General features: G+C 43.0%; 62 protein-coding genes and 3 tRNA genes (1 of these 65 running past the window's edge). 46 read left to right on the top strand and 19 right to left on the bottom strand.

Annotation, left to right across the window (positions count from 1 at the left end; translation table 11 throughout):
* Positions 1–298: 298 nt before the first annotated feature.
* From HUU49_03065 to HUU49_03040, 6 genes are all read left to right on the top strand, one after another.
* Positions 299–574 carry a hypothetical protein gene (locus tag HUU49_03065; protein ID NUM25584.1) on the top strand — a complete coding sequence of 92 codons (276 nt, stop codon included), beginning with the start codon at positions 299–301 and terminating at the stop codon, positions 572–574.
* Between the two features lie 123 nt (positions 575–697).
* Complete coding sequence (locus HUU49_03060; GenBank protein ID NUM25583.1) at positions 698–1867, top strand: polymer-forming cytoskeletal protein; 1170 nt, start codon at positions 698–700, stop codon at positions 1865–1867.
* A 7-nt stretch (positions 1868–1874) separates the two neighbouring features.
* Positions 1875–3224, top strand: coding sequence for a phosphomannomutase/phosphoglucomutase (locus HUU49_03055; protein ID NUM25582.1), 1350 nt, complete (start codon positions 1875–1877; stop codon positions 3222–3224).
* Positions 3225–3238: 14 nt separating this feature from the next.
* Positions 3239–3982 carry a slipin family protein gene (locus tag HUU49_03050; GenBank protein NUM25581.1) on the top strand — a complete coding sequence of 248 codons (744 nt, stop codon included), beginning with the start codon at positions 3239–3241 and terminating at the stop codon, positions 3980–3982.
* A gap of 3 nt (positions 3983–3985) precedes the next feature.
* On the top strand, positions 3986–4789 hold the full coding sequence (locus tag HUU49_03045; GenBank protein NUM25580.1) for a glutamate racemase: 804 nt from the start codon (positions 3986–3988) through the stop codon (positions 4787–4789).
* 41 nt (positions 4790–4830) lie between these two features.
* The gene (locus tag HUU49_03040; protein ID NUM25579.1) at positions 4831–6369 is read left to right on the top strand and encodes a hypothetical protein; all 1539 of its coding nucleotides are present in this window, start codon (positions 4831–4833) and stop codon (positions 6367–6369) included.
* Between the two features lie 34 nt (positions 6370–6403).
* Here the strand turns inward: HUU49_03040 and HUU49_03035 are convergent, their stop codons facing one another.
* The 12 genes from HUU49_03035 to HUU49_02980 form a co-directional block, all read right to left on the bottom strand.
* Complete coding sequence (locus HUU49_03035) at positions 6404–7492, bottom strand: phosphate--acyl-ACP acyltransferase (protein ID NUM25578.1); 1089 nt, start codon at positions 7490–7492, stop codon at positions 6404–6406.
* A gap of 99 nt (positions 7493–7591) precedes the next feature.
* Positions 7592–8848, bottom strand: a complete 1257-nt coding sequence (locus HUU49_03030; protein NUM25577.1) for a Glu/Leu/Phe/Val dehydrogenase — start codon at positions 8846–8848, stop codon at positions 7592–7594.
* A gap of 1 nt (position 8849) precedes the next feature.
* Positions 8850–9404, bottom strand: a complete 555-nt coding sequence (locus tag HUU49_03025) for a class I SAM-dependent methyltransferase (GenBank protein ID NUM25576.1) — start codon at positions 9402–9404, stop codon at positions 8850–8852.
* Positions 9405–10373 carry a tryptophan--tRNA ligase gene (gene trpS, locus HUU49_03020; protein NUM25575.1) on the bottom strand — a complete coding sequence of 323 codons (969 nt, stop codon included), beginning with the start codon at positions 10371–10373 and terminating at the stop codon, positions 9405–9407.
* A 173-nt stretch (positions 10374–10546) separates the two neighbouring features.
* A complete protein-coding gene (locus tag HUU49_03015) occupies positions 10547–10735 on the bottom strand; it encodes a hypothetical protein (protein NUM25574.1) in 189 nt (62 codons plus the stop codon).
* Positions 10736–11119: 384 nt separating this feature from the next.
* Positions 11120–11512 carry a hypothetical protein gene (locus HUU49_03010; GenBank protein ID NUM25573.1) on the bottom strand — a complete coding sequence of 131 codons (393 nt, stop codon included), beginning with the start codon at positions 11510–11512 and terminating at the stop codon, positions 11120–11122.
* 27 nt (positions 11513–11539) lie between these two features.
* Entirely contained in the window at positions 11540–12115 is a 576-nt protein-coding gene (locus HUU49_03005; protein ID NUM25572.1) for an MFS transporter, read from the bottom strand.
* A gap of 4 nt (positions 12116–12119) precedes the next feature.
* The gene (locus HUU49_03000) at positions 12120–13946 is read right to left on the bottom strand and encodes a ribonuclease J (GenBank protein NUM25571.1); all 1827 of its coding nucleotides are present in this window, start codon (positions 13944–13946) and stop codon (positions 12120–12122) included.
* A gap of 18 nt (positions 13947–13964) precedes the next feature.
* A tRNA-Leu gene (locus tag HUU49_02995) sits at positions 13965–14051 on the bottom strand.
* A gap of 59 nt (positions 14052–14110) precedes the next feature.
* Complete coding sequence (locus HUU49_02990; GenBank protein NUM25570.1) at positions 14111–15985, bottom strand: hypothetical protein; 1875 nt, start codon at positions 15983–15985, stop codon at positions 14111–14113.
* A gap of 145 nt (positions 15986–16130) precedes the next feature.
* A complete protein-coding gene (gene secG / locus HUU49_02985) occupies positions 16131–16346 on the bottom strand; it encodes a preprotein translocase subunit SecG (GenBank protein NUM25569.1) in 216 nt (71 codons plus the stop codon).
* A gap of 32 nt (positions 16347–16378) precedes the next feature.
* Positions 16379–16531 carry a hypothetical protein gene (locus HUU49_02980; protein NUM25568.1) on the bottom strand — a complete coding sequence of 51 codons (153 nt, stop codon included), beginning with the start codon at positions 16529–16531 and terminating at the stop codon, positions 16379–16381.
* Positions 16532–16578: 47 nt separating this feature from the next.
* On the opposite strand from HUU49_02980, the gene HUU49_02975 reads away from it, so the two are divergent.
* From HUU49_02975 to HUU49_02945, 7 genes are all read left to right on the top strand, one after another.
* Positions 16579–17340 carry a DsbA family protein gene (locus tag HUU49_02975; protein NUM25567.1) on the top strand — a complete coding sequence of 254 codons (762 nt, stop codon included), beginning with the start codon at positions 16579–16581 and terminating at the stop codon, positions 17338–17340.
* Positions 17341–17347: 7 nt separating this feature from the next.
* Positions 17348–18346: a hypothetical protein gene (locus HUU49_02970; protein ID NUM25566.1), complete on the top strand. Its 999-nt coding sequence runs from the start codon at positions 17348–17350 to the stop codon at positions 18344–18346.
* A 90-nt stretch (positions 18347–18436) separates the two neighbouring features.
* On the top strand, positions 18437–19300 hold the full coding sequence (locus HUU49_02965; protein ID NUM25565.1) for a hypothetical protein: 864 nt from the start codon (positions 18437–18439) through the stop codon (positions 19298–19300).
* Between the two features lie 128 nt (positions 19301–19428).
* Positions 19429–22248 carry an excinuclease ABC subunit UvrA gene (uvrA, locus tag HUU49_02960; GenBank protein ID NUM25564.1) on the top strand — a complete coding sequence of 940 codons (2820 nt, stop codon included), beginning with the start codon at positions 19429–19431 and terminating at the stop codon, positions 22246–22248.
* 96 nt (positions 22249–22344) lie between these two features.
* Entirely contained in the window at positions 22345–24789 is a 2445-nt protein-coding gene (locus tag HUU49_02955; protein NUM25563.1) for a leucine--tRNA ligase, read from the top strand.
* A 4-nt stretch (positions 24790–24793) separates the two neighbouring features.
* Positions 24794–25810, top strand: coding sequence for a peptidoglycan bridge formation glycyltransferase FemA/FemB family protein (locus HUU49_02950; GenBank protein ID NUM25562.1), 1017 nt, complete (start codon positions 24794–24796; stop codon positions 25808–25810).
* A gap of 83 nt (positions 25811–25893) precedes the next feature.
* The gene (locus tag HUU49_02945; GenBank protein NUM25561.1) at positions 25894–26454 is read left to right on the top strand and encodes an L-threonylcarbamoyladenylate synthase; all 561 of its coding nucleotides are present in this window, start codon (positions 25894–25896) and stop codon (positions 26452–26454) included.
* Here the strand turns inward: HUU49_02945 and HUU49_02940 are convergent.
* Positions 26451–26855, bottom strand: coding sequence for a hypothetical protein (locus HUU49_02940; protein ID NUM25560.1), 405 nt, complete (start codon positions 26853–26855; stop codon positions 26451–26453). The genes HUU49_02945 and HUU49_02940 overlap by 4 nt on opposite strands.
* Positions 26856–26915: 60 nt before the next feature.
* Here HUU49_02940 and rsmA point away from each other — a divergent pair, with 60 nt between their 5' ends.
* The 16 genes from rsmA to recG all read left to right on the top strand — a co-directional run bounded on the left by rsmA (position 26916) and on the right by recG (position 54342).
* Complete coding sequence (gene rsmA / locus HUU49_02935) at positions 26916–27779, top strand: ribosomal RNA small subunit methyltransferase A (protein NUM25559.1); 864 nt, start codon at positions 26916–26918, stop codon at positions 27777–27779.
* A gap of 117 nt (positions 27780–27896) precedes the next feature.
* Positions 27897–28748, top strand: a complete 852-nt coding sequence (locus HUU49_02930) for a hypothetical protein (GenBank protein NUM25558.1) — start codon at positions 27897–27899, stop codon at positions 28746–28748.
* Entirely contained in the window at positions 28748–38968 is a 10221-nt protein-coding gene (locus tag HUU49_02925; GenBank protein NUM25557.1) for a hypothetical protein, read from the top strand. Before HUU49_02930 ends, HUU49_02925 begins: the two co-directional genes overlap by 1 nt.
* Before the next feature lie 15 nt (positions 38969–38983).
* Entirely contained in the window at positions 38984–43327 is a 4344-nt protein-coding gene (locus HUU49_02920; GenBank protein NUM25556.1) for a hypothetical protein, read from the top strand.
* Positions 43328–43349: 22 nt separating this feature from the next.
* Positions 43350–44726 carry a hypothetical protein gene (locus tag HUU49_02915; GenBank protein NUM25555.1) on the top strand — a complete coding sequence of 459 codons (1377 nt, stop codon included), beginning with the start codon at positions 43350–43352 and terminating at the stop codon, positions 44724–44726.
* Between the two features lie 37 nt (positions 44727–44763).
* On the top strand, positions 44764–45942 hold the full coding sequence (locus HUU49_02910) for a methionine adenosyltransferase (GenBank protein NUM25554.1): 1179 nt from the start codon (positions 44764–44766) through the stop codon (positions 45940–45942).
* A gap of 30 nt (positions 45943–45972) precedes the next feature.
* Positions 45973–47085, top strand: a complete 1113-nt coding sequence (locus HUU49_02905) for a hypothetical protein (protein NUM25553.1) — start codon at positions 45973–45975, stop codon at positions 47083–47085.
* On the top strand, positions 47086–47544 hold the full coding sequence (locus HUU49_02900) for a PrgI family protein (protein ID NUM25552.1): 459 nt from the start codon (positions 47086–47088) through the stop codon (positions 47542–47544). It begins immediately after the preceding gene.
* An 11-nt stretch (positions 47545–47555) separates the two neighbouring features.
* Positions 47556–48233: a hypothetical protein gene (locus HUU49_02895; protein ID NUM25551.1), complete on the top strand. Its 678-nt coding sequence runs from the start codon at positions 47556–47558 to the stop codon at positions 48231–48233.
* Positions 48234–48236: 3 nt separating this feature from the next.
* Positions 48237–50129: an ATP-binding protein gene (locus HUU49_02890; protein NUM25550.1), complete on the top strand. Its 1893-nt coding sequence runs from the start codon at positions 48237–48239 to the stop codon at positions 50127–50129.
* A gap of 34 nt (positions 50130–50163) precedes the next feature.
* Positions 50164–50757 carry a hypothetical protein gene (locus HUU49_02885; protein NUM25549.1) on the top strand — a complete coding sequence of 198 codons (594 nt, stop codon included), beginning with the start codon at positions 50164–50166 and terminating at the stop codon, positions 50755–50757.
* 36 nt (positions 50758–50793) lie between these two features.
* Positions 50794–51447 carry a ComF family protein gene (locus HUU49_02880; protein ID NUM25548.1) on the top strand — a complete coding sequence of 218 codons (654 nt, stop codon included), beginning with the start codon at positions 50794–50796 and terminating at the stop codon, positions 51445–51447.
* Between the two features lie 101 nt (positions 51448–51548).
* Positions 51549–51636: transfer RNA gene (locus HUU49_02875), tRNA-Ser, on the top strand.
* Between the two features lie 33 nt (positions 51637–51669).
* On the top strand, positions 51670–52173 hold the full coding sequence (locus HUU49_02870) for a hypothetical protein (GenBank protein ID NUM25547.1): 504 nt from the start codon (positions 51670–51672) through the stop codon (positions 52171–52173).
* 5 nt (positions 52174–52178) lie between these two features.
* Positions 52179–52255: transfer RNA gene (locus tag HUU49_02865), tRNA-Arg, on the top strand.
* A 14-nt stretch (positions 52256–52269) separates the two neighbouring features.
* Positions 52270–54342: an ATP-dependent DNA helicase RecG gene (gene recG, locus HUU49_02860; GenBank protein NUM25546.1), complete on the top strand. Its 2073-nt coding sequence runs from the start codon at positions 52270–52272 to the stop codon at positions 54340–54342.
* 2 nt (positions 54343–54344) lie between these two features.
* Here the strand turns inward: recG and radA are convergent, their stop codons facing one another.
* The 6 genes from radA to HUU49_02830 all read right to left on the bottom strand — a co-directional run bounded on the left by radA (position 54345) and on the right by HUU49_02830 (position 62016).
* Positions 54345–55685: a DNA repair protein RadA gene (radA, locus tag HUU49_02855; protein ID NUM25545.1), complete on the bottom strand. Its 1341-nt coding sequence runs from the start codon at positions 55683–55685 to the stop codon at positions 54345–54347.
* A 5-nt stretch (positions 55686–55690) separates the two neighbouring features.
* Entirely contained in the window at positions 55691–56965 is a 1275-nt protein-coding gene (locus tag HUU49_02850) for a hypothetical protein (protein NUM25544.1), read from the bottom strand.
* An 83-nt stretch (positions 56966–57048) separates the two neighbouring features.
* Positions 57049–57999, bottom strand: coding sequence for a hypothetical protein (locus HUU49_02845; GenBank protein NUM25543.1), 951 nt, complete (start codon positions 57997–57999; stop codon positions 57049–57051).
* Positions 58000–58003: 4 nt separating this feature from the next.
* On the bottom strand, positions 58004–60490 hold the full coding sequence (locus tag HUU49_02840; protein NUM25542.1) for an ATP-dependent Clp protease ATP-binding subunit: 2487 nt from the start codon (positions 60488–60490) through the stop codon (positions 58004–58006).
* A 3-nt stretch (positions 60491–60493) separates the two neighbouring features.
* Positions 60494–61390 carry a M48 family metalloprotease gene (locus HUU49_02835; protein ID NUM25541.1) on the bottom strand — a complete coding sequence of 299 codons (897 nt, stop codon included), beginning with the start codon at positions 61388–61390 and terminating at the stop codon, positions 60494–60496.
* A 71-nt stretch (positions 61391–61461) separates the two neighbouring features.
* On the bottom strand, positions 61462–62016 hold the full coding sequence (locus tag HUU49_02830; GenBank protein NUM25540.1) for a LemA family protein: 555 nt from the start codon (positions 62014–62016) through the stop codon (positions 61462–61464).
* Between the two features lie 217 nt (positions 62017–62233).
* Between HUU49_02830 and HUU49_02825 the strand changes: the two genes are divergently transcribed.
* The 17 genes from HUU49_02825 to HUU49_02745 form a co-directional block, all read left to right on the top strand.
* Positions 62234–65908: a tail fiber domain-containing protein gene (locus tag HUU49_02825; protein NUM25539.1), complete on the top strand. Its 3675-nt coding sequence runs from the start codon at positions 62234–62236 to the stop codon at positions 65906–65908.
* Positions 65909–65964: 56 nt separating this feature from the next.
* Complete coding sequence (locus tag HUU49_02820) at positions 65965–66900, top strand: hypothetical protein (GenBank protein NUM25538.1); 936 nt, start codon at positions 65965–65967, stop codon at positions 66898–66900.
* A gap of 18 nt (positions 66901–66918) precedes the next feature.
* Positions 66919–69375 carry a hypothetical protein gene (locus HUU49_02815; GenBank protein ID NUM25537.1) on the top strand — a complete coding sequence of 819 codons (2457 nt, stop codon included), beginning with the start codon at positions 66919–66921 and terminating at the stop codon, positions 69373–69375.
* An 8-nt stretch (positions 69376–69383) separates the two neighbouring features.
* The gene (pilM, locus tag HUU49_02810) at positions 69384–70532 is read left to right on the top strand and encodes a pilus assembly protein PilM (protein NUM25536.1); all 1149 of its coding nucleotides are present in this window, start codon (positions 69384–69386) and stop codon (positions 70530–70532) included.
* 3 nt (positions 70533–70535) lie between these two features.
* Positions 70536–71786, top strand: coding sequence for a hypothetical protein (locus tag HUU49_02805; protein NUM25535.1), 1251 nt, complete (start codon positions 70536–70538; stop codon positions 71784–71786).
* 3 nt (positions 71787–71789) lie between these two features.
* Positions 71790–72407 (top strand): hypothetical protein, encoded by a 618-nt coding sequence (locus HUU49_02800; GenBank protein ID NUM25534.1) that lies wholly within the window; start codon positions 71790–71792, stop codon positions 72405–72407.
* Between the two features lie 6 nt (positions 72408–72413).
* Complete coding sequence (locus HUU49_02795; GenBank protein NUM25533.1) at positions 72414–72725, top strand: hypothetical protein; 312 nt, start codon at positions 72414–72416, stop codon at positions 72723–72725.
* Positions 72726–72733: 8 nt separating this feature from the next.
* A complete protein-coding gene (locus tag HUU49_02790) occupies positions 72734–74479 on the top strand; it encodes a type II/IV secretion system protein (GenBank protein ID NUM25532.1) in 1746 nt (581 codons plus the stop codon).
* A 40-nt stretch (positions 74480–74519) separates the two neighbouring features.
* On the top strand, positions 74520–74897 hold the full coding sequence (locus HUU49_02785; protein ID NUM25531.1) for a response regulator: 378 nt from the start codon (positions 74520–74522) through the stop codon (positions 74895–74897).
* A gap of 5 nt (positions 74898–74902) precedes the next feature.
* Complete coding sequence (gene tadA / locus HUU49_02780) at positions 74903–75976, top strand: Flp pilus assembly complex ATPase component TadA (GenBank protein ID NUM25530.1); 1074 nt, start codon at positions 74903–74905, stop codon at positions 75974–75976.
* Between the two features lie 9 nt (positions 75977–75985).
* Entirely contained in the window at positions 75986–77191 is a 1206-nt protein-coding gene (locus HUU49_02775; protein NUM25529.1) for a type II secretion system F family protein, read from the top strand.
* An 18-nt stretch (positions 77192–77209) separates the two neighbouring features.
* Positions 77210–77632, top strand: coding sequence for a prepilin-type N-terminal cleavage/methylation domain-containing protein (locus HUU49_02770; GenBank protein ID NUM25528.1), 423 nt, complete (start codon positions 77210–77212; stop codon positions 77630–77632).
* Positions 77633–77744: 112 nt separating this feature from the next.
* Positions 77745–78224: a prepilin-type N-terminal cleavage/methylation domain-containing protein gene (locus HUU49_02765; protein ID NUM25527.1), complete on the top strand. Its 480-nt coding sequence runs from the start codon at positions 77745–77747 to the stop codon at positions 78222–78224.
* 89 nt (positions 78225–78313) lie between these two features.
* A complete protein-coding gene (locus HUU49_02760; GenBank protein ID NUM25526.1) occupies positions 78314–80578 on the top strand; it encodes a YfhO family protein in 2265 nt (754 codons plus the stop codon).
* Positions 80557–81198, top strand: a complete 642-nt coding sequence (locus HUU49_02755) for a methyltransferase domain-containing protein (protein NUM25525.1) — start codon at positions 80557–80559, stop codon at positions 81196–81198. Before HUU49_02760 ends, HUU49_02755 begins: the two co-directional genes overlap by 22 nt.
* Complete coding sequence (locus tag HUU49_02750) at positions 81198–83009, top strand: DUF2723 domain-containing protein (GenBank protein NUM25524.1); 1812 nt, start codon at positions 81198–81200, stop codon at positions 83007–83009. The genes HUU49_02755 and HUU49_02750 overlap by 1 nt, the downstream gene beginning before the upstream one ends.
* Before the next feature lie 63 nt (positions 83010–83072).
* Positions 83073–83528 carry the 5' portion of a type II secretion system protein gene (locus HUU49_02745; GenBank protein ID NUM25523.1) on the top strand. The gene runs 30 nt beyond the window's last position, so 456 of the gene's 486 nt are visible here — the first part of the coding sequence; it begins with the start codon at positions 83073–83075; the stop codon falls past the right edge of the window.

Below are 83528 nucleotides of genomic sequence, written 5' to 3'. Positions count from 1 at the left end.
TATATTGATATCAATATATTGATAGTTTACCATTCTAAAAATAGCCTGTCAAAGCGGGGTGGTGGATAACTTGGGTAATTGATAAAAACTCATTATTAAAATAAAAAATCTGTTTTAGCGCAAGTTTTTGGAGTTTTTGAGGGTTGACAGATTGGCTAAATAATGGTAGTTTGTCACCATCACAATTTTGTTCTAAACCTGTAGGCTTTTCGACCTTTCGTCTGCGAAAGGAGGGAGAAGAAGTGACGTAAGGTGTTTGCACCAACCCTAGTTTACTCTGGAAAGGAAGGACAAAACCATGGCAGGAATGTCCAAAAACAACGGTCACAGCAATGGTGCGTGTGACCAGCCAATCGCAGTGAAGGTCTACGACCTTCAAACCAAACAGGTTACCGGTCAGTCGGCAGCAGTCGTTGTGGCCGGCAAAAGCTGCACTCATTGTTTCGTGGCTTTCGCCAGTCACCCCGCTGACGTTGTCCAACTTGGACCAAACGGCGACTTAGCTCATCTGAGCTGTCAGAAGAGCAAAGAACGCCGGGACGAAATGAAGTCCAAGCAGACAGCTACTGCCTGATCTTCGCTTCTTAAGTGGCCAACTGCAACCCTTGCAGCTTGGCCCTTTTTATTTTCAAAACAAGGTTGTCATTTGCGCCTAAGAATGATAAAATTGAGGTGCAATAATTATTAAAAAATGACTATGCAAACCCTAAAAAAATTTGCACTTATCAGCCTGATTGGGCTTTTTTTGATAGTAACTCCGGTTGTTGTTTTTGCCGCTTCAAATACAACTGGGGAATCGGTGTATGTCGCCGAAAATGAAATTATCCAGGGCAATTTGATTCGTTTTGGCAACGTCGTTGAAATCAACGGTCCGGTTGCTGGTGACGTGATTGTCGCTGGTAACAGTGTAAAAATTTCTGGCGCCGTTGCTGGTGACGTGATTGTCGCTGGTAACAGTGTAAAAATTTCTGGGCCGGTTGCCGGCAGCGTCCGGGTTATTGGCGAGGTGATTGAAATCAGTAGTGTTGTTGACCGAAACATTTGGGCGATCGGACGAACTATTGCAATAACCAAAGAAGCGCGCGCTGAGTGGGATCTATTTAGCGCCGGTGAAACAGTTGAAGCTCGTGGCGCGGTCAAAGGTAATGTCTGGCTGACTGGCGCTACCGTACTGCTTGGTGGTGAAATTGGTAAAGATGTTACGGCTTCGGTTGATAGGTCTGGCCGCGTCGTTTTATTGCCAGAAGCAAAAATTAGCGGAAACCTTACCTATAAAGCAGCAACGGAAAATCAGCTTGAACTGCAGGCTGGTGCGACTGTCGCCGGCCAGACGGTCAGGCAAGATTTAACCGGCCCTCATACTGCCAATTGGCGCCAGGCGTTTTGGCCGTTACAAATGTTTTTCAAAATCGTCGGTTTTTTCAGTTTAGTGGTTTTGGGAATTATTTTAGTCAGTTTAGTCCCTAAGATTGTCTTGGATGTTTATGATGAAATGACGAAAAATATTTGGCCGTCTATTGGCTGGGGTGCCCTGTACTTTTTTGCTATTCCGGTTGGTATTATCATCTTATTTTTGACTATCATCGGCATCCCTCTGGCATTGCTGGCATTGCCGCTATATTTGATCTTAATTTATGCCACCAAAGTGTTCGCTGCTTTGGCATTAGGCTTATGGATTATTACGAACTTTAGCAAGGAGAAAAAACACAAGGGTTCGTTGATTTTGCCGTTAGTGCTTGGTTTGATTGTTTTTACTGCGCTTGGCAATATTCCGTTGTTGGGGTGGCTGGCAAGTATAGTATTAATCTGGTGGGCACTGGGAGCACTGATACAGGTGAAGAAAAATATTTGGCGAGAATTCCGTTAACAACCCTATGGCAGAAATGATTAACGAAAAGATTTTTAAAGCCTACGACATTCGAGGGATCTATCCGGCCGAACTTAATGAAGCGGCTGCTTATGCGATAGGCCGGGCGTTTGTTAAAAAGTCTGGCGCCAGTGAGGTGGTGGTCGGTTCGGACATGCGGGTGTCCGGCCCGGCGTTAAAGCGTGAGCTGATTCGCGGCATTACCGACGAGGGTGCCAATGTTCTTGATATTGGTTTGGTATCAATCGATGTAGTCTATTTTGCAGTTGGGATTTTAAAGTATCAAGCCGGTATTATGATTACTGCTTCTCATAATCCTAAGGAATATAATGGTTTTAAGATGGTGTTGCAGAATATGAGCTGGGTTCGTGGACAAGATCTGCGAGATGAGGTTTTGCATCTGTCAGAAGAATTGGCTGATACAAAGGGTCGTGTGACGACAATTGATATATTGCCTAAATACACCGATCATGTTTTGTCATTTGTGGATCGGAAAAAAATTAAACCATTTCGAGTGGTGATTGATGCGGGTAACGGTATGGCTACAAATATTATTCCGTTGCTTGAGCCGCATTTACCAATTGAAGTGATAAAGTTAAATTTTGTCTTGGATGGAAATTTTCCAGCTCATCCGTCAAACCCATTATTACCCGAAAGTCAGGTTCAGATTATTCAGGCGGTTAAGGAACACCAGGCTGATTTCGGAGTAATTTTTGACGGCGACACTGATCGGTTATTTTTTGTTGATGAACAAGGCACGTTTATCAGGGCTGATTACACATTATTGATTTTAGCTAAAGAATTTTTGAGCCGTCAGCCGGGCATGGGAATAGTTTATAACATTATTTGTTCAAAGATTGTGCCGGAAAAAATTACGGAGTGGGGCGGTGTGCCAATATTATCTGAAGTCGGTTTTGTTAATATTAGCAAAGCCATGCGTGAACAAAATGGCATCATGGGGGGTGAGTTGTCTGCTCACTATTCATTTCGCGATAACGCTTATGCTGATTCGGGGTTTATTGCGTTTTTGATTTTGTTGCAGCTATTGTCCGAAGACGGCCGGGCACTTTCAGAAATTGTTAAACCGTTTTATACATATCAAAAATCGCCGGAAGTAAATATTGAATTTTCTGATCGTTCTCAGATTGAACAGATTATTGGTGAGCTCAAAAAGAAATATCAGACGGGTAAGCAAAATACGCTTGATGGGCTGACGGTGTATTATCAGGATTGGTGGTTTAATGTTCGGGCATCAAATACCGAACCGCTGTTACGTGTGACCGTAGAGGCAGATACGCAAGAAATTTTGGACAGCAATCTGGCCGACCTCTTAGCATTCATTAATAAAGCTAAATAATTAATCTAAAACATATGCCATACTTTCCGCTTATTGTTATCATCGTTTTTCTGCTTTTAATTTCAATTCGTCAGATTAATCAGTACGAACGGGGAGTCAAGTTTATGCTCGGCAAGTATGTCGGTACCAAAGAACCTGGCTGGCGCTTGATTATTCCGGTTATTCAATCATTGAAAAAGGTTGATATTAGAGTTAAGGCTGTTGACGTGCCGGATCAGGAAGCAATAACTAAAGACAATATTTCCGTTAAGATTAACGCCGTTATTTACTATAAGGTTTCAGATGCCGCCAAGGCGATTATTGAAGTTGAAGATTTTAGATACGCTATTTCACAGTTGGCGCAAACAACAATGCGCAATGCCAGCGGTGAAGTCAGTCTTGATGAATTGTTGGCCAACCGCGATCAAATTTCCAGCCGAATTCAAAGAATTGTTGACGAGGCGTCTGACCCATGGGGTATTAAAGTGGTGAATGTTGAACTTAAAGATATTGCATTGCCTGAAGAAATGAAACGTACCATTGCTAAGCAGGCCGAAGCCGAGCGTGAACGCCGCGCTGTTATCATCAAAGCTGAAGGTGAAGTAATTGCGGCTGAAAACATGGCCAAGGCGGCAAAAACTCTTTCGGCAGCTGATGGCGCGCTGCATCTGCGAACCCTGCAGTCCATTAATGATATTTCTTCAGACCAGTCTAATACGGTGGTGTTTGCCGTCCCGCTTGAAATTTTGCGGGCAATTGAGGGATTGGTAAAAAAATAATCTATGATTGGGATTTTTGACTCGGGAATCGGAGGGTTAACAGTTGTTAAAGCCATTCGTCGTGTTTTGCCAGCATATCAATTGATGTATCTGGGGGACACGGCACGCACACCATATGGCAACCGATCGCAGGAAAAAATTTACGAGTTTACCGTTCAAGCCGTTGATTATTTGTTTAAACAGGGTTGTGGGCTGGTAATTGTCGCCTGCAATACGGCGTCAGCTGAAGCGTTGCGAAAATTACAACAAGAGTGGTTGCCAATCCATTATCCCGACCGTCGGGTGTTGGGAGTCATTAGGCCAGTGGTTGAAGTGGCGGTTAGCCAAAGTCGGTATGGCCGTCTTGGAGTGTTGGGAACGCGGGCCACGGTTAATTCCGGCGCTTACGAACGGGAACTGCGGGCGCTTGATCCGAAATTAAAGATTTGGCAAGCGGCGGCACCACTGTTGGTGCCACTGATTGAAGAAGGTTGGTTGAAGCGGCCTGAAACAATAAAAATCGCCCGGCTTTATTTACGAGAATTAAAGACTAAAAAAATCGATACTTTGATTTTGGGCTGCACTCATTATCCGATGCTTCATAAAAAATTTCAAAGCATTTGCGGTAAGAATATTAAAGTTTTAGATGTCGCAACGATCGTTGCGGAAAAATTGAAAGATTATCTGAATCGTCACCCGGAAACCGAGCAGCGGCTCGTTAAAGGAACTGATCACCGATTTTTAGTTACCGACATAACTGATATTTTTGCTAAAACCGCCAGTGTCTGGTTGGGTGAAGATATCCGTCTGGAAAAAGTTAATTTATAATAGTATACTAAAACTTAAGGAGATCAAGTTTTGTTATACGTATGAAGAAATTTTTTATCTCATTTTGTATTATTGTTATCGCTGGCGTGATAGCATTTTTTATTTACCAAACCCATCATTATTCTTCGCCGGCTCTGGCAGCCAGCCAACCCTGCACCGACTACGAAACCACTCGAAATTACTACACGAAAGGTAGTGTTGTTACGTGTAATGCCTCGGGTGAATGTAGCGGATTTATTGTTGATGAATGTAGTGACAATATGCTAACGGATTACTACTGTGAAAATGGAGAAATAAAAAGTGAACAATATATTTGTCCAAATAATTGTCAGGATGGCCGTTGTATCAGAGGCCGAAATTGCAAATCAAATTCTGACTGTCTGACGGCGGAATTTTGTGAATTTCAGGGGTGCTCTGGTGAAATCGGCAGTTGTGTGGCGGTTACCTCCAGCTGCTCAAAAATTTATGACCCGGTCTGCGGCTGCGATCAAAAGACATACGGCAATAATTGTGAGCGCCAAAAGGTAAAAGTATCGCCGGACCATACCGGGCGGTGCGGTGTGGCATGTACTGAAACAGACAGTAAAAAAGATTATCGGACTAGAGGCTCAATTACTGGGTATGATATTAATGGTAACGCCGTTAATCGGTCTGATGAATGTGTCAATTCATTGTTGCGGGAATATTATTGTGATAGCGATCAACTAGCCGCGTACGTTGATTATGATTGTCCGAATGGTTGTAGCAACGGTACCTGTATCGTCGTTGTGGCGCCTGAACCAATCTTGGGCTGTATGGACACTAAAGCAAAAAATTATAATGCCAAAGCCACCAAGGATGACGGTTCGTGTCAGTATGAAATCCTGGGATGTATGGACAGGCAGGCCGTTAATTATAATCAAGTAGCTACAAAAAATGACGGTTCCTGCCGCTATGCGGCCGCCAATCCTCAGCCGCAAGCATCAAGCACTCTTGATTTTGTTGAACAGGAGCGGCGACTAGTTGGTGCTATTGATACCAATTTAGCTGCCGATTTAGCGGGACGAATTTTATTGCAAGTTGAATCTCGTGGTGAGGCGTGGTACGTGGCGCCTGGTGAAAAGAAAAAATTTTATTTGAAAAACGGCAACGATGCATATGCCGCTTTACGTTCGTTTGGCCTTGGAATCACTACTGCCGATCTAGCAAAAATCCCGCTTGGCCTTGAATCTCGCGCGATTATCAGCGATCAAGATGCGGATGGGCTTGATGACACTCTGGAAGAGGTTTTAGGCACCAGTCGTACGGATGCTGATTCGGATGACGATGGATTTACCGATGCGGTTGAAATAAAAAATAATTTTAATCCCTTAAGCAAATCAACGGAGAAAAACCAAGCGGATATTAGTTTAGTTAACCGATTACGAGGACGAATTTTATTGCAAGTTGAATCTCGTGGTGAGGCGTGGTACGTCAATCCGGCTGACGGGAAGCGATATTATATGAAAGATGGTGTTCAGGCCTATCAGATGATGAAATTTTTAAGCCTGGGTGTCACAAATGAAAATTTGCGCCGCATTGAGGTTGGAATTTTGGAATAAATTTTTTAATAAAAAGTCCCCTTGATTGTTGATCTCAGGGGGATTTTTCGATTTGCCGAAGCTGATCGAAGATGATTTGATGAACGTTGTGGCCAATTTCCGCCTTGGCGACTCGTAGGGCGTTAGCTATCGCCCGGGCGTTTGAACGTCCGTGGCAGATAATCATGCCGGGTACGCCCAGTAAGATTGCCCCGCCAATTTCGTCATGGCTGATCTTCTTTTTAGCGTCCTGAAAGATGATCAGCGACAATGGTGTCGCCAAAATGACAAGCAGCCAGATGAACGGCCAGGCAAAACACCAGGCTAATTGTCGGCTGGTTTGAGGAAATTCCGGCCGGCTGAGTAGTCGTTTAAATTCCCGTTTGGCGATAGCCTTGAGCATTTCAACAACCCCTTCGCCGCTTTTCAAAATCAGGTTGCCGACTTTGCCGTCGCAGACCGCAACGTCGACTTTACCCAGGAAGAGTTCGCGCGGCTCGACATTGCCGACAAAGTTAAGGTTGCTTCGTCCCAAAATGGCGTGTGCGTCTCTGAGTGTTTGATCACCCTTGCTTTCTTCTTCGCCGATGTTGACTAAGCCGACTCGTGGATTAGCAATGCCCATAACTTCGCGGGCATAAATCGCTCCCATGTGGGCATTGTGCCAAAGCGTGATGATGCTTTTGGCTTCAATGTTTGCACCGGCGTCAACCAGTAGCCACAACCCATCGGGGTGAGGCATTTTGACACCGATTGCCGGACGCAAATCAAAGTCGTTGATGCGCGGCGCCAGCAGCATCTTGCCCCAGGCGACCATTGCTTTTGTTTCGCCGGCAGACACCAAGGCCTGGAATTTGTCGGTTTTTACTCCGTATACTCCTTGAGCAATGGAGCTGCGGCGTTTTTTCCTGATTGTTTTGATGTCTTCGCCCATCTTAATCGCTTCACCACACTCTTGAAGGCTGATGCCGTCAGGCATGTGGTTTTTGAACCAGTTAATTGAGGCGCTTGACCCCAAAACGACAAGCTCTTGCTGGCTTACGAAACCTTCTTTGATTGCCAGCGTGATGCCTTTGGCAATAACTTTTGGACCGTGGTCGCCACCGTCCAAATCAATCGCAATTTTGGCACTTATATCGTTCACGACAAAGATCCTTTCGTGTTGTACTGTTGAAAGAACGTTACTGTAGAGCTTAACAAAAAAGAGCCTGGTAAGCAAACGTGGCTCTTTTTTGTACTTATGTTACTCTTTAGGAACAAGACAGACTTGTTGGAGTGCTGAAATAAACGCGGCTGTTCGTAGTGGGATGTTGTACTGTTTTGCAGTTTGAGTGACTCGGTTGAACGCGTCAATCATAATTGGTTTGAGTTTTTCTCGAACCTGTGCGGCTGACCACTTCTCATTTTTAGTATTTTGGAGCCATTCAAAATAAGAAACTGTCACGCCGCCGGCGTTGGCTAAGACGTCGGGAATAACAACAATGCCGCGGTCTGCAAGTTCACGATCAGCTTCCGGCGTAATCGGACCGTTGGCGAGTTCTAAAATAATTTTTGCCTTAATATTTTTAACATTGTCTTTGGTAATTTGGTTTTCCAGAGCTGCTAGGATTAAGATATCGCATGGTTGTTCTAGGATCATATGTGGCTCAAGATGATGGTGGTTGATATCGCACTGTCCCGCCTCGTCATTGACACAAACATCAAGCCGGCCATGGTCTTTTTTGATTTTTTGAATAACCACGGCGTCAAAACCCTGATGGTCTGGATCAATAATTGCTGTTTTAGAATCAGCGACGCCGATAATTTTAAAGCCGGCTTGGTGGAGTAAAACAGCCATGTTGGCACCGGCATTGCCAAAGCCTTGAATGATGACGGTGGTTTCTTTCGGACTGATGTTTTTGGTTTTGATAAAATCTTCAAGGATAAAAAATCCACCATCGGCTGTGGCGGTGTCGCGACCAAGGGAACCACCCTTGGCAATTGATTTACCGGTAATCATTCCTGGATCGGCATGGCCAATTAATTTTTCATATTCATCAAGCATCCAGTCCATAATTTGGGAATTGGTGTTTACATCCGGTGCCGGGACATCAAGCTGTGAACCAAGGTGCTGATAAAATGCCTGGATGTAGGCGCGCGACAGCTTTTCTAATTCAGCTTGGCTTACTGTTTTGGGATCCACGACAACTCCGCCCTTGCCGCCGCCCATGGGAATGCCGACTGTGGAGGTTTTAATAGTCATCCAAAAAGCGAGGGCTTTAACTTCATCAAGCGTGACATTTTGGTGAAAGCGAATGCCACCCTTAAATGGTCCACAGGAATTATTATGTTGCACCCGGTACGCTTTAAATGTTTTCGTTGATCCGTCGTCCATGGTAACCGTTAAATCTGCTTCCAGGATGTTTTTGGGAGTTCGTAGGTTTTTAAGCTTTTCGTTGTTATTCATGATATTGGATGCAAGATCCAATTGCTTCATCGCATTTTCGAAGGGGTTAGACATATTATTTTTTGACATATAAATAAATACTACTTGAATTACGATTATTTGGTTGTAGATTAATAATGGTATTAGGGGTTAGTGTTGGAAGCTTAAAACCGTAACAAACGATGCGACCACCTGGCTTTAGTTCAGCTAATAATTTTTTTTCAACTTTTGGCATGACTGCATCCATTAAAAAACAAAAAACGCCGTCGGCATCTTTCAGGTTAGCGTGGTAAAAATTTTTGTATAGTACTTTGGCCTGACTGTGATGTAGAAAAATATTGATTTGGGCTCGCAGGTATGCCCAAGGAGAAATTTCAAACCCCAAAGCTTTAGCGCCGCGTTTTTCCGCCTCAATTAAAAATCGGCCATCGCCGCAACCAAGATCATAGAATACTTCGCCGGGTTTCAGGTTAAGCTGATTAATAATTAGTGTAACATTTTTTTTAGGTGTTGGCACAAACGGCACCCCAACCAGAAAAATAACAATAGCGCTGGCGCCGATCAGAAGTATTGCGACTGTGCCGGCGGTCAAGACGACAAAAGAAATTAAAAATAGCGTGACCTCAAACATTTAGCCAATTCCAATCTTTTGGCGAACTTCCTCCATGGTTTTGGCCGCTACTTTTTTAGCTCGTTTGGACCCCAGGGTTAAGACTTTTGCAGCCTGAGCATCAGTAATTTTTTTCTTTTTTTCACGAAAGTCATAAAAGTAATCAGCAATATCTTGTGCTAGTTGTTCTTTGAGTTCGGAGTATTTAAGATTGCCAGCATTTTTATCGGCTGTTAGGCGCTCAAATATTTTTTTGTTACTAAATATTTTTACCAAACCAAGCAGATTTTGCGCGCCAAGGCCTTTGCCGTCGCCGGTGTCAGTTACTGCCTTGCTAATTTTCTTTTTAATAATTTCTGGTTCATCTTCAAGATAGATACAGTGGTTGTCGCCCAAACTCTTGGCCATTTTTTTGTCGGGCTCAAGTAGGCTCATGATTTTTGGCACCTCAGTATAAAGCGGTTGAGGTTCCGGAAATGTCTGGCCAAATTTGGCATTAAAAAATTTAGCAGCATCGCGCGCCAGTTCAACGTGCTGAGTTTGATCTGCGCCAACCGGAATTTTTGTCGGTTTGTACATCAGGATGTCAGCTGCCATTAAGATAGGATAAAACAGTAGCCCGGCGTTGACATTTTCTTGTGCTCGGTCGGTTGATTTGTCTTTGTACTGGGTCATGCGAAATAAAAACGAAACCGGAATAACGTTGGAAAGGATTACGGCTAATTCACTATGCTCGGACATGTGTGATTGGGTGAATATAGTGCATTTTTTTGGATCAAGTCCGGCCGCCAAAAAATCTTTTGCTAGATCAACAGTTTGACGATGTTTGATTTGTGGATCAAACTGCTCATTGAGCGAGTGCAAGTCAGCAATAAAAAAATAACATTCGTATTTATTTTGCAGCTCAACGAAGTTTTTTAAGGCCCCAAAGTAGTTGCCGATATGTAGTTTTCCGGTCGGTCTGATACCCGACAAAATGATTTCTTTCATACTAGTCATTTTAATATGGATAGGTGGTTATGTAAAGAAAAATGGGGGGGCAAAAACCGCAGTTTGCAGTATTTACCCCCTTTGACAGCGGCCTCACCTGTCGCTCGTGAGCGACGGGTGTCTCACCTGTGTCAGTCACGACTGACTGGTGCCTCCAAAACCCTTGGATTCATCTAGCGACTTTCCGCCAGATTTTTTTTCCCTTGGTTACAGCCAGGGTTGATACAGATTGGCAGCAATTGGTTGCCGCTAGTGCTGCCAAATCCATGGCCGTTTACGAACTGTTCTTTTGTTCCCTGCATGGGAGTTTTGCATTCAAAACAAAGTTGTGGACGTTTGTCTTCGCTATGTCCCCAAGGCATGGTTGAAAGCTCCTTTGCCATTTTGGCGTTTAAAGAACGTTAAACAAAAAAACCCTCTCGTCGCTTGGTTATAGTAAACACTATAACTAAGGGACGAAAAGGTTTTCGCGGTGCCACCCTTATTATCAAAAAAATCCGTGTCAGTACGGATTATTTGATCGCTTTACTGACTCTGTCGTCGCCTGAGGCGACCGACATCAGTTAGTTTTTGGTTACGGGTAACTACTCCCGGGCCGCCACTAGCGCAGCGGCCACCTCAGTATGCCCAACCCCCACGAACGTGGGGACATACTTCAATGGTTTTAATAACTTTGTTAAGGATGTGTCTATCTTAACACGGTTAAAATATTTGTCAAGTTTTATGTAAATAAAAAACCGTATCAATTACTTCATTAGATACGGCTCACCTTCCAGCTCTTGCGCGGCTTGCACCGCTTGAAGGGTGCGCGATTCGGCAAAGAGTTTGCCAAAATAATCGTCAATTTCAGTCGGCGAAACGCTCATCTTCGCGATTTTGGCCAGCTCTTTTAGTCTGAATAGTTCGCCGGCTTCGTGATCAGGACAGTGAATTGCCAGTCCGAGCTTTGATTTGATCGGACAAAGTTCAATGATTGCCCGTTTTCTGGTGTCTAGGATTTGATCCATAATGATCTGCGTGCGGCCGCAAAACGATTGCTCCTTCATCAAATCCAGGCAGCAAAGCAACAAGGTGTTTAGTCGGCTGGTGACCCGGCGAAGCCGAATCAAATTCTGTTTGAGCTCTTGATGCTCCTCCATGGTACCTTCCTTATTGGTTGTGGTGATCTAAAGAACTTTGCGTGGTAGTAAATAGATATAGATGCCGCTCGCAAACGACATCATTGCCATAAGAATAAACAAAACGTTGAAGTTAGTCAATGTGACGATAACGCCGCCGACAACGGCACCGACTGCAAGTGAAAAGTAGTTGATTGATTCCCAGGCGCCCCACTGTTTGCCAGCGTGATTTTTATCAAGATGTTTTGAATAGACAGCGTCAAATGCCGGTGAATAAACGGCTTCACCAAGACCAATTAGTATTTGAATAAGAAGAAGAAACCAGACTGAGGTACAGATTGACAGCAGTAAAAACCCCAGTCCCATAATCATGTAACCGGCAACAACGATTAGTTCGTTTTCTTTAACCCGATCACTGTATTTGCCGGAGACAAGCGTGGTAATGCCGGCAGCCAAAGCAAAAATACCGCCGGCGAAACTGGCATCCATCAAATCGCCACCAATGTCTTCGACAAACAAAGCGTAGATCGGGCCAAACATAGCGCCGGCCAGCAAGATGATGGAGTTAGTAACCAAAAGAATTTTTAGCGGCAGGTTGAATAAGGGTTTTTTTTGAAACCACATAGAGTTAAATTTGAATTATTACCGGCAATACCATTGGTCGCCGTTGAGTTTTTTGGTACAAAAAATTGCTGACTTCAGTTCGGATTTTATCTTTATAGTAACCCTCATCAACGCCGCCTTTAAGCGTACCCTTAAAAATTTTTCTTGCCAGCATTCGAGTATCTTCAATCAGTTTTTTATTTTCTTTCATATAGATAAATCCCCGTGAAATAAGGTCGGGATTTTGTACCAGCACGCCGCGTTTTTTATCAATAGTGACAATGACGACGATCATACCGTCGGAAGCCATCACCTGGCGGTCTTTTAAAACAACGCTTGAAACATCGCCGACACCCAGACCGTCGACAAAAACATAATCAGTCACCACTCGCTGGTTGGTGAGGCGGCCACCCTTTTTGTCAAACTCAATAATTTGGCCATTGTCAGCCACAAAGATTTTTTCTTTTGGAAAACCAACACTTTGTGCCACCTTTGACGCTTCTTGAAGCAGGTAGTGATTAGCATAAACCGGGATTAAATAATCTGGCTGAACTTCTTTGAGCAGTAGCTTGATATCTTCAATTTTGCCATGACCGCCGGCGTGGACATCCATAATTTCTTTATGAATAACATTTGCGCCAAGCCGGTATAGCCGGTCTTTTAAAGTTTGGATTGTTCGTTCGTTGCCGGGGATTACCGAAGACGAAAAAACAATGGTGTCGTTTGGTTCAATTTTAATAAACCGGTGGTCGCCATTGGCAATCCGGCGCAGCACAGCCCGGTCTTCACCCTGAGAACCGGTACAGATAACCACCACTTTATTTTTTGGGTAGTCGTCAATGTTGGCAATGTCAATAAGCGTTTCTTTGTTGGTTTTAATGAAGCCAAATTTACGGCCGATTTCTACGTTTGATTTCATGCTGTAGCCGTCAACCGCGACTTTTTTGCCATACTTTTCAGAAATTTGAATGATCTGACCGATACGTTCAATCATTGAAGAGAATGTTCCAAAAATAACACGGCTGGGAGCAGTACTAATGATTTGCTCCATATTTTTATATACTTCCATTTCCGAACCCTGAAAACCCTGTTGGGTTGAACCCAGACTTTCCATCATTAAGGCAACCGGTCTAGTCTTAGTCTTCCATTTAGCAAGATGAGTCATGTCGGTTTTTGGGCCTTCAACCGGATCAAGATCATAGCGCCAATCGCCGGGGTGAATGACAGTGACAACGGGCGTTTGAAGGATGATTCCTAGCGCATCTTTAATACTGTGAGTGACCTGGAAAAAATTAATGGTGATTTTTCCTAATTTGATCGGTGACTTGAGGTCACGTAATTCCATGATTTTGGGAGTGAATTTGTTGCTGTGGTCTTCAATCTGTTTGCGCAAGATGGCGGCAGTCATTGGTGCGGCAATAACCAGCGGATTACCTAGCTCGGGCAGCAGGTGTGGCGCGGCGCCGACATGGTCAAGATGACCGTGCGTAATTAGTACAGCGCGGATATTTTTTTCTTTACCTTTAAGTGAACTAATATTCGGCAGGATATAATCAATGCCGTGCATTTCTTCTTCGGGGAATTGGTGTCCCATGTCGACAATGACGATATCGTTTTCATATTCAAAAACCGTCATGTTGCGTCCGACCTCTTCAAGGCCGCCTAAAGCGTAGATTTTTAGTTTGTCCGGTGAAAAGACTTCTTTTCTTTTAGGACTTGGTTGAGTAACACCGCTGTGATGCTTGGTCTTAGCAATCTTTTTGCGGTGTTGATTTCTATTGTTGTCTCTCCGGCCAACCGACGGCTTGCCGGTGCGAGATCTAACAGGATGCTGTTTTTTTCGTTCTTTCATAATGTAATATAGTTGTTATGGTGCCGATGGAGAGATTTGAACTCTCACGAGCTTGCGCTCACACGGCTCTGAACCGTGCGTGTCTACCAATTTCACCACATCGGCTTAATGGTGTGTGTCTAGAGATATGACGCACACAGAATGGTGAATAATAAAATGGATAATTAATGAATGTCTCCCTGATAGCGGCGTTCAGTTTTGATGTACCAGTCTTGGATATTGTTAAACCGATCGGCAGGGATGATGACTCGGCCAATATTAATACCTTTAATTTTTTTGTCAACGACGTAGCTATATGTCGGAGTGTGCAAGAAAATTGCCGGCAATTCAGTAGCTAGAATTTCTTGAAAGCGTTGATATTTTTGAACCTGTTCCTCAGCGTTTTCAGTTATTTTGGCTTCCTCAAGCAGTTTATCAACTTCGCGGTTGGCAAATAGTGCCAAATTCAGCCCCGGATCCTGAATTTGAGAAGAGTGCCAAAACGGATAGGGATCGGGATTTGAACCGACGATAATGCCAAACAGCAATGCTTCATAATTTCTGGTTTTAATAACCTCGCGTCTGATTTTTGAACCCTCAACAATGACTAGGTTTACCTTTACGCCGATTGCTTCCCAAAATTCTTTGATTAATTCAGCCGCCTTTGAATTCTCTGGCTGGTTAACGGTGGTTAGGGTAATTGTTAGTATGTTTTCTCCTTTTTGTCGGTAAAATCCCTGTTCTTCGGTTTCGGTCTCAGTTTTAGCTTGTGCATCTTCAGTCGTGGTGGTTGGCGTTAAAATTTCCGGAGCAGTGGTTGTTGCCGTGTCTTGGTTTGTGGCGGCAGTTTTCTTTGCAAGATATTCCTGATACTGCTGCGGTGTGATTTGTTTCCAGCCAGCATCTTCTAATAATTGGTTTGCCTTAGCAACATCAAAATTAATTTTTTTGTCACTATTTTGTTCAATTGGTATCGGTAAAATCGGCCCGTCAATAATTTCGCCCTCTAGTCCAAGAGCTTCGCTTAAGATTTTTGATTTATCAATGCCGTAGGCAAGGGCCTGCCGGACGCTTTTTTCTTTTAACGCTTCATTTTCTTTTTGGTTAAAGAAGACAGCAGTATACTGAGGGAGATAAAAAGAATTAAAGTTAAGGCTTTTTTCTCCCGCTAATTGGGATTTAAATTCTTTTGGCAGAAAACTGATTCCTTCAGCAGAATTATTTTTTAGTGCTACTACGGCAGTTTGAAAATCAGGATAAAAATTAAAAGTCAATTTTTCGATATACGGTTGTGGTCCGTAATAATCGGGATTTGGTACTAAGACATACGACTTAATATTGCCCAAACGATCTTTGGCTAATGATTTAAATTTCCAGGGTCCGCTGCCGACCGGCTTAAGATTGTATTCCGTCAAGTTGGCATTGATGGCAGGGATTGTCCCCCAGATGTGTTCCGGTAAGATTCCGAATGTTAACACTTCAAGAAAGGCGGGAAACACTTCCGGCAGGGTAAATTTAACTGTCAGGTCGTCAATTTTTTGAATCGTGACGCCGCGAAAACTGATTAATAACGGGCTTTTAAAATCGGGGTCCTGGATGCTTTGGAAAGTAAAGATGACATCGTCAGCATCAAGCGTCTGACCATCGTGCCATTTTATTCCTTGTTTTAAGGTGAAAGTGTATGTTTTTTGATCTTCACTTGCTTCCCAGCTTGCGGCAAGATCGGGGACCAACTGTAATTCGGAATCATATTTGAGCAGTCCGGAAAAAATTAACCGAGCGATGTCGGAATCAACATCGTTTGTCTGTGATAAGATTGGGTTGATATACTGAGGCGCGCCGATTAAGCCTTCTACATATTCGCCTCCGACTGTTGGCGTCGGCAAGAAATTTCTGAGATAAAATGTGGTAACAATAAAAATAACAGAAACAATAACCAAAGCGACCAGACCGGTAAAAGTGGCTCGCTCTTTTGGTTTCAGTATTTTTGGCAGGTGTTTAAGCTGGCGGAAGTTGGGAATTCTTTTGTTACCAAGAGAATAAATTAACTTTTTGTCCAAGCTTTTGCGGTCAGATTTCTTAAGGTCGGTATTCGGCGAGTCCTCCGATATTTCACCTGTACTTTGAGCGTTTTTGTTTTTGTTTAGCGAGAAAATGCTTTTAAACACAAAAAATGATTTAGTCTGTTATGTAGTTGTGTGGGTTTTAAAAAAGAGTGTTGGCAAGAGCAGTTGCCAAGAAAACAATTGCGAGGATGATAGTTGAAGTAAATAGCCATTTTTCAGCACCGCGCTTAGATCGATGAACCGTGCCTTCGCCACCAAAAGCAGCACCCAGACCGGTGCCTTTATTTTGAATCAGGACAACAGCAATCAAGAGGACTGCTGAAATAATTTGAATAATGTCGATAAGCATAATCAATGTCTATAATCTATCAGAAAAACCAAATATTGTCAATTCGCCCGGGATGACGTTGATTTTTGGCTGATGATCCGTTTGAGTTGTAGTACTCTTTTGCCGCTTACTTTCATCTGTTTTCGGCGCTTAAGGTCTTTTTTTAGATATTTTTTTTCGGCAGCATCGGTGATTTTTTCATATTGAGTCATAGCGGTTTATATCATTTCTATTTTTATGGTATAATATTATTGAATTTATGTATACTGAAGAGCCAATTTTTAATGTTCCAAATTCCCAGAAAGGCGATCACCAACCGGACAAAAAATGGTATAAGCATTGGTGGGGTCAATTGCTGATTGGATTTTTAGTTTTGTTTTCGGTTTTTTCGGTTGCTTTTGGGATTTATGTTGCTAAAGTCATCTACCTGTTGCGGTCTGGGGAAATAACTGCCAGTGAACTTTTTGGCGGTTCGGCGGCTGAGCCCGATGATCAGATTGTTTTAACCAACTTGGCAACTGATGATGATCCAAGCGTCGGACCAAAAGACGCGAAGGTAGTTGTTGTGGAGTTTTCTGATTTTCAGTGTCCGTACTGCGCCCAGGTTTATCCGGTAGTTAAAGAGCTAATTAAGGATTACAGCGACAGAGTGCTGTTTGTTTTTCGTGATTTTCCTCTGACCGACATCCATCCGCAGGCAGTGTTAGCTTCGTTAGCCGGTGAGTGTGCGAATGAACAGGGAAAATTTTGGGAAATGCACGATAAGATTTTTGAAAATCAAGATAAAATCAACGAGGATAATTTAGCCGCTTGGTCGGTTCAAATCGGTCTTAATAGTTTGCAGTTTAGCAGTTGCATGGGCGCCGGAAAATATCTGCCGGAAATTGAAGCTGATCTGCAGGAAGGTTTAGCATTTGGCGTTGAGGCAACTCCAACATTTTTTATCAACGGTAAGCCCTTGCGAGGTGCGGTCTCATTAGCGACATTTGAGAGCATTATTTTAGCAGAGTTAAGTAGATAAGAGCGGTATGAAAAATATTTTGTTTATTTTTTTCTTCTTTTTAGCAGGATCTTTTTTATTAGCGCCGGCAGTTTTGGCAACGGGTATTCCCGAGCCGCAGATCAGTGTTGAGATTGGCAGCTTTAAAGGTTTTAATGAGGGTGAGGGCTGGACAGAATCGGGAGGGAATTTAGAAGTGGATTGGATCGGCCAGTATATTGGCGCGATTTACAACTACGGCGTCGCGGTTGCCGGAGTGTTAGCAGTCATTATGATCATGGTTGGCGGTTTTTTATGGTTAGTGTCGGCCGGTAACCCAAACCAGATCAGTACAGCGAAAGATTTTATTACTTCTGCATTAACTGGATTATTGCTTGCGCTTTTTTCTTTTATCATTCTGCAAACCGTTAACCCTCGTCTGGTCAAATTAGAAGGTATAACGGTGTCACAGATTCAACCAATTAACACGGTTGGTGGGACTGACAGCTCCAGCGGCATTGCTATTACACCAGAACGCGATGGCACCGGGTCTGATGGAGATTATTGGACCGGTGGTAATCCGGTTGAGTATACACAGCGAAATGAGGGCTATAATCCGTGTGCTTATCGCGATAGTCTTGGTAATTTGACAATTGGGTATGGCCACTTAGTGACCGGAGCGGACAATATTAATGAAGGTGATTGCATATCTAGTGAACGAGCAAACGAACTTTTTGAGGACGATTATCAGGACGCAATTGATGATGCAGTTGGTTTTGTCGGCGGCGAGGCAAACTGGAATCAGCTTGATGCCGATCGGCGAACAGTTCTGGTTGATATGGCCTTTAATTTGGGCGGCGGCGGGCTGGATAGTTTTGTTAATTTGCAGGCTGCCGTTGTTAATGGCATTGAAACTGGCGACGCAACATACTGGGTGACGGCCGGCGCGGAAATTGTTGACAGTATTTATGCCGGTCAGGTGCCAAACCGAGCGCGGCGAAATTCTGAAATTATGATCAGTGGCGCTATGGATGCTTTATTACATTAGGACACGTCGGACATGAAACATTTTCAAAAAAGTAGCATTATATTTCTAGCGGCTTTATTTGTTATTCTGTTTATAAATGCTTCTGTAGCCATGGCGCAGGACGGGGGGATTAAACCGACGCTGTCGGTTAAGATTGGCAATACGACATTAGAGTTTGATCCGGTTAGTTGTGAGGGTGGAACACAATGTGCGATTCCTTGGATTGGCAAATATATTACCGCGATTTACAACTACGGCGTCGCGGTTGCCGGAGTGTTAGCAGTCATTATGATTATGGTTGGCGGTTTTTTATGGTTAGTGTCGGCCGGTAATCCAAACCAGATCAGTACAGCGAAAGATTTTATTACTTCTGCATTAACTGGATTATTGCTTGCGCTTTTTTCTTTCATCATTCTGCAAACCGTTAACCCGAAATTAGTTGAGTTAGATGATTTGTCTGTGTCGGTTGGCGATGAATTTGACCCCGCCTTGGTCCGTGATTATGGCGGCGGCGCAGTCGATACTGGCGGCGAATATACGGGGGCTTTGCCCACGGGGACTTCTCAGGGGGAGACTACTACTCGAGCGAGCTTGGATGAACATGATATTGGCATTAATAAAGCGCCGTGCCAGTACGCCGGGCAAACTAATTGTACTAACGTGGGCGGCCTAGAAGGCACTACGGTTGACAGTTTAAATTCATTAGCTGATGAATACGGCGGATTTACTATTACCGGGGCAACTGAGGCGGGTCATCATACATCCCGGCCCGGGTATCAGGCGGATATTCGAATCGGAGAAAACGCCGAGCTTGATGGATATATTCAGAGCCATGAGTCAATAACGGTTCAGTGGGGTAAGGATCCGAGCGCAACAATGTATCGCAATGTCACTTTGCCCAACGGCCGGACGGCAACTTTTGTCGATGAAAGCCCGGTTGGCGGCACCAGACATTGGCACGTCGAATTCTACTAATCGGTTTGACACAAATCAAAAACAGGTGTAAACTGTATCCTTAGTTTAAAGTTTATCCCTGTTTTTTTGTGTCCCGCAGTTTTTGGCAACGATGGGTTTTGATGGAGACATAAAAGAAAGACAAAACTATGTTAAAAAAAATTATCGTCAAAGGAGCGAGGGTTCATAATTTAAAAAATATTAATATTGAAATCCCGCGGGAGAAACTGGTTGTGTTTACTGGTATTTCTGGTTCGGGAAAATCTTCTTTAGCTTTTGATACTATCTACGCTGAAGGTCAGCGCCGCTATGTGGAATCACTTTCCACCTACGCCCGACAATTTTTAGGTTTAATGGATAAGCCGGAAGTCGACTCGATTGAGGGTCTGTCTCCGGCTATTTCAATAGACCAGCGCTCAGCTTCAACTAATCCTCGTTCAACGGTGGGAACCGTCACAGAAATTTATGATTATTTGCGATTGATTTATTCACGCATCGGCCATGTCCACTGTCCGGTGTGCGGCAAAGAGCTGGAGAAACAAACTTCAAGCCAGATTATCAGCCGCGTTTTTGGCTTGATAAAAGAAAACAGTAAGGTAAAGATTTTTGCGCCGGTTAATATTGATAAAAAAAGTAAGACTATTGATGAAATCAAAAAATCAGGATTCAAATCAATTCGGGTAGCAAATGAAATCAAAAATCTTGACGCCACCTCGCTGAATTTTGCAGACGGTCAAACGGTAGAAATTATTGTTGGTGACCTGACATATACCAAGAAAGAAGAAGAAATTTTTAGAGAAGAATTGAGCCGGATGGTTGAATTGGCGCTTGATTTAAGCAATGGTCAAATCTCAATTATTGTTGATAGTACAGAATATTTTTTCTCTCAGCATTATATTTGTTCCAAGTGTAACATCAATATTACTACTCTTGAACCGCGTAATTTTTCGTTTAATTCGCCGGCCGGCGCCTGTGCTAAATGTCTGGGTATCGGCACTCGGCTAGAGGTGGATCCGGAACTGGTTATTCCAAATAAGCGTCTGACACTGGCCGAAGGTGCGATTAAACCGTGGGCTAGAAATTTTTCAAACCAAAATAATTATTGGCAATTATTGCAAACGGTTGCCAAAGAACATAAGTTTAAGCTGGATGTGCCGGTTTCGGAGTTATCTGAGAAATCTCTGGATATTATTTTCAACGGTACCGGCGGCAAAGAGTACGAAATCGGAAACGAGAAGCTGACATTTGCCGGCGTGCTTGAAATTTTACAAGAAAAATATCAGCAAACAACTTCCGACTATTTGCGCCAGGAAATTGAACAATACATGAGAGTGTTTACCTGTCCGTACTGCCAGGGTCGAAGATTAAAGCCGGTTTATCTGGCGGTGACGATTGGTGAAAAGAATATTTCAGAAATAACTTCATTAACGATTGAGAAAGGTTTGGAATTTTTTAAACAACTACAAAAAAACAAGACCGGTGAACTGAGCCTAACGGCTAAGGAGCATAAAATCGCCGATCAAGCGATAAAAGAAATCGTCAATCATTTGCAGTATCTTAATGATGTCGGGCTGGGGTATATCACGCTTGATCGGCCATCGGCAACGCTGTCGGGCGGCGAAGCTCAACGGATTCGTTTAGCTACTCAGCTTGGGCTTTCGTTGACTGGTGTGGTGTATATTTTAGATGAACCGTCAATTGGTTTGCACCAAAAAGACAATCAGCGTTTGATTGACACCTTAAAACATTTGCGTGATCTGGGTAATACGGTGATTGTTGTTGAGCACGATGAGATGACCATGGAGGCGGCTGACGAAATTATTGACATCGGTCCGGGTGCCGGTGAGGCTGGTGGCAAGGTGGTTGCTCAGGGAACACCGGCAGAAATTAAAAAGAATAAAAATTCTTTGACCGGACGATATTTGTCGGGGACTGATAAAATTGATGAACCAAAAACGTACCGTAAAGGCAATGGCAAATTTATTGAAATTATCGGCGCCAGTGAATTTAATTTGAAAAATATTGATGCTAAGATTCCACTTGGCAAATTTATTTGCTTAACGGGGGTTTCCGGCTCAGGCAAATCAACCTTGATGCTTGATATTTTAGTTAAGGCTTTGGCGAAGAAATTTTATCGGGCTAAAGATTTGCCGGGCCGCCATAAAGACATTAAGGGTATTGAACATATTGATAAAATTATTGCGATTGATCAGTCACCGATCGGCCGCACGCCCCGCAGTAATCCGGCAACCTATACGGGAGTATTTACCTATATCAGAGACTTGTTCACTGAAACCCAAGAAGCTAAAATCCGCGGTTACAAAGCGGGCAAATTCAGCTTTAATGCCAAAGCCGGACGCTGTGAGACGTGCGCTGGAGAAGGTTTGGTAAAAATTGAGATGCAGTTTTTGCCCGACGTTTACGTTCAGTGCGAAGAGTGCCATGGCTCGCGCTATAAGGCGGAAGTTTTGGAGATTCACTATCAAGGGAAAAATATTGCCGACATTTTGGACATGTCAGTTGAAGAAGCGATGAAATTTTTCCGCAATCAGCCGATTATTTCAAATAAATTAAAAACATTGCACGATGTCGGGCTTGGTTATGTCCGGCTTGGCCAGCCAGCGACTACGCTGTCTGGTGGTGAAGCCCAACGCGTCAAACTGGCAACGGAATTGTCCAGGCGGTCAACTGGTAAAACACTTTACATTTTAGATGAACCAACGACCGGACTGCATTTTGAGGATATTAAACAGCTACTGGGGGTTTTGAATAAATTAGTGGATAAAGGAAATACTGTTTTAATTATTGAACATAACCTGGACGTGATTAAGTGTGCCGACTGGGTGATTGATTTGGGGCCGGAAGGCGGGGATGCTGGCGGTGAGATTGTCGCTTTTGGCACGCCGCGCGATATCGTTAAAGTAACACGGTCATATACCGGAAAATACCTCAAGGATGTTTTGAAGTAAGGCTGTTATCGTTGGTAAAAATTTTAAAGGCGCACGCCGGTAGTGGCGTGCGCCTTTGTTGATATTGTGCCCTTTTTATGGTAATTTATATTTGGTATGAAAAAGTACGATCACTCAAAGATTGAGAAGAAATGGCAAAAATTCTGGGAGGATAAAAAACAGTTTGCCGCTGATGATGAAAGCTCAAAACCAAAGTATTACTGTTTGATTGAGTTTCCTTATCCGTCGGGTGAGGGTTTACATGTGGGGCATCCTCGCAGTTATACCGCACTCGACATTTTAGCGCGGAAGCGCCGAATGCAAGGGTATAATGTGTTGTACCCGATCGGCTTTGACGCCTTTGGCTTACCGTCAGAAAATTACGCCATTAAAACCGGGACCAGTCCGGAAATTATTACTAAAAAGAATATTGAAAATTTTACGCGACAGCTTAAGTCGTTTGGTTTTAGTTTTGATTGGGATCGGACAGTAACAACCACCGATCCGTCATATTATAAATGGACGCAGTGGATTTTTTTGAAGATGTATGAACACGACTTGGCGTATAAAGCCAAAATGCCTATTAACTGGTGTGTGTCCTGCAAGATTGGTTTAGCAAACGAAGAAGTGGTGAACGGTAAATGCGAACGGTGCGGCGGTGAAGTGATCAAAAAAGAACTAGAACAGTGGATGTTTAGAATTACTCGGTATGCGGACCGGCTAATTGACGATTTGGAAACAGTTGATTATTTAGATCGAATTAAACAGCAGCAAATTAACTGGATTGGTCGCAGCGAAGGAGCAGAAATTGATTTTAAAATCACCGGCCAGGATCACGCGCTAACTGTCTATACAACTAGGCCCGATACGCTGTTTGGCGCTACATTTATAGTTATTGCTCCGGAGCACAATTTAATTACAGATTGCCAGTCACAGATTACCAATTTAAAAGAGGTTGAGGCGTACATCGAACAAGCGAAGAAGAAATCAGACCTGGAACGAACTGAATTACAGAAAGAAAAGACCGGAGTGGTGTTGCAGGGTGTCATGGCTATTAATCCGGTGACGGGAAAGCAAATTCCTATCTGGGTTGCCGATTATGTGCTGTCAAGCTATGGTACCGGCGCGATTATGGCTGTTCCGGCGCACGATCAGCGGGATTGGGAGTTTGCTCAGAAATACCATCTGCCCATTATTGAAGTTATCGCGGGGGGTACTATCGCCAAGCAGGCTTTTGTTGATATCGAAACCGGTAAATTGATTAACTCCGGCCAGTTTAATGATATGTCGGTGCGACAAGCGATGGTGCAAATCACCAAATGGCTTGAGGACCACGGCATGGGTAGACAAACGGTTAACTATAAATTGCGCGATTGGGTGTTTTCTCGCCAACGATATTGGGGCGAGCCAATCCCTATGGTGTATTGTGAAAATTGTAAAAAGACTGGTGCGTCAGTGGACGGTTGGGTGGCGTTGCCGGAAAGTGCGCTACCGTTGGAATTACCAAAAGTTAAAAATTATGAGCCAACCGATACCGGAGAATCACCGCTAGCGGCAATAACTGATTGGGTGAAGACAACATGCCCGGTATGTGGCCAAGTCGCAATGCGCGAAACCGACACAATGCCAAACTGGGCCGGTTCTAATTGGTATTTCTTACGCTATATCGATCCGAAAAATAATGATCAGTTGGCCGATAAAGACAAACTGGAATATTTTGCGCCGGTTGATTGGTATAATGGCGGCATGGAACATACCACCCTGCATTTATTGTATTCTCGTTTTATCTACAAATTTTTGTATGACATCGGCGTGGTGCCAAAAAAATGTGGCAATGAACCGTATTTGAAACGCACATCCCACGGAATGATTTTAGGCGAGGGCGGTGAAAAAATGTCTAAGTCTCGCGGTAACGTGGTTAACCCTGACGAAGTGGTAAAATCGGTTGGCGCGGACACTTTCCGGGTTTATGAAATGTTTATGGGGCCGTTTGATCAGGCAATTCCCTGGGATACCAAGGGTGTTATCGGAGTTCGGCGATTTATCGAAAAGGTTTGGGCCTTGTATACCGGCGGAGTGGTTATTGTTGATTCAGTCAGTCCAGAGTTAACAACTTTAGTTCATAAAACTGTCAAGAAGGTTAGTGACGATATTGAAAGCCAAGATTATAATACGGCAGTTTCGGCGATGATGATTTTAGTCAATAAAATCAGCGAGGAAAAAGCAATGGATCAGTTTACCGCTGAAGCGTTGGTAAAATTGCTCTCGCCTTTTGCACCACATCTTAGTGAAGAAATCTGGGAGTTAACCGGACATAAAGGATCTATTAGTCAAGCGCCGTGGCCAGTATTTGATCCGGCTTTGATTATGGATTCAGAAATTGATTTGATTGTTCAGGTTAATGGTAAATTACGCGATAAAATTCGGGTGCCGGCTGATATCAATGAACAAAAGGCTGAAATTTTAGCCAAGCAAAGTGAGAAAGTGTTGGTGCACTTAAAGGACCGAGAAATAAAAAATGTTATTTTTGTGCCTGGACGATTAATTAATTTTGTGGTTTAAACAAATGCAGATCATTCAAGTCGGAGAAGACTTAAAAGAACATTGGGATAATTTTGTCAAAAGTAACGCCCCAGACGGCGGGTTGCTTCATTCTTGGCAATGGGGAGAACTCCAAAAAACGTTAGACCGAAAGATTATCAGGTTGGCCGCGGTTAATGGCGAGGGGGCATTGCAGGCCGCCGCGTTGATCGTCAAACATGAATTGCCATTTGAGTATAACTATTTATATTGTCCCAGAGGTCCAGTCATTAATACGATGGAAATTGACGACCTTAATTCGTTGTTTGCGGAAATGAAACGCCTGGCGCGGGAAGAAAAAAGTTTTTTAATCAGAGTGGATCCGCCATGGCTTTTGGGCAACGAAAAACGCCTGATTGATAATGGTTTTCGCAAAGGTGAATATGAAATTCAGCCGAAATGTACGCTGATGCTTGATTTAAGCAAAACTCAAGAGGAGCTTTTGGCGGCTATGAAGCCAAAAACCCGTTACAATATTGGTTTAGCAATGCGCAAAGGAGTTAAAATTCGGGTGAGCAGTGAAATATCTGATATTGAATCTTTCTGGCAGCTCATGAAACAAACCGCCAAGCGTGACGGTTTTTCACCACATCACAAAGAACATTACAAAAAAATGTTTGAAGTGATGAGTCAGGACGAAACAGTTAAATTATTTTTGGCGGAATATGACGGCAAGATCGTTGCGGCCAATATGATTTCATTTTTTGGCAAAGTCGCAATTTACCTTCACGGTGCTACGGCTGATATGTATCGTGACGTAATGGCGGCATATCTGTTGCAGTGGGAGGCAATTTTGGCAGCTAAACAGGCGGGGTATACATATTATGACTTTGGCGGAACCAACGGCCCGTCATACTACAATAAAAAATGGGAAGGTATTACTCGTTTTAAGACTGGTTTTGGGCCGGATACTAAAATTACTGAGTACGTTGGCAGCCATGATTTAATTACCAATCCGGTGGTATTTTCAATATACAAGTTTGTTAAGCAGATTAGGGGGTAAGTTAAATCTTCAATTAATATTCAATAAAATAATTTTCAAACATCTGATCTGGTAATTGAAAATTAGAAATTGAAAATTCTTTTATGAAAGTTGTTAAATCCGATCAATCCGGTATCAGTCAGGCCGTTAAAATCTTAAAACAAGGCGGCGTGATCGTTTACCCGACCGATACCGCCTATGCTCTAGGCGGATTATTTGATTCAAAGCGAGTTACTAAAAACATTCTTAGGATTAAAAATCGAAAAGATGAAAAATTTACGTTGATTGCTTCCAGCGTAAATCAGGCAAAGACTTTTTTTAAGTTAAGTGGTACTAATCTGAAATTGGCGAAAAAATATTGGCCGGGTCCGCTGTCTATTGTGGTTAACGGCCGTTTTGCCGTTAGGGTGCCGGCTAATAGTATTGCTCGTCGCCTCGCCTTGCGCGCCGGCAGACCATTGATTGCAACTTCGGCCAACTTGTCGGGCGGTAAGAATCTTTATAGCGCTAAAGCCGTGATTGCGGAATTTCAAAATCAGAAATATCAGCCACAACTGGTTATTGATGCAGGCAATTTGCCTAAGATAAAACCCTCAACATTGGTTAAGGTTGAAGGTTCGCAGTTAGAAGTGATAAGAATTGGTTTAATTAAGCCAAAAATTTAGCGTCCGCAGCCGAATTGAACGAAGAGATGGGGCCCCATGCCAATCAGTGATCCAAGGCAGGTAACACCCGGTCTGAAAGTGCCGCCCCGGTTGGGCATTGGTTGGTTGGTACAGAGCGCCTGGCCTTTATATAAAACATTTGATCCGCCCAGGTACATGGCCTTGGTTTCAAAAAGGCTTGAACATCCAGCGATGTCACCGCAGATAGGACAGCTGGCAAGACACGTAGCGCCGTAAGGGTCGGGAGTGCATTTGATTGGCGGAGCAATAACTCGCAGTCCAATGCCTGGAATAGCTTGGGCTGAGATGGCAAATGCGGCTGAGATGGCAACAATAAGAATAATTAGCAAGGCAACTAAAATATTTACTTTTTTATGCATCAATCCTTCGGGGACAATCATATGGAAGTGATTAAATAATAGCGTTTTTATTATAACAGCTACAACACTATTAGTAAAACTATGATAACAAAAGAGTTTATCAATCAGGTTAAAGATATCTGTCAAAGTTACGGCATTAAACCGACAAAAGACAAGGGCCAAAATTTTTTGCTAAACCAAGAGGTAATTGATTTGATGATTGAGTCTTCACAGGTAACTAACCAGGACGTTGTGCTGGAAGTTGGTCCGGGATTAGGAATTTTAACCGAGAGTTTAGTCAAACAAGCCCGGCAGGTGGTCAGCGTTGAACTAGATAAGAGATTGTTTACTTTTTTGAAAACGAAGTTTATTAACCAGCCTAATTTAAAGCTGGTTGAGGCAGACATCTTAAAATTTGATGTCGCTGATGCTATTTCTGGTGAATATAAGATAGTTGCTAATTTACCGTATACCATTACTTCTTTTTTTCTTAAAAAATTTTTAACCGGTCCGGCGACACCAAAGAGTTTTACTCTATTATTGCAAAAGGAAGTTGCTGAAAGGATTTGTGCGTTACCTGGTGCCATGAGTTTACTGGCAGTTTCGGTTCAGTTATACGGCCAGCCAAAAATTATTGAAGTGGTTAGCCGGCATGATTTTTGGCCAAGTCCGAAAGTTGACTCGGCAATTATTCAAATTTCTGCTATTAAAGATAAGGTAGCGGTGGATAACTTTTTTTCCGGACTGGTAACAGAGAAATTTTTTTGGCAGGTTGTGAAAATCGGCTTTGCTGCCCGGCGTAAACAGCTTCATAACAACTTAGCTTCAGGACTAAAGATACCGCCTGGTGAAGTTAAAAAAATACTCAACCAAGCCAATTTTGATGAACAAATCCGGGCGCAGAATCTTTCAGTTAATGACTGGCTACGCTTGAGCGCGGCATTAAGCTCTTATTTAAAAAAATAAGCTCATTTTATCTTGGCATGGACCGCGATTTTTTGCTATAATATATCTAACTAGTTAATCAAAATCGGTAACTGTTTTTCTGTTAGAGCTTGTTTTAATTTATTTGCTAATGTAAGCATGGCTTTTAGAGAAAAAAAAGCAGAAAATAATAATATCCTTGAGGAAATTTATCACAATGATCCCCAGGGACTGCAACAAAAAAAGCCAATCAAGCAGAAAATAGTTAATTTTTTTCATGATAAGAAAAAAGTTGATCATTTATTATCGGCAACGATATTGGTGTTGGGCCTAGCCGCGGTAGTGCTGGGATTTTTTCAATTCAAGTGGAATATCAACAGTTACTTTGTGGTTAAACCGACTGATCCTCTTACCCTGAACGCCAACATTAACACGGAGCAGGATTTGCTTGGATTGCGCCAGAAAGATACTGATCTAGACGGTCTTTCGGATTATGATGAGCTTAAAATCTACGCAACTAGCCCATATTTACCAGATACTGATTCCGACGGCATTGATGATAAGACTGAAATTGCCAAGAAAACCAACCCAACATGTCCTGAAGGTAAAGACTGTTTTGTCGAGTGGTCGGTTTTAGACCCGCAGTCAGGTTCGTTGGTTGGTATTGATTTGCAGGCTACCGACGAGGAACGAGCGGCTCAATTGCGACGCGCTTTGGTTCAGGAAGGGCTAGATCCTCAGGAACTTGCACAGCTTAGCGACCAAGAAATTTTGGCGCTATACCAAGAGCTGCTCAATCAGATTAAACAAGAGCAGCCAAGTCCGACGGTTAGCACCGGTTTAGCCGGACAGGATATTAATAATTTAACGCCGGCTCAGGTGAGAGAACTGCTTAAGAGTGCGGGCGTTTCCCAAGAAATTTTGAACGAATTAGACGATCAGGAATTGATGCAGCTGGTTTCAGAAACAGTTACTAACGCCAATAAAACTAACGGTCAAACTAGTCAATAATGTTGAGACAAGATAAAACATTACGTCAGGAGGTTTCCGACTTGCAGGAAGAAAAAGTTGCTTCCTCAAAGTGGTTTTTTGTTTTGAAAAAAACCGTCACCGTGGCAGTAATTATTCAAATGATTTCAACGCTGGTAGTACCGGCGGTACTTTATCCATTGCCGGTGTTGGCATCAAATCCGTCCGGTTCTGCTGCTGGTGTTCAGGTGAGCGATCCAACTCAGCAGGGATTAACCGAAAAAGACAGCGCCGCTGACCGTGGTGAAGCAGCTGAAAATCTTGCCGAACGAGAAGGTTTGTGGATTCAAGAATGGCTTAAACAAAAAGGCGACAATGTGTTGAAACATACGATTTTTGCGGCGGCGATTGAAGCTTTAAACAATTTATTAAATCAAATTGCCTATGATACTGCTACCTGGCTAGCGTCCGGTGGTGAAGGCCAGCAGCCATTGTTTTACACGGAAGGCTGGGGGGCTTACTTGCAGGACGCAGTTGACGGCGCGGCCGGAGAATTCTTAAATGATTTGGCCGGAAACTGGGTTGAAAATATTAATCTTTGTGAACCAAACTTTAGTATTAAATTAGGTTTGGCCGGCGGTATTAGTAATTTGAGCCGGCCGCGAAAACCGGATTGTAGCGTCAGTCAGATGGTTCAAAACTGGGAGTCATTTGTCAGCGACGAAGATTTTTTGGATCGGTTTGAAGTTGCATTTCAATCCGGCAATAATGATGTCACCATCGGTTTAGAAGTTTTTAATAAGTATTATCAAAAAACCACCAGCGAATTAGTTGAAGCGGTCTTTGGTCGGGCAACGGGAAGCGAATTTAAGGGGATTATTTCAAAGATTTCTAATATCATCAAAACTCCTGGAACATTAGTTGAAGAGTGGGCGATGAAGCAGCTGGTTGATAACCCGTCAGAGCTTGAAGCTTCTAAAGCAGTATTTGGCGATTTGGTTTTAAATCCGATTGCGACTTTTCTTAACACATTAGTTGGTAAACTGTTCCAGCGAATTTTTGAAGAAGGTTTGGCGGACGATTCAGGTGACGACGGTTCGGACTTCTTTAATTTCCCGTTTGCTTTTCCGGGGTTGCCCAATTTCGGCGGCTCCAGTTACGACGACTTATACACCGGACAGTCGGGTTCGCAGCGGTTCGGCGGTCGTGATGCGGCTGAACTCAGATTTTTAAGTTTATTTGAAGCCGGCCAGACGGTTACTGAACAGTATGACGTTTTGACCAGAATGGCATTTTGTTCTGATCCGGATAATCCCGGACCGGATGAATGTGTTATTACTCAAAGTTTTCGCTCGGCGGTTGAGCAGGAATTAACCTTAAAGGAAGCGATTAAAAAGGGGCTGATTAACGGCGACGCACCGTTTGGTTTTACCGACTATGATCCCTCATCAATCTACAATGGTATCCCATACCGCAGTATTGTGATTTTGCGGGCTCACCGGATTGTGCCGGTTGGCTGGGAATTGGCGGCCAAGGCGGTTAAACAGTTTGATCCGGGCAAAACCTTTAGCTTAAATCAGTTGATCGCGGAATTTGAAAACCCTGACAGTGTTTATTACGGCTTAATTGATCCGCAGTGGGTCTTAAAGAGCCCAAGCCATATTTGTAAGGCTGAAGGATACGGTCCAAAGATTGTCTACGAGAGCACCGTTCCTGGGTACGATTCCAACCAGGACAATGATTATAATGATGACTTAGACGTTTCACCCAGCCGAGTTCTGGCCCGTGCCGAATACTGTGCTGACTATCAAACTTGTTTGGAGGAAAATGACGACGGTACCTGCAAGTATTATGGGTATTGTTCTGAAGAAAAAAGAATCTGGAATTTGCAGGGTTCAAGTTGTCCAGATTACTTTAACACTTGTCAGACATTTCAATCGTCTTCGGGGCAGGTCGTGAGCTATTTGGAAAATAGTCTTGATTATAACGGCTGTAATATTGATAATGCCGGCTGCCAGTGGTACTGCCAAGAGTATAACGCTAAAAGCGATGTCTGGACCTGTCTTGATCCGGGCGAGGGCGTTATGGCCACCTGTAACCGCCCCGGTGGCTGCAATTTGGTTGCCAGTTGCGTGATTCCTGAAGGCAGTTACAGCTGTGCCGACGCTAGTTCTTCGGCGCAGGTAACGTTAAATCAGAGTTGTGGTCCGAATTCGGAATGGTGGAATGGTACGGCGTGCGTTGTTGCGACATCGTGTACCGAGCCGATTCCGTATGGCGGGGTGTCTTGTACTTCAAGCAGTTGCGACGGTCTGACAAATCAATTGCCCAATGCCAGTTTTGAACAGCCGTATACGGCGAGCGAAGATGCAAACAAATATGTTGCTCAAGGCTGGTCGGTGACCGACCCCAACCAAAAACAGTACTGGCAGCGCGTTACTGGTTCAACCGAGCAAGTGTATCCGCCCGGAACCGGTAGCCACAGTATCCGCTATTATGTGGCGGCGGCAAGCGGCAGTCATAAATTAAAATCGGACTCCTTCTCTTTGCCGGTTGATGATGCCAGCGGATTTAAATTTTATACGTTGTCTGGACGAGTGTTCAATCGTTTGAACGCCGGAACCATTACGCTGGAGGTGGAAGCATTAAACGAGGCGGGAGCGGTTTTGGAAACTACCACTTTTGACATCTCAAACCTAATTAAGAATTCTTGGCAGTACTTCTCGTTTGAATTTAAGACTTTTGGTAACACCAGAATAAATATTAATGTAAATGGCAGCCCCAAGAGTGGCACGGCCTGGTTTGATGAATTCAAAGTTTCGGAAAGCTGTATTGCTAATCCGGTCAGATTAACGTTGGCAGCTTCAGTCCAGAAAGATCAAAGCAAGCTTCATCTTGATCGGGATGCGCAAACATGTAACCAGGAAGATGGCGGTTGTTCTAAATTTATCAGAACGCTGCCAAACATCGGAACTAACTTGGTAGTTAATTCAAGTTTTGAAGATTGGACTGACGTTGGCGAGATTCCACCGGGATGGTCAAGTGGCGAAAATCATCCGGCGACAGAAACTTGTGACGGCGAGGTTAAGTGTGAGCGAAGCGCTGACAGTCCGATTGATAATTACAGTGTAAAATTAACTAACGATCCCGGCCAGACTAATGCTCGAGATTTTGAAACGTTGCCGATTGTCGGCATGAGACCAAACACTACCTACCGAGTTTCTTTTTGGGCAAAAACTGATTATATCGCCGAACCTGAAAACGGCACCAGGTGGTATTCTGAAATTTTGTCTGATGCTGAACCTAATGATAGTTTTTGTAAATTAGATCGCACCATTGCCTGCTTCTGGCCCAATGGCAATGAGACTTGTCAGAGTGCCGCGACCGGAACGGGAAACCCCAACGATGAGTGTTTATACGATTATTCTCACCTGAAATTTAACGGCCGTTCAGGCATGACGTTAAATGACCAGTGGCAGCGAATTGTCATGGACCCGATCGTTACCAGGGACAGGGGATTTGATTTCAAAATATCTTTTAATAATAATTCGCTTTATCCGGAGACCTTATATCTTGACGGCCTGCAGGTTGAGGAAGTTGATGCTTTAAACCCGACGACCACCGCCTATAAAGATTACGGCAAGGTTAACGACATCTACCTGAAAAAACCGCCTGCATCGCTTGATTGTCAGGGATACAGTCCAAGCTTGCCGAGCCCGTATGTATTAGATGAAGTGACCAAACCGCTTTGTGTTGGCGAGACAATGCTGTGGCGCGAAGATGCGTGCGATCCGACCGGACAGTTTTGTTGTCACCAAATTGACGCCCCGGAATGCTACAATTATGCGTACTATTGTCAGCCGCAGGAGGTTGGCTGTGAAGCCTATCGACCGCTACGCGGCGGCACCACCGTTCCAGGGGTAGTCGGATTGCAGGATTACTGTCCGCTTGAATGTGTCGGTTACGAATCATATAAACAATCATCAACCTTGTTTGAAAACCAGGAGTCATTAGAATTCTTTATTCCTGATACGGCGGTTTCTTGTAATGCCAGTCAAGCCGGATGTGATGAATTTACTAATTTGGACGAAGTAGCACTTGGTGGTGAAGGTCTGGAGCATTATAAGTATCTGCGCCTTTGCGAAAAACCAAATGAAGCCTCCTGCCAGAGCTTTTTTGCCTGGCAAGGTTCAGAAGAAACCGGCTTCCAGTTAAAGATTTATAGCTTGTCAGCGGAAGATAATCAACCGAAATACGCGATTGACACAGCGGAAATTGACCGCTGGCCGGACGAATGGTGTTCAAATAAAACGCTTGACGGCAACGGCTTGCCGGAGTGTTGTAATGAGGCTGATGATTTGGAAGTTAACCCGTTTTGTAAAGAGCTAATTTCTGTTACGGGTGAGACATTATATCGTATTTATGACAACACAATTTCATGTTCGCTGGACTGCCATCCGTTCAGAAAGACTCGGTTAGGTGAAACTGATTTAGATGCGGAAGAAAACTGCAATTTCAGCAACGGCCGTTGGGACGCTCAAAACAGCGCCTGTGTCTACCAGGCGATTCCTAATGAAGGCATTAGCTGTTCGGCTGATGCTGCTGGTTGTCGTGAGTACCGCGGTAATGCTGGTGCCAATATTTTTACAACTTACTTTGATAACTTTGAAGACGGTGATTTGAATGGTTGGCATTATGGGACAATCAGTTCTGAGGCGTTGACGGTTACGGGCCACTCAATTGCGCCGGAAACAGTTCAGAATACGGGCGGTAATAATAAATATAACCAGCGAGTTGTTACCACTTGGGGAGTTTTGGGTGGTGATGATAATAATCCGGTTACTTGCTCGGACGCGTTGCCGTTGTGCGACGAAGAAACTTTGTTTGACTGCTTTGATCCGGAGTTAGGAGAGTGTGTGGCGCGGGATTATTTCAACACGGATGATTATTGTACTATAGCTATAGGTGACGATCAGTGCGGCATGATGAATAATTATATGACTCCGGGCCGTACATACGTTATCAGTTTCTGGGCCAAGAGCGGCACCGGCAGCGTGGCAAGTGACATTCAGTTACAGTTTAGTCCGGGGTACGTTGTCGGTACGACTTCTTTTGGGCCAGATTGGAATTATTATAAATTTGGACCGTTTGTCTATGATACTTTTCAGGACGGTTTACGACTTCGGTTAGTTTCGTCAGACAAAGATACGGCCGAAGAATCAGTGGCGCAAGACCGGTTCTTTGTTGATAACATTGAAATTAAGGAGGTTCAAAATTACGAGTACGTCATTAAGAATTCTTGGGAAACGCCAAGTAGCTGCGACACCAATCCGTTTGTTGATCCGCCAATTCAGGCGCCGCAGTTTATGCTTGGCTGTGCTCAGTATTTTGACTCATACAATCGAGTTCATAATTTGAAATCATTTACCAGTTTGTGTCGTGAAGAAGCGATTGGTTGCGAAGCATTGATTGATACGCAAAACTCCAGCAGTCCGTTTGAACAGAATTTTAACGCTTCTGACGGTATCGCCGACGTTAAGGTGCCAGCGGACAATTTGGTATATATGACCACCCGGCCCGAACAGCAATGTGGTTCGGATCAAAAAGGTTGTCAGGCAGTCGGCTTGCCTCAGATTACGGTTGTTGATAACACCAGCCAAATTGTTTCAGGCTACCAAACAGCATATCTTATAAATGATCCGGATAAGTACGATTCAATTTTGTGTGGCAATGAAGAGGTTGGCTGTCAGGAATGGCAGAGCTCAAAAGGCTTTACCTATTTCAAGAATCCGGGAGCGCGGACTTGTGAGTACCGTAAGATTGAAAATCAATCAAGTTACGGTTGGTTTAAGATTGGCTCATCTTCGCAGACCCCTGATTGTCCGTTGACTGAATCACCGGTAGGCGGCGTCCATCCGGGACCCGACTCGTCTGACCACTGGTACGCCGGAATTTGTCCGGGTGAATTTAGCAGCTGTACGCAGTTTATTGATTCGGCTTCAGCCATTTCCAAGAACTTGCTGTTTAACGGCATGCTTGATAAAGATTTCAATGAAGATAATGTTCCGGACGGTTGGGATGCGCAACCTAATACGTTGGAACAAAAAGCAGTTTCCATAGAGGCCGATACTATTTATGTGTTTGGTATTACCACTAAACAGCGTCTGGACGAAGAAAGCGGCACCAGCATTGAAATTGTGGACTGCCCTGGTTTTACTTCTTATGACCACTCAGTGGAAACGTTGAGTGCGGATTCTTTCCGAATTCCGCCCGATGCCTATCAGGAAGAAACTCGTACTGTTGGCAATATTCCTAACTTCCCTGAGCGTGAAATTAATTATTCAGTTCGTTTTACCCTGACAGAACCCCGCAACTGCAAGGTCCGTCTTGAAATGTCTAGTCCTCAAACTAAGATTAAGGAAATCTTCTTAAGAAAAGCTGGCGTTGATTATGTCTTGGCTGATTCGGTTGATAAGTTGAGCTGTAACGGGGTGGTTGATTTGGACAATGAATGTGTCTTGTTTAATGATCGCAGCCAGGTTAACTATAATGTTGGTGAAGACGACGTTGGGTACCTGACCTATGACGGTGACACTAGTGGTATTCCGGTGAATAACGGTTTACCGATTATTGATTGTGCCGGGCCGTGCGATTCAAACGTAGTATTGAAAGTCAAGCCAGACCGTACCTGTGAAAGCTGGTTATATTGCAAATCAGCCGCCAAAACCTTTGATGAAAACGGTGGTGAACGAACTGAATGTCTCAGTCTGGGGCTGTGTAATTCGCTGGACGAAAACGGCAACTGCGACAGCAATATTTTAGTTACTACTGCTGATCCAGCCAACCCCACGATTGATAATCGGTCGGATTACTATCAGGACACCGAACAAATTTCTAACTTAAGCGGCTATAGTCAGGCCGGATTCCAATTTGCGAATGCCGCGATTGCTAATGACATTGTACACGGCTACTTCCCGTATGCCGAAATGACCCAAGAAGGAAGCTCAGCACTAGTGACTAATGGTAACTTTGAGACGGTTTTTGATAAACGCCGCGAACCAATCGGTTGGTCGCCGTATATCAATAACAGTATTGGCGATTACGACGACAGTCAGGGCTGGCAGCCATATAAATATATTGTTGAAGATGATCTTCGCTCAGCCATTGAAGGTGGATATTTGAAACTTAGCACCTCATACCAAGTGCAAAGCGGTGAAATTGACGTTGAAAAAGATGCGGAATACATTTTGTCGGGCTGGATTAATACCTTTAATCTTTCCAGTGAAAGCATTGATAGCCGTACCAGAGACAGTGCCGCCGACCGCGTGGTTTCCGGACAAATTTGTCTGACCAAAGACAGCATTAAAGGCTGGAACCCGGCTAATCAGGATGAACTGTGTAAGCAGGATCCGGTTGATGAAGCTAGTGAGCTTTGTTGTTTGGCGGTTGATGCGGGGTCTGATTGGACGCATTTAACGTATCGGTTTAAGGCTAATGATAACAATCTAAAAATTTATCTTCAAAACGATGCACCACCTGTCCATGGTGATGATGATATTAGTTTTTGTCGAGATAACAAAAATGAAACTGGGTGTGATATTAGTGGTTACGCGCTATATGATGAGATCAGCTTACAGCCGGTGTTAAGAGTTCAACAGGAACCGACGGACGTCAGTAACGATTTCATTAACCGCACCTGTCGCGTGTATCCGGAGGCCAGTTCGCTTGCCTGCCGATACTATCGAGACAAGACGTTATATAGCGGTCGTGATGGGTATTGTTTGACTACTGACCCGGCTAACCCGAGTCAGTGTGTTCAGTGGTGGCCGGTTGACAGCATTGCTGGCGAAGGCAACGATGAATTTTTTGCTCCTGACATCCCAGCGCCGCTTTATTACTGTATGGAAACCGGCACTTTGCCGGCAATTGAAGAGGGGTATAGCTATGCGACGTTTGACACTTCGCAAGCCAGCGCATCATTCCACGACGAAAAAGGTACTCCGACTGAGTTTTTAACCTTTAATATCCCAGAAGAGTACCAGATTCAGTATCGCTTCCCGTATGTTGATACGGTTAAAATTCATTACGATTATACGCCATCGTATTACCAGCGGCCGTTTATTATGGACAGCCAGGAGTTGTCGTTCCATATTCAATATCCGATTATTAGCGGTCAGGCTAACCCGATGACGGAATTTTTGAGAAATAATGCTTTCTTATCATTCTTAGAAGGTATCGGTTTGATTAATTTGGATTCTCAAATGTCAGACAGCGGTTTTGTGGCGACTTTACGAAACACCTTGAGAGATCAGATTATGTCATCACTTCCGGCCTGGGCAGAACCGAATGTCTGGATTGGCTATAGTGATTGGGACATGCAGATTAGAACCCAAGACAGCGAGAAAAACGGCGTGGTGCCGGTTGTAGTTTATGTTCGCGGTGACGTATCGCTGATGTTGACGGTAATTGTTGGTATTATTGCGGTGGCTATGGGCGGCGCTGCGGCCATGGATTTGGTGACTTATTTTTCAACGGCCTATGATTTGATTCAGTCGGCGTTACCGGTTGATTTCATCGGGGTATATCTTCATACCTATATCACATTCACTGAGCCGTTAGCAGACAATACTACTATTATCAACAGTTTAATTTCCGGTATTTCATTAAGTACGTCGTTAGCCGGTGCGGCGCCGCAGATTATTTTGGCGGTGTTTCAAGTGATTAGCGACGGACTGTTTGCTTTTGATGTTGGTGACTGGAACGATATTTGGGATGTCTTTACTTCCGCGGCCGATGCCGGTTCCGGCATAGATTACCCGTCTCAAGAAGAATTTGCCGGCTGGTTTGGGGTGAAGTTTGGGCCGTATTCGGTATTCCAGGTGGTGACTGATCGGGATGAATTTTCGCAGATTGCTGATTTAACCGATCCGATCCCGGAGATTAACGGTGACATCTTAGGAGGCGTTATCCGGTTTGAACATCCCGGTATGATCACTCAGACCGGCATGGTTGGCAAATTCTACAGTGCGGATGAAAGCGTGACTTATTGCAAGCGCTTGGTTCGGGTTGTTGATGCCAGCGGTATTAGTAAGGCCTGGTTGTCGCGGGTATTCCCTGGCTCTAAATATGTCTTGGCGGATACGGCCAGCCGCAAGGGGTATTATCTATATAATGAGCCGTATGATTTTGACAAATTTGAAGCGGAGCTTGAAAAATGTGAAGCAACCTGTGACGACAATAAATGTAATTATGTTGATCCGGCATTGCCGACTAATATTACGTGTGAGTCCGATGGCGACTGTTTGTTAAATCCAGTGTGTAATCAGTATCAAAGTTCTGATTTTGAACCGTTTGGTTCAGCGGTCCCGCCGACCAATTCGCAAAATCCGGGCAACTGGGATACCCGGGAAACGGCCGTTTATCGCCAGCCGCTGTTCTATGAACCGCCTTTGCTTTCTATTGCTCAACCGCATCAGGCCAGAATGGGCGAATTGCATCAGGGAGCTGACAGCCTAAAAAATATTTTCTTGAAGAGCTATGGCGTCTGGGATTGGCAGGAAGGTGCGGCAGACACCAAGGCTGATGACTACTACGTTGAGGGCGATAACCAAACAAGCGGTTGGGATGTCTTTGATGATTGGGAAGCTGACCTTGCGGAATATGGGTATTGTGACGGCGCAACACGCGGTGAGGGCGAGGTTTGCCGCCAACGCCCGACAATCAGGCCTGACACTATTAAAGTCAACGGGACGCAGAGTTTGGTGGTGAAAGGCGCTGAATCGATTCAGCTTGATTTCACAGTGGTTGACGATCCAAACCAGTTGCCAATTGTTTCTTATAGCGTCTTCTGGGGCGACGGTAATGTTACAGCGGTATCCGGTTCAAGGTTGCGCGACCGGCCCAATGAAAAAAATCCGTTTACCAGCTATCACACCTATGACCATTGGGAAATGCAGCGATATTGCGCTTCGATCGGTAATGATGCCGGCCAGTGCGACACCACTGAAAGTTGCACAGACTTTAACGCTGGTTCAAAATACATTTGTTGTCCGACCAACCCCGACGGCACAAGCGCTGGGTACTGTAAGAGTAAGATTAGAATTAAAGTTCGCGACAACTGGAACGCAGAAACCTGCTGTTTAGATCAGACGTGCGCTCAAAATACCCTAGCTCCTGAATCAACTTGTGATGATCCGAAGTTGGGCGGCTTACAATTGAACAAGTATATTCCGATGCCTGGTGAAATAACGGTTCAGCAATAAAAACCAAAATAATCAATGATTAAAGTCATTGGAAAACTAAAAAAATATCTGCCAAGACTGTTAAGTGTCCTGCTACTGTTCAGTTTGAGTTTTAGCTTGGCGCTTCCAGTCTTAGCACAGGATGAGGAAAGCCCTAGTTTTTGGTCAGACCCGGTTGGTGCAGTTTCAGCTGGAGTGAGTAATGCGGTAACTGGTGTGCTAGAAGGAGCTGGTAACATATTTGAAAATCTCTTTGTTTCAATTATTCGTTTGATGGTTGGAGCGGTTATTACGGTTGAAGGCTGGGCGTTGATTGTGTTATCAAAAATTTTAATTGGTATTGTTCAGTATAATGATTTTGTTAATGCTAAGGCGGTTAACGTTGGCTGGACTTTGGTGCGAGACGTATCCAATTTGTTTTTTGTGCTGGTGGTTTTAGCGATTGCGATTGGCACGATTTTACGAATTGAGTCATATAACTTCAAGAAATTTTTGCCTAAGGTGTTGATTATGGCGGTGTTGGTCAATTTCAGCTTGACTATTGCCGGCTTAATTTTGGATTTTGCCCAGGTGATTATGATGACGTTTGTAGCCGCATTCGTGAAAGTCGGTGGTGGTGGTAATTTGATGCAGATTTTGCAGGTTAACGAAATGATTAACGCCGCCGCTAATACACAAAGTGAAGGTTGGACAGCGGAAATTGATGTTATTCCAGTAGTGGCAACGGCTTTTTTGGCGGTAATTATGTTGATGATTGCTATTATCGTGATTTTGGTGATGGTAGTGATGTTTGTTGCTCGTATGGTGATGCTGTGGTTTTTGTTAGTGCTTTCTCCGTTACCCTATATTTTGTCGGCCTTTCCTCAGGGGATGCGTTACGCCCAGCAGTGGTGGTCGGAATTTACTAAATACGTTTTGGTTGGTCCGGTATTGGCGTTTTTCTTGTGGTTATCTTTTGCCGTGGTGGAACAAGGACAAGTCTCTGTTGATATACCTTTGGATGGCACTTCAGTGACGGCCGGCGCAGAGTCCGGATTAACGGGGACTGGAGCCGATTTAGTTAATGAGTTTACTCAATCAAACAGCGGCACCGGCAGTACGGCGATTTTTAGCGGCATTGGCGACGTTAATAAATTATTATCTTTAATTATCGGTATTGGTATGCTGATGGCGGGGTTGGTAATTGCCCAACAAATGGGTACGGCTGGCGGCAGTTTTGCGGGAGCGGCTTTTTCAAATATCAGACGAGGCAAATTTATCCCCGGCCAGGCTACAGCGCTTCGTTGGACAGGTAAACGAGCCGATGATTTATTTGCTAAAGTTAATGCGCCGTTGTTTAGAAGAATTGGTGAGACTTCCTGGGGCCGGAAAAGAGGGTTTGACCAGTTGGGTCGGGAAGGCGGATTACGTTTACGCTCGATTCCGGCAGCATGGCAGGCCCGAGGGCAGCGAGTTGAAGGTGAACGCATGCGGCTTGGTACTCAGGCGTTAACGGACGTATTTAACCGTACAATTCCGTTTAATCAAAATCCGACTAATGCCACGCGACGGGCACGGGCCGGAGAGGTTGCAGCCGAACAGCGGCTATTAGCCGACACCACAACTGACGCCGAAGAAGTTTTGAATAAATTACGGAATGAAGACTTGGATAAAACCGGCAAAGTTAAGGCCGGCCGTGAAGTGTATGCCATTGCTAAATTGCGGCAGTTAACGGCTGACCACAATGCTAACGAAATTGTTTTACAGGCTCAGGATGTTTTTGGCGATAATTATACAAATGACGACGTCCGATTAGCCGGACTGACCGATGCCGAAAAACAAGCCCGAAAACTGGATCGAGATTCTAATGGCAACATTAAATATACAACACATAATGTTCAGGAAGCGGTTCGCCATATGTTTAAAGATTATGGCGAAGAATTTCAAGCAGAGGTGGCGTTTGACTTGGGTGAAGTTGGTTTTGCAAACAAAGATGGCTTTTTGTATAAAATGGGCAATAAGAATATTCAAAACGGCAAATTTGAATTAATGACTAAAGACAAAGGCCGCTATCTGGAGCAGCAGGATATTGCAGAGAAATATGCGGCTAAGAAAGAGGGACGTAGATTCATCCAAACTGCTACTTGGCAAGGATTTTTGGAAGAGGTGCGGCCGCATGATATTAAGGATCCAAATAAAACTCATACGATGGGTGCTGGTATGTCGGAATTTGCCATGATTAACCTGGAGCGTAACCCGAAAGCTATGGTGGCGGAATTTCACATGGCGTCTAACGAAATCAAAGATCGGTTATATGAAAACGTGGACGTGATGTTAGAAACAGCTCGGGTGGCTGAACAGTCAGGTAATACTATGCTGGCTAATAACATCAGAGGTTTGGCATATGCCACAATTGGCTTTAAATATGGCGGCCGAAATGGTGTTGATAGACCAAATGAAGTAGAGTATATCAAAAAGAATGGTGGTATTGAAACATTTGCCAATAATCTGGCTGCTGAAATTGCACAAAAGAAATCCGCCCAGATTGGCCAGGTGGCGTACGACAATATTATTAACGACATTAGAACTAATACCTATATTCCGGGAATTGCTCCGGAGCCGACTCCGACTCCGGCTGTTGGTGCTGTACCGTCAGCACCTCGTATGGCGCAGGACTTTGACCGCACTAAGCATGACCGGACGCGTGAAATGGTTGACCGTTACCAGGATGCCGGACTTAACTTTTTTGAAAGTGCTGACTTTAATCCGGAACAATTTGAAGCTGAAAAAGATTTCCGGTGGCGCGATTATGTCTTAAATAAGCGAGATAGAGATAAAATTGTTTTGCCGGCGGAAGTTGAGGAAGGTGCGTTACAAGCAGGCGTAGGACTTAATTTTGATAATGAAGAAGTTCGTGCAGCCTTGGGAGTTGAAGAGGGTATGAGTGGTGCTTATTATGATGAAGCTAGTAAATTTTTAACAATTAGTAAAATTGCCGAAGTTTATCGTAAACAGCTCTTAAGCAGAAGAGAAGAAGGTAGGCTCAATATGACTGACGAAGGAATTGATAACGCTGTTAATCGGGTTCGTGAAGGCCTCGGCCGTGCCAAAACCCTTAGAGTATTTAACACCAGCAGTACTGACCAGCACGAAGATATTAAGCGCCACGAAGAAGCTCATGCTTCGACAATGGGTATGTCGGATCAACAGCTTGATGAATATTGGAATTCATTAAATGCCAGCCAGCGGCGCGATATTCAAGCTGATTTGCGCAAGCGGTATGGCTATGGTATTAGTAATCAAGATTTGAAGCGTGAAGCAGTGGCTGAAATGGCTGGTGTTGGCAAGGGTGTGTATGCAATGAATAACAAGACTCGAGCAGTATTAGAGGGTATGGGTATTAAGTCTCGTGGTGAGGCGAGTGTTGAAAAGATGAGTGAAGCCGCTTCCGCCGCAAGAGCTTTTGGTAGCAAGGTTGGTAAAGGTTTTGACAAGGTTGGCGCCGGGGTGGGAACCGTTGCTTCAGCAATCAAGACTCGGGCCGGTCAGGTTGCCGGTAAAGTGGACGAAGTTTTAGAGGGCGCAATGAAACAGGAAGAGCTTGACGCTTTGCAGACTTATCGTTCGTCACGTTCAACTTTGCGTGGTGCACGATCCCAGTATGATACGGTTAAAACCAGCGAAGAATCATATATTCGGGAACGGGAATCAGAAAAACGGCAACGTGAAGCCTCGGCCAAAGCCCTATTCGATCGGGCAAAACAGGCGGAAGCGGCCGGTAATGTGGGCGAAGCAAAACGTTTGACTAATGAAGGTAATCAGGAATTGCAGCGCAACGACTATATTGATACAGAAATTAGCAGCGCTCGTGAACGATTAAAGAAAGCGGCTGATGAATACGCCAAGGCCGCCTCTGATACCTTGCGGGCAAAAGAAATGGTTGATTCAATTCGCGGCGTTCCAAGCGCGGCAGCTCGTTCGGCCGTTCGTCAGGCGGCTCGGGAAACGTCTCCGGCGGCTCAAGAAGCTGCGGCTTCGCGAGTTAATCCTCAAGAATATGTGAAAGCCGCCCAAGAAGAAGTTGCTCAAAGGACGGAAGAAGTTCAGGAGGCTTTGAAAGGAAGTTTTGACTCAACAGAGGTTGTTCAGGCGTTGTCTGACATTGAAAATGTTTTAACTTCAATGCAGTCATCGCTTGCTAAGTTACCGCAGAATCAGGTTAACCAAAACGCAAAAACTCAGATTGCCCAGGCGCTCGGCGAACTCGGTCGTGCCAGACAAGGCGGTACGCTTGACCCGACCAGCACTTCTGGTTTATTAACCTCAATTAATAACGGAATTAGGGCGTTGTATCGCAGTCAAGGCAAAAAAAATCCGCCCTCGGGGCCAAGAGAGCTTTAATCTTTTTGGAAATTAAAAGCAAATGTACGAAACAGAATTAAAAACAATTGCACAGTCGGTTGCCAGCGGTGAAAATCCGAATCAGCTGGTTGACCAAATTGAAGGCTTGTCTCAGCAGTTAGTTTTTGATTTGGAAATTTTACAGTCCTACAAATTAAGTAAGATTATTGATGAGCTCCAGGCCAAAAACTATGAAAAAATTTCTCCCCGCAATATTGACCGGCTGAATCTGGCTAATGTGAGGTTAAAGTTCACATCTTTGCCGCGCTGGTCGGACAATGTGGTTACCTCATTATTTGAAAAAGATATTGCTAAAGTTTTAGCCGATGACGATATTGGATTATTTGACCGATTAAATGCTTTTTTGATTCAGTTGCCAATTACCGATCGGGATAAATTCAAACAAAGACTTTTAAACCATCTGCGTGATAACACAGAATTGATTAGCAACCAAAAAATTGTTGTTGACGGCGAAGAAAAATCCGCGACCGTTGCCAATATAATTACAGATTATTTCAAAAATAAAGGGGTGAGGGCAACCGACCTTGATTTTGCTGAATACACCATGAAGAATAAAAATTATTTGAAAATGTCTGAAGCAGATAGGTTAAAAGTAAAGAATTTGCTTAAGCTGTTATTTCGCCTAACAACCTCTTCGATGACACCGGAAGGAGTTGAGAATGATTTGGTATTTATTGATGCCGACGGACAAATTAAGGCTATTGAAAACGGAACTATTATTAATTTGACTAATACTAATACTGGTCGCAAGAGCCCATTGCCGGAAAAAATCAAAACAATTTCAGAAAATGATTTTATTCTACCGTCAGAAAGTGCTGGTCCGGCAATTGATACGAACCCCACTGATGTTAATCCGGTCGTCGTAGAAAATTCAACTGTTCAGACTACTCAAGTCCAAGAAGAAATTGTTGCGGCGTATCGTGGTGACGTCAAAATGGCTTCTGCTATTGATAAGGAAATGGAAAAGATTTCTAAAAAGATTGGTGATAACAATCAACAGCTAAGATCAGAATTTATGGTTGCCGTGCAAAATAAAAATATCATTAGAACGGTTGCCTTGTTACGAATTTTGGCGCAGGCCGATGATTTGGAAAAGTTTGTTGTTGAAGATGAGAAATTAAATAAATTTTTGTTGGTGACTTGGGAAAAACAGTATGGCGCCGATTTTGCTTTGGAATTCAAGACTACTCCGGCTCAGCCCAAGTTTATCCGGACCTTTTTGCGCTATATTTTAGAGCAGCGCTTGAACATGCCGGCGAACGAAGCGGCGAGGGTTGGCCAGAAAATCGGGAATATTTTTGTCAGTTTGGGTAAAAAAAGTTATAATAAAATGGCATATTTTGATGTTAATTCAAAAACCTTTAATTGGTTTGAATAAAATTTAAATACTAAGTTGGGGGTTAAAAGGAAAAACCATGAAAGAGACCAAAAAACAGAATCGTTACATATTTAGTTCTGAGTCAGTGACCGAAGGTCATCCGGACAAAGTATGTGACCAGATTTCGGATGCAATTTTAGACGAATTGCTTCGGCAGGATAAAAATTCTCGGGCCGGAGTGGAAACTTTAGCAACTACCGGTTTGGTGGTGGTAGCTGGAGAAATTAGAACCAAGGGATATGTTGATATTGCCAGCGTTGTTCGACAAACAATCAAGGGCATTGGGTATGATGATCATGCGATTGGTTTTCATTGGGAAGACTGCGGCGTTATGGTTGCAATTGATGAGCAAAGTCCTGACATTGCCCAAGGGGTTGACGCTGGTAGAGGTAAATACAAAAAGCAAGGTGCTGGAGACCAGGGCTTGATGTTCGGATATGCCTGTAAAGACACTCCGGAATTAATGCCATTACCAATTATTATGGCTCATCGAATTACTCATCAACTGGCAAAATTAAGAAAAACAAAAGTGTTGCCGTATCTACGTCCTGACGGTAAGGCTGAAGTGGCGGTTGAATATGTTGATGGTAAACCAAAAAGAATTGACACAATTGTGGTGGCGGCCAGTCATAATGAAGATGTTAATGAGGCAAAAGTTGAACGCGATATCCTTAATAAAGTTATTAAACCGGTTGCTAAAAAATATATTGACAGTAAGACGAGATTTTTTGTTAATGCTACGGGTCGCTTTATTAAGTGTGGTCCGCCGGCTGATGCCGGTTTGACCGGACGTAAAATTATTGTGGACACCTATGGTGGCCATGGTTCACACGGTGGCGGCGCTTTTTCCGGCAAAGACCCATCAAAAGTTGATCGCTCCGCTTCATACATGGCTCGATATGTCGCAAAAAATATCGTCGCCGCCGGCTTAGCAGACCGATGCGAACTTCAGGTTGCTTATGTCATTGGCGTTGCCGAGCCAATCAGCATTTTAGTTGACACCTTTGGTACGGGTAAAATTAGTAATGAAAAGATAACTAATTTAGTACGCAAAAACTTCGATTTGACGCCCGCGGGCATTATTAAGACGTTAAACCTGCTACGACCAATCTACAAAAAGACTGCCGCCTATGGTCATTTTGGTAGAATTGACCCTGATTTTACTTGGGAAAAAACTGATATGGCCGCCACATTACGAAAACAGGCGGGATTATAATTAAATTATCTTTCGATAATGGTCCAGAATTTGACTCAAAAAACAGATGATTTTTTCAGCCTGATTGAACAAGAGCAGAAGGCTAAGGCAGCGGTGCCTGATGATGAAATTATTTTTAAGGATGAGCAGGGAAACTTGAAGATTTTGCGAGGTGACCAAGTTTTGGATTACGAGCAGCCAGTTGGTCAAGGGCTTACAAATTCTACGTCCCAATCGTCGGTGGCGAGTAAACCGCTAACCATTGAACCTGAGGTAGAAGAAGCTGTAGCACCGGTTCAGCCAACTCGATCGTTTGGTGAACCATTGAGGTTGGAAGAAGAAATTAGCTCGGTAATTAAGAATGCGGAGTTACATTTTACTTCGCCGGAAGATGAGAAAAAATTTCGTAGTATTGTGAGTTCCCGTTTGCGGGGAATTAGAAATCACCTTCAAACAAAGGAATCGCTGCAGGAATTTCGATTAACCGAAGGAACGGCTTTTGATACTGAAACGATTAATAAAATTTTGGCGGCAATTAGCCGGGAATTGCAGGATTTTGACCATCGTCATCGACAAAATATCAGTACTGATCAGTTTTTGGAACTCCAGGAAGAAGCAAAAAAAATTTTAGCAGAGCCAATTATTAAAGAGGTGCAACCTATTGAGGCTAAGCCCCTTTTTAAACCGGAAATGCCTGCTGATTTAACGCCACCAACACCAGCACAACCACCTATTAGTCCGGCGCCAACACAGATAGCAGATGCACCGGTGATGAGTCGACCGGTAGTTAGTGCCATCGGGTCAAAGCCAAAAATTGAAGATGTTAAATTTAAACCTAAGCTGACTGGTCCGATTGAGGAAATTCGAACCATGACGCTCAAAGACTTCAGGCGCTTGTCACCAACACCAAGTATGGCAGTTCAAAAGATACTTGATAAAGTTGCTTTATTAGAAGATGAATCCTTCCCTAAGAAGGTTGAGGCCATCAAAGCTTGGAAGGAAAGCGAGGTTAACCGGCTGTACCTTTCTTTAGGTGATCAAAGCATGGAAGAACATAAGCCGGTTTCGGAAGTTATCGCCGAGCGCACACAACAAGGCCTGCCGACTTTAACTGAAGAAGAGCTTGAAGCAATTTTTGACTTAAATAAAAGACTACGCTATTAAATGCAACAGTTCGTCGTTCCACAATTTATTGATGTTGAAGATAAAATTATTGGCCCGGTAACGGTCAGGCAGTTTATTATTGTGCTGGTTGGCGCGGGACTTGATTTTGTCGCCTATAAATTGTCTGATTTCAGCCTTTTTCTTTTTTTATTTGTAGTCATTTCTGTTCTGACTTTTGGCGTTGCCTTTATTAAAATCAACGGTCGGCCGGTCCATTATTTTATTTTAAATGTTTTACAGACCTCTAAGAGGCCGAAGATTAGGGTTTGGCAGAAAACTTTTACCAATTCAGAGTTAAAAAGGTATAATAAGAAAGAGACCTTGCCACTGCCACCGGAGATTAGAACCAAAAACCGGGTTCGGGCTTCCCGGCTGGCTGAAATGGCGCTCATTGTTGACACTGGCGGAGTGTATCAGGGTGAAAAAGAACCTCCAAGTAGTTTGCAGCAACTTGTTTAATTAATCTATTTATGAAATCCAAGAAACTTGCCAATAAAAAGATTACAACATCCGCTCAGGGTTATCTTGATATTGCTGAAATCAAGGAGGATACGGTTATTCTTAAAGATGGGACCTTGCGTTCAGTGGTGCTGGTGTCGAGCCTTAATTTTTCTTTGAAATCGGAAGAAGAACAAAATGCCATTATTGCCGCGTATATCGGGTTTTTAAACTTTCTAGAATTTCCGCTCCAGATTGTAATCCAGTCCCGTAAACTTGATATTGACGGCTACTTGAATCGTTTGAAAAAGATTGAGAAAGAACAGACTAATGAATTGCTGCGGATGCAGACGGCTGAATATCGTCAGTATGTCAGTGAACTGGTTGAAATTGGTGATATTATGAATAAGCGTTTTTATGTTGTTGTGCCTTACGACCCAATTTCTGATAAACAGAAATCCTGGTTTAAGCGGTTTTTGGGTGTATTTTCGGCGGCTCAAGAGGTCAAGTTAACGCAATCGGAGTTTATGAAACGGCGGCATGCTTTGTTTCAGAGAGTCGAACATGTTATTACCGGATTATCAAGTATGAGTTTAAAGGCAGTAGTGTTAGACACGCAGAGCTTAATTGAACTATATTATAATACCTATAATCCGGATGTTTCCAGCCGGGAAAAATTGGTTGAGATAAACAAATTACGAGTTGAATAACTTATGGCTATTAAACCAAAAGATTTAATTAGGCAGCAGGCTTTGGAGGATCAGCCGGTTGAACAAGTGCTTTCGCCTGAGCAGAAAAAGGTTAAAGAGCAGGAAGAAATTTTGGAAGCAAAATCAGTGCTTGAGGAAGAAAGAATATATCGGGAAGGCGTTGTTTCAATTAAAGATCTAATTTCTCCGGCAGCGCTGGAAGTGACGCCGACTTTCATTAAGTTGGGTGATCGTTTTGTTCGAACACTTTTTGTTATCGGTTATCCGCGATATATTGCAGTTGGCTGGTTTGCCCCAATCATTAATTTAAGCGTGGCACTGGATATTGCGATGTTTTTTTACCCGGTGAAATCAAATATTATTTTAAAACAGTTGCGCAATAAGGTTGGTGCTCTAGAGGCTCAAATCCTGGCCGATCGCGAGAAAGGAGCGCCGCGCGATCCGATTCGTGAAACTGCATTGCGCGATATTGAAAAACTGCGCGACGATTTGACTCAGGGAGTTGAACATTTTTTCCAGTTTGGTTTGTATGTCACGTTGTACGCAAATACTAAAGAAGAGCTTGATAACCTGACTGGCGATGTGGAGTCTCTGTTTGGTTCACGATTGGTATTTTCAAAAAAAGTGTTGTATCAGGCTGAACAGGGTTTTAATTCAACTTTACCACTTGGCAATGATGAGCTGATGATTGGTTTTAACATGAACTCTTCACCGGTTGCTTCATCGTTTCCGTTTATCTCATCAGAATTGACTTCTGACGAGGGAATTTTGTATGGCATCAACCGACATAATAATAGTTTGATTTTATTTGACCGTTTTTCCTTGCAAAACGCCAATACGGTGGTGTTTGCCACGTCTGGTGCCGGAAAGAGTTATGCTATCAAACTGGAAGTTTTGCGAACGATGATGATGGGAACAGATGTTATTGTTATTGACCCAGAGCGCGAATATAAACATTTGTCTGATGCCGTTGGTGGAACGTATGTTAATATTTCATTAAGTTCTGAAAGTAAAATCAACCCATTTGATCTGCCGCGGGCGGTTGGTGAACAGCGAGCCTCTGATGTCATTCGTGGGGCGGTAATCACCATCAAAGGTCTGATCAGATTGATGCTGGGAGAATTGTCTCATCAAGAGGATTCCATCATTGACCGAGCGCTGTTAGAAACGTATGCCAAAAAAGACATTACGTCCGACTCCGATCTCAGTAAGATTGAGCCGCCGATCATGCAGGATTTTCAGGATGTTTTGGAAGGTATGGAGGGCGGAGGTGATTTAGCGCTTCGACTTAAAAAGTATACTCAGGGGACTTTCTCCGGGTTATTTAACAGTCCTACAAACGTTGATACTAAAAATCAGCTTGTGGTTTTTTCAGTTCGAGATCTTGAAGATGAGTTGCGGCCGATGGCTATTTATACGATTGTTAACTACATTTGGAATGTGGTCCGGTCAGAGCTCAAGAAGCGGGTATTGATTATTGATGAGGCATGGTGGTTAATGCAAAATGAAGATTCTGCTAAATTTATTTACGCATTGGTAAAGCGATGTCGCAAATATTATTTAGGTGTGACGAATATTACCCAAGACGTTAATGACTTTTTGCTTTCGCCGTATGGCCAGGCAATTGTTAATAACTCTTCAATCCAGTTATTGATGCGCCAGTCCCCGGCAGCTATTGATTTGGTGCAAAAAACCTTCATTCTTACTGAGGGTGAAAAATATTTATTGTTGGAGTCTGGCGTTGGTGAAGGAATATTTTTTGCCGGCGATAAGCATGCAGCGATTAAGGTAGTAGCATCCTATACTGAAGATCAGTTAATTACTTCCGATCCACGTCAGATTTTGGAGATTGAGGAGGCAAAGAAAGAATTTAATGAGTCAATGACTCAGCAGTAAGCGGGCTAATATTTAGGAAGCTAATTAGAAATATATGACGAGAAGAAAAAAAATTATCATCGGAGTTATCACTGTTGTCATCATCGGAGTTATTGCAGCTTTTTTGTGGTGGTGGTTTACCAGAGCCAATCTTAACAATCCGGTAAATCAGAATGTTAATCAAAACCCAAGTGAAATTCAAGTTCCAGCGACTTTACCGACTGCTTCGGCTGGTTTGCCAGACACTACCGGCGTGCCCGAAGAACAAAAAGATTCCCAGGCAGAATTGAAAGCTATCGCCTTTACTTTTGCTGAACGTTTTGGAAGCTACTCAAACGAAGTTTATTTCAGCAATCTTGATGACTCAGCGGATTTGATGACGGCTAAAATGAAAGCTTGGGTGGAGAATTTTAAACTTTCTCAGCGCCAGGCGGATAACTCCGAATATTATGGTGTCACCACAAAGGCAATTGCCGCCGAGATTTCAGAATTTGATCAGGATTTTAATCGTGCGGAAGTGATTGTTTCAACACAGAGGTCTGAATCAATTGTCTCAACTGACAATCCAAGAGCTTTTTATCAAAAGTTAAAGTTGTCAATGACTCAAGTTGATGGTGCTTGGAAAGTGGACGCGGCCGAGTGGCAATAAACAGTAATAAAATCAACGTAGCGCTTGGTATATGCTATGTTGATACGAGAAAAGATTTTGGATTTATTTTTTCCCCGGCAATGTTTGGGATGTAACAAAGATAATGAATTAGTTTGCAGTGATTGTTTAAAAAAAATAAAAATTAATCCGGATATTAGCAATAGTTATTTTGTTACTGATTATACCGACGGAGTTTGGGTGATTTCCGATTTTAACGATCCGTTGTTGCAAAAGATCATTTACCATTTTAAATACCGATTTGTCAGGGAGCTTGGCTTGAGTCTTGAAATAATTTTGGAACAATATCTGACCCGTTTGATTCTCAATCAGGCGTTGCCCAAAATTGATTTGGTCGTTCCGATGCCAATTTCGAAAAAACGTTTATTGTTTCGGGGCTTTAATCAGGCAGATATGTTGGCCGCAACAGTTGCCCGGCAGGCAGATATTAACTTTGAAAATAATATTTTGATTAGAAAAAATCGAGAACCTCAGGTCGGAAACGATGCCCTAGAAAGAAGGCAAAACATAAAAAATGTTTTTAGTTTGATTGATGCGCAGGCTGTGAAAGGAAAAAGAGTATTAGTTATTGACGACGTTCTTACTACCGGTTCGACGATTGATGAGCTTTCTAGAGTGCTTAAACAGGCCGGTGCTAAAAGGGTTTGGGCCTTAGTTATAGCGAAAAATTAGGGACTTTACAAGAGCAGTTTTGAAGTGTTATACTATGATAGTTTTATAGGAGAAATTAATACGGTTCACTGCTTATAAATTAGCGGTGCCCCTCAGTCAATGGAGAGGTGGCAGAGTGGTCGAATGCGGCACACTGCTAACGTGTTAACCCCCAAAAAGGGTTCGCGGGTTCGAATCCCGCCCTCTCCGTTGAGTGAGGGGTAATCACCGTGTTAACCAACTATGGAAAACCAAGGACAAAACCAAGAACAAAAAGACTACGGCCAGGTTCATTTTAGTTGGCAATTTCATGAGTTTGCTCAGCACGAAAGAAGCAAGAGCTGGTATTTTTGGGCTGGGGCAGCAGTTGTCTTTTTGGTTGGGTATTCAATTATTAGTTCGAATTTTTTGTTCGGCCTGATCATTATTATCGCCGCCTTGACAATTGTAATGTTGCAGCGTAATAATCAGGAAATTGAGTTCAAGATTGCCGAAGATGGAATTGTGGTCGGTAAAAAGTTTTATGAGTATAAGCGATTAAAAAATTTTTATATTATATTTAATCCGCCGGAAGTAAAAACACTCTATTTTGAACCAAAAAGTTTTTTTGAGCCAAGAATTCCTGTTGCTTTAAATGATCAGGATCCGGTCAAAATCAGAGAGGTTTTACTCCAATACTTAGAAGAAGATATTGATCGTGAAGATGAACCGGTATCGGATCAGACTTCGCGGATGCTGAAGTTATAATTTCTGTCCTCGTAGCTCAGTTGGATAGAGCGCAAGCTTGCGGAGCTTGAGGTCGCAGGTTCGAACCCTGCCGGGGACGCCATTAGTTTTGTCACAATGAAGTTAACATTGACCACGCCAGTATCACAGATCACGCGCGTTGGAAAGACGACTGCTGATCGCTTAAAAAGACTAGAAATTGAGACCGTCAACGATCTCATTTTTTATTATCCTTGGCGGTGGGAAGATTTAAGTAAAATATCAAAAATCAGTGAGCTTAAAACCGGAGAACTTTCAACTATTAAGGTTAAAATTCAGCTCTTAAGCAGCCGTCGTAGTCTGGCTAAAAGAAAAATTTTGACAGAAGGTTTAGTGGCTGACGAGTCCGGATCCTTAAAGATTGTTTGGTTTAATCAGCCATTTTTGGCAAAGACGTTACAAATCGGAGATGAGGTGTACTTCTCCGGCAAGGTTGACTTCGGTCGTTACGGGTTTCAAATGACTAACCCGGTTTATGAGAAGGTAACTAATGGTTCAACCACCCATACTGCCAGAATTGTTCCTATTTATCCTTTGACTCATAGTTTAACTGCTAAACAAATTCGATTTTTAATTAAATCAGCGCTCGTGGCGGTGGATCAGGTAGTTGATTTTTTGCCTCCAGAAATTATTACATCATATCGATTAATGAGTTTATCAGAGGCATTGCGACAGATTCATTTTCCCGATAATCAGCAATTGCTTGATCAAGCAATTCGCCGGCTAAAATTCAACGAACTGTTCTTATTTGAGTTGCGGGTAATGATCAACCGTTCGGAAATTAGGCAAGAAACTGCCGAAGTTGTTTTGTTTAAAGAACAAGAAACAAAAGATTTTATTTCTCAACTTCCCTTCAGTCTAACTAATGATCAGCGTAAAGCAGCGTGGCAGATAATTTCTGATTTGCAACAGTCGCGACCCATGAATCGCTTACTAGAGGGGGACGTCGGGTCGGGGAAAACTCTAGTAGCGTTGTTAGCAATGTTGAATGTGGCTAGAAATGAAAAGCAGAGTGTTTTAATGAGCCCGACTGAAATTTTAGCGAGCCAACATTACCAGACAATCAGCAAACTTTTTTCCAATTCAAACATCAAAACCGGTTTATTGACTCGATCTCAGAAGCTAATTAATAACGAAAAAGTTTCCCAGTCAAAAATGCTATCGGGTATTAACTCTGGTGAAGTCAAAATTATTGTTGGAACACATGCGTTAATTCAGGAGAGTGTGAAATTTAATAGTTTGGCGCTGGCAGTTATTGATGAACAGCATCGTTTTGGTGTAACTCAGCGCAAACATCTTAGGGAGAACTCTGGCAACAGTGCAACTACGCCCCATCTTTTGTCAATGACGGCAACGCCGATTCCTCGAAGTCTAGCTTTAGCGTTATATGGTGATTTAGACCTGTCAATCATCCGAGAGATGCCTAAGGAAAGAAAAAAAATTATTACTAAGCTGGTTGAAGGCTCTAAGAGGAACGAAGCGTATGAATTTATTCGGCAGCAGATTGATCAGGGTCGCCAGGCGTTTATTATTTGTCCATTAATTGATCCGTCTGATACATTAGGGGTTCGGTCAGTGACTGAAGAGTATGAGCGTCTTAGTGGTACTGTTTTTTCTGATTTAACTATTTCAATGCTTCATGGAAAGCTCAAATCAATGGATAAAGAACGAATTATGGCTGATTTTTTGGCTAACAAAAGCAAAATTTTAGTTGCGACCTCAGTGGTGGAAGTGGGGGTTGATGTGCCAAATGCGAGTGTTATGTTGATTGAGGGTGCAGATCGTTTTGGTCTGGCTCAATTACATCAATTCCGTGGCCGCGTTGGCAGGAGTAGCTATCAGTCATATTGTTTTTTGGTTTCGGAACAAAATAGCCAAAAGACCGCAGCGCGTCTACGGGCGATGGTCAGCGCTAAAGATGGTTTTGAGTTGGCTGAATTAGATCTTGAACTGCGCGGCCCTGGTGAAGTCTATGGGACAACCCAGTCTGGCTTTCCAGAATTTAAACTGGCGACGTTAACCGATTATCGGCTAATTCAAGAGGCGAAAATTGCGGCCGAAGGAATAGTTAAAAAAGATAACCGTTTAGATGGTTATCCTGATTTGAAGTATAAACTAAAAGATTTTCTAGCACTCGTTCATCCGGAATAAAGCTAGATCATAAGTTTAATGGCATCGGCTAAGTTCTTGACTCGGCTGATTTTTATTTTAGAGTTTATTTTTTCGCCACTTTCGGGAATGATAATGTTTTTAAAGCCTAATTTTTCCGCCTCGCTAATTCTTTTAGCGGCTTGGTTTACTGGCCGAACTTCGCCGCCCAAACCTACTTCGCCAAAAACGACCATACTATGATCAAGTGATTTATTCTTTAGGGCGGAAACAATTGCCAGACAGACCGCTAAATCAATCGCCGGTTCGGAAACTTTTAAGCCGCCAACTAAATTAAGATAAATATCCTGGTTAGCTAGCTTCTGGCCGGCTCGTCGGGACAGTGTTGCACATAAAAGCTGCAGACGGTTTAGATCAAAGCCGTTGGTTTTACGCTGAGGATATCCAAAGACCGTTAGGCTGGTGAGAGCTTGGACTTCAAGCATGAAAATTCGCGAACCTTCAAGGGTGGCAGTAATAACTGATCCTTCGGCTGGTTTTTGCTCATCAAGGAAGATTGCAGACGGGTTTTTAATTTCGGCTAACCCGTGGCTTTGCATTTCAAAGATGCCGACTTCGGACGTAGAACCAAAGCGATTTTTAGCAGTTCGCAGGATACGAAACGAATGGTACTGATCGCCCTCAAGGTATAAGACAGTATCGACTAAGTGTTCAAGAGTTTTTGGACCGGCAACCTCCCCAAACTTGGTGACGTGGCCGATAATCATAATAGTGATGTTATTTTTTTTGGCCACTTCAAGTAATTTAGTGGTGCAAATTCGGACTTGATTGATGCTGCCGGCGCCGGAAGGTGATTCATTTGAATAGATTGTTTGGATAGAATCAATAATTGCTAACGCTGGCTTTTGTTCACTGATGGCCCCGATAATCGACTCAATATTGGTTTCGCCGACAAACCGGATATTTTGGTAATTAATGTTGAGCCGATCAATTCTAGTTTTAATCTGCTGTGCTGATTCTTCTCCGGAAACATATAACACCGGCTGGGTAACTTTTTCGCTAATTTGTAGTACCAGCGTTGATTTGCCAATACCGGGTTCTCCGCCAAGTAAAATTAACGAACCACGAACAAAACCACCGCCTAAAACGCGGTCAAACTCGTCAATGGTTGTTTTTAGCCTTTCGTAGTCGCCAGTTTTGATGTCGGAAAACGAAACAACTTTCGCTGCGGGAAAGTTGTTTTGGGTAGCGCGAGAACTGGCTTGGGAAGGCTGGAGCGATTTTTCCAATGTTCCCCACTGACCGCATTCAGGGCAGCGGCCCTGCCATTTAGGCGATTGACTGTCACAATTTGAGCAAATGTAAATTTCGGTGATTTTGCCCATAGATTTTACTGAAGCCGCAAGTTGTAGAGACGGCCGTCAGTTTTATTGGTGAAGTAAAGATAATTTCCGTCTTGGCTGACCATTAAGCTGTCAATGTTGGCATCCCCAGAAGGAGTGGCGATTTTTGAGCGAAGGCCGGTTGCTAGATCAATCTTATAGATATCGGTTGGAGAGGTGTCGGCCTGGTCAGGGAAAAGTCCGGCAGCAGCAGGCAAGGAAGTTGGTACAGCGCAATAAATAGTGGCGTTGTCCGCGAACGTGCATTTATCGGCCCAGGTTTCGATTTTTAAATTCTGGCGGTTGCTGCCAATATTTTCTCCTTGGGCGTCAACTATCCAAAGTGTTGGTTTGTTATTTGATGTTGAAGAGTCAACACTGTAAAGCAATTTATCTCCCTTGGTTGACCACTTGGTTTGAAGTCCACGACCTTCAATAATGGTTGATTTGAAATTTTCATCATTTTGGCCAAGAAAGTACAAATTTTGTTGGTCAAAATTTTTGTATTCAGTATACATGGCAATTACCTGGTTGTTTGGTGACCAGGACGGATAGACAGAGGCATCTTTATCTCCAAGGTGCTCAATTTTTTTAGCCTGTGAGCCGTCAGTGTTAGTGACTGCTAGCCAGCGGTTTTCTTCGCTGTCACCCATGCTTTTTACAACCAATTGTTGACCGCTGGGAGAAAAGTCAAAATCTTTCCAATGTTTTGGCAAGCTGACTTGTCGTCCGGTTTGGAAGTCATATACGATATTTGAGCCATCAGGATATTCAAGAACAACTTTATTGCGGTTTGGCGACCAAGTGATATTTTGTACTTCAAAGAATACTTTTTCACTTAATGCAGTGGTCTTGCCGTCACTGCCAATTTTATTAAAGAGGCCGGTGGTTTTATCATAGTAGATAACTCCAGTGCCGTCAGCAGTCATAGTCGGTTGGAAAGCGGGAACAGAAGTTAGCTGATTACTTTTGGTCAGCCCGCCGTTCGCGACTTCGGTTGGGGTAGGGCCGGTAGTTGGTGCTTGTGGCGGTATAGCCTGACTTGAGGTTGAAACGTTGGTGCCGGGAAGCGAACCATTAATGTTGCCGCCAATGGGAATATTGACGTTGGTGCCGGTTGGCGGCAATCCGCCTGGAGCGGTATTAACATTTCCAACACCACCCCCGCTTGGGCCGGTTGGAACCGCCGGGCGTAAAAAGAGATAATAAAGAAGATATCCCGCCAGAATAACAGTTAGGATAAAAATTATTAGGATAATAATTCTTTTCCAGTTAAAAGACATGATAATGTGTAAGTTAAGACTTTTAGTCAAATCCGTTACACTCAGTATACCATATTTTGGCTCAGAAAATAAGTAATACAAGTCTAGCTGGCCTTATCGAGTTGTCGTTTAAGTTTTTTGTTTCTTTTTTCAACCTGTTCCAGTTCTTTTTGCCGTTCGTTATTTTTTTTGTCCATTTTTAATTTGAGGAATATAGCCATTAAAGTATAGCTGGGAATAAGGCTTAGCCATGGAGTGATTTCAATTACAATAGTCCCTAAAAACCGCCGGACTAGCCATCTTTTAGTCCAGGAGCTTCTTCCAAAATAAAAGAAGAAAAGAAATCCCGATACAGCGAAGCCGATAATTCCTTTTAGGAGAGTGGTTAGGATTGCAGCAATCCCTACCGTGGCCGTTTCAGCGGTAACGCTTGGCACATCAATAACCAAGTCTTTTACGATACTTAAGGTTAAGACGAAAATAAAGGTAATGCCATCAAAATTATCTTTTGCGATATCCGACCGTAAAATATAGGCAAGGCGAAGACCCTCATAGTATGCCCGGAGATTTTTTAGATGGCCGTCTTCTAGCGAAGATAATTTTTCTAGTCTGCCGGCAGATGTTTTTAGCTCAGCTAAAAATTTTTGATCTGATTCGGACGCGTGAGATTCCGCTTTTTGTTTTGCCTGTTTTAAGGCATTAACAGTTGCCTGCTCTAGCTTTGGCGCCATTTTTTCAGCCGCGCCGCTAAGACCCTGAGATATTTCATCTTTGATGTTACTTTTCCCGGCAACAATCCTTTGAATAGCTTCAGTTGGATTTTGCCCGGTATAGTCTTGATAGCGTTGGCTGACAGCTGACAAATTGTCTGTAATTTTTTGGTCAATAAGTTCACTAGCTGCCCTTTTGGCATCTAATTGAATGGCTTTAAGTTGTCGCGAGAGTTCGCGATCACGCTGAGCGCTATCAAAACTAATAATATTATCAGACACTGTGGCCTGGTTGTTTGGTTGGGTAGATAAATCCTCAGGAAGTTGTCTGGCTGGGCTGGCCATGTGACTAGATAATTATTTTATTATCTTTAACGGTGATAGAGATTTTTTTAGTAACATCTTTTTGGGTTAGAATTTTGGTGGCAATAGGGTTCTCAATAAGATCTTGGATGTTTTTGCGGATTGCTCTAGCACCGATTTCCGGACTGTAGCTATGTTTAGCAATATACGTGGCTACTTTTGGATTAATGATAAGGGTAAGACTTTGTTTGTTTAAACGATCTTTAAGCTCTTCAAGATGAAGTTTGGCGATTTTAGTCATCGCTTTTTCACTGAGTGGTTGAAAAACGATAGTTTTGTCAATTCGGCTTAAGAATTCCGGCGGGAATTTATTTTTGAGTTTTTTAAACACTCCCTGCTGGATTTCGCTAAAGTTTTTTTCAATTTGTTGTTTCGCCGCCGGGGTTGTTTCTTGAAAACCTAAAGCTCCCTGGCGGTTAAATTCGTCTGATCCAAGGTTTGAGGTCATGATGATAATCGTGTTGCGGAAGTTAATTTTTTTACCAGCACCGTCAGTGAGGTACCCATCTTCAAGAATCTGTAACATTAGATTAAAAACTTGTGGATGAGCTTTTTCAATTTCGTCAAACAGTACCACCGAATATGGCCGGCGGCGTACAGCGTCGGTTAGTTTGGTGGTTTCTTTGTAGCCGACGTAGCCGGCCGGCGCGCCGATTAATTTTGAAATGTTAAAACTCTCGGCGAATTCCGACATGTCTATTTTTATTAAACTCTGAGCGCTGCCGAATACTACTTGGGCCAGAGATTTAGCCAGTTCAGTTTTGCCGACGCCGGAAGGTCCAAGAAAAATAAATGAGCCAATGGGGCGATTGGCGTTAGCAATGCCGGTGCGCGATCGCCTGATGAATTGCGCAATCGCCGACACAGCTTCGTCTTGATCAACAATTTTTTTTGATAATGATTTTTCAATTTTTAGGAGATTGGCCTTTTCTTTGACCACTAGGTCAGAGAGGGGAATGCCCGTAATTTTTGAGACGATTCTAGCGATATTTTCCGGCCCGATTTCCGGCAGTTTTCTTTTACTATGAAGTTGTTTTTCGCGTAAGGTTTTTAATTCAGTGATCAACTCCTGTTCCTGATCGCGGAATTTCAAGGCTAAGTTGAATTTTTCTTCTTTAACCGCCTGCTGTTTTTTTTCAGCTGTTTGCCGTAAGTTGCGTTCAATTTCCCAGATTTTTTTGGTTAGCGGATTGGCAACCGTCTTAATTTTGGTTTCTGAGGCTGCTTCGTCAATAAGATCAATTGCTTTGTCGGGCAAAAACCGATCATTGATATAGCGGTCAGAAAGTGTCGCGGCAGCAATGATTGCTTCATTACTAATGGCAACCTGATGAAAAATTTCATAATTAATTTTGACGCCCTTGAGAATTTCAATGGTTTTTTCTACGTCTGGCTGATTAACCGTGACCGGTTGGAAGCGTCGTTCAAGCGCCGGATCAGTTTCAAGCTGTTTTTTATAGTCGTCCAGCGTGGTGGCACCAATGCACTTTATTTCACCTCGGGCTAAGGCTGGTTTGAGAATATTAGCTGCATCCATTGAACCGGTTGCTGAACCAACACCGATGATATTGTGGATTTCATCGATAAATAAAATAATGTCCGGATTAGCTTTAACTTCACCGATAATTTGTTTGAGGCGGTTTTCAAATTCGCCTCGAAAACTGGTACCGGCAACAACCAGACTAAGGTCTAGGGCGTAGATTTTTTTGCCGATTAGAACTTCAGGCACGTCATTGTCAAGGATTTTTTTAGCCAGCCCTTCCACGATGGCAGTTTTGCCGACTCCTGGGTCGCCGAGTAGGAGTGGGTTATTTTTGTTTCGGCGCGACAAAATTTGAATAACGCGGCTTATTTCTTCCTGCCGGCCGATAACCGGGTCAATATTTTTTTGAATTTTTGGGTCGGTTAAATTTGTGGCAAAAACTTCCAGAGTTAATGATGGCGTCGCCACCTGTGTTGGCGGCTGAAAATAATTTTCCGGTTTACTTTCATCGCGAAAATAGTTGATGGCGTCGCCAAGATCGGGAAATTTTGAGGTGCTGTTAAAAATTACCCTGATCTGCTGTTTGATGTCGTCAGAATTAATACGTTGCTGCTTGAAAAAATCCGTAATAGTTGGGTCATTGGTGTCCAGAAGCGATGCCAGTAAATGCTCAGTGCCAATATATTTGTGGCGGTTGAGGCTTGCTAGCAGAAATGATTTTTCCAAAATCCGTTTAGTGGTCGGCGCAAGATCAATATTAGTAATGGTTTTATTGGCTTGATTAAGGGTGGTTAGTTGCTCTTTGATGTAGGTTTTATCAAGTTTTGACTTAGTCAAAATCTGTGAGGCAATGCTGCCTTTTTGCAGACTTAAGCCGTAGAGCAGATGCTGCGGAGTGATTTCTTTGTGTCCGGCCGCTAACGCAAAACTAAACGCCTGCTTGATGGCATTTTTTGAGTGAGTGCTAAATTTTTCAAAAATAGAAGACATAGTTTAAATCATTTTACGCAATGCCGTAACGCGCTCTTCAATTGGTGGATGAGTGGCAAATAATTTTGACATCATGTGTTTGGTCCGGCCAAAGGGGCTGGCAATATATAGGTGAGCGGTGGCATTATTAGCCCGTCTGATCGACATGCTCTCGCCGTCAATTTTTTCCAGCGCTTTAGCGAGCCCTTCCGGATAGCGGGTTATTAACGCACCAGAAGCGTCAGCTAAGAATTCACGCTTGCGAGAAATTGCTAACTGGATAATTTTTGCCAGAATCGGAGAAATTATTAGTAGTACCACGCCAATTACTATTAGGATAATTTGAAGTTGCCCGTTATGGTTGTTGTCTGAATCGCGTCGCGATCCAAACAGTTGGATCCGTAAAAACCAGTCAGACAAGAGCGCAAGCAGCCCGACTAAGACAATTACTACCGTCATCAATAGAATGTCATAATTTTTGATGTGGGACAGTTCATGAGCCATAACACCTTCAAGCTCCTCGTTTTCCAGTTTTTCAATGGCGCCGGTGGTGACGGCGACGGAAGCGTGCTGCGGGTTTCGGCCAGTGGCAAAAGCATTAATCGCCTGATCGGGAATGATGTAGACTTTTGGCATGGGTAAACCCGAAGCAATGGCTAAATTTTCAACAATCCGGTAAAGGTACGGGTTGTCAGTTTTATTAATTGGTCCTTTGGCACCAGCAGTCGCCAGCGCAATTTGGTCACCGTGGTAGTAGCTAGTACCGGCCATTACTAAAGAAATAATGGCCGCCACACCAACACCAATAAAGCTGCTACCGGAATACTCACCAAAGGCAAATCCGGCTAAAAGCACCACAGCGAAAAAAATCGCCATTAATAAAAAGGTTTTTTTCTTATTGCTATCAATTTGTTGGTACATTGAGTTTTGTTGGAAGCTTGAAACGTTAAACTTGAACGGCTGGTTTCAAGTTTTAAGATTTAAGTTTCAAGTTAGAATTTAACTTCGACGTTTTTTCGTTCAGTTTCGTCTGCTTGGAAGAATTCAAATTTAGTGAAGCCTAACATGCCGGCTACGAGATTATTAGGAAATACTTCAATCTTAATGTTAAAGTCTCGGGCGTTGCCGTTGTAGAATCGTCTGGCGGCTTGAATTTTGTTTTCAGTATCAGATAGCTCATCTTGAAGCTGTAAAAAGTTTTGTGAAGCTTTGAGGTCTGGATAATTCTCGGCAACAGCGAAAACGGACTTCAGTGCGTCGGTTAGCATGTTTTCCGCCTGGCCTTTTTCGGCAGCACCCTTGGCGTTGATAGCGGCAGCCCGAGCCTGAGTCACTTTTTCAAATAAACCTTTCTCATGTTGTGCATATCCCTTTACTGTTTCAATTAAATTTGGGATTAAGTCGTGCCGACGTTTTAATTGGACGTCAATGTCTGAAAAAGCTTCCTGGGTTCTAATTTTTAGCCTAATTAAGCTATTAAAAACCCCAATAAGCCACACCGCAATAACGGCTACGACCCCCAAAATTATCCATAATGTATTGTTCATAAGTTCTTTTCTCCTTGCTCCTGTTTTAGGAAGCTAAATTAATTGCTCAAAATTAAGTTTTATGGTAAAATTTAAATACGGAAATTTTATTTTTGTTTAAATAGATTATATAATAAACAGGGGGTTTGGTCAAAAGTATTTTTTCCCTAAACCATAATTTTTAATCATAGATTAATATAGATTCTCGGTGTTTGTAACGAGAATCGTGGGTAAATTTATGAAAAACCAAGTTAAACTAACAACAAAGTTTAGTTCAGTGGTCGTAATGGTGACGGTGTTTGCTGTCACTTTTTTTGTTACCAGTGCGGTGGTTTTGGCTCAATACCAAGGGCCTCCGGGTAACCCACCGGAAGGTAACCCTCCCGGGTTTATTTTTAACAGCTCCAGCCAGCGGCAAAATGCCCAAATTAATATTACCGGTCCGGCTAAGGTTGAAAGCCAGGTCATTGTCGCGGAAGGCACTTCTAATGAAGTAATTATCGGTCAGGGTGCGATCAAAACTCCCCAGGTATGTTTACCGCCTTATGATGCGGCAAGCTGTGTTAGCTCTTGGGATGGTGTTACTGGTGGTGGCAGTTTTTGGAGCCAGGACAGCCGCGGTTGGATTTATAACGACGGTGGTGACGATCCTAACGATCTTGGTTTGCGCGTTTATAACAGCGGCAAAACGCAGTTTCATTTTTTGAATGACTGGTTTGAAGTATATCCGTCTTTTGCTGAAGGCACGGTGGCTCAGGGCGGTACTGGAAGCGGCGATGGTGATCAATTGATTGTTAAGTGGGGTGATGATACCAACGACCAGTTGGTGTTTGTAAATAACTTGAATTATTTGTCGAGCGGTAATGACCAGGCGGTATTGACCTTAAAGCGAGATCAAATTGTTGCCAATCAGCCATTGAGCGTTACGGGCAATATTACAGCTTCGGGAACAATTTGTGACGGCACTGGCAATTGTATTGGTGAGGGTGGAGTGTTTGTTCCCGGTACCGGTGCTGGTTCAGCGACATATTTAGGACGAATGAATGTAACAGGAGCTGATTCAATTGGTATTAAACTCTCTCAAGACAAGGCATTAACGACCCTGTCTGACAGTAATACGTTTGCTATTACCAACGGTGAAATTGCTTTAAACAGGCTAAGCGCCCGCGGTACGATTGACGCTCACACCGACCTTTGTCTAACTTCCGCCGGGATTACCCAGTGCGGCCTGACTGTTGCCCAGCTGCAAAGCGCAGGGCTACCGGCAGCAATGTCGGCTACCAGGCCATTTAGAAGTTCGGGCGTGCCGCAGATATTAATTGACGAAGGTCCGGATAAAATTTCTCGTATTGAGTTATTGGGACAAAATGCTTCGGGTATTGTCGGTAATGTTGGTCCGAACAGCCGTTTTTCAGATATCAATGAGAAATTTGCTTTAGTTGTCGCCAACCCAACCTATCCGGGCGGGCAGGGTATTTGGATTAACACCGCTGACAACAATAAGTTTGGTTTTGTGGGTATCGGTGTAACCAACCCTCAAGCGCGACTTGATGTGGCCGGCACTACTTTCTTTAGATCAAACCCGACAACGGGTGGCGGCCAGGCGGAAATTGAAGCCTATTATAACGAAAGCCTTGCGTTTCCATCAACCGTGGCAGAACTTAACAATTCCAATCGTTCTAGTTATGGTGCTATTTTTGGTGGCGGTTTTCGGGTGAATGAATATTATGACGCGGCAACTGATACGATGAAAAAAACCAGACGCGGCCCTTCGGGAACAATTGAAATGAAAGAATGGGGAGACTGGATGTTTAGCGTGGTACCTGACGCGGCAGCTGGGGCTAATGCGAATACCGGCAGAAAAACTCCACTTGTTATTAAAAATGACGGTCGAATCGGAATTAACACTTCCGGCGGAAACTGGAATGACGGTACGGTCATGGATAGCGGTAATAACGGATTAACTATTAATGCGGTGAACGGCAATGCGCTTGACACCTATAGCGGCACTACCTATGCCAATCGTCCGCCATACGCTTATTCCGGTATTCGTTTGTGGGATAACGGTATCGGTTGGGGTACTGGTAATCAATATTGGGGCATTTGGCACCGAAGTGGTAAGGATGATGCTGGTGTCACGCTTGATAATGCGTTTCGGATTAACTATTACACCGGGGCGGCAAATGGTTCTCATGTTGAGGCCTTTAATATCAATCCTAATGGCAATACCGGTATTGGCGTAACTAACCCGGTGTCTGATCTTCATGTTGATGGGCAGATATTAGCCAGTGGTCTTGATGGAGCTCGCATGACTTTAGGTAATGGTCCAAGTAATCCGCTGACTTCAGACGTTTGGGTGATGGATAACTATTATTACCCAAGTAGCTCAAATTACAATAAGTTGTTTAGAATTTATCGCCAAGATAACTTGACTACGGCCCAAGCTGGTTGGCAGAATTTCTTCTTAATATCAACGAACGGCAATGTTGGTCTTGGTATAGTGCCAACTAATACCTCAGGGAACAAATTACACGTAGCCGGCAACATTAAAGCAAACGGAACAATCTGTGACGGCAGTGGCAATTGTATTGGTGCTGCCGGTGGCAGTTCAACTCCGGGCGGTTTAGGTTATGATGTTAATGCTGACGGTAAGGTAGATGAGGCAGATCAAACAATCGTGGTTAATTGTACGCTTGGTGTTGCCAGCTGTACCACAATTTACCGTTCAAGGTCTGATCTTAATCGTGACGGCAGTGTTAATGCGGTAGATGTTCAGATGATCATTAACGCCATTTTGTTCAATAAGCCTACCTGGGTAACTTCGGGTAACAATATCTATAATGCGAACGTTGGCAATGTCGGTATCCATACCGCTACCCCTAACGCCGAACTTCATATTTACAGCGGTGCTAATGCTGGTGAAAAGACTTATCCTAATTCTGGTGAATATGACGGTTTATTGGTTAACACTTATTGGAATACTAGTGATGCCAATTATGGCGTGGTTGATTTTGTGTCTGGGCGCTATACTAATTCTTCTAGCGGCGGCAGTAAAATTAGATTCTTTACTCAACCGCGAACCGGCGCGACTGGCGCGGTGCCGCCACAGGTTAGAATGGAAATTGATAAAGATGGTAGTGTTGGTATTGGCACTGCTACTCATGCAGCTGTTCGATTACGTACAGCGATTTCTGGGCAGAGCACTGAAGCGGTGGTCGGTACTAATAATACTCAAGATAGCGTAGCTGGCGTGGGAGACTCAGTCTGGGGCTCCTTGGCTCAAAACGTCGGTGGTACCGGCGGTTATGGTGTTGGTGTCTTTGGTTTTTCGGCTACGCCTAACGGTATTGGTGTCCAGGGATCAGTTACCAATTCCACGGGATACTCAGGGTACTTTACGGGCGGTCGTGGTGTGTACGTTGATAAACTTTGTTTTGCTAACGGCGAATGTAAAACCAGCTGGTCTGGCGGTATTGTTTCAGCCTGTACACCAAATTGTTCCGGCAAAGAATGTGGTGATAATGGTTGTGGTGGTACTTGCGGTACTTGTGCCACTGACGAAACCTGTAATATTTCGGGTATCTGCGAAGGTACTGATCCGAAATCAGACGCTCGGTTGAAAAATATTGCCGGCCGATACCAGTATGGTCTTGATGAAGTGTTAGCTTTAAATCCGGTGGTCTTTAGTTTCAAGGCTGGTAACCCGTATAACCTTTCAACTAAACAGCAGGTTGGTTTGATTGCTCAGGACGTTGAGCCAATAATTCCCGAAGCGGTTTCGTACGACGACAAGGGGTATCTCGGGCTAAATCAGAATTCAATTATTTACGCTATGTTAAATGCTATCAAAGAACAGCAAGAACAGATTGTGAAACTGCAAGTCCAGCTAGATGAGTTAAAGGGCACTAAATAAAGCCAAGATTAAAAATAATCTAAGGTTTTATAGTGTTAACTTCAAAACAAACACCAATGATTAAAAGAGTCGCGTTAACTTTTTGTCTGCTGACTGTTACGGCGTTAGCCGGAGCAATTTTAGTGCAGGCTCAAACAGTAACCCCGCCACCCGCTGTGTGTGGTGACGGTATTGTACAATCGCCAAACAGCGACGGGTTATTTGAGAAGTGCGACGAGTCTGGGGATACGCCGCGCTGTACAGCAAGCTGTGGCGCCAAGTTAATGGGCTGGGCCTGGAGTGAAAATTTTGGCTGGCTGTCTTTGAATAGCGATAACTGCGATTGGAAATATCTGGCGCCAGGGGTTTCAACTTCCGCTTGTACCGATCAGACAGTAACCTATTACACTCAAATTGATGCCAATAATCAGGTTACCGGATTTTCCTGGGCCGACAGCATCGGTTGGGTTTGTTTTGGTCAACAGTGTGATCCGTCCCGTATTTGTGAATTTGCCACTGGCGGGTGCAATCCGGCTGATTATGGTTCATTGATTCCATCCGGCGGTTGGGCAGCTACTGCTACCGCCAACGGTACCGATAATCCGCCGATTGTTGGCTGGGCTAAGGCCATTGCTTTGGGCGACAACGGCTTAATTTCTTTGGGTTGTGATGATAATTGTAGCTCGTCTGATTATCAGGTGCGCCTAACCGAGGGGGACTTTGGTGGAACGTGCAGCACACCTGTTAATTTGCCTGATGCCGTGGTCACCAACAGCTATTCAACAGTTAAAACTTCCGGCACGGTTACTAGTCACAGTGAAAGTGCTTCGGCGGCGTGGACTAATCCGCAAAATGCCGCTACCGAAGACGGCAGTGTTGCTCAGACTGTCACCACGCCAAGTACTCAGCAATTATCTGATGGTTTATGGTCCAGTAATTTCGGATTTAATATTCCGACAAACGCCGTGATCACCGGTGTTAAAGTTAAATTTAAAGTGAAAGCGTCTTATTGATCAAAAAGATTTTTGACTATGTCGATTAGCCTTGGAAAAAAAATTATCATTATCATCAGCCTAGTAATAGTAGCGCTGTTGCTTATAATCGGCATAACTCTTTGGCAGCACTACGATCAGCAGCGAGGTTTGAGCGAAAATGAGATTTTGAAATCACCTAAGGAAAAAATTTTAGCATACGGAATTATTGATGCAGCCGACACTGATTCGGTTGTAGTCTATAATTACGTTTCAGAGGTTAAGGTGCCGCAGGAAGTCTACAAAGGCTTGACGGAAGATATTACCAAGCGAACTAGCAATTCCCAGACTTTTCTTAAGGGAATCCAAGAAGCTGATAATGGTAAGAAAGAGGAGGAATACATCACTAAGTTTTATACCGCACCGGCGTTTGAGAAAAATGGCCGCGACTGGTATCAGATTGAAACAGCCACCACCACACCTGAAGCCTTTGTGGCTCAAACCAAGCTAACGCTTCTGGATCATGTTAAAACTTTATTTGGTCAGAAAGTTTTGGCCGTTGTGGTGGACATTAACGCGTTGGCGGGTGACGGTTACGTTGTTTATTCCGGTACTGATACAACCACCTGGGAAACGGTTCGGACTGCGACTGCCGGCACTTCGTCTGATCATACTGGTGCTTACGCCTATACTGGCGGCGGCGAATCACCTTTTAATAGCAATAGGTTTTTGTATCGGGCGTTTTTCCCGTTTGACACCTCAGCCTTGCCTGACGACGCGACAATTAATTCAGCGGCGCTGGTGTTAAATTCAGCCGTTAACTTTTTATATCCTGACGAATGGGGCTTTGTCACGGTTGTACAATCAACCCAGTCGTCGGTTAGTAGCTTGGGCGCTGCTGATTTTGGTTTGTGTGGCGCCATTAATAGTCCGGTTGAAGGAAGTAGCAGAGTATTTGGTACAGATATTGGAACCAATCCGGTTTTTTCTTTGCCGTTTAACACCACCGGCATTTCGTGGATTAATAAAACTGGTTATACCAAGCTTGGGCTACGCGAAGGCCACGATATATCGGGTGTGCAACCTAGTGGTGGTTTCGGAGTGTCCGACGTTGGGATATACACTTCAGAACAGGCGGGGACTGGGCAGGATCCGTATTTAGAAATTATCTATAATGCTGCTCCTGCGGGAACGTTTGTCAAAGATTATGATGTCAGTTTAGTAGTTAATGGCCAGGTGGTTGCCGGAACAAATCAGGCGGTTGGCGACAATCTGCCTAATGGTGCGCTTGATTTTGTAACCTACGGCGGGGCCGGCAATACTTGGGGAACTAATTTGACCCCGCAAGACGTTAACAATTCAAATTTTGGTGTTGCATATCGAATTAGGGGTGACGATTGGGTTCCAAGCGGCGCAGAGGTTGATTCGGTAGAAGTAACGGTATATTACGACGTCAGTAATGTTGTTTCCCAAGGACAAACAGCCGTGGCCTGCCAGGCCGATAGCGACTGTCCAACAGGAGATAGCTGTTTTATTGAGCAGCGTTTTGGTTTGGGTGGGTTTGCCTGGAATTCATTTTTGGATGGCGCCGGCACTCTCCGGGGACTTGGTTGGATTGAATTTGGTTCTAACGGTTTTACTGTTCCGCCATGGCTACAAACGAAATATGGGGATATTTATGCCAAAGAAGGCTTAACCGGCAGTGGTTCGCCAAGCTACAACGCTACGTATCGAATTTTGTCCGGCGGCGGTATTGTCAATTTCAGATCAGCTCGTGGCCAGGATGTTGTCAGCCCCTATTTTGGTCCGATTAACTTCCCAACGCCAGAAACCAGGTATTCAAATATTTTAGGCAAACTTGATTTAGACAGCTTGATTTGTGTGCCGACTTCAGGGAATACTTGCGTCAACGAGATTGGGCGTACAGTGGTAAAAATTAACAGTCAAAGCGACATTACTCAGCCGATGGACGGAAAGATTTATTATCGTGACGGAGATTTGACTATTAATAATTTTGTTGAGTTTTTAAATAGCACCAATTTTGTTAATGCGGCCGGCACAATTATTGTTAATGGTGACCTTACCATTAATGCCAATAGCAGTTATGACGATTCGGATGCCTTAACAAGATTTCGCAATTTAGCTTCCGTAGCGTGGATCGTTCGGGGTGATTTATACATTGCGCCAGGGGTTAGTGAGCTGGCTGGAAACTTTATCGTTATTGGTGACGGTCAGAATAGCTGCAGTCAGGAAGAGGGAGTATCAGTACCGGGATGTGGTGAAATCCACAGTTGCTATAATTCAACCGCCTGTCAGAATCGTTTGACGGTTTCCGGATTAATGATGGCCAGGAAGTTTTTCCTTGAACGAGAATTCCCGCTCGGTGATCAAGAGGCGACCTTTAAGGGCTCTGAAATTATTATTTATGACGGTCGACTGTTGGCGAATACGCCTCCGGGAATGGCGGATTTTGCTCAGAGTTTACCGATTTGGCGATCAGAAACATTTTCCAGATAAACGTAACTATGGGATTATTTTCTTCTTCACAAAGTTATTTAGGTGTTGATGTAGATACGAACAGCATCAAAATAGTAGAACTAAAAAATGAAGGTGGCCGTCCACGCCTGGTTACCTATGGGTTTATTGATCGGGAAATTGACAAGTCCGAGAACAAGGAAGGCGGCGATTCGAAGAATGAAACTTCAAAACTGATTAAACAGGTGTATTCTCAGGCTCAGGTGACGACAACAAAAGCGGTGACTTCGTTGCCGGCCTATTCGGTTTTTTCTTCAATTTTGAATCTGCCAGGGATGGCAAAAAAAGATTTGGCTACGGCGGTTAAGTGGGAGGCAAAAAAGGTCATTCCGTTACCAATCGAGGAAATGATTTTAGACTGGAAAATTTTGGAAGATTTCGACGGTGATCAGGTCACTGACGCTAAAAATCAAAACGGTAATGGTTCTGATAATCTCGATTCTGTTGGTGAATTGCGAACTAAGGGTTTTTTGAAAATTAAAAGCACGACCCCGAAAAAATACACTAAAATACTTTTGACAGCGGCGCCTAAAGATTTGGTGAAGCGCTACATTGATATTTTTAAGGGCAGTGGTTTGAATTTATTAAGCCTTGATACGGAATCATTTGCTTTAATCAGGTCGTTGGTTGGAAACGATAAATCGGCCCTGATGGTGGTTGACATTGGTTCGGTGGTAACTAACATTTCAGTTGTGGTTAATAGTATTCCAATTTTGAATCGCAGTATTGATGTTGGCGGTTTGACGATTACCAAAGCGATTGCAAACAGTTTAAATGTCAGCTTGAGCCGGGCGGAACAGTTTAAATATGATATTGGCATGAGTCCGGATCGTAAGGGACAGGGAAGCGTTCCTAAAACGATTGAACAAACCTTAACGCCGATTATTGATGAGCTCAGGTATAGTTTGAATCTGTATAAAAACCAAGGACAAAAAAATATTGAAAAAATAGTTTTGACCGGCGGGTCGTCATTGTTGCTTAATTTGCCCGAATACCTGTCCAGCTCCTTGGGCCTGAGAGTGTTTTTGGGTGATCCGTGGGCACGGGTAATTTATCCGGAAGAATTAAAGCCGGTGCTTGATGAAATTGGCCCACGATTTTCAGTTGCCATTGGTTTAGCAATGCGCGATATTGAATAATATATGCCAGAAATTAATTTACTACCAGACGATTTGAGAGCAAGGGAAAAAAAAGAGCTTGAAGCGGTTCGCAAAAAGCCTAAGATTTTTAGCGTTTCAATGTCGTCGCCAACTAGCAATAAAATTACTCAGCCGCTAAAGGCTTCCAAGCCATCTTTAATGAGCCGCTTGTTTGCTAAAAAAGTAGAAAAGCCGAATATGTCTTTTGCCGCTAAAGAGTCGGACATTAGCCCTTCGGATATTGAAGCAACCAAGCGAGCTGTTAGAACGGAGTTTACTATTCCAAAAATTTCTTTGAAAGAAAATGAGCCGGAAGTTAACACCCAATCATCCGTTAGTCAGGCTAAAAAATCAAGTTTGGATGAGTCGGTTGCCCGTGATAGTTCGTTTCGGCCGGTTGAAGAAGTTACGTTCAAGCCCGTCAAGCCATCTGAAACCGTGGTGGAGGAAATAGAGTCTAAAAAGCCTCAACAGGACAAGGCTGAAAAAAAAGAAAAAAAGAAATGGTTTGTTTTTTCATTTGGCCGTAAAAAACAGCTACCCGCCGAATCAAGAGTTGAAGATATAAATGACAATAAAACCCCTGAGGCTAAAACCGAAAGTAAACAAGAAAAAACTAGCCGGTTTAAAAAACATCATAAGGATAAAAAATCTAAGGGTCCTGCGGCCGGATTCTTAGACGTTAATTTGATTCCTGAAGAGCTGTCAAAACATCCGGAGCTGGAACTGCCCAGAAAGCTAACCATGAGCGCTATTTTAATTTTTGTGGTGGTACTTTTGGTGGTTGGGGCTTACTTTAGTATTACCTGGTACCAATTTAATATCACCAAACAGATTAATGATTTTGAAACAGAAATTTCTAATCTTGATAAACAAATCACCAGCGCCCAAGCCAGTAAAGATGCCGCCCTTGATCTTCAGCAGCGATTGAAGACAGTTAAGGATTTGTTAGATAACCATGTTTACTGGACCAAATTTTTTGCCCTGTTAGAAAAAAATACCGTTGATGAGGTGTATTTCACAAATTTTGCGATGACTGGTCAGGATAAGCTCGTGCTTGCGGCAGTCGGTAAAGATTATGAATCAGTCGCCCGACAATTAGTCGCTTTTCAGGAAGCAACTGATTTTGTTAAATCGGTTAGGATTGATTCAGCGTCAACAGAATTTGATTTTGAAACTGGAGATAACTTTGGTGTTAATTTCAACATTAATTTAGAGTTTCAGCCGGGAGTGTTTTTGAAACCTGGTAATTAATTTATGGCAAAGAATATTGAACAGAAAAAAACAGAAAAAAACAGTCAATTGAAATTGGCATTGCTTAAGTATCATAAATGGTTAACTCTAATCGTTATTATTATCATTATTGGGACGAGTTACTATTTTATTTTAGAACCAAAATACCAGCAGGTTGGTGTTGGTGGAAGTTATAACACCAAAACATTAGCAGAGGAGCTTGAAAAACGGAAAGACTACCTTAAGCAACTGGAAGAATTAAACCGAAATTTCACTCAGGTTAATCAATCCCAAATAGCGAAATTGCAAAAGATTTTGCCCGGAGAAAAAGATGTTGCTGGACTTTTTGTTCAGCTTGAGGCATTAGCAGAAAAAAATAACTTTTTGCTTTCCGGTATTACGATCACTGAGGCGGCGGAAGATGCTACTAAAAGTAAAGAGAAAATCAACCCCAGTACCATTAAAAAAATGAATATCAGTTTGACTTTGGTGGGTGTTCAAAAATCTAATACGTACGGGGAGGTCAAGGGTTTTTTGGATGATTTGGAAAATAATCTACGGCTGTTTGATGTTAATGCGGTTTATTTTGATTCAGAATCAACTGATTACACGGTTAATTTATTCACTTACTATACCGAGTAAAAACCTATGCTGTTGCCAAAGAAAATCAGAGGACCAAAGAAAATTTTTCTTCTTTCAGTTATGGCTGTTTTAGTTGGCGTAACTGCTTATTTGGTTTACGATAATTTTTTGAAAGATTTAATGCGGCCGAGTGCAATAACCGAGATTCAAGTGACACCATTGGTTGTTCCGACTATTAATACAAAATTTGAAACCAGCTTTTTATCTCAGGAACCGTATACTAGATTAGAGGAAAATGGCAATTTGCCGGTGGAAATTGGCGCACTCGGGAGGCCAAACCCCTTTCAATCCATACCTTTTAGTATCCTTGAGCAGTAATTTTTTAAATGTTAAGAAATCAATCCCAACTTGTTGAAGCATTGGTCGCCGGTAATCTGTTGACTCGGCAGGCGGCTGACGATTTGCTTAAAAAATCTTCGGAAGTTCGAAAAACTCCCGAAGAACTTATTATTGAGGAACGATTGATTACCGACAAAGAGCTGTTGGCGACCAAATCAAAAATTTTAAATACGCCAGTTGCCGATTTTCAAAATAAAACGATTGACAAAAAAGTTTTGAATTTGATTCCTAAGGAGGTTGCTGAAAACTATCAAATGATACCCTTTGAAAAAGAAGGGTCGGAGTTGCGAGTTGGTTTGGTGAACCCTCAAAATTTTAAAGCGATTGAAGCAGTTGAATTTTTAGCTCAGAAGGCTGGATTAAAAATTAGATATTTCATCATTTCACCAACCAGTTTTCGCTTAGGTTTGCGGCAATATCAGGCGTTGGGCGAAGAGGTAAAACAAGCTTTGGCCGGAATTAATGAACAGCAACAAGTGGTTGAAAAGACCGCGGAGGAATCTTTGAAGGAGATGGAAGAGGTTATTAAGAGTGCGCCGGTTTCTAAAATGGTTTTAGTAATTGTTCGCCACGCGATTGATGGCCGGGCTTCAGACATTCACATTGAGCCAACCACAAAAGACACGAAAGTCCGCTACCGTATTGACGGTATCTTGCGAACTTCTTTGGTTTTACCAAAATATATTCATTCGGCGATTGTGGCGCGCATTAAAGTGTTGGCAAATTTAAAATTGGATGAAACCCGAAAACCTCAGGATGGCCGGATTCGGTTGAATATTGAAGGCCGCGATATTGATTTTCGTGTTTCAACTTTGCCGTTATTTGAAGGCGAAAAAGTTGTTTTGCGTATTTTGGATTCAAATGCCCAAATTCCTTCTTTAGATCAGCTTGGTTTTAATAGTATTCATATTGAAACCATAAAAGAGGCGATTAAAAAACCAAACGGCTTGCTGCTGCTTACTGGTCCGACTGGTTCTGGTAAAACAACGACGTTATATACCATCTTGACCATGATTAACAAAGACGGAATAAATATTGTGACGCTCGAAGACCCGATTGAGTATTATGTTGATGGAGTTAACCAGTCACAGATTAATCAGGAAATCAATTATACCTTCGCTTCTGGTTTGCGGGCAATTTTGCGTCAAGATCCCAATGTGGTGATGTTGGGAGAAATTAGAGACAAGGAAACAACAGAATTAGTTATTCATGCGAGCTTAACCGGACACTTAATGCTTTCAACGCTGCATACTAACAATTCAGTTGGTGCAATTCCCCGATTAATCGACTTAGGCGCTGAACCATTTTTGTTGTCGTCAGTCATGAACGTGGTTATTGCTCAACGATTGGCGCGAAAGCTGTGCCCAAACTGCAAACAGGAAACAAAAGTTCCCGAGCTAATGATGAAAAAAGTTAAAAGTGAGTTAAGCCAGATTCCCAAGAAATATTTAGAAGGGTTAGAAGGAATTGATATTGACAAGCCGGTGTTTTATAAAGGTGCTGGCTGCGCCAGTTGTGGTAATCTTGGTTATCAAGGCCGAACTGCCGTATCAGAAATTTTAGAAATTACTCCCGAAGTTCGAGAAGCCATTAACCGCGGCGGTAATACTATTGAAATCAACAAAATGTTAAAGAGCCAGAATTTTATTACACTGACTCAAGATTGCCTGATTAAAGCGCTGAAAGCTGAAACAACGCTGGACGAAGTAATGAGAGTTTCCCAATTAAATTAATAATTGCTACAATGTTAAAAATTAATTAGTAATGAATATTATGGCAAAAAGTAAAACAATTCTGTTAGTGGAGGATGATGAATTTTTAGCAGAACTTTATGCTACCAAGTTAAGTTTGGAAGGCTATGAAGTTTTTTTGGCTAATGATGGGGAAAAAGGTTTTAAAATGGCTAAGGAGAAAAAACCTGACTTGATTCTTTTGGATATCATTTTGCCAAAGATGGATGGGTTTGAGGTTTTATCAAAAATAAAATCTGATAAAGAAATTAAAAATATTCCGGTTGTTTTATTAACTAATTTAAGCCAAAAAGACGAGGTAAAACGTGGGCTTGATTTGGGTGCAAGCGATTATTTGATTAAAGCCCATTTTATGCCTTCAGAGGTTGTTAAAAAAATTAACCAAGCAATTGGCGAATAAGTTTTATGGACAGTTCAGCTAATATTTTTGTCAATAAAATTTTGACGGCGGCGGCGAAGCGAAAGGCGACGACGATTCATTTGAGTGTTAACAGCTATCCGGCTTTTCGGATTGATGATTCGTTGGTGGAGCTGCGAGATGAACCAATTATTACCGACAGCCTCATTAAATCATTGGCTGAGGAATGGCTTGAGGCTGAACAAAAAGAAAAATTGGCCCAGGATCGGACAGTTGTTTTTACTAAAGAAGTCGCAAAAAAATTTCGGTTGAAAATCAGTTTCTTTTTTCAGAAAGGGTTTTTGTCTGCCAACCTGCGACTGATTCCGGAGCGTTCGCCGTTATTGATTAATTTAGGTTTACCAAAGTCAGTCTATGGCTTGGTCGATAAGACTTCCGGCCTGATTGTGGTCGCCGGCCCCTATGGATCGGGACGGACAACAACTATCGCTTCAATGATTGAAGAAATCAATAAAAGCCGGGCGGAAAATATTGTGACAATTGAAAAGCCGATTGAATATATTTTTACCAACCAACAAAGTATTGTTGAACAGCGAGAAGTCGGTAAGGACACGTTAAGCTTTACCAGTGCTCTGCGTTCGGCGCAGCAGGCTGATGTTGACGTAGTGGCCGTTGAAGCGAATCAGGAGCCAGAAGTAATTCCGTTGATTCTGGAATTCGCCAATTCTGGCAGACTGGCTTTTTTGAATATGGACACTACTTCAGCAGTTCAAACGATTGAAGAAATTTTTGCGGCGTTTAAGGGCGAAGAAAAACAGCGCGGTCAGCTTTTATTGTCTGAAAGTTTGCTGGCGGTGATTGTCCAGCGATTAGTTCCACGAGCCGGCGGAGGATTAGTGTTGGCAACAGAGGTGTTGATTGCTACCGAGGCAGTCCGGTCATTAATCTCTCAGGGTCGGATTAAACAGCTTGATACTATTTTACAAAGTTCACGGGCTGAAGGTATGTCGAGTCTTGACCAGTCTCTAGCAGAGTTAGTGCGGTCGGGGCAGGTATTAATTGATAAAGCGATTGAATACGCGATTGATCCGGAAAGTTTCCGGGCAATGGCTAAAGCTTAATTTGTTATTATGCCCTATTTTCGCTATAAAGCTACTGACGAAAATAATGAAGTTATTGAAGGAATGATTCAGGCCGCGTCCCAGGATGTTGCGGCTGAAATTTTAGTTGATCGTGATTTAACCATTTTATCGCTTGAGGTGGAAAAAATGGGCCTACAGGAGCGGTCTTTAAAAATTTTAAATCGGGTAAAAATTAAGGATTTAGTGATTTTTTCCCGACAACTTTCGGTGATTGTTTCAGCGACAATCCCGCTGGTTCAGGGATTACGTATTTTAACCAGCCAGACTGAAAGTCCAGTGTTAAAAACAGTTGTTTCAGAAGTTGCCGATGATGTTGAGGGCGGCGCTAAGCTGTCGGCGGCGTTATCGCGACATCCGCAAATTTTTAATGATTTTTTTATTAATATTATCCGTTCGGGCGAGACGTCTGGTAAGCTTGATGAAGTATTAAATTACCTCGCTGACCAGCAGGAAAAAGATTACGACTTGTCCTCTAAAATCAGAGGAGCGATGATTTACCCGGTTTTTATTGTGGGTGGTTTATTGATTGTCGGAACATTGATGATGATTTTTGTCATTCCGCAATTAACTTCTATTTTAACAGAAACCGGAGTTGAGCTTCCTTTAACCACTAAGATTTTGATTTTTACCAGTAACTTTTTTACCAGTTTTTGGTGGGCAATTCTTGCAGCGATCATCGGTTTATTTGCCGGCGTCAAGGCAATGATCCGGACCGATCAGGGGAAGTTGCTATGGGACAGAATGATTCTGAAATTGCCGATATTTGGCAAACTGTTTCAAAAAATTATTCTAGTGCGGTTTGCACGAAGTTTGTACACTTTAACAACCGGCGGCGTTGCGCTGACAAAAAGTCTTCAGATTGTTTCTGATGTCGTCGGCAATTCAGTCTATCGCAACTTAATTCGTGAAACAGCCGAAGAGGTTGAAGATGGTAATCCAATTGCTACGGTATTTTTGAGAACTCGGGAAGTACCGCCGATGGTGTCGCAGATGTTAAGTCTGGGAGAAAAAACCGGCCGAATCGATGAAATTTTGGACAAGATTGCTAATTTCTACAGTCGGGAAGTAGACAATATGGTCAACAATCTAGTCACGTTACTTGAGCCGTTGATTATGTTGTTGATGGGCCTAGCGGTCGGTGCGTTGGTTTCAGCTATTATTTTGCCAATTTATAATTTAGCTTCCAGTTTATAAATAATCGAAAGGTGCACTATGTTTAAAACAACATCAAAAAAACGGGGCTTTACTTTGGTGGAGTTGTTGGTCGTTATCAGTATTATCGGAATTTTATCTAGCCTCTCAACGGTCTCGGTGAATATCGCTCGAACTCGGGCTCGAGACGCTAAACGCAAGGCTGACACGTCTCAGGTCCAGTTAGCACTTTATTTATACTTTGATGATAATTTAAGGTTTCCTTTAGCTGACCTTTTGCCGGAAAATGCTCAGGCTAACTGGGTTACGGCGTTAACGCCAGCGTTGAATGGTACTGAAACGGGTAAGTTATATATGGCAACCGTGCCAATTGATCCGCTTAATTTGAATGAACATGTGTATGGTTATAACAGCGACGGACAAGAGTTTACCATAACTTACTATCTTGAAGATGGTGGACCGCAAGAGATTCACGGGTATTAGTTGTTGAGTTTTCATTTTTTTGGTATAATATATTTGGTTGTTGATAACTAAAAAATAAACAAAAATTCGTTCAAAATTTGTTTGAACGAGACCAAGGAAAGGGGGTGACGAAATGAGAAAACGAGGTTTTACATTAATTGAATTGTTGGTGGTTATTGCCATTATTGGTTTACTATCAACTTTAGCGGTCGTGGCATTGAACTCAGCTCGTGAGAAAGCCCGAGACGCTAAACGTGTTGCCGATATCAAACAAGTGCAGACTGCGTTGGAGCTTTACTTCAACGATGCCGGTGGTTATCCGGTGCAGACCGCAACTTTGGGTTTAACTGCTTCATCAGACGTACTATGTTATCGCGGAGATGGTTCAGCTTGTGCTAACGGTACTAGCTGTGGTTTCGTCGGTTCAGCAGCAGCTTGTCCGAGTGGAACAACTTACATGGGCTTAGTGCCTACTAACCCTGGCCCGGGAGGCGCAGATTACGTCTACACTGCTTCGACAAATAGCACCTACAGCCTTACCTTTACTTTAGAGGGTCAGACTGGTGGTTTGTCCGGAACCGCTCATACTGCTAGCCCAGACGGAATTCAGTAATTTTAAAATGCAGGAAGCTTCCAATCCCCCGCGTTTTGCGGGGGATTTATTTTGTTTATTTGCTAAATAAAAGATGATATAATTAACTAATGCTATTGGTTTGGAAGAAAATTTGGCCGTTACTGGTGTTGCTGGCATTGGCAGCTTTTTTATTTTTACCCCAATTGTTGACGGGCACCATTCCGTATGCCGGAGATTATTCGGGCAGTGATTTGACGGAGCTTAATATTCCATTTCGTGACGCGGTTGCCGACTCATTTCGTCGGGGCGAGTTTCCGCTTTGGACAAATCTATTAGGAAACGGTTGGCCGATCCTGGCGGAAGGTCAAAGCGGCGTATTTTACCCTGTAAATATTTTATTTTTTATTTTTTTACCATTAGGATTGGCGGTACTGTGTAGTTTTGTTGCGAACTTTTTTTTGGGGTCAGTATTTACTTACTTATATGCCAGGGTGATTCGTTTGAGCAGTTCAGCTGCTCTGTTAGCTGCAATCGCTTTTAGCTATAGCGGTTTTTTTGTTTTTAGAATTAAACATTTGAATCTGATTAATGCGGCAATTTGGCTGCCGTTGGCATGGTACGTGATTGAAAAAATTTTGCAGCAGTATAACAAGAAATACTTGGTTTTATTAAGCCTGGTTTTTGCAATTCAATTTTTTGCCGGTCATCCTCAAATCAGCTATATCACGATCGTGGCAAGCTTTGTTTATTTTGTCTTGCGGTATATCTCAATTCCCGGCAGAAAAGGCATCGTAGGATCTATAAAAATGATTTTTGGTTCATGGCTATTAGTAGGTATTTTAACTTTTGGCCTTTGTGCAATTCAATTTTTGCCGACGTATGAGCTTTCGCGGATCTCAACTAGAAATGAGTGGATTAATTATGACACTGCTGTAGCTTTAAACTTCAGACCGTCGCAGTTGCTGACTATTTTTTCACCCTACCTTTTCGGCAATCCGGCAACCGGAAATTTTGACAGCCGATCCGGCATCAGCTTTTGGGAAAGTAGTCTTTATTTTGGCATTATCTCCTTGTTATTAGCGGTTTATTATTTATATCAGGGATTTAGGAAACGTACCCTTGACTATGTGCTAGTGCTGCTTGCGATTGCTTCATTCCTTTTGATTTTGGGTAAATTCAGTCCGGTGCATTTTTGGACTTGGCAGATAGTTCCGGGGATGAAAATGTTTCGATTTTCTCAAAGGTTTTTATTGGTATTAACTTTTTGTTTATCAATTTTTGCCGCCATCGGCTTTGACGTGATATATGACAAGTTTAAAAGATTTCTAACGGCAACGAAAAAATACAGTAAGTCAAAATTTTTGAGGATCGGTTTGCCAATGATAGTCATTCTTATATTAGTAACAGATTTATTTTTCATGGCGTCAAAGTACGTTGGTTTTCTTCCCTCAGAGTATTTTACTATGCCAAAAAGCGCTGAATTTCTTCATCAAAAAAATGAGCTTGCCAGAACGGCGAGCTTTTTTTATCAGTTATCTTGGATGAAATCCTACGAATTTTCCGAAGGTTGGCAAAATAATATGGCGCTATTTTTGGAAGAACGGGAATTACTTCAGCCAAATTTGAGCATGCTTTTTAATGTTGAGCTTTATAATGATCGGGGATGGAATGAGGGCGGACAGCTTGACGCCCGGCTGGCCCACATATTTTCCGGGATTGATCAGAGTTTTTTTGTTCATCGGGACGGATGGATCAGTTTGCCGGACCAAACCCTGAAAGTTTTGGGAATGCAGAACGTGAAGTACATTTTAAGTTTTTATGAAATCAAGTCAGATAACCTGGTCTTGGCAGAAGAAATCAGACAGCATTTTTTGCCGCCGTTAAAAATATATGAAAATAAGTTTTTCCTTCCGCGCGCATTTTTGATTGGCACCGTTCAGACGGTTGCGGACGAAGAGTCGGCGTTAAGCATGATGTTTGGAACAGATTTTTCATTCCAGGATCGGGCGCTGGTAGAAACTGAGATAGCAGTTGACTCTGGATTTAGTGAGTCGGATCACGCCACGGTTATTGATTATCAAAATCAAGAAATGATTTTTGATGTCGTTGTTAACTCCCCGAAATTATTGGTGGTTAGTAAAACTTTTTATCCGGGTTGGCAGGCGACAATTGACGGCCGGCCGCAGGAGATTATTCGAACCAATAACGCATTTAGTGGGGTAGTTATTCCGTCAGGACAGCACCAGGTTAAATTTCAATATCAGCCAAAATCGTTTATAATGGGAAGGAATATCACCGCATTGACGCTATTGCTTTTGGTTGTATTTTTCGTTTTTGATTATTCAAAAGTTAATAAAGCAAGATATAAACTATGGTCACTAAAGAAGACTTAGACCGGATCCATAATGCCGTTCCGGTTGATTATTACGAGCGTGGGATTAAAAAAAATCTTTTGCAACGGTACTGGCATCATCGACGCTTTAAAATTATCACCAAAGAAATTAAAAAGCTTCGACTAACAGGCACTATTTTAGATTTAGGGTGTCATAGCGGAGATTTAACTAACGTGGTGCAAGCGGCGAGTGGTTGCCCGGTAATCGGCGTAGACATTTCAGGATCAGCTATTGAGTATGCCAAATCCCGCTTTCCTCATATTCAATTCGTTCGTGCTGATTTTCCGGCCGATAAACTTTTTTCGGACGACTATTTTATTGCGGCTACTTGTTTTGACGTCATGGAACACCTGCCTGATACTAAAGCGGTTTTAGCAGAGGTAAAAAGATTATTAAAGCCAGGTGGCTATTTTATTATTGCTATTCCTAATGAGAATTGGCTGTTTAAAATTGTCTGGTGGTTTTGGCTTAAGTGGAAAGGACAGGTCTGGGAAGATGTGCATGTTCACGACTTTAAGAAAGAGGGTTTTGGTATTTTTCTTGACGCCGGCTTCAAACAAGTGACCAGCAAAAAAATAATTTTTAATATGTGGCATTTTATTATTTTTCAGGCGGATTAATGAAGACTTTATTACGCAAAAATTTTATTGGTGCCAGTCTGGTTTTTACCGCTGTGATGGCGGTGTATTTACTTACGCTGGCTCCGACCATTACAAACGAAGACGGTCCGGAGTTTGTGACCGCCATTCATGTATTGGGAATTCCTCACCCGCCTGGGTTTCCGCTGTATCTGTTGATTGGTAAAATTTTTTCGTTTATTCCTTTCGGCACATTGGGTTGGAGGATTAATTTAATGTCAGCAGTTTTCGGCGCGCTGACAGCTGTTATGCTGTATTTGATAATTCAAAAAACAATCAGCCGATATGTTATTTCTTTTTTAGTCAGTTTGTTGTTGCCGTTTAGCCTGATTTTTTGGTCGCAAAGCGTGACGGCGGAAGTGTATACATTAAACACTTTTTTTGTCGCTTTACTGATTTACCTACTAATGATATGGCAACAAGACCAAAAAGATAAATACTTGTATTGGTTTTCGCTACTATATGGTCTTTGCTTGACTAATCATACGATGTCAATTGTTTTAGCCCCGGCGTTTACTTTGTTTATTTTGTTAGTTAATAAAAAAATCATTTTTAACTGGCGGTTAATTGTTAAAATGTTTGGGTTGTTTTGTCTTGGATTGTCGGTGTATTTATATATTCCGATCCGAGCGTGGCAACAAGCGGTTTATAATTGGGGACCGATTACTACCTGGCAAGATGTTGTTGCACACATTACCAGGGCTAAATATGGCGATCTTAATCCTTTCAGTAGCTCCTATTCCAAGACGGGCATTGTGTTGTCATTTTTGTATGATATTTACCGGCAGTTTTTTTGGCCAACAATTATTCTAGCGGCCGGCGGCGTAGTGTACTTTTGGAAGAAAAATATGCCGTTGGCAGCTCTAACGGTCGGCATTTTTTTACTTAACAGCTTTGGTCTGATTTATTTAAGAAAATACGGTTTTGCATTAGGAATAGACCACACGTACCGAGTGTACTATTTGCCGGCTTATTTTGTTTTAGTCTGGTGGCTAGCCATTATTATTGATTATCTATATCAATTTCTACTAAATACTATTAAGAACAACGCCAAGCTTAAGGCGGTAGTCCAAGCTACTTTATTGATTATCTTATTAAGCCTGCCGGTCAGCTTTGTGGCAATGAATTTTGGACAAAATGATTTAAGCGATTATTGGTTGACGTATGATTATACCAAGGGTCTGTTGTCCAGCCTGGAACCAAACAGCATTTATTATTTTGCCTACGACGGAAGCCTACAGACCGATACGGAAATTTTTGCGCTGATTTACTTTAAGATGGTTGAAAATTTCCGGCCCGATGTTGATATTATTTCAGAGCAAAATTTCTTTTATAAAACCGTTAACGTTAAAATTCCTGATGAACACTATAAGTTGAGTTTTGAAGATCGCCGCCGCACGTTTTTCACCATGGTTGACAGCGTTAAAGACCGGCCGCTATATGCCAACTATCCATTAACAAGTGAAAATAATAACGAAAAAAAGTTTTCGCTGCCAAACGGCTATGCCTATCGTGCTTATCCGTCGCTGGCAGAGGCACGGCGAGCTAATCAACAGTACTATTTTGGGACAATGCGAAATCTTTTAGAGGTTAAAGATTTGATTCATCAGAACCCGGCTGATGACGGATTAATTGGCCACTATTTTTATAACTTGGCGGCCATTTATTTAGTGGAAGGTGATCGTGTTAAATCACAAGATTATTTGGTAAAAGCGATTGATTTTGACACGGCGCCGTTTAATCATGAATATCACCGGTTTATCCAATATCGCAAGGAATGGTCTGGTAATTAGTTACCAAAAGTCGCTTTTGTGGTATACTGTTAGTAAGTTAATATAATTGATAATTTCTTTTCCATGAAAGGAGGTGAAAAGATGAAAAAACGAGGTTTTACTCTTATTGAATTGTTGGTGGTTATTGCCATTATTGGTTTACTGTCAACATTGGCGGTAGTAGCTTTAAATTCGGCCCGAGAAAAGGCCAGAGACGCGAAGCGCGTTGCCGACATTAAACAAGTTCAGACAGCGCTGGAGCTTTATTTCAATGATAGCAGCAGTTACCCGGTTGATGACGGTGACGGTTACACTTTAGGTACGGATGTTACCTGTCTTGGTTCCGGTGGCTTTGATACTACTTGTGCTGACCCGATTTATATGGGTTTGGTTCCTTCAAACCCAACGCCGGGCGGTGCGGCATACACGTATGAATCAGTAGCGGCCGGTGGCGGCGGAAACTGTACTTCCGAACCCTGTCCGTCATACAATATTACTTTCACGCTTGAGGGGCAAACCGGTGGTTTGACCGGAACCGCT

It is taken from the genome of Candidatus Buchananbacteria bacterium (assembly GCA_013359225.1).
Lineage (GTDB): Bacteria > Patescibacteriota > Patescibacteriia > Buchananbacterales > UBA6539 > JABWCG01.
Note: the sequence above shows the minus strand (reverse complement) of the source record. Positions and strands in the feature narration are given on the sequence as shown.

Bases quoted from the DNA above. Each gene is read 5' to 3' on its own strand.
- HUU49_02885 (NUM25549.1), top strand. From the start codon at position 50,164: ATGACGAGAAGAAAAAAAATTATCATCGGAGTTATCACTGTTGTCATC.
- HUU49_02775 (NUM25529.1), top strand. From the start codon at position 75,986: ATGCCCTATTTTCGCTATAAAGCTACTGACGAAAATAATGAAGTTATT.
- HUU49_03025 (NUM25576.1), bottom strand. From the start codon at position 9,404: ATGTTTGAGGTCACGCTATTTTTAATTTCTTTTGTCGTCTTGACCGCC.
- uvrA (NUM25564.1), top strand. From the start codon at position 19,429: ATGTTAAAAAAAATTATCGTCAAAGGAGCGAGGGTTCATAATTTAAAA.
- HUU49_02895 (NUM25551.1), top strand. From the start codon at position 47,556: ATGAAATCCAAGAAACTTGCCAATAAAAAGATTACAACATCCGCTCAG.
- HUU49_02805 (NUM25535.1), top strand. From the start codon at position 70,536: ATGCCAGAAATTAATTTACTACCAGACGATTTGAGAGCAAGGGAAAAA.
- HUU49_02795 (NUM25533.1), top strand. From the start codon at position 72,414: ATGCTGTTGCCAAAGAAAATCAGAGGACCAAAGAAAATTTTTCTTCTT.
- HUU49_02765 (NUM25527.1), top strand. From the start codon at position 77,745: ATGAGAAAACGAGGTTTTACATTAATTGAATTGTTGGTGGTTATTGCC.
- pilM (NUM25536.1), top strand. From the start codon at position 69,384: ATGGGATTATTTTCTTCTTCACAAAGTTATTTAGGTGTTGATGTAGAT.
- HUU49_02900 (NUM25552.1), top strand. From the start codon at position 47,086: ATGCAACAGTTCGTCGTTCCACAATTTATTGATGTTGAAGATAAAATT.
- HUU49_02925 (NUM25557.1), top strand. From the start codon at position 28,748: ATGTTGAGACAAGATAAAACATTACGTCAGGAGGTTTCCGACTTGCAG.
- HUU49_03015 (NUM25574.1), bottom strand. From the start codon at position 10,735: ATGCCTTGGGGACATAGCGAAGACAAACGTCCACAACTTTGTTTTGAA.
- HUU49_03065 (NUM25584.1), top strand. From the start codon at position 299: ATGGCAGGAATGTCCAAAAACAACGGTCACAGCAATGGTGCGTGTGAC.
- HUU49_02890 (NUM25550.1), top strand. From the start codon at position 48,237: ATGGCTATTAAACCAAAAGATTTAATTAGGCAGCAGGCTTTGGAGGAT.
- HUU49_02835 (NUM25541.1), bottom strand. From the start codon at position 61,390: ATGTACCAACAAATTGATAGCAATAAGAAAAAAACCTTTTTATTAATG.
- HUU49_03045 (NUM25580.1), top strand. From the start codon at position 3,986: ATGATTGGGATTTTTGACTCGGGAATCGGAGGGTTAACAGTTGTTAAA.
- HUU49_03030 (NUM25577.1), bottom strand. From the start codon at position 8,848: ATGTCTAACCCCTTCGAAAATGCGATGAAGCAATTGGATCTTGCATCC.
- HUU49_02770 (NUM25528.1), top strand. From the start codon at position 77,210: ATGTTTAAAACAACATCAAAAAAACGGGGCTTTACTTTGGTGGAGTTG.
- HUU49_02785 (NUM25531.1), top strand. From the start codon at position 74,520: ATGGCAAAAAGTAAAACAATTCTGTTAGTGGAGGATGATGAATTTTTA.
- HUU49_02755 (NUM25525.1), top strand. From the start codon at position 80,557: ATGGTCACTAAAGAAGACTTAGACCGGATCCATAATGCCGTTCCGGTT.
- HUU49_02945 (NUM25561.1), top strand. From the start codon at position 25,894: ATGAAAGTTGTTAAATCCGATCAATCCGGTATCAGTCAGGCCGTTAAA.
- HUU49_02980 (NUM25568.1), bottom strand. From the start codon at position 16,531: ATGACTCAATATGAAAAAATCACCGATGCTGCCGAAAAAAAATATCTA.
- HUU49_03060 (NUM25583.1), top strand. From the start codon at position 698: ATGCAAACCCTAAAAAAATTTGCACTTATCAGCCTGATTGGGCTTTTT.
- HUU49_02800 (NUM25534.1), top strand. From the start codon at position 71,790: ATGGCAAAGAATATTGAACAGAAAAAAACAGAAAAAAACAGTCAATTG.
- HUU49_02820 (NUM25538.1), top strand. From the start codon at position 65,965: ATGATTAAAAGAGTCGCGTTAACTTTTTGTCTGCTGACTGTTACGGCG.
- HUU49_03050 (NUM25581.1), top strand. From the start codon at position 3,239: ATGCCATACTTTCCGCTTATTGTTATCATCGTTTTTCTGCTTTTAATT.
- HUU49_03000 (NUM25571.1), bottom strand. From the start codon at position 13,946: ATGAAAGAACGAAAAAAACAGCATCCTGTTAGATCTCGCACCGGCAAG.
- HUU49_03040 (NUM25579.1), top strand. From the start codon at position 4,831: ATGAAGAAATTTTTTATCTCATTTTGTATTATTGTTATCGCTGGCGTG.
- rsmA (NUM25559.1), top strand. From the start codon at position 26,916: ATGATAACAAAAGAGTTTATCAATCAGGTTAAAGATATCTGTCAAAGT.
- HUU49_02965 (NUM25565.1), top strand. From the start codon at position 18,437: ATGGCGCAGGACGGGGGGATTAAACCGACGCTGTCGGTTAAGATTGGC.
- HUU49_02970 (NUM25566.1), top strand. From the start codon at position 17,348: ATGAAAAATATTTTGTTTATTTTTTTCTTCTTTTTAGCAGGATCTTTT.
- HUU49_03055 (NUM25582.1), top strand. From the start codon at position 1,875: ATGGCAGAAATGATTAACGAAAAGATTTTTAAAGCCTACGACATTCGA.
- HUU49_03005 (NUM25572.1), bottom strand. From the start codon at position 12,115: ATGTGGTTTCAAAAAAAACCCTTATTCAACCTGCCGCTAAAAATTCTT.
- recG (NUM25546.1), top strand. From the start codon at position 52,270: ATGAAGTTAACATTGACCACGCCAGTATCACAGATCACGCGCGTTGGA.
- HUU49_02940 (NUM25560.1), bottom strand. From the start codon at position 26,855: ATGATTGTCCCCGAAGGATTGATGCATAAAAAAGTAAATATTTTAGTT.
- HUU49_02870 (NUM25547.1), top strand. From the start codon at position 51,670: ATGGAAAACCAAGGACAAAACCAAGAACAAAAAGACTACGGCCAGGTT.
- trpS (NUM25575.1), bottom strand. From the start codon at position 10,373: ATGAAAGAAATCATTTTGTCGGGTATCAGACCGACCGGAAAACTACAT.
- radA (NUM25545.1), bottom strand. From the start codon at position 55,685: ATGGGCAAAATCACCGAAATTTACATTTGCTCAAATTGTGACAGTCAA.
- HUU49_02920 (NUM25556.1), top strand. From the start codon at position 38,984: ATGATTAAAGTCATTGGAAAACTAAAAAAATATCTGCCAAGACTGTTA.
- HUU49_02930 (NUM25558.1), top strand. From the start codon at position 27,897: ATGGCTTTTAGAGAAAAAAAAGCAGAAAATAATAATATCCTTGAGGAA.
- HUU49_02845 (NUM25543.1), bottom strand. From the start codon at position 57,999: ATGGCCAGCCCAGCCAGACAACTTCCTGAGGATTTATCTACCCAACCA.
- HUU49_02880 (NUM25548.1), top strand. From the start codon at position 50,794: ATGTTGATACGAGAAAAGATTTTGGATTTATTTTTTCCCCGGCAATGT.
- HUU49_02815 (NUM25537.1), top strand. From the start codon at position 66,919: ATGTCGATTAGCCTTGGAAAAAAAATTATCATTATCATCAGCCTAGTA.
- HUU49_02950 (NUM25562.1), top strand. From the start codon at position 24,794: ATGCAGATCATTCAAGTCGGAGAAGACTTAAAAGAACATTGGGATAAT.
- HUU49_02830 (NUM25540.1), bottom strand. From the start codon at position 62,016: ATGAACAATACATTATGGATAATTTTGGGGGTCGTAGCCGTTATTGCG.
- HUU49_02850 (NUM25544.1), bottom strand. From the start codon at position 56,965: ATGTCTTTTAACTGGAAAAGAATTATTATCCTAATAATTTTTATCCTA.
- HUU49_02975 (NUM25567.1), top strand. From the start codon at position 16,579: ATGTATACTGAAGAGCCAATTTTTAATGTTCCAAATTCCCAGAAAGGC.
- HUU49_02750 (NUM25524.1), top strand. From the start codon at position 81,198: ATGAAGACTTTATTACGCAAAAATTTTATTGGTGCCAGTCTGGTTTTT.
- tadA (NUM25530.1), top strand. From the start codon at position 74,903: ATGGACAGTTCAGCTAATATTTTTGTCAATAAAATTTTGACGGCGGCG.
- HUU49_02760 (NUM25526.1), top strand. From the start codon at position 78,314: ATGCTATTGGTTTGGAAGAAAATTTGGCCGTTACTGGTGTTGCTGGCA.
- HUU49_02955 (NUM25563.1), top strand. From the start codon at position 22,345: ATGAAAAAGTACGATCACTCAAAGATTGAGAAGAAATGGCAAAAATTC.
- HUU49_02840 (NUM25542.1), bottom strand. From the start codon at position 60,490: ATGTCTTCTATTTTTGAAAAATTTAGCACTCACTCAAAAAATGCCATC.
- HUU49_02825 (NUM25539.1), top strand. From the start codon at position 62,234: ATGAAAAACCAAGTTAAACTAACAACAAAGTTTAGTTCAGTGGTCGTA.
- HUU49_03010 (NUM25573.1), bottom strand. From the start codon at position 11,512: ATGGAGGAGCATCAAGAGCTCAAACAGAATTTGATTCGGCTTCGCCGG.
- HUU49_02910 (NUM25554.1), top strand. From the start codon at position 44,764: ATGAAAGAGACCAAAAAACAGAATCGTTACATATTTAGTTCTGAGTCA.
- HUU49_02790 (NUM25532.1), top strand. From the start codon at position 72,734: ATGTTAAGAAATCAATCCCAACTTGTTGAAGCATTGGTCGCCGGTAAT.
- HUU49_02915 (NUM25555.1), top strand. From the start codon at position 43,350: ATGTACGAAACAGAATTAAAAACAATTGCACAGTCGGTTGCCAGCGGT.